82 protein-coding genes and 3 tRNA genes are annotated in these 92,243 nt (G+C 63.1%); 44 read left to right on the top strand and 41 right to left on the bottom strand.

All coding sequences use genetic code 11. From position 1 onward, the window contains the following. Positions 1–51: 51 nt before the first annotated feature. From ACV4UX_RS00425 to ACV4UX_RS00380, 10 genes are all read right to left on the bottom strand, one after another. Positions 52–2,142, bottom strand: a complete 2,091-nt coding sequence (locus ACV4UX_RS00425) for a discoidin domain-containing protein (RefSeq protein WP_491591363.1) — start codon at positions 2,140–2,142, stop codon at positions 52–54. Positions 2,143–2,177: 35 nt separating this feature from the next. Then, complete coding sequence (locus tag ACV4UX_RS00420) at positions 2,178–3,164, bottom strand: methyltransferase domain-containing protein (protein WP_491591362.1); 987 nt, start codon at positions 3,162–3,164, stop codon at positions 2,178–2,180. A 67-nt stretch (positions 3,165–3,231) separates the two neighbouring features. Further along, entirely contained in the window at positions 3,232–3,909 is a 678-nt protein-coding gene (locus ACV4UX_RS00415) for a class I SAM-dependent methyltransferase (RefSeq protein WP_491591361.1), read from the bottom strand. 4 nt (positions 3,910–3,913) lie between these two features. Next, positions 3,914–5,032 carry a radical SAM protein gene (locus ACV4UX_RS00410; protein WP_491591360.1) on the bottom strand — a complete coding sequence of 373 codons (1,119 nt, stop codon included), beginning with the start codon at positions 5,030–5,032 and terminating at the stop codon, positions 3,914–3,916. After that, a complete protein-coding gene (locus tag ACV4UX_RS00405; protein WP_491591359.1) occupies positions 5,016–6,572 on the bottom strand; it encodes a B12-binding domain-containing radical SAM protein in 1,557 nt (518 codons plus the stop codon). The genes ACV4UX_RS00410 and ACV4UX_RS00405 overlap by 17 nt, the downstream gene beginning before the upstream one ends. Further along, a complete protein-coding gene (locus ACV4UX_RS00400) occupies positions 6,569–7,447 on the bottom strand; it encodes an SGNH/GDSL hydrolase family protein (protein ID WP_491591358.1) in 879 nt (292 codons plus the stop codon). The genes ACV4UX_RS00405 and ACV4UX_RS00400 overlap by 4 nt, the downstream gene beginning before the upstream one ends. Before the next feature lie 97 nt (positions 7,448–7,544). Beyond that, entirely contained in the window at positions 7,545–9,215 is a 1,671-nt protein-coding gene (locus ACV4UX_RS00395) for a hypothetical protein (protein ID WP_491591357.1), read from the bottom strand. After that, the gene (locus ACV4UX_RS00390; protein WP_491591356.1) at positions 9,212–10,297 is read right to left on the bottom strand and encodes a glycosyltransferase family 2 protein; all 1,086 of its coding nucleotides are present in this window, start codon (positions 10,295–10,297) and stop codon (positions 9,212–9,214) included. The genes ACV4UX_RS00395 and ACV4UX_RS00390 overlap by 4 nt, the downstream gene beginning before the upstream one ends. 462 nt (positions 10,298–10,759) lie before the next feature. Further along, positions 10,760–12,031, bottom strand: a complete 1,272-nt coding sequence (locus ACV4UX_RS00385) for an SGNH/GDSL hydrolase family protein (RefSeq protein WP_491591355.1) — start codon at positions 12,029–12,031, stop codon at positions 10,760–10,762. A 164-nt stretch (positions 12,032–12,195) separates the two neighbouring features. Further along, on the bottom strand, positions 12,196–12,540 hold the full coding sequence (locus tag ACV4UX_RS00380) for a glycosyltransferase family 2 protein (RefSeq protein ID WP_491591354.1): 345 nt from the start codon (positions 12,538–12,540) through the stop codon (positions 12,196–12,198). A 313-nt stretch (positions 12,541–12,853) separates the two neighbouring features. Between ACV4UX_RS00380 and ACV4UX_RS00375 the strand changes: the two genes are divergently transcribed. The 4 genes from ACV4UX_RS00375 (at position 12,854) to ACV4UX_RS00360 (ending at position 18,803) form a co-directional block, all read left to right on the top strand. Then, on the top strand, positions 12,854–14,281 hold the full coding sequence (locus tag ACV4UX_RS00375; protein ID WP_491591353.1) for a B12-binding domain-containing radical SAM protein: 1,428 nt from the start codon (positions 12,854–12,856) through the stop codon (positions 14,279–14,281). A 15-nt stretch (positions 14,282–14,296) separates the two neighbouring features. Continuing rightward, a complete protein-coding gene (locus tag ACV4UX_RS00370; protein WP_491591352.1) occupies positions 14,297–15,772 on the top strand; it encodes a glycosyltransferase family 2 protein in 1,476 nt (491 codons plus the stop codon). Between the two features lie 83 nt (positions 15,773–15,855). Beyond that, the gene (locus tag ACV4UX_RS00365; protein WP_491591351.1) at positions 15,856–16,524 is read left to right on the top strand and encodes a class I SAM-dependent methyltransferase; all 669 of its coding nucleotides are present in this window, start codon (positions 15,856–15,858) and stop codon (positions 16,522–16,524) included. Then, positions 16,521–18,803, top strand: coding sequence for a hypothetical protein (locus ACV4UX_RS00360; protein WP_491591350.1), 2,283 nt, complete (start codon positions 16,521–16,523; stop codon positions 18,801–18,803). Before ACV4UX_RS00365 ends, ACV4UX_RS00360 begins: the two co-directional genes overlap by 4 nt. Positions 18,804–18,854: 51 nt before the next feature. Here the strand turns inward: ACV4UX_RS00360 and ACV4UX_RS00355 are convergent, their stop codons facing one another. From ACV4UX_RS00355 to ACV4UX_RS00315, 9 genes are all read right to left on the bottom strand, one after another. Next, positions 18,855–19,073 (bottom strand): DapH/DapD/GlmU-related protein, encoded by a 219-nt coding sequence (locus ACV4UX_RS00355; protein WP_491591366.1) that lies wholly within the window; start codon positions 19,071–19,073, stop codon positions 18,855–18,857. Between the two features lie 367 nt (positions 19,074–19,440). Beyond that, on the bottom strand, positions 19,441–20,415 hold the full coding sequence (locus ACV4UX_RS00350; protein ID WP_491591349.1) for a hypothetical protein: 975 nt from the start codon (positions 20,413–20,415) through the stop codon (positions 19,441–19,443). Between the two features lie 64 nt (positions 20,416–20,479). Further along, positions 20,480–21,922, bottom strand: a complete 1,443-nt coding sequence (locus tag ACV4UX_RS00345) for a B12-binding domain-containing radical SAM protein (protein ID WP_491591348.1) — start codon at positions 21,920–21,922, stop codon at positions 20,480–20,482. A gap of 51 nt (positions 21,923–21,973) precedes the next feature. Beyond that, on the bottom strand, positions 21,974–23,146 hold the full coding sequence (locus ACV4UX_RS00340) for a DegT/DnrJ/EryC1/StrS family aminotransferase (protein ID WP_491591347.1): 1,173 nt from the start codon (positions 23,144–23,146) through the stop codon (positions 21,974–21,976). Continuing rightward, on the bottom strand, positions 23,143–24,225 hold the full coding sequence (locus ACV4UX_RS00335; RefSeq protein ID WP_491591346.1) for an alpha-ketoacid dehydrogenase subunit beta: 1,083 nt from the start codon (positions 24,223–24,225) through the stop codon (positions 23,143–23,145). The genes ACV4UX_RS00340 and ACV4UX_RS00335 overlap by 4 nt, the downstream gene beginning before the upstream one ends. A 7-nt stretch (positions 24,226–24,232) precedes the next feature. After that, on the bottom strand, positions 24,233–25,198 hold the full coding sequence (locus ACV4UX_RS00330) for a thiamine pyrophosphate-dependent dehydrogenase E1 component subunit alpha (protein ID WP_491591345.1): 966 nt from the start codon (positions 25,196–25,198) through the stop codon (positions 24,233–24,235). Next, a complete protein-coding gene (locus tag ACV4UX_RS00325; protein WP_491591344.1) occupies positions 25,198–26,280 on the bottom strand; it encodes a GHMP family kinase ATP-binding protein in 1,083 nt (360 codons plus the stop codon). Before ACV4UX_RS00325 ends, ACV4UX_RS00330 begins: the two co-directional genes overlap by 1 nt. A gap of 8 nt (positions 26,281–26,288) precedes the next feature. Beyond that, the gene (locus ACV4UX_RS00320; protein WP_491591343.1) at positions 26,289–27,464 is read right to left on the bottom strand and encodes a sugar phosphate nucleotidyltransferase; all 1,176 of its coding nucleotides are present in this window, start codon (positions 27,462–27,464) and stop codon (positions 26,289–26,291) included. A gap of 3 nt (positions 27,465–27,467) precedes the next feature. Further along, positions 27,468–28,409 carry an NAD-dependent epimerase/dehydratase family protein gene (locus tag ACV4UX_RS00315; RefSeq protein ID WP_491591342.1) on the bottom strand — a complete coding sequence of 314 codons (942 nt, stop codon included), beginning with the start codon at positions 28,407–28,409 and terminating at the stop codon, positions 27,468–27,470. 274 nt (positions 28,410–28,683) lie between these two features. On the opposite strand from ACV4UX_RS00315, the gene ACV4UX_RS00310 reads away from it, so the two are divergent. From ACV4UX_RS00310 to ACV4UX_RS00280, 7 genes are all read left to right on the top strand, one after another. Next, the gene (locus ACV4UX_RS00310) at positions 28,684–29,799 is read left to right on the top strand and encodes a radical SAM protein (protein WP_491591341.1); all 1,116 of its coding nucleotides are present in this window, start codon (positions 28,684–28,686) and stop codon (positions 29,797–29,799) included. Beyond that, positions 29,796–30,509 (top strand): nucleotidyltransferase family protein, encoded by a 714-nt coding sequence (locus ACV4UX_RS00305; protein WP_491591340.1) that lies wholly within the window; start codon positions 29,796–29,798, stop codon positions 30,507–30,509. The genes ACV4UX_RS00310 and ACV4UX_RS00305 overlap by 4 nt, the downstream gene beginning before the upstream one ends. After that, the gene (locus tag ACV4UX_RS00300) at positions 30,506–31,189 is read left to right on the top strand and encodes a GNAT family N-acetyltransferase (RefSeq protein ID WP_491591339.1); all 684 of its coding nucleotides are present in this window, start codon (positions 30,506–30,508) and stop codon (positions 31,187–31,189) included. Before ACV4UX_RS00305 ends, ACV4UX_RS00300 begins: the two co-directional genes overlap by 4 nt. Positions 31,190–31,490: 301 nt before the next feature. Next, entirely contained in the window at positions 31,491–32,921 is a 1,431-nt protein-coding gene (locus tag ACV4UX_RS00295) for a B12-binding domain-containing radical SAM protein (RefSeq protein ID WP_491591338.1), read from the top strand. 25 nt (positions 32,922–32,946) lie between these two features. Further along, a complete protein-coding gene (locus ACV4UX_RS00290; RefSeq protein WP_491591337.1) occupies positions 32,947–34,542 on the top strand; it encodes an SIS domain-containing protein in 1,596 nt (531 codons plus the stop codon). 124 nt (positions 34,543–34,666) lie between these two features. Beyond that, positions 34,667–34,742, top strand: a tRNA-Lys gene (locus ACV4UX_RS00285). A 6-nt stretch (positions 34,743–34,748) separates the two neighbouring features. Then, positions 34,749–34,824, top strand: a tRNA-Glu gene (locus ACV4UX_RS00280). 89 nt (positions 34,825–34,913) lie between these two features. Here the strand turns inward: ACV4UX_RS00280 and ACV4UX_RS00275 are convergent. The 3 genes from ACV4UX_RS00275 to ACV4UX_RS00265 form a co-directional block, all read right to left on the bottom strand. After that, the gene (locus ACV4UX_RS00275) at positions 34,914–35,954 is read right to left on the bottom strand and encodes a tyrosine-type recombinase/integrase (protein ID WP_491591336.1); all 1,041 of its coding nucleotides are present in this window, start codon (positions 35,952–35,954) and stop codon (positions 34,914–34,916) included. A gap of 293 nt (positions 35,955–36,247) precedes the next feature. After that, a complete protein-coding gene (locus ACV4UX_RS00270; protein WP_491591335.1) occupies positions 36,248–36,496 on the bottom strand; it encodes a hypothetical protein in 249 nt (82 codons plus the stop codon). Between the two features lie 29 nt (positions 36,497–36,525). After that, on the bottom strand, positions 36,526–37,191 hold the full coding sequence (locus ACV4UX_RS00265) for a hypothetical protein (protein WP_491591334.1): 666 nt from the start codon (positions 37,189–37,191) through the stop codon (positions 36,526–36,528). 203 nt (positions 37,192–37,394) lie between these two features. Between ACV4UX_RS00265 and ACV4UX_RS00260 the strand changes: the two genes are divergently transcribed. From ACV4UX_RS00260 to ACV4UX_RS00245, 4 genes are all read left to right on the top strand, one after another. Beyond that, complete coding sequence (locus tag ACV4UX_RS00260; RefSeq protein ID WP_491591333.1) at positions 37,395–38,861, top strand: AICE element replication initiation protein; 1,467 nt, start codon at positions 37,395–37,397, stop codon at positions 38,859–38,861. Between the two features lie 449 nt (positions 38,862–39,310). Next, positions 39,311–40,063, top strand: a complete 753-nt coding sequence (locus ACV4UX_RS00255) for a hypothetical protein (RefSeq protein ID WP_491591332.1) — start codon at positions 39,311–39,313, stop codon at positions 40,061–40,063. Positions 40,064–40,366: 303 nt separating this feature from the next. Continuing rightward, on the top strand, positions 40,367–41,452 hold the full coding sequence (locus ACV4UX_RS00250) for a C45 family peptidase (RefSeq protein WP_491591331.1): 1,086 nt from the start codon (positions 40,367–40,369) through the stop codon (positions 41,450–41,452). A 48-nt stretch (positions 41,453–41,500) separates the two neighbouring features. Then, the gene (locus tag ACV4UX_RS00245) at positions 41,501–41,743 is read left to right on the top strand and encodes a hypothetical protein (protein ID WP_491591330.1); all 243 of its coding nucleotides are present in this window, start codon (positions 41,501–41,503) and stop codon (positions 41,741–41,743) included. A gap of 22 nt (positions 41,744–41,765) precedes the next feature. Here ACV4UX_RS00245 and ACV4UX_RS00240 read toward each other — a convergent pair whose 3' ends face one another. Beyond that, the gene (locus tag ACV4UX_RS00240) at positions 41,766–42,359 is read right to left on the bottom strand and encodes a tyrosine-type recombinase/integrase (RefSeq protein ID WP_491591329.1); all 594 of its coding nucleotides are present in this window, start codon (positions 42,357–42,359) and stop codon (positions 41,766–41,768) included. A gap of 410 nt (positions 42,360–42,769) precedes the next feature. Here ACV4UX_RS00240 and ACV4UX_RS00235 point away from each other — a divergent pair, with 410 nt between their 5' ends. The 7 genes from ACV4UX_RS00235 (at position 42,770) to ACV4UX_RS00205 (ending at position 51,072) form a co-directional block, all read left to right on the top strand. Next, positions 42,770–43,681 carry an endonuclease NucS domain-containing protein gene (locus ACV4UX_RS00235; RefSeq protein WP_491591328.1) on the top strand — a complete coding sequence of 304 codons (912 nt, stop codon included), beginning with the start codon at positions 42,770–42,772 and terminating at the stop codon, positions 43,679–43,681. Positions 43,682–43,704: 23 nt separating this feature from the next. After that, positions 43,705–44,280, top strand: coding sequence for a hypothetical protein (locus tag ACV4UX_RS00230; RefSeq protein ID WP_491591327.1), 576 nt, complete (start codon positions 43,705–43,707; stop codon positions 44,278–44,280). A gap of 45 nt (positions 44,281–44,325) precedes the next feature. After that, positions 44,326–45,978 carry a type I restriction-modification system subunit M gene (locus tag ACV4UX_RS00225; protein ID WP_491591326.1) on the top strand — a complete coding sequence of 551 codons (1,653 nt, stop codon included), beginning with the start codon at positions 44,326–44,328 and terminating at the stop codon, positions 45,976–45,978. 76 nt (positions 45,979–46,054) lie between these two features. Beyond that, positions 46,055–47,293 (top strand): restriction endonuclease subunit S, encoded by a 1,239-nt coding sequence (locus ACV4UX_RS00220; RefSeq protein WP_491591325.1) that lies wholly within the window; start codon positions 46,055–46,057, stop codon positions 47,291–47,293. A gap of 7 nt (positions 47,294–47,300) precedes the next feature. After that, positions 47,301–47,435, top strand: coding sequence for a hypothetical protein (locus ACV4UX_RS00215; RefSeq protein WP_491591367.1), 135 nt, complete (start codon positions 47,301–47,303; stop codon positions 47,433–47,435). Further along, on the top strand, positions 47,378–48,016 hold the full coding sequence (locus ACV4UX_RS00210) for an abortive infection family protein (RefSeq protein ID WP_491591365.1): 639 nt from the start codon (positions 47,378–47,380) through the stop codon (positions 48,014–48,016). The genes ACV4UX_RS00215 and ACV4UX_RS00210 overlap by 58 nt, the downstream gene beginning before the upstream one ends. Beyond that, positions 48,013–51,072, top strand: a complete 3,060-nt coding sequence (locus ACV4UX_RS00205; protein WP_491591324.1) for a type I restriction endonuclease subunit R — start codon at positions 48,013–48,015, stop codon at positions 51,070–51,072. Before ACV4UX_RS00210 ends, ACV4UX_RS00205 begins: the two co-directional genes overlap by 4 nt. Positions 51,073–51,825: 753 nt before the next feature. On the opposite strand, the gene ACV4UX_RS00200 is transcribed toward ACV4UX_RS00205, so the two are convergent. Continuing rightward, positions 51,826–51,902 (bottom strand) — tRNA-Pro (locus tag ACV4UX_RS00200). Positions 51,903–52,060: 158 nt separating this feature from the next. On the opposite strand from ACV4UX_RS00200, the gene ACV4UX_RS00195 reads away from it, so the two are divergent. Continuing rightward, a complete protein-coding gene (locus ACV4UX_RS00195; RefSeq protein WP_491591323.1) occupies positions 52,061–53,593 on the top strand; it encodes an SDR family oxidoreductase in 1,533 nt (510 codons plus the stop codon). 99 nt (positions 53,594–53,692) lie between these two features. Here the strand turns inward: ACV4UX_RS00195 and ACV4UX_RS00190 are convergent, their stop codons facing one another. The 8 genes from ACV4UX_RS00190 to ACV4UX_RS00155 form a co-directional block, all read right to left on the bottom strand. Continuing rightward, positions 53,693–54,715, bottom strand: coding sequence for an alpha-hydroxy-acid oxidizing protein (locus ACV4UX_RS00190; RefSeq protein ID WP_491591322.1), 1,023 nt, complete (start codon positions 54,713–54,715; stop codon positions 53,693–53,695). A 42-nt stretch (positions 54,716–54,757) separates the two neighbouring features. Continuing rightward, positions 54,758–56,332: a DHA2 family efflux MFS transporter permease subunit gene (locus tag ACV4UX_RS00185; RefSeq protein ID WP_491591321.1), complete on the bottom strand. Its 1,575-nt coding sequence runs from the start codon at positions 56,330–56,332 to the stop codon at positions 54,758–54,760. A 4-nt stretch (positions 56,333–56,336) separates the two neighbouring features. Then, entirely contained in the window at positions 56,337–57,407 is a 1,071-nt protein-coding gene (locus tag ACV4UX_RS00180) for an HlyD family secretion protein (RefSeq protein ID WP_491591320.1), read from the bottom strand. 7 nt (positions 57,408–57,414) lie between these two features. Continuing rightward, on the bottom strand, positions 57,415–57,933 hold the full coding sequence (locus ACV4UX_RS00175) for a MarR family winged helix-turn-helix transcriptional regulator (protein ID WP_491591319.1): 519 nt from the start codon (positions 57,931–57,933) through the stop codon (positions 57,415–57,417). 339 nt (positions 57,934–58,272) lie between these two features. After that, the gene (gene purN, locus ACV4UX_RS00170; protein ID WP_491591318.1) at positions 58,273–58,947 is read right to left on the bottom strand and encodes a phosphoribosylglycinamide formyltransferase; all 675 of its coding nucleotides are present in this window, start codon (positions 58,945–58,947) and stop codon (positions 58,273–58,275) included. 2 nt (positions 58,948–58,949) lie between these two features. Then, the gene (cobA, locus tag ACV4UX_RS00165; protein WP_491591317.1) at positions 58,950–60,467 is read right to left on the bottom strand and encodes a uroporphyrinogen-III C-methyltransferase; all 1,518 of its coding nucleotides are present in this window, start codon (positions 60,465–60,467) and stop codon (positions 58,950–58,952) included. A 21-nt stretch (positions 60,468–60,488) separates the two neighbouring features. After that, on the bottom strand, positions 60,489–60,860 hold the full coding sequence (locus ACV4UX_RS00160) for a carboxymuconolactone decarboxylase family protein (protein ID WP_491591316.1): 372 nt from the start codon (positions 60,858–60,860) through the stop codon (positions 60,489–60,491). A gap of 6 nt (positions 60,861–60,866) precedes the next feature. After that, a complete protein-coding gene (locus tag ACV4UX_RS00155; RefSeq protein ID WP_491591315.1) occupies positions 60,867–61,361 on the bottom strand; it encodes a peptidylprolyl isomerase in 495 nt (164 codons plus the stop codon). Positions 61,362–61,531: 170 nt separating this feature from the next. Between ACV4UX_RS00155 and ACV4UX_RS00150 the strand changes: the two genes are divergently transcribed. The 6 genes from ACV4UX_RS00150 to ACV4UX_RS00125 all read left to right on the top strand — a co-directional run bounded on the left by ACV4UX_RS00150 (position 61,532) and on the right by ACV4UX_RS00125 (position 67,796). Next, a complete protein-coding gene (locus ACV4UX_RS00150) occupies positions 61,532–61,780 on the top strand; it encodes a hypothetical protein (protein WP_491591314.1) in 249 nt (82 codons plus the stop codon). Positions 61,781–61,972: 192 nt separating this feature from the next. Next, positions 61,973–63,514: a hypothetical protein gene (locus ACV4UX_RS00145; RefSeq protein WP_491591313.1), complete on the top strand. Its 1,542-nt coding sequence runs from the start codon at positions 61,973–61,975 to the stop codon at positions 63,512–63,514. Continuing rightward, complete coding sequence (locus ACV4UX_RS00140) at positions 63,511–64,065, top strand: hypothetical protein (RefSeq protein ID WP_491591312.1); 555 nt, start codon at positions 63,511–63,513, stop codon at positions 64,063–64,065. The genes ACV4UX_RS00145 and ACV4UX_RS00140 overlap by 4 nt, the downstream gene beginning before the upstream one ends. Before the next feature lie 13 nt (positions 64,066–64,078). Beyond that, complete coding sequence (locus tag ACV4UX_RS00135) at positions 64,079–65,086, top strand: NAD-dependent epimerase/dehydratase family protein (protein WP_491591311.1); 1,008 nt, start codon at positions 64,079–64,081, stop codon at positions 65,084–65,086. After that, the gene (locus tag ACV4UX_RS00130) at positions 65,086–65,664 is read left to right on the top strand and encodes an acyltransferase (RefSeq protein WP_491591364.1); all 579 of its coding nucleotides are present in this window, start codon (positions 65,086–65,088) and stop codon (positions 65,662–65,664) included. Before ACV4UX_RS00135 ends, ACV4UX_RS00130 begins: the two co-directional genes overlap by 1 nt. Then, positions 65,649–67,796, top strand: coding sequence for a DegT/DnrJ/EryC1/StrS family aminotransferase (locus ACV4UX_RS00125; RefSeq protein WP_491591310.1), 2,148 nt, complete (start codon positions 65,649–65,651; stop codon positions 67,794–67,796). Before ACV4UX_RS00130 ends, ACV4UX_RS00125 begins: the two co-directional genes overlap by 16 nt. A 130-nt stretch (positions 67,797–67,926) precedes the next feature. On the opposite strand, the gene ACV4UX_RS00120 is transcribed toward ACV4UX_RS00125, so the two are convergent. Both ACV4UX_RS00120 and ACV4UX_RS00115 read right to left on the bottom strand, forming a co-directional pair. Continuing rightward, on the bottom strand, positions 67,927–68,190 hold the full coding sequence (locus ACV4UX_RS00120) for a hypothetical protein (protein WP_491591309.1): 264 nt from the start codon (positions 68,188–68,190) through the stop codon (positions 67,927–67,929). Between the two features lie 387 nt (positions 68,191–68,577). Continuing rightward, on the bottom strand, positions 68,578–68,724 hold the full coding sequence (locus ACV4UX_RS00115; RefSeq protein WP_491591308.1) for a hypothetical protein: 147 nt from the start codon (positions 68,722–68,724) through the stop codon (positions 68,578–68,580). A 15-nt stretch (positions 68,725–68,739) separates the two neighbouring features. Here ACV4UX_RS00115 and ACV4UX_RS00110 point away from each other — a divergent pair, with 15 nt between their 5' ends. Both ACV4UX_RS00110 and ACV4UX_RS00105 read left to right on the top strand, forming a co-directional pair. Continuing rightward, positions 68,740–69,069 (top strand): type II toxin-antitoxin system HigB family toxin, encoded by a 330-nt coding sequence (locus ACV4UX_RS00110; protein ID WP_491591307.1) that lies wholly within the window; start codon positions 68,740–68,742, stop codon positions 69,067–69,069. After that, a complete protein-coding gene (locus ACV4UX_RS00105) occupies positions 69,044–70,228 on the top strand; it encodes an ImmA/IrrE family metallo-endopeptidase (protein WP_491591306.1) in 1,185 nt (394 codons plus the stop codon). Before ACV4UX_RS00110 ends, ACV4UX_RS00105 begins: the two co-directional genes overlap by 26 nt. Positions 70,229–70,313: 85 nt before the next feature. Here ACV4UX_RS00105 and ACV4UX_RS00100 read toward each other — a convergent pair whose 3' ends face one another. The 6 genes from ACV4UX_RS00100 to nifH form a co-directional block, all read right to left on the bottom strand. Continuing rightward, a complete protein-coding gene (locus ACV4UX_RS00100) occupies positions 70,314–70,616 on the bottom strand; it encodes a (2Fe-2S) ferredoxin domain-containing protein (protein WP_217270478.1) in 303 nt (100 codons plus the stop codon). Positions 70,617–70,929: 313 nt separating this feature from the next. Continuing rightward, a complete protein-coding gene (nifK, locus tag ACV4UX_RS00095; protein ID WP_491591305.1) occupies positions 70,930–72,318 on the bottom strand; it encodes a nitrogenase molybdenum-iron protein subunit beta in 1,389 nt (462 codons plus the stop codon). Positions 72,319–72,330: 12 nt separating this feature from the next. Continuing rightward, on the bottom strand, positions 72,331–73,983 hold the full coding sequence (gene nifD, locus ACV4UX_RS00090; RefSeq protein WP_491591304.1) for a nitrogenase molybdenum-iron protein alpha chain: 1,653 nt from the start codon (positions 73,981–73,983) through the stop codon (positions 72,331–72,333). A 27-nt stretch (positions 73,984–74,010) separates the two neighbouring features. Beyond that, positions 74,011–74,385, bottom strand: a complete 375-nt coding sequence (locus tag ACV4UX_RS00085) for a P-II family nitrogen regulator (RefSeq protein WP_491591303.1) — start codon at positions 74,383–74,385, stop codon at positions 74,011–74,013. Further along, a complete protein-coding gene (locus ACV4UX_RS00080; RefSeq protein WP_173081601.1) occupies positions 74,382–74,744 on the bottom strand; it encodes a P-II family nitrogen regulator in 363 nt (120 codons plus the stop codon). The genes ACV4UX_RS00085 and ACV4UX_RS00080 overlap by 4 nt, the downstream gene beginning before the upstream one ends. A 39-nt stretch (positions 74,745–74,783) precedes the next feature. Continuing rightward, positions 74,784–75,608, bottom strand: coding sequence for a nitrogenase iron protein (gene nifH, locus ACV4UX_RS00075; protein WP_491591302.1), 825 nt, complete (start codon positions 75,606–75,608; stop codon positions 74,784–74,786). Between the two features lie 331 nt (positions 75,609–75,939). On the opposite strand from nifH, the gene ACV4UX_RS00070 reads away from it, so the two are divergent. The 6 genes from ACV4UX_RS00070 to ACV4UX_RS00045 all read left to right on the top strand — a co-directional run bounded on the left by ACV4UX_RS00070 (position 75,940) and on the right by ACV4UX_RS00045 (position 84,137). Beyond that, entirely contained in the window at positions 75,940–76,740 is an 801-nt protein-coding gene (locus tag ACV4UX_RS00070) for a sulfite exporter TauE/SafE family protein (protein WP_491591301.1), read from the top strand. A gap of 36 nt (positions 76,741–76,776) precedes the next feature. Continuing rightward, a complete protein-coding gene (locus tag ACV4UX_RS00065; RefSeq protein WP_491591300.1) occupies positions 76,777–78,507 on the top strand; it encodes a putative bifunctional diguanylate cyclase/phosphodiesterase in 1,731 nt (576 codons plus the stop codon). Continuing rightward, positions 78,504–79,628: a LeuA family protein gene (locus ACV4UX_RS00060; RefSeq protein ID WP_491591299.1), complete on the top strand. Its 1,125-nt coding sequence runs from the start codon at positions 78,504–78,506 to the stop codon at positions 79,626–79,628. The genes ACV4UX_RS00065 and ACV4UX_RS00060 overlap by 4 nt, the downstream gene beginning before the upstream one ends. Positions 79,629–80,139: 511 nt before the next feature. Then, on the top strand, positions 80,140–82,233 hold the full coding sequence (pta, locus tag ACV4UX_RS00055) for a phosphate acetyltransferase (protein WP_491591298.1): 2,094 nt from the start codon (positions 80,140–80,142) through the stop codon (positions 82,231–82,233). A 32-nt stretch (positions 82,234–82,265) separates the two neighbouring features. Continuing rightward, positions 82,266–83,477, top strand: a complete 1,212-nt coding sequence (locus tag ACV4UX_RS00050; protein WP_491591297.1) for an acetate kinase — start codon at positions 82,266–82,268, stop codon at positions 83,475–83,477. A 117-nt stretch (positions 83,478–83,594) separates the two neighbouring features. After that, complete coding sequence (locus ACV4UX_RS00045) at positions 83,595–84,137, top strand: hypothetical protein (RefSeq protein ID WP_491591296.1); 543 nt, start codon at positions 83,595–83,597, stop codon at positions 84,135–84,137. A 284-nt stretch (positions 84,138–84,421) separates the two neighbouring features. Here the strand turns inward: ACV4UX_RS00045 and ACV4UX_RS00040 are convergent, their stop codons facing one another. After that, complete coding sequence (locus tag ACV4UX_RS00040) at positions 84,422–84,865, bottom strand: flavodoxin (RefSeq protein WP_491591295.1); 444 nt, start codon at positions 84,863–84,865, stop codon at positions 84,422–84,424. A gap of 272 nt (positions 84,866–85,137) precedes the next feature. On the opposite strand from ACV4UX_RS00040, the gene ACV4UX_RS00035 reads away from it, so the two are divergent. The 7 genes from ACV4UX_RS00035 to ACV4UX_RS00005 all read left to right on the top strand — a co-directional run. Beyond that, positions 85,138–85,473, top strand: a complete 336-nt coding sequence (locus tag ACV4UX_RS00035; protein ID WP_491591294.1) for a cupin domain-containing protein — start codon at positions 85,138–85,140, stop codon at positions 85,471–85,473. A gap of 116 nt (positions 85,474–85,589) precedes the next feature. After that, positions 85,590–86,231: a DUF2491 family protein gene (locus ACV4UX_RS00030; RefSeq protein WP_491591293.1), complete on the top strand. Its 642-nt coding sequence runs from the start codon at positions 85,590–85,592 to the stop codon at positions 86,229–86,231. A gap of 74 nt (positions 86,232–86,305) precedes the next feature. After that, entirely contained in the window at positions 86,306–87,298 is a 993-nt protein-coding gene (locus ACV4UX_RS00025; RefSeq protein ID WP_491591292.1) for a hypothetical protein, read from the top strand. Positions 87,299–87,497: 199 nt separating this feature from the next. Then, positions 87,498–88,259 (top strand): hypothetical protein, encoded by a 762-nt coding sequence (locus ACV4UX_RS00020; RefSeq protein ID WP_491591291.1) that lies wholly within the window; start codon positions 87,498–87,500, stop codon positions 88,257–88,259. A gap of 189 nt (positions 88,260–88,448) precedes the next feature. Further along, complete coding sequence (locus ACV4UX_RS00015; RefSeq protein ID WP_491591290.1) at positions 88,449–89,003, top strand: hypothetical protein; 555 nt, start codon at positions 88,449–88,451, stop codon at positions 89,001–89,003. A gap of 23 nt (positions 89,004–89,026) precedes the next feature. Further along, positions 89,027–89,797: a TSUP family transporter gene (locus ACV4UX_RS00010; protein WP_491591289.1), complete on the top strand. Its 771-nt coding sequence runs from the start codon at positions 89,027–89,029 to the stop codon at positions 89,795–89,797. A 1,548-nt stretch (positions 89,798–91,345) separates the two neighbouring features. Next, positions 91,346–92,243, top strand: an 898-nt coding sequence (locus ACV4UX_RS00005; protein ID WP_491591288.1) for a mechanosensitive ion channel family protein, incomplete at its 3' end; no start/stop codon positions are given.

Here is a 92,243-nt window from a genome sequence, read left to right as displayed (position 1 = left end):
TCGCTCCTTGATGCGTACCCCTTTAGGAGGGGTGGGGCCATCCCATCACTGTTAGCCCCCGCCATACGGTTCGAACATCATGACCTCATAAAGCGTCCACGCAGCCCCGTGCATGAGATCGTCATCGGCCAGCAGCCGCCAGTACCTCGCCGGGGCTGATGTCGGAAGGTCATACGCGCGGGGTGATTTGTCGGGATACAAGGTCAATCGGGCCACGTCCCTCCAGTCCTCTCCGTTGTCCGAGGACTGGACACGGACGCCCTTGATGGCCCCATCCTGGCGCAGCACGACACGTCGCACATGCGGGCTCTTGTTTTGTCCGAAGTCGTATCCGACGAACGCCTGGCCCTTCATGGACCTTCCCGTCTGGGCGCCTCCCCAGCGTGATTCCCCCATGTCGCCGTCAAATGCCTGGGCAGCAAGGAAGCCCGGGTAATCCCCCCCACTGAAGGCTTGCCCCCCCACACACAGGTTCGGTCCGAATTCACTCATGGGCGTCAGCGTGGCAGGATCGCCCAGGGCCATTTCGTGAACGGTTCCCGTGGGCGCGGGAACCCACGGCGAGACAAGCCCGGCAAGAGGGGTCATGTCCAGCATGAGCGTCCGCCTCTGATCAACGACCACCGCTCCGCGCTTCAACTCGTTGGAGGCGCAGTAGGTGACTCGATTGTTGATCGCGGGGGTATCCCAATCCTTTGCACCCTCGGGCGCACGCCCCTCCCGAATGAGTTCGCGCAGTGCCAACTGGAGCATACCGGTAGGCCAGGCGCCGCCCAAGATACCATAGCTGGTCATCAGGCCCGGGAATTCGAGCTTTTGGAAACGCCTGTCCACCAGGATAAAATGGGCCGTGCGCTGCTGCGCCGGTTTGAAACTGGAGGCCAGAATTCCCTTGATGTACTCGACCTCCGAAGAGAGCGGCAGGGCCACCTCGTTGCGTACTGTGGCATGTGCGCTTACCACGCCGACCACCAACAGCATGCCGCTCACCGCAAGTCGAAATCGCCGCGTATCACACCCAACGCATCCGGCAAGGCGGAACAGGCTCCAGTATGACAGGAAAAGGGCCAGGGGCATGATCCCGACCGCATACCGGTAATTCAAGGTCGGGTTTTTCGCCACAAGTATTGGAGCCAAGGTCAGCGGCAGCAGTAGGACCAGCAGCAGTGCATGGAGCCCCCCCCCGAAGCGACTGCGGGGGGGGACGGTCCCAGCAGCCCCTCGGGCAGAAAGACTTCTAGCTGCGGACACCGCCAGGCCGCCAAGCACCACAGCCACGGACAGGATGGCCACGACCGCCCCTGAATCGTGCCGCCAACTCCAATAGGAAGAGCCTGTGAGCAGGGGTTTGTCCCAGAACCTGAACGCTTGCGGAATCACTTTCTGCCAAATGAAATCGACAATTCCCGCAAGATTGACGTGGGCGTCCCTGCTGGGATCAACAGTCGCGCTGGATTTGTAGACAACATAAAACAGGAGCATGCTCGCCACAGGCAGAGCAAGGCAGGCCATGATTCTCCCCCAAAGGGGGCTGCAAGCCTGCGGACCGCGACCCATGAGCCATACACCCCAAACGGTGAAGTAGAACATGGCCCCGAGCGGGTGGAACTGAGTGCCCAGGAACAAAATGAGCACCGCCCATGTTCCCTTCCTGAGCGCCTTGCCCCAGCCTATCCCGGCTTCATCCGCAAGTTGAACCGCCACCATCCCTGCCCAAAAACCCGTGAGCACTCCCAAGACGATGTTGAGCTCAGTGAATGCCGCCACGTTGCTATGGAAGGCCGGCAGCGTGAATGCGGCCGCAGACAACATTGCCGCCTCCAATCTGTCCATGCCCAAACGAGCCATGAATTGAGAAAGCCCCAGGGCGCAGAAACCCAGGAGCAGGATGGTCGCACATCGGGCGAGGCTCAACGTGGCTAGCGAATCGATGGGGACGAAGGTAACCCAGGAGATAAAGGCGCCCACCAAGCGACCGCCGTATTTGGCCTGGACCAAGTATGAAGAGTTGGAGAGCAGAGGCTGTTTTGCAGACAGAAATGCCCAAAAATCGTCCATAAAAGCAAACCGCCCAAAAATCAGGGGCGAGTACGCCAATCCTGTCGCGACAAAAGGGATCACTGACGCCGCGCTCTTAACCATGGGGCACCTTTTATTCATTTAGTTCTCATTCCAGATCAACTTTTTGCCAGCTGCACGTTCCGCACGATGCCTGCCCTCCGATGCAAAATCCTGTGAACGAACTCTGGGACAATACGCCTTACATTGAAACGCCCAATGCGAAGAAACCTTATTGGGAAGCACGATCGCGACATCCCCAGGATTGAAAACCTGACGAACAGTTCAATCAACTGTTCGTCATCGTACCAGCGGCCTATCGGGTTTGTCGGCCCATCAACCATTCGCATGAACTCATCATAGTCGCTTGCATATTGAAGACCATCCCTCACTTTCGGAGCTTTCAGCATGCGCCTTAAGAGCGCTTTTGCCAGAGGAAACATCAACCTGTTAAAGAAGAATGGTCTGCAATACAAACTGATGAACAAAGACCCGCCCTTCTTTGTCACCCTATACGCCTCATCAATTCCCCGCTGTGTATCAGGTATGTGATGAAGAACTCCGACGGAATAAAACCTATCTATCACTTCCGTCCTTATCGGGAGCCGCTGTGCATCAGCTTGAATCACAAGCCCGTCTAGGCCATATATCTCCATTGCTTTTGCAGTGCTAAGGACAGCTTTTTCAGTAAAATCGATGCCTACAGGGAATGCGCCACAACGTGCAGCCTGTTTGACCAACCAGCCTGAACCACACCCGACATCCAGAATGACCTTGCCTCGTATCTCCCCAAACCTGTATTCACCCATCGAGAATGGATCACTTTCTTCTGCACGCCACCTGTCTTGTTCCTCGTAATACTCCTTTGTATACAAGGGGCTTTTTGCTTCATACTGGAATATCGGGCTGCTTTCCCAGTGATCTTTTGCGCGCGACAGCAGTTCGCCGTCAACTTGCAGAAAATTTACGACGTTTCCAACAGCAGGATATTTGTTCTCACACGGCTCGCAGATAAAACAACTGCACCGATTGTCATATTGCAAATCGCCGCCACACTCTGGACATGCCAAAACAGCAAGCGCTTTTGACAGGACGTGCTTGTTCATTCCAAACCTCCAAAGTCAATCTATACAAACAGGGTGAATGGCACTGCCGCCCGTTGCGCATACATGTTTAAGTCTCCTGGGGGGGAACGACGCTCTCTTGACCGCGCTCCTTCGTTGCCAACACCATGCAGTATGGAGCTGTCCCCAGCCAGGCAGCCATCCGGTGCGCAATACTTCCAGACGAGAGAAAAGCCCGTGGCATGTACCCGGCATGGACCATGTCCAGGCCTAAGCGCCCGGTCATGTCAATCACCCTTCCCAGGTTATACCGGTAGCAATTGGCCTCGCTCTTGATGCGGTAGAGGGAGCGCAACGCCATCGCCAGGTTGGTGTTGCATGCCTCCACGATCACGATATGCCGCGCGGCAACGCGGGCCATCTCCCGAAGGGCGTAGAGCGGGAACGGGTTCTCCAGGTGATGCAGGGTATGGCAGGTGAAGGCGATGTCAAAGGAGGCGTCCCCCAAGTCATTTTGCTCAAAGGAGCCTTCTCGCACCGCCTCGTCCAACCGCATGCCGCGCAGGGCTTGCGAGGGCTCCAAACCCACCAGGCGAGAATGGCCCTTGCCCCTGAGGTGGCGCATGAAGTAGCCGCGCCCGCATCCGAAGTCCGCCACGCTCTCACATCCAGTGAGCGACAACGCGGAGTGCATGACTGCGTACACGGAGTCCATGAACCGCTGCAACGACGTGCTTGTCTCGTCCAGCCTAGAGTAGACTCCGGTGAGGAAATCGTTGTCCGCCATGGCTCTAGAGCACGCAGCACCGGGCGCAGGCGGGCAGCAGGCCCTGTTTCATCGCTGCCCGGAAGGTTTTCATCTCTTTGGCGTTCCAGCATTCCATCACGTCCCTGTCGGTCGCATTGCCGAGCGGGACGAAGATCTTGCTGCAGGGATACACGGCCCCGTCCGCGTCGATCTGGATCCCCCGCCAGGGGAACAGGCACTTGCGACGGGTGCTGAAGGGTTTGGCGGAATACCAGGACGGCATCTCGGCCTCATCCAGGGTAGGCGCCCACTGCACGTTCAGTCCAGGCCAACGACGCCGCGTCTCGGCGGCCAGGACCGCCACTTCGGACCCCAAGCTTTCCAAATCCCTCTCCTCCTGCGACTCGTTGGTGGGGAACGCATGTCCATAGAGGGCGCGCATCGTCTCGTCCTGGGCAGAAAACTCCGCCGGGGTGAGGTACATGAGGTGCTGCACGCGGACTCCGTCAAGGCCCAGGTCGTGCGCCAGCTCGAAGGCGTGAAACATGTCCCCGGCGGCTCTGGGAGTTATGGTGTAGTTCACCATGAGCCGTGTTGTGCCTTTGCGCCTGGCAAGCGCGCCCAGATTACCCCTGAAGCGCTCGTAGCTGCCGGGCACGCGGGCCACCAGGGAGTGGTTCAGCGGCCCCCCGAGCAGGGTCATATTCAGGTAATCGAGTCCGGCGTCCACGAGCCTTCCGGCCAAATCTGGCGTGGCAAGGGTGCCGTTGGTGAACAACTGCACGGCCAGGCCTTTCTTTTTGGCATAGGCCACCATGTCCACGATGCGCGGATGGGTCAAAGGCTCACCCCCGGTGAGCTGTATTGCGGGGCGGGAGTGGGCCGTCTCGTCCACCACCTTCTTGAATGTCTCCAGGGGCAGCACTGCCACGTCGCCTGTCTGGGAGTGGAAGTAGCACATCTCGCAGCGGATGTTGCATCGATGGGTAACAGCGATCATGACGTTGCGAACCGTGTCCACGTCACGCTCCGTCCGGGCATAGTCCAGGGGGAACCTGACCGCGTCGGCCAGGACCGCACGCAGCGGATAGAGCCGCTTGAAAAAGCGGATGCGCCTGTAGACGTTGCACCAACGACGCAGGGATTCAATCGCCCTTTTCATCGCCGTCCTTTTTGATCAGATTGCGCAGCCAGGGGAAAATCCTGACCATCATCCTGAAGAGCGCGAACTCTACCAAGAACTCGTACCGGTCATGCCGGAGCCGCCACAGGGCCAGGGGCCTGTACAGGAAGGAACAAACCCTCAGGAGCTTGAAGGAGGCGTCGGTGTTGGCAGCTGTCTCCCGGGCGATCTTGTTGTCCACCACGAAGGCCGCCAACTGCATCATCTGGATGAGCCTGTCGTGCCTAGCTGTATACCATGGATGGACGATTTTTTCCTTGGAATCGAAGGAGTCCATTTCAATCCATTCATCCATGGTGTGAGGGGGCTTGTACCCGTACGTTTGGACTGCGTAATCCAACAGCGCAGACCCAGGGATGGGCTTCCAATCGCTGCCGAAGGAGTAGTAGGCGTTGGGATTCTTGGCCACGAGCTCTAGGACCGTATTCTTGGTAAGGATCAGATCTTCATAGGTTTCTCCTGGGGCTCCGCAGAAGAAATTGTAGTCGATTACGATTTCCGGATGACGGGCGAACTTCTCGTTCACCCTGAGGATCTGCTCACGGGTGATGCCTTTCTTAAAAAGCACGAGCAGCCTGTCGCTGGCCGACTCGGCCCCGACCTTGAGCACCCTGGTTCCCGCGCGGATCATAAGCCGGATGAAGTCGTCATCCATGCGGTCGAGCTCATTGATGCGGGCGCCCCTGAATTCGATACAGACGTCGAGCCCCCGACCGATCACGCCCTGGAAGATGCGGCGCATGCGCCCCAGGCTGGGAAAGCTTGTGTCGTCCAGGAAACAGATGTTCCTGGCCCCGTAGCGCTCAACGGCAAAGGCGATGTGTTCCACCACGTCCTCGTCCGGCAAAGGCCGCCAGCGTGGAGCGTTGAGTTCGCGGTACACGGCGGGGTGCACGCAAAAGGCGCACTGGTAGGGACAGCCCATGGCGCTGAACAGGGTGAACATCAGTTCCCCGTTGTAAGCCCGACGGTACGCGGGCTGGTCCAAAGGCAGAAGAGAATAGGGGATGTCCGCGTGCAGGAGCATCTCGTGTTCCCCCGACCGCCGGTTGTGCACCGCCACACCCCGCGCGTCTTTGCAGGAGAGGCCCGGCACGTCGCTGAGGTCCCGCCCGTCCCGCAGGGCCTGCGCCAGCATTGCCAGCGGCTTAGAACCATAGCCGCGCACGAGGTAGTCGATGAACGGCTCTTCGATGGTTTCAGGGAGCACCGTCACGTGAGGCCCACCCCAGACGACCTTCGCATCCGGAAGTTCGGCCCGCACCTGGCGGGACACTTCGCGCGCGTTCTCAAGAGGTTTCCCGGTCATGACCGAGATCCCCACCAGGGCGGGGTGAAGCGCGAGCTCGCGGGACAACGCCTTGCGCCAGTCCCCCGGCTCGCAACGCAGATCCAGAAGGCGCACGTCAAACCCCTGCTTCACGGAATCGGCCGCTGCGTAAAGAATGGACAAGGGCGGATCAACCACCATGGAGTCCATGGATCCCAGCCGAGGGTAGACCAGCAGGATGTCGCTCATCTCGGCGCGCCTCCCAGCATCCTTGCGGCTTCCTGGGCCGCCAGGAAGTGCGCCTGGGCATTGGGATGCTCATCGAAGACGTGCAGCGTGAGCTCCCGGCGGCGTTCGGCAGAAGCAGGCGGAAGGCTCGCGTAGGGGATGCCCAGGCGTGTGCACCAGGAGCCAAGTTCCCGATGAACAACGGCCCTTAAACCTACGCCATCGGCATCGGGGGTCTCGAAGAGCAGCACGGCGAAGCGTTTGCCGTGCTGGTCGCAGTAGCGTTTGAGGTCCAGGATGCACTCACGCATGCGACTGGCAAGGGGGCCTTCGCCTTGGGCGTACCACTCTGCCAGGGCCTGCCCGTAGTCCTTGCCCTGGAGCAGGCGCTGTTTGAATCCGTAGAGCCTGTAAACCAGGGCGTGCAACATGGTCATCTGGGTGAAGAGGCACAGGGCCTGCTGATTGCGGACCGTGAGGGGCTCGGGTTCGATGTCGTTGAAAGTCACCGTAAGGAGCAGGTCGTCGAAGTCGAACGAAACCCCCTTGGAGAGGAAAAAATCCATTGCTGCGCAAGTGTTCCAGCCCATCCGGCTGAAATTGAGCGCCTCCACCTGCGGGGCTGCCTGAACCTGGCCAGAGGTTTCCAGCCGTGCGGCCAGGATGTCTTCCTGCGCCACGCCGAACCCGAAGGCGTAGGAATCGCCAAGGATCATGACCCGGCGCGCGCCGGGAGCACTCCGCTCATGGGAGGGGTGCCGCCCTCGGAAATCAAGCTCGTTGATCTCGTAGAACCAAGGCATGGGCTTGATGTCGAACCAAGCCCGAAAGCCCACCTCGCACAGCGCGTAGGCAGAAACCAGACTCGCAGCAACCAGCAGGCTGTTGACCGCCAAGCGGCCTGCGCGCCTTCCGAGGGTGTTCTCGTGCCTCCCTGGCGTGCAGCCGCCATGCCCCTTGCCGTCATCCACCAGTTGGCCTGTCTCCCTGCGGTCAGCCCCAGACAAGGGTCGCTTCATGCTCTCTCCAGGTCGGATCCGGGCCGTAACGGCGCATGACGGTAACGCCCGAAACAGACTCCCCAGGGGAGGGCGCAAGTGCCGTCAGCGGCTCCAGTACGGTAGGTCCGTCGCCGCGACGCATGCAGGCGAACAGGTCCTGCGGACGAACGGGCCGCGTGAAACTCAGGCGGTCCAGGACGACCGCCCCCTCCGGGGTGGCTTCCAACGTGCGCCGCATCGTATTGCCCGAAGCCGCCATGAGATTGGCGGAGGATTGGTTGACTGCTGTGCCCAGCCTGCCGCGGATCAGGTCGATGCCTTTGCGGGCAAGCCTGGCGCCTACGGCCGTGGTGCAGGCCAGGCGCAGTGCCAAGCGAGCCGAGAAGGACGGCTGAAATCTTTTCGCAGGGTTGATGCCGCAGGTGCAGCCGATTTTCCCGCCGATTTCCTCGATGCGGATGCGTGGGTTGTACGTCTGACAGGTCGCCCATCCTTCTGGGATACGTAGTGCGTATCCCAGGTCGGCAATCTCGGGCCCGTTGGATCCGAAGAAGCGCACCAGCCCCCCCGCCCGAGAGCACATCACGGCTGGCCTACCGCCGGCGCTGACCCTGGCCAGCCCCGAAAGGCCATACACCTTGGCGGGCTGTCCCGTTCCAAACAGGGGTAACTTTTGCGCGCCGGGGCGCAGCCCAGGCGAAAGCTTCAGGTATTCCCAGGCCGCAAGGGGTTGGAAGGACCAGCGAGGAAGACGCAGGTCGTCGGTAAGCGTTGGAGTCAGACCAGACATGCCTGCTGATCCAGACAGAAGAACCTCGAGAAGGGACGCGGCACCGTCGCTGCGGTCAGCCATGAGCACCGCGGCGATGCGCGAAACGTAAGGATTGTGGCATATCCCGTACTCGTCGCCGAGGATCGGTCCCGGATGCGTCCAGGCGCATGCGAAATCCATGGCGCGGGCAAAAGCCGAAGCATGTTCCCACCAGCCCAACTCCACCATGGCCATGGCCGCAAACTCCACGGTAAGAAACGTATAGCCGGGGTCCATGGCCCGCACCTCGGGAAACCAGCCCTCGTGCGTCTGGGAACCGAGCACGGAGGCCAACTTGGAACGCGCGACCGCAGCCAGACGCGGCGCTTCCAGGGCCTGGGCGCAAAAAGCAAGCGCGCAGGCTCCTGTCACTTGGTGGTTGGTCTTGAAGAAATCGTCATGCGTTTCAAGCCAACGTGCCGTCACTTCCAGGCGCTGTTTAACCTTAGCGACCACGTCCGGGGGTAGAAACCGGCCCACGGCCAGCAGGGTTCTGGCCACGCAGTGGGCTGCATAAGCGGGAGCCGCATAGGCGCGCTCGCCTTTGTACCATTCATCCAGAGCCCCATCGGGGTATTGCATCGCCATCCAATAGGACAACTGGGCGACCACAACGTCCAGTAAACGCCGGTTACCCGCCCAGGAAGATCCAGGAAACTCGGCGCGATACAGCATGCTAAAGGCCAGCATGGATTCCTGCCGCCTGGCGTCGGAGAATTCAGATGTCTTATCGCGCCAGAAAGCGAGGTGCGAACATCCGTATGTAGGCGAGAGAGGGTCGAGGTCGATCTGGGATACAAGCCGAGGCACAGCCGAAACCACAAACCTGACCTGGAATTCGAAATCGTTCATGGCCTGGGTTCGCCCCCAGAGTCCGCATTGAACCCTTCCGCTTCGTCCACGGACTCGTTTGCGTCAGTCGGCCTGTGGAGTCTGAAGTTGATAAGTTCACCCAGCAGACCAAAAAAAATAAGGATCAGCCCGGCCAAAAACAACACCGGGGAAAGCACCCATAAGGGATGCTCTGCGAGAAGCCAGCTGGGACGTCCCAGAAAGATCCCTGCAAAATGCGACGAAATATAGTACACTCCAATCAACGCAGAAAATGCGATGCTCGAGACGCCATACAATCCGAAAAAATGCAGTGGAGAGGCGAGATACCTGGTGATGAAGAACACGGTCAGCAGATCCATGAGGCCGTGGTAGAATCGCTTCACCCCGTATTTTGAAACCCCATGAACTCTTGCGGCGTGCTCCACCTCAACCTCGCCAACCCTATATCCACTTCTCGAAAGAAATACGAGGACAAAGCGGTGCATGTGTCCGTAGAGCTTCAGACACCCAAGACATTCACGCCGGAAAGCCTTGAAGCCGGAGTTGAAGTCATGGATGCTCAACCCGGATACCCTGCGCAGAAGCCAGTTGAAAAGACACGAAGGCAATTTTTTGCTTAAATATCCATCCCTTCGCACGCGCTTCCATCCGGTCACGGCGTCGAGGTCCTGGGAGGTCAACGCGGAGAGAAGTTTCGGAAGTTCCTCGGGGATGTCCTGAAGGTCTCCGTCCATGGTGACGATGATCTTCCCCCGAGTGGCATTGAAACCGACCTGCAGCGCGGTTGACTTGCCCCTGTTGCAGCGCAGATGCAGACGTTTGAATTTGTCAGGAGCGGCACGGCAGATGGCCTTGAGCGTTGAATACGTTGAGTCCGTGCTTCCGTCGTCCACGAAGATTACTTCGCTTGCCCCAAGCCTGGATAGAACGCACTCTAGCCGCGATGCCAACTCACGCAAGGAATCGGCTTCGTTGAAGACAGGGATCACCACAGAATAATCGAGATAGACCTCTTTAAAAATGCCCTTATTCCAGCAACATTCAAGGTTCAGGCCATTTTCAGATACGCCAGACAAAGACATTACCTTCTCCAGAGCCACTCAGAACCATCCTTTAACGCGACCACCCAACGAACAAATCCCTCGCTCAGCATCAATACGCCCTTCCCTCTCTAGCCAGCAGATTATCTGGAACATTTCTCAAGCCCAGAAAGAAGCACCAGTTGCATGCGCCCAAAAACAGAGCCAACACCATTGAATTCTTATTTTAATATAAAAATACGCGTAGCAATAGCCGCAGGCCAGTCTCCAATCTACAATTTCACGGATCAAAGGCAGCACAAGTAAGCCTTGGCCTTGTAATACCGGGACGGACGGGTCTTTGAGCCGGTAGTTAGCCACTCGGGCAACTGCACTTTCGCCATCTCGAACGCTTTTGCCATCCGTTTCACTGCAAATCCTTATTGAAAGGCAACGGCCCGCGCGAAATCATAATTTTCTCGCGAGACATTGATTTATCAATGGCCTGGCTATCGACTTGTTGGGCCTAAATGCAACGACAAGCTAACGAACAGGCCCGTTCCCGCCGCAATGGTCAAGTCCGAAAGTCGACCTTAAAAACACTAGTGCATATCGCGTCAATATTTCGGATATATTTCTTTTCCCCTGCATTTTTACTTCACATACTGTCCAAGCAGCAGGGTGATCGCCAGCAGCTTGTTCCGCTAGAAGGCGCCAATATCGCCGGGGCGATGACTCAACAAGATCAATAACATCCCAACCTCCACTATTGTATTTAAAACTAGCTGCGACATCTACATATCCAACTTGCTCACTATCTGAAGACTGAACACTAATACCTTCAACACGGCCGCCCTGTTTTAGCACTACACGCCTGACAGAAACTTTCTTTTCTGATCCAAAATCATAACCAATGCAAGCCACGCCAGCAACTTCTTTCCCTGTCTGAAGGCTTGCCCAAATCGAGGCATCATTCTTATCGAATGCCATTGAAGCATTAAAGTTCCCAAGATCGCCGTTGCTAATTGCCCTTCCGCCAGTGCACAGATCATCCGTTAGCATTGAGTCTTTGATTTTCATTCGGTCAATCTTTGCCTTTGCGTACATCTCCCTTTCATCGTCATCTAATCGTACTCGTTTTACGCCCAACTCCCGAAGGATGGCTGGGGTAATAACGAGACATTGAGCTTGATCTGTTGGATGAAGCCCGTCAGGCACCAATGTTCCATAAAACGCAGGGGCTTCATGTAAAATGGCATCCCAGTTCACTTGATGGTCAATTAACGCAATTCCGCGCAACTTAGCAACATCTCGATACATTTGATAATATTCTGAATAATTTTTCCGTGAAGACAGGTGGATCCCTGCTGGAGAATTCATGGTCATCAGAAATATTTCACAAAATGGATTTGCCGCAAGCACTCTGTCAATGATTAGCTCCAGATTGCCTCTTGCCTGATCTACTGAAGTTGCATATTTATCGAAAGCATCATTAATTGCAAATTCAATCAACAACGCGTCCGGGTGTTTGTCTATGACTTTGGCTTCAAGGTTCTCTACACCCCACTTCGAACTCATTCCGCTCCCACCACTATTGATCACGTTGACGATACCTGGACAGCTTTCGTCGAGGGCAAGGAACAGATCTTGAACCCAACCTGCACGGTCTGTTAGACTCGTTCCGTATGTAACTAAGGTCTGGCTTTTTCCAGCCTTAAGATTACGCACAAATATACCTTTCCCTGGAGCAGGCTGCGCGCATGGATAAAATACAATTGCAAGAACAATAAAAGCGCAAAATAATATCTTTAACATGGCTCTCCTCTTAACTCAGCACATTTTTTTAGCGCTGATCGTGAGGTGGGTAACACGGAAAACGCCGCCCTCATCCAGATTTACACCGCCCTGACCGTGTACCTGCTGCAGACCCACCAGAAGTTCCTGAGCAAGATCGTCCTACCCTTGCAGCATATCCCAACTCACCCGGTCACGGCGTCGAGGCCCTGGGAGGTCAATGTGGAGAGAAGTTTCGGCAGTTCCTCGGGAATGTCCTGGAGGTCTCCGTCCATGGTAACGATAACCTTCCCCCGGGAGGCATTGAAACCGCTCTGCAGCGCGGTTGACTTCCCCCTGTTGCAGCGCAGATGCAAGCGCTTGAATTTGTCAGGATCGGCACGGCAGATGCCCTGGAGGATTGAATTCGTTGAGTCCGTGCTGCCGTCGTCAACGAAGATTACTTCACTCGCCTCGAGTCCTGAAAGCATGCATTCCAGACGCGATGCCAATTCCAGCAAGGAATCGGCTTCGTTGAAGACGGGGATCACTACAGTAAAATCGAGTCAGAACTCTTTAGAAATGCCACTTTTCCGCAGCAATCACGGCTTAGGCTATTTTCAGCTACGCCCGACAAAGGCACTACCTTCTCTAAAGCCCATCATAAGCATACTTTAACGTGCTTATTCCACAAAAACAACTTTCGCCCAACATTCACAAGGTCTTCCCGCTCTAGCCAACAGGGCATCCGGAACATTTCTCAGGTTCACAGGGACGCACCAGTTGCAATCGCTCAAAAATACGGCTATCAAGATCGAATTCTGATTTTTTAAAAACAGGAAACAACCAGGCAAGTCAAGAGCAATGAGAGTCACCCTCCTCTTCACGCCGAATAGACTCAATCCCAACTTCAAGGGGCTTGAGATTCGCGACGACAACCTCGGATATGTGCCGCCGTTGAGCCTGCTTTATGTGGCGGCTATCATGGAAAATGAGGGCTTCGAGGTCGATCTGATCGACATGGAGGCCGAACGCCTGACATACGAGCAGGCTCTTGCGCGAATCTCCCGATTTTCTCCTGACTTGCTGGGGTTCACCGCCAACACCACCAGTTTTCACCCGGTCCTGGCCTGGATCCGACGCTTCAAGGCCGATACGGGCCTGCCGATACTTGCCGGCGGAGAGCACATCAAGCTCTACCCTCGTGAGACCATGACTCATCCGGAGTTCGACTTCTGCATCGTGGGCGAAGCCGAGGTACCCCTCCCTCAGTTCCTGCGCGCATTTCGCGACAAAACCGGGTTTCACGGCATCAAGTCCCTTTGTTGGCGCGACGGGGATCAGGTGGTCATCGACTCCACGCTGCAAACCGTCCCGGACATCGACGAAGTCCCCTGGCCCGCTCGGCACCTGATCGACAACACGCTCTATCAAAACATTCTCTCCAACAAAAAGAACTTCACAGCCATGGTCTCCACCAGGGGCTGTCCCTTCCGTTGCGCATTCTGCAACCAGAACCTTCAGCCCTACAGGGTGCGCAGCCCCAAGGGCTTCGTGGATGAAATCGAGGACAACTTGAAGCGGCACGACATCCGCGAGTTCGACATCTACGATTCCACCTTTACGGCGAGCAAGAAACGGGTCTTCGGCATTTGCGAGGAAATCCAGCGCCGGGGCCTGGATGTGAGCTTCACGGTTCGCAGCCGGGTGGACGTCGTCACCGAAGACATGGTCAAGGCCCTCAAACGGGCCGGCTGCCACACCATCATGTACGGCATCGAGTCCAGCAATCCCGACATCCTGAAAAAAATGAACAAGGGCATCTCTCCGGAGCGCGTGGAGGAGGTTGTCCGACTGACAAAGCGGGCAGGATTGGACATCCTCGGCTTCTTCATGTTCGGTTTCCCTGGTGAAAGCAGGCAAACCATCGAGCACACCATCGAGTACTCCCTCCGGCTTCCGCTGGATTATGCCCAGTACACCGTGCTGGCCCCCTTCCCGGAAACGGAGATCTACGCGCACTACCGCGCAGGCGGCATGGCAGACTACTGGGCCGAGTACACGCTGGACCCATCCAAGGAACGTCCCATCGAGTTGATGGACACCTTCCTCACACGTGATGAAGCCACCTCCTACCTTGTGGGGGCCTACAAAAGGTTCTACTTCAGGCCGCGCATCATCATGAACAAGTTCAAGAAAATCCGCTCCTTTGCAGAGTTCAAGCGTCTGGCCAAGGGTGCCCTGGGCATTCTGTCCAGTTCCAGCAAGGGTTCCGACCTGACCCAACACTAAACTCCGGGTTTGACCATGTTCACCAAAGAATACACCGAGGCCATCCGCTCGGACGCGCACGCACTCTACAAGAACCGCCGCTTCTCCGAATACGTGCACACGCTGAACTTTCAGCGCATCAAGGATTTCGTCCAGCCCGGCAGATCCATCCTGGCCATCGGACCCTGGACAGCCACCCTGCTCCCCATGCTTGAACCGCAACGCAGCGTGGCGGTCGATCCTCATGTCTTCGAGGTTCCTGCCCAGGAATGCCCCGGCATGACCATCTACAACGACCCTGCCTCCCTGGCCTCCCTGGACGAACGCTTCGACATCATCCTCGTTCCCTTTAGCCTGGGCTTCATGGAAGACATCCAGCAGAGCCTCATGGACCTGCGCCAATTCTGCCACTCCGGCACCCGCCTGATCATCACCTACTACCGCCGTTTCTGGCAGCCGGCCGTAAAGCTTGCGGAGTGCCTGGGCATCAAGACCAGAACCCCGGAGATGAACTGGCTGCCTCCCAGCGAGATCGAAAACATCCTGACCCTGGCCGACTATCAGATCGTCAAGGATTTTTCTTTCTGCCTGGCCCCGTTGGAAGTGCCTCTGCTGTCCAGACTGCTCAACGGATACGTGGGCAACCTGCCCCTGGTGCGCGACCTGGGCATGCTCTCCATGGTCATCGCCCGGCCGCTGCTGTTGCAAGACGGCGGCAAGGCCGCCGAGCCCAAGGTGAGCGTCATCGTTCCCGCGCGCAACGAGCGCGGCAACATCCCGGACATCATGGCCAGGACCCCCGAATTCCCGGGCGGCACCGAGTTGATCTTCGTGGAGGGGGGGTCTACGGACGGCACGCGCGAGTCCATCGAAGAGGCCCTAGCGGCCGACCACGGCCGAGACGCGAAACTCTTCATCCAGACCGGCAGGGGCAAGAAAGACGCGGTCTATCTGGGCTTTTCACAGGCCACGGGCGACATCCTGCTCATTCTGGACGCCGACCTCACGGTGCCCCCCGAATCGCTGCACCGCTTCGTCAACGTGCTCACCCAGGACAAGGCCGAATTCGTCAACGGCTGTCGGCTGGTCTACCCCATGCGCGGGCGCGCCATGCAGCTGGCCAATCTCTTTGGCAACATCTTCTTCGGCAAGGCCTTCAGCTACCTGCTGGACCAGCGCGTGCGCGACACTCTTTGCGGAACCAAAGTGTTCAGGCGATGCGACTGGACAAGGATGCTCACCGCCGTCGAACCTTTCAAGGACAAAGACCCCTTCGGCGACTTCGACATGCTCTTCGGGGCCAGCATGCTCAACATGAAGATCACCGACCTGCCTATCCGCTATGAGGAACGCCGCTACGGGGAGACCAACATTCAGCGCTGGAAACACGGCCTGATCCTCTTGCGCATGACCGTGCTGGGCGCGAACATCCTGAAATTCGGCTGGCTCAGACGGTATGGAAACTGCCGTGCGGCGGCCGCCCCCAGCCCGGAAGGCAAGGCCCGGGCGTGAACTCCGCGCCCCCGGCCATTCCCGGCGGCGACCCGGTCATCTCTCGTCATCAAGAGGTCTGGGCTCGCAAGCCTGCCCTGCGCTTGGTTTACGAGAAGGACATCTTCCGTCGCGTCCGACAAGCCCTGTCCCCGGGGCGGACCCTGGAGATCGCGGGAGGACCGGGGTTCCTTGCCCGGCATCTGCCCGATTCCCTCTGCTCCGACATCCTCCCCTTGCGCCACCTCGACCTTGTCTGCGACGCGCAGCACCTCCCCGTGCGCGACGCCTCCTTGGACAACGTGGTCGGCATTGACGGCCTCCACCACCTGCCAAACCCGGCCCGCTTCTTCCAGGAATGCGTGCGCGCCCTCAGACCGGGCGGCCGGGTGGTGCTGGCCGAGCCCTGGATCTCTCCCGCCAGCCGCCTGGTATACACCTACCTGCACCACGAGGCCTGCGAACGCGTGGACGACCCGCTGCACGCCCCCTTCCAGGGCGGCAAAGACCCCTGGGCCGGAAACGCCATGATCCCTTTCAGCATCTTCAGCGGCCAGGGCGCCGAGAGATTCGGGCGCGAATTTCCTAACCTGCGCCTGCTGGAACTTACGCCGTTCGCCAGCCTTGCCTACCCACTGAGCGGCGGTTTCCAAGACAAGGGCGTGCGCTCCCTGGGCTTCATGCGCGCCCTTTTGGCATTTGAAGACGCCATGAGACCCATACTCACGCCTCTCATGGCCTTCAGGGCGCTTCTTGTTCTGGAGAGACGATGAGCCTTTTCGTTCCGAAATTGCCAACGCAAGATGGCGCATCTCGTTTCGCCGGGTGGTCCGCTTTTGCGGCTTTTGCCTGTGGTTTGGTCTTTTATGCAGTGTTCTGGACCTCTATGGGCGGTCAAATAGCCGGGGGAGACCTCGTAAACCTTATAGCCTTCAATCCTACCTCTTACAGAATAGCCGATACAAACATAACAGACGCCCTAGGGCTAGCCGCGAAGTTGTCTGCGCCAGATGCTCAGGAATCAGAGCCGACGGTTCTCGTCCGGTTTCACCTTGGGGAAGCTGGCCTCAGGGCAGCGCGTGACTTCACGCAATATCCCACTTCAACCATGGCTCGCGGTCGTTTTCTCCACGAAATCAACCTTCGAATTGCAGATCAACACATCGCGTGGCCACCGGATACCCCGGGTCTTGAGCAGGCCAGGTCGATGGGTCTCTCTGGCCCAGAAATGAACGCTTGGGTCTTTTCTGCCCTTTTCAAGGATCACGTATCTCCCCCGCGTGGCATTACCCCGTTGCCGGATACATTTTCAGCCAGCCGATTGGCTGCTTCTTTCCAACTCAACGACAGCTTCAGATATGGACCCATCGTCAAATATTATTGCGAGAGCATTGTACTCACCATACTGAACCGTTCAGATCGCCTCCCGTTGATCCTGGGACAAGCAGCCGTCCTGTTCGGCATCACAACGGCGTTGGTCTATCTTTTCTGCCTGCGGTTCCTTTGTTCCAGAAGTCTTGCAGCCTTGGGCTGCATGCTGTGCATGACAAGCATGGCAACGCTTACCTCTGTTTTCACATTGTTCGCACTACCGTACCAGATGGTGACTATCTGCATCCTGTCGGGCCTGCTTTGCTGCCTTCGCTATGCAGACGGAGGGTCCATAGCATGGTTAGCAGGCTACGCTCTTTTTGGCGTGCTTGGTCCATGGGTGCGGGAGTTCTCGGGGATCCTGCCTTTTATCGTTGTGGGGTCGCTCATCTTGGAACCGGTGAGGCTCAGACGTACAGTTCTCATCGTGATCATTTCCGTAGCGCTCATGATTCATTCTGCCGCGCCATCACTGCTCCCTTGGCTTATTGGATTGAATACCGGCAAAGTGTTAAGTTTGTTTTCCATGGGAAAGTCAGAGTTTCACGCTTCAGGAGGACCTTACTGGCACCTGATGGGCATTGTATTTGTACAATTCCCACCCACCTTGTGGCTTCTATCAACATTTGCAATAGCTTTTTCCGTAACGAAAGAAGGCAGCCTCTTCGTTAGTTCCTCATCGCAAAATTCATTACCAGGGTTGCTAGGCGCTTGGCGGCGCATTGAGCCAAGTGGCACAATGGTTGGCAGGCTATACCGGGTTCTACTCCCTTTTACGATTGTGTGTTCTGCTGTAGGATTTGGCTGGGTTTTCTACTTTGACAATCAACACATTCAACATTTTGCAGACATAAAAAACGGGAGCAGGCTTTTCATCTTCTTATGCTTGTTTGCAGCAGTGTCAATTCGCTTTGGCAGCATCCCATTCCTATACCTGTTCGGTTTTTTGGTAGGCTACCTCCGATGGAATGTAGCCGAGGTACACATATCTTTTCTTATGCCGCCACTGTCCATGATGATGGCTGGGTGGCTTGGCGAAGGATTCAAGAGTCTCAAACATGGCATTCAAATTCGATACAAACGAACGCTAACAATCGTATTCATCGTCGCGGCGCTTGCAGGCGCATTAGATCAGTTAATGAATGCAGCGTCGTGTCTGATTGTGCAATCCAACATCGATGCAATGAATCGGAGAGTCGGTGACTGGCTACAGCAAAACATCCAGCCACACTCCGCTGTCATAGCCAATTTTTTCAATTACACCGACATTTTCGAATACTCAGGCAAACATTATGAACCCTACGAATCTGTAGAAAACAATCCGCTAGGCCCCCGAAACACCATCCACACTCAGGAGGCGATGGATCATCTCTTGAAATCAAGCCAAGGGTTTAGAAAAATTTTCTTGCTCGAAGCCGAACACAATTTTTACGACTACCAAAGGGCTTACCACAGACTCAAGTGGGTTGACAAATACTCACATGCGCTCCATAAAATAAAATCCTTTCCCCTACAAATAGACTACTACGGGGCAGACCCTCTCAAGCATTTCACCCCGAAATACTGGATATCATTTCCTGCATACATGGACTGGAACATCGACTTTTGGTGGAACAACACGCAAGATCCATTTCGGAGGGAAATACGCGGAGAGTATGTACTTTACGAACTAAAGCCTTAACAGCAAGAATTTTTTGTAATCTTTTAGCAGACAGTGAATCCAAGCTTGCTGTCAACTTTCCAGACTCCTAATCACCTTTGCTGGGTTGCCGGCAACCAAAACACCGCCTGGAACGTCCCTGGTCACTATACTGCCAGCTCCCACGATACTGTTGTCGCCAATGGTTACGCCTGGGCAAACAACGGCGTTGGCCCCAATCCATACGTTGTTTCCGATTCGTACCGGATTCGGCCTATGCCCTGCTGTCAGGCGGACTGATGCCACAGACATGTCATGATTGGATGTACCGATGAAAACATTGGGACCGATCAAAACGTGATCCCCAAGACTCAGTCCTCCTCGTCCGTCCAAGTGCGCACCATAGTTGATTGACAGCTTATTGCCAGCAGTGATCCCATAGCCGTGGGTAATGAACACCCCTGGCCAAATCAAAGACATCGTACCGATCATCCGAAAGGTTAGCTTGTACAATGACCATCGCAGGAACATCCCTTCATAACCAGGTAAATATCGCACGAGTAAGCCTAGATACTCCTCTGCAGCAAGCGAAAGGAGATGCCTTGGGCTGTGGCGTTTCAGGAATGAGAACAAAACGGACATACCCACCTCCGTGCTTAACCGAACGCAGTCGCAGACTTCACTTAAGCTCTCCCGCCTTCTTGATCGCAGCATCAAGCGTATCGAATACATGCTCTTGCCCGATGAACAGTGATTCTTCGCGGTTGATGTCGACCTGCCCCATCTTCTTGGGAACCACGAAAAAACGCCCCCGGAAGGCCACCACGTTGCATGTGGAGGTGGAGGCCACCAGCCTGGGAGGCAGCAGCGCTTCCCTGGCCAGCGCTTCCTCCTTGGCCGCACGACGGGCATCCTCCAGGGTTTCGAAGCGGGGCAGTCCCACGCCTCCCGCATCCACGGAGGCAGCCACGTCCACGGGACCAAGCGCGTGGTCCAGCAGCCAGAAAGCGCCGCGGTAGGCTACGATGTTGGCCCAGCCCGCATCTTCCAGCAACGTTGGGGGCCTAGACGCAAGCGTCTCGGCCAGCAGCCTCTGAGCGTGTTCACGCGCCTGCTCCAGTGAGCCATACACTGCAACACCCTGTGGTAAATTCGAATCCGACGAGTCAACACCCAGTGAGCCAAGATCCATCGGGCCGAGTTTTTGGGGTATGACAAAAAATCTGCTCCGAAACCGCACGATGTTCACTTCACCCACAGTGTCCATCAGCTTCGGGGGCGCGTTGAACTCCTTCTCCCTTTCACGCTGGAGCAGCAGGGCCTTGGCGTCCTCGATGGAATCCGCCGTGTCCACGCCCGGCGGCAGTTCCACGCTCAAGGACGGGAAATCCACATCTTTCAGGGCATGGGGGATGATGTACAGGCGCTGACGGAACTGCACCACGTTGTGGGTCATCCCCGTGTGGATGTGCTGGGCAACCTCGTGGACATGCTTTTTTCCAGACAAGAGGCCAGACAGGAGCGGCCAAACGGACCATGCGGAGAGGGCGACAAGCAGGCACAGCAGCAACGACCCCACGCACCTGCGCAACAGGACCTGGCCTGCCGGGTGCTGGTTCTGGGGTGGCGTCGCCTGCGCGTTCACGGCGCTCACCTGCACAACTCCTGCGGCCCTGCCGCAAGTTTCGTCGCGGACCGCACCGGCGCAGCCCCAGGCCTCAGCACCCGCCTGCCCCGGCGTAAGCCTCTGCGTACTTGCGGTTGATGCGTCGTCCGGTCATGCCCAGGATGTGCGCCGCCGTGTCCGCGCCAAACGTGGCGCGGATCATGTCGAGATAGCGCGGGTTCCTGTAGTAGGCCTCGAAGGCGTAGTCCCTGAAGGCCAGCACCTGGCCGCCGCTGAGGCTGGCGGTGGGCAGGGGGAGCGACTCGAAGTCGTATTGCGAATACCCCCGCCAGCTGGCGGGAAGCGGCCAGCCCTGGTGCACGGCCTCTTCGTGCAGTTTCGATCCGGGATAGGCCATGGCGGCGTAGATGTTGGCCCAGGGCGCGTTGAGCTCCTGCATCACCGCGAGGCTGTGCTGCATGGCGTCGTAGTCGTCCCCGGGCAGACCGAAGACGTAGTTGGCCAGGACGCGCATCCCGGCGGCGCGCGTCATTTCCGACACCCGGAAGGCGTCCTCCGCCTTGTAGCCCTTGGAGGAGGCCTCCAGGACGCCCTCGGCCGCAGACTCGAAACCGTACGCCGCCCAGGTGATTCCGGCCGCGCGCATGGAATCGAGCATGCGGGGGGTCACGGTGCTCACCCGGGCGTAGGCCCACATGTCCAGTTCGAGGCCGAGCCCGGCGATGGCCCCGCACAGTTTCTCGACGCGCTCCTCGCTCAGGGCGAACATCTCGTCCAGGATCTTCACCTTGCGCACGCCGGTGTGTTCGGCCAGCCACGAAAGCTCGCGCGTGACGCTTTCAACGCCCCGGTAGCGTATGCCAGACCGTCCGGCCAGGGCGTTCACGCAGCAGAACGAGCAGGAAAACGGGCAGCCCAGGCTCGTGTAGAGCACGGTGTAGGGGGAGACTGCGCTCAAGTCGTCGAAGCGATGCCAGTTGTGCGCGCGATAGGCCTTCATGGGCAGGAGGTCCCAGGCGGGCATGGGCAGGCTGTCCAGGTCCGCCAGGGGGCGCGGCCTGGGATTCATGACCGCCGCGCCGTCGCGCAAGCTCCACAGGCCGTCCACCGCCGGGGAACGCTCCCCGGCCTTGAGGGCCTCGAGGAGGGCGGGGAGGGTGAAAAAACCCTCGCCCTGGATGACGTAGTCCACGCCTTCCTCGCGCAGGGTGCGTTCCGGCAGGGCGCTCGGGTGCAGACCCAGAAGCGCCGTGGACGTCTCCGGGGTCTCGCGGGAAACGGCCCGGACGGTCTCTCCGGCGCTGGGCATGGTCACCGTGGAGGCCGAGGGGTTGGTGCCCGACACCACCACGAGGGCCAGGAGCGGCTTGAGTTCCGCGGCGGCCTTGCCGACATCCTCGGGGGAGAACCCGGCGGCCTCGGCGTCCAGAAGCTCCACGGCGAAGCCTTGCTCGCGAAGGTATGCCGCCAGAAGCGCCGCCCACAGGGGGGGCTCCACGGCGGGCAGGTCGAAATCGGTGAGGGAACCGAACACTTGCCGCCGGCTGGCGGGATGGATGACGAGAACGTCCGGGCGCATGGCGGTCTAGAGGGCGTTCAGGATCTTGCAGAGCTTGAGAATCCTGGGCTCCGGCAGATCGGGATAGTTGCCGATGTAGAAGGCGAAGAAGTGGATGTGGTCCGTTTCCGGGTAGTTGGCGTACTCGCCGTCCGGGACCACGCCCTTCAGGTAGGGCTGGCGCAGCTGGTTGCCGCCCCCCGAACTGCCGCGCCGGCACTCCACCTTGTGGGCCTTGAGCGTCTCGACCACCCGGTCGCGCAGCGCCTCGTCGGGGTGCTTGAGCACCAGGTTGAAGGCGTAGTTGCAGCTGCCCTCCACGGCGAAATCGGTGCGGTATTTTTCCGGGTCCAGGTTGGCCAGGAAGATTTCCAGATTCCGGCGGCGCTTGTCGTTGTTGGCGTCGAGCTTCTTGAGCTGCGCGCGGCCGAGCACCGCCCCGATCTCGGTGTTGCGCATGTTGTAGGCCGGGAAGGCGAAAATGAAATCGGGCGAGAGGTCCGGGTGCTCGGCCGCGTAGCGCGCCTTGAGGGCCGCGTCGGTGGATTCGCGCACCATGCCGTGGGAGCGCAGCATGCGCAGGGCCTGATGGACCTCGTCGTCGTCCGTGCAGATGATGCCCCCTTCGACGGTGCTCATGTGGTGGGCGAAGTAGAAGGAGAAGTTGGACATGAGCCCGAAGGTCCCGCACTTCTTGCCCTCGAAGGTCGCGCCGTGGGACTCGCAGACGTCCTCGATCAGGGGGATGTTCCTGGCGGCCAGCTCGTCCAGGAGCCTGCGCGTGAGGCCGTTGAAGCCCTGCACGTGGATGTAGAGCACGGCCCGCGTGCGCGGCGTCAGCTTGGCGATGACCGCCTCGTCGTCCATGCCGAGCGTGCGGGGATTGATGTCTGCGAAGACCGGCGTGAAACCGCACTGGATCACCGAGGCCACGTCCGAAATCCAGCCCAGGGGCGGAACGATGACCTCGCCGCCCTCGCCGCCCAGGATGCGCAGCGCCGCCAGGGACAGGAGGTTGGCCGATGATCCGGAGTTGACGAAAACGCTGTGCTTGACGCCAAGCCAGCTCGACCATTCCCTTTCGAACTCCCGGACGTTGGAGGACTGGGTGAGAATGGGCGTGGTGCGCAGGAAGTCGATCAGCCCATCCAGGTCTTCACGGGTGATGTTGTTCTCCATCAGAGGCCAGTCGAGAGTCATGCGGGGTCCTTTGCGGGCAGGTCCAGAAGTCGCCGGACTGCCCTGACGATGTCGGTTTTACCGATGTAGTAGGCCTTTTCCAGACTGCATCCGGCCGGAGTGGGCAGGTCGGGGCAGGTGACCCTGGAGGGAGGGGCCACCAGGGAAGCGAAGCAGTTTTCGGCGGCCATGGCCAGAATCTCGGCGGAGAAGCCGGCACGGGGCCAGCCCATGTCGGCCACCAGGAGCCGCCCCGTCTTCAGGATGCTGGCGCAGATGGTCGAGGCGTCCAGGGGCCGCAGGGTGCGGGCGTCCACCACCTCGAGGGAGACTCCCTCCGGCGCGAGCTCCTCGGCGGCGAGCAGGGCTTCCTCCACCAGATGCGACACGGCGCAGACGGTGACGTCCGAGCCCTCCCGCCGCACGGCCGCCTTGCCGATGGGCACGGTGTACATGGCTTCGGGAACGGGCCCGCGCAGGCGGAAGTTCATGCGGTGGTCGAGGATGAGCACCGGGTCGGGGTCGGAGATGGCGGAGATCAGGAGGCCCTTGGCGTCGTGGCAGCAGGAGGGCATGACCAGCTTGAGCCCCGGCACGTGCATGAACAGCCCGTGCGGCGCCTGGGAGTGCTGGGCCGCCGAGCCCCAGCCGCGGCCCACGCAGGCCCAGAGCGTGAGGGGCACGCCCCGCGCCCCGCCGGACATGAAGCGCCATTTGGCGGCGTGGTTCACCAGCTGGTCCATGGCCAGGTACAGAAAATCGGGCCGGTTGTGGAAGTAGACCGGGCGCATGCCGCCGAGCGCCGCGCCCACGGCCACGCCCGTCAGCGCCGTCTCGGCCAGGGGTGTGTCGAAAACGCGGCCCGGGCCGAAGCGGCGGTGCAGGCCGCGCGTGGCTCCGAACATGCCCGACGGGTCGTCCACGCCCTGGCCCATGACGAAGACGCCGGGGTCGAAATCCAGGCACTGGGCCAGGGCCTCGCACACGGCCTCGGCGTAGGCCAGCGAGCGCAAGCCCGCGTTGGGGAAAGCCTCTCCGGGCTGAGCGGAGGGCTGGAGCCTTTCTTCCTCGATTCCAGAAGCAATACGGGACCAGGGCATGGTGAACTCAGGCGTAAAGGTGGTCGTGAAGGGTTTCCGCCGCCGGGAAAGGGCTCTCCAGGGCGAATCGGAAGGCGTCGTCGATTTCGGCGGCCACCCGTTGCTCCATGTCGCGCTCCACCGGATCGGCAAGCCGTCCCGCCCTGTGCAGGCGGTTTCTGGAGCGTTCCAGGGGGCAGCGCGCCTTCCAGCTCTCCACCTCGGCCGGATCGCGGTAGCCCTTGGGGTCCTGGACGGCGCACCCGGCATGGCCCAGGATGCGGTAGGTGACGCACTCCAGGAAGGTGGGGCCAAGCCCTTGCCGGGCGCGGGCCACTGCGGCCAGCGCGGCGCGGCGCACGGCCAGGACGTCGTTGCCGTCCAGCACGGCATGGGCCAGGAGCTTCGGGTCCGCCTTGTGGAACACGTTGGGGCCGGCATGGCGCGAGGCCGTGGGCGAGCACACCGACCAGCCGTTGTTCTCGAGCACGAAGACGACCGGCAGTTTCCAGAGCATGGCGAAGTTCAGGGTCTCGTAGAGCACGCCTTCGTCGGCCGCGCCGTCGCCGAAGAACACCGCGCTGACCTGGTCGGTCCCGCGCATGCGCATGGCCAGGCCCAGCCCGGCGCCGATGGGGATGCCCCCGCCCACGATGGCCGATGTCCCGGCCAGGCCCACCTCCGGCGCGCACAGGTGCATCGAACCGCCCCGCCCCCGCGAGCAGCCGGTCTCCCGGCAATGCAGTTCGGCCACGAGAGCCCGCATGCTTCCGCCCTTGGCCAGGTAATGGGCGTGTCCGCGATGGTTGCTGGTGATGGAATCGTCCGTTTTGAGGACGGAACACACGCCTGCGGCGATGGCCTCCTGCCCGATGGACAGATGCACCGGCGTCTGCATCCGGTCTTCGAGGTATTCCGCCTCGATGCGCTCCTGCAGGCGGCGGATGCGAAGCATCGCGAAATAGAGCCGCTCCTCGACCGTGGCTTTCGGCATCAGTTCTTCCCGCCCAGGCAGCTCAGTTCCCGGAAGCAGCGGATCGACCGCCCTTTGCGGTCTTCCTCTGCGTGCTGGTAGTCCTGGGCCTGGTCTTCATAGAAAATGATCTGGCTCCCCTGGCTCTCGAAGGAGAACGGAACGTGGATGAGGTCGTGCAGCGCCTCGCGCACCGCGCTGCGGCACGGAACCGGCACGAAGAGCAGCAGGAACCCGCCCCCGCCCGCGCCGAGGATCTTGCCGCCGAGCGCTCCCCGGCTCTTCGCCAGGCTCATGATCTCGTCCACCTCGGAATTCGTGACGTCTCGCGAGAGGCTTCGCTTGCAGCGCCAGGCTTCGTCCAGGAGCAGGCCGAACTCGGAGATGTCCGCACCGCCCGACAGGATGGACAACCCCTCCTGAACCATTTCCCCGAGCCGGGCGTAGAAACCGGCCTTGAGGCTGATGTCTTGCAGATAGCCCTGGGCGATTTCCGAGGCGGTGCGCACGATGCCCGTGTAGAAGAGCATCAGGCTGCCGGAGAGTTCGGCCAGGCGCGCCGCTCCCACGGTGACAGGGCGGACGTTGAAGCCGCCCCCCTGGCAGGCGGGGTCGAAGGTGATGTGGTTGAGCCCCCCGTAGGCTGCGCAGATCTGATCCTGGGAGCCCACCGTCTCCTTGATGAGGTCCTGCTCGATGTGGATGCTCTGCCCGGCCAGTTCGCGCCGGGAGGGCATGCACCCCTTCAGCGCGTGCAGGGCGTGCAAAAGCCCCACCGTGAAGGAGGAGCTGGAGCCCATGCCGCTCCGGGCAGGGAGGTCGCCGTCGTGGTGGATTTCCAGGCCACGAGAATACTCCATGAACCTGAGCGTTTCGCGCACGGAGGGGTGGTTGATCTCGTCGAGGTCCTGCACGCTCTCGATTCGGGAGTAGACCAGCCTCGTCCGGTGCTGGAAAAAGGGAGGCAGATGGCGGCAGGTGATGTAGCAGTATTTGTCGATGGTGGCCGCCAGGACCCCTCCGCCGTTGTCCCGGTACCAGGCCGGGTAATCCGTGCCGCCGCCGAAGAAGGAAATGCGGAAAGGCGTCCTGCTGATGACCATGGTGTCCTTTACCCCAGCACGCAACCGCGTCCCTGAAGAAAATCGTTCACAGGGCCGCGTGCGGGCGGCGCGATGCCTTCCGGCAAGGTTTGCGGCGTGAAAAAAGCCAGTTCCAGACTTTCCGGGCTTGCGCGCAGTTCTCCCGAGAGAACCCGGGCCGTGAGCACCACGTCCACGATGTGGGACGTGTCCCCCTCCGGATAGGCCAGGACGCGCACGTCCGGCTCGGAGTAGACCCCTGCAAGCCCCGTGACCTCGACCCGAAGGCCGGTTTCCTCAAACACCTCCCGCACCGCGGCGCGGGACAGGGACTCCCCCGGATCGACCCTGCCGCCGGGAAGCCCCCACAAGCCGCAGTCGGCCCTGCGTTCCAGCAGGATCCTTCCGGCCGCGTCCGTGACCAGTACGCCGACGCCGAGGCGGAGCTTCGTGTCCGGCCCGGCCTGGCGCGCGGCGAACATGTTGAGCTCCGGCGAAGCCGCAATGAACGAAGCGGCGGACTGATAGCTTTCCGGCGTGCCGATGTCCAGGAGCGCGCCCTCGCAGGGGTGCACTCCCAGGAGTCCCCGCCCGGCAAGGTCGGGGAAGACCTCGCGCTCAAGCGACGCCGGCCGCCCGGACGGGAGGGCCTCCAGGGCTTCGGGGGAGAAAAGGTACACCCCGGCGTTGACGACACCCCGCCCGGCCGTCGGGTCCTTTTCGGCAAAGCCCTCTGCCCGACCGCTCGAATCGAACCGGACGCTTCCGAAGCGTCCCGCCTCGGAGGACTCCACGGCCAACAGCGCGGCCTGGAAGGGGGCCGAGGCGAACCAGCGGACGAAAGCCCCCAGATCGGCCACGGCAAGGGAATCCCCGTTCACGGCCAGGACCGTCTCCCCCCGGAAGAGGGGCAATGCGCCTCGCAACGCCCCGGCGGTGTCCAGCGGCCGGTCCTCCCGGGAATACTCCAGGGCGAGCCCCCGGTAGGCGCGCCCAAGCCGCTCCTCCACAAGTTCGCCCCGATAACCGGTTAGCAGCACCGCGCGGCGAACCCCTGCCCGGATGAGCCGGTCGAAAACCCAGAAAAGAAAGGGCCTCCCGGCCACAGGGGCAAGGGGTTTGGGCGTATCGGGCAGCAGGGGCTTGAGCCGCGTGCCGAACCCTCCGGCCAGGACCGCGGCCGTCTCCACGGGAAGGCGCGCCATACCCTACACGTTGGCGAACCGGTTCGGCTTGAGGATGCGGTAGCCCTTGAGCAGTTCGCGGATGCCCATGTCCAGGGTGTTGTCCGGCTTCCATCCGAGCCCTTCGATGCGGTCGTTGCTGACGAGGTAGTCCCGCTTGTCCGGGTCTTCCCCCACCTCGGCGGACACGATGTGGAAATCGGGAACATGCTCCTTGATCTTCTCGCAGAGCTGGCGCTTGGTGAGGTTTGCCGTCGAGAGGCCCACGTTGAAGGGCATGCCCTTCATCTTCTCGTAGTTCTCCATTCCGAACAGGAACGCCTTGGCCACGTCGCGCACGTGGATGTAATTGCGCCGGAAATGCTCCTCGAAAAGGACGATGAAGCGGTCCTTGCAGGCCCTGTAGGTGAAGTCGTTCACCAGGAGGTCCATGCGCATGCGCGGGCTCATGCCGAACACGGTGGCCAGGCGGAAGGTGATGGCGTTCCCCCTGTCCAGGAAGGCCTTCTCCACCTCGACCTTGGTCTTGCCGTAGTCCGAGAGGGGGCGCAGCGGGGACTCCTCGGTGCAGTAGGCGTCGGGTTCGCCGATGCCGTACCCGGAGTTGGTGGTGGGGAAGATGACCATCTGTCCGGGCGAGACCTTCTCCACGATGCGCAGGTGGGCGTCGCGGTTCACGAGCCGGGTCAGGGACGGGTTGACCTTGCAGGCGGGAGCGCCCACGATGGCTGCCAGGGGGATGATCACGTCGAACTTCGGGATGAGGCTGTCCATAAGCGCATCGTCGCAGATGTCGCCCTTGACGAAATCGAAGTTCTCATGAGCGCAGCAGTCGAGCAGCGGGGTCTGGCTGAAAAGCAGGGAGTCGAGCGCCGTTACCTTGTGACCTGCGCCAAGCAGGGCCGGAACCAGAGTGGACCCGAGGTAGCCTGCGCCACCGGGAACCAGGATTGACAAGCCTTTCAAGCGAACCTCCGAAAGTTCATTTTCCTGCCGATAGCACAAGAACATGAAGACTGGAAGTGCGGAACGAAGTGTCGGAATTTTCCGTCTGGAGTCCCGAAGCGTCTCCCGACGCGCGAGATGAAGCGGCGGGGCCCGGGCGGCAGCGCGGCCGACGAGGGCAGGATGCCTCCTGCCCGGCGTGCGATCTGCGGCGCACGCCCCCCAGCCCGCCCGGCCGGCCTTGCCTTACGCCCCAAAAGATGCTTCACTCCCCCCCCGCCAGGAGGAACCCCGCATGCCCAGCCAAGCCGCCGTGGACAACAAGGCGCTGAACGACCTCGAACTCGCCCAGGAACGCGCCGTCCTCGAATCCAGGCCACAGCGCCTCGTCTTCGAGACCACCAACCGCTGCAACCTGCGCTGCGCCATGTGCGGCCAGTCCCACCGCGACTTCGTGGGCCGAGACCTCCAGCCCGAGATCTTCCGCAAGACCGAGCCCTTCTGGGACACCGCCCACGACGCCTCCCTCTTCGGCTGGGGCGAACCCCTCATGAACAAGCACCTGGGCGACTACTTCGACCTCCTCGCCCCCAGGGGGCCGCGCATCTTCGTGCTCACCAACGCCATGCTCCTCAAGGACGACATGATCGAGCGCTTCCTGGCGGGCGGCCTGGCCTTCCTCAACTTCTCCGTGGACGGCGCCAGGGCCGAGACCTACAACCGCATCCGCAAGGGCGCGGACTTCGACACCGTGGTCGCCAACATCCGCAAGGTGGTGGAGCGCAAGCGCGCCCTGGGCGCGGCGCACCCGCACATGCGCATGGTCTTCGTGGGCATGCGCTCCAACGTGGAGGAGTTCCCAGACTTCGTGGACTTGGCCGCCGAGCTGGGCATGGACGAGGCCAAAATGGTGCACATGATCGCCTACGGACGCGAGATGGTCGACGAGATCCTCTTCGACCACAAGGAGCTCACCAACGCCGTCCTCGACGAGGCCCTGCGCCGCGCCAAGGCCCACGGCATCCGCCTGACCATCCCCGACCGCTTCGACCTCTCCGGCAAGCCCCTCCTGGAGCCCGCCGCCGCGCTGCACAAGAAGTGCCCCCGCCCCTGGGAGGAGGTCTTCGTGCAGTCCGACGGCAAGGTGCGCCTGTGCATGCTCTCCAAGGACATCATGGGCGACCTGAGCGTCGAGGGCGTGGAGGACATCTGGAACAACGAGCGGTTCCAGGCCGTGCGCGCCACCATCAACACGCCCCGGGCCATGTCCACCTGCGCCAAGTGCCCCCAGTACAAGGAAATGAACGTCAACGACCGCGCCGCCTTCATCCAGGTGGAGACCACCCTGCCCGGCACCCGCGACGCCGCGCCGCCCCAGCCCGACGCCGCGCTCTCCGGAGAGACCCGTTGAAGACGGCCGTGGTGCTCTGCGCGGGCCTGGGCACGCGCCTTCGCCCCCTCACGGACACCTGCCCCAAGCCCATGGTCCCCGTGGCGGGCGTGCCCGTGCTGGAGCGCACCGTGCGCCACCTGGCCGCCCACGGCTTCACCGACGTCTGCGTGAACCTGCACCACCTGCCCCACATCGTGCGCGCCCACTTCGGCGACGGCGGCGGCTTCGGCGTGCGCCTGCACTTCTCCGACGAGCCCGAGCTCCTGGGCACGGCCGGGGCGCTCAACGCCTTCCGGCCCCTGCTGGGCCAGCCCTTCCTGGTCTGGTACGGCGACGTGCTCTCGGCCTTCGACGTTTCGGCCCTGATGCGCGCCCACGAGGCCTCGGGCGCAAAGGCCACCGTGGGCCTCTACCGCGTGGACAACCCCACCCAGTGCGGCCTCGTGGACCAGGACGGAGCCGGGCGCATCACCCGCTTCGTGGAAAAGCCCCCCGTGGCCTTCACCGACCTGGCCAACGCGGGGGTCTACGCCTGCGAGCCCGCCGTGCTGGACTTCGTCCCGCCCCGGGGCTTCTCGGACTTCGGCAAGGACGTGTTCCCGGCCATGCTCGCCGCAGGGGCCGCGCTCCACGGCCACGCCATCGACGAACCGCTCATCGACGTGGGCTCGCCCGAGAAGCTTGAGCGCGCCAACGCCCTCTACGCCGCACCCGGAGGACAGCCGTGAACCGCACCTGCCTCGCCCGGCAGGCCTTCGACAGCGAAGCCTTCGCCGTGGACTACTACCGCGTGGTCAACCCCGCCCCCGAACCCCTGGGCCGCGAGCTGGACGCCCTGGCCGGCCCCTTCATGGCCGACGCCAAGCTCGACGCCCAGGACATCGAGGGCTCCAAGGCCCTGCAGCGCCTGGGCTTCCGCAAGATCTGCACCCAGCCCGCCTTCGTGCTGGACCTGGCCGGAGCGCGCGGCGCGGCCGCCGGAGAGCCCCAGGCCGCCTGCGCGCTGCCCGAAGCGGACCTGGCCGCCCACGCCGCCAACTTCCCCTTCAGCCGCTTCGGCCTGGACCCCATGATCGACCCGGACGAGCGCACGCGCCACCAGGCCCGCTGGATCGCCAACACCATGGCCTCGCCCGACGTGCTCAAGTTCCTGGACCACGGGGCCTTCGTGAGCTTCAAGATCAGGGACGCGGCCGCCGTCATCGACCTCATCTCCGTGCTCCCGGCGGCGCGCGGCCGGGGCTCCCTGCTCCTGGGACGCCTCAAGGCCTGGGCCGCCGCCAAGGGGCTCAAACGCATCGAAGTGACCACCGAAAGCGAAAACGTCCCGGCCTGCCTTTTCTACCAGAAGAACGGCTACCGCCTGGAGCGCGCCAGCGTGGCCCTGCACATGCGGAAACTGGGGTAGGGTGGAGAAGAGTGGATTAGAGCAGGAGAAGCCCCGGGGACTTGGCGGGCGAGGCTGGAGTAAAGAGAAGCCTCCGGCGGCCAAAGGGCTTCGCCCTCTGGACTCCCAAGTTGGGGGTCGGTGAATGCGCGACAGGGCTCGATGCCGCTGGAGACGGCCCGCTGAACGGCGCAGAAATTTTCGAGGCCGGGCTTAGAGCGCCCGGCGACCGGATGAACAGCCCGGGGCCAACCCGACACACGAAACGATCAATCATCCTCCCCGCCCGCCCGGGGGACGCGACGAAACGGACGACCAGCAAGTGGCCACCATCCTCTTCCTCCAGCGCGACGGCTACGAAGCCTTCGGCCCCATGTACCTCTCCGCCGCCCTCAAGGCGCGCGGGCACCGGGCCGACGTGATCGTCCAGGCCGAAGAGGGCCGGGGCTTCTGGGACGCCGTGGGCCGCGCCGGGGCCGACGTGGCCGCCTTCTCCATCATGAGCGGCGTGCACCAGTGGGCCGCCGACGCCGCCCTGGAGGCCAAGCGCCGCTTCGGCCTGCGCGTGGTGGCGGGCGGGCCGCACTGCACCTTCTTCCCCGAGTTCATCCAGGAGCCCGGCATCGACGCCCTCTGCCGGGGCGAGGCCGAGGACGCGCTGGCCGACTACCTGGACGCCCTGGACGCGGGCGGCGACGGCGCGGGCGTCCCGGGCTTCCTGGTCAAGACCCCCGCGGGCGTCATCGAAGCCGACCTCCACCCCCTGCGCGCCGACCTCGACGAGCTGCCCCCGCCCGACCGCACCCTCTACGCCGCCCGCTACCCCGCCCTGGCCGCCGGCTCCGGGGCCGAGGTGATGCCTGCGCGCGGCTGCCCCTACAGCTGCAGCTTCTGCTACAACAAGCTGATCCGGGGGCTCTACAAGGGCAAAGGCCCCTACATCCGCCGCCACTCCCCGGGACGCGTGCTGGAAGAAATGGAATCCCTGCTCCGGGAGCGCCGGGGCAGCCTCACGCATTTTTCCTTCGTGGACGACCTCTTCGTGCAGGACAGGCCCTGGCTTGAGGAGTTCCTGGCTGGCTACGCCCTGCGCGTGGGCCTGCCCTACATGTGCTCCGTACGCGCCAACCTGGTGGACGAATCCCTGGTGGACCTCCTGGCCCGCTCCGGCTGCAGGATGGTCTCCTTCGGCGTGGAGAGCGGCGACGACGCTTTGCGCAACGACGTGCTGGGCAAGAAGATCTCGCGCGCCCAGATCGAGCGCACGGCGGCGCTCCTCACGGCCCGGGGCATCGTGTTCTCCACGTTCAACATGTTCAACCTGCCGGGCGAGACCCTCGATAAGGCCCTGGAGACCCTGCGCCTCAACCAGGCGCTGGGGCCGCTCAACCATCCGTGGTCCGGGCTGTTGCAGCCCTACCGGGGCACCGGCGTCTACGACCAGGCCCTTGCCCTGGGCCTCATCGGGGCCGCCGAAAGCGGGGCGCGCCGCTTCGACAGCCCCACCGTCCGCCAGCCCGACACCGAAGCCCTGGACGCCTTCAGCGCCTACTTCTACTGGATGTCTCGCCACCCTGCCCTGGAGAGGGCGCTCCTGCCGCTCACGCGGCGCAGGGCGAGGCCCCTGGAGCGCCTGGCGTCCCTGGCGGCGTCGCTTGCGCGCCACACGGCCCTCAACCGGCCCTTCCAGGGTTGGGGCGCGCTGGCCTCCGGCCTCACGGCCGGGCTCAAACGCATCAAAAGCTATCTGTGATCCCGCGACATCGAGGACGCAACGCATGATCATCGCCAAATCCCCGGTCCGCCTGAGCTTCGGCGGCGGCGGAACCGACCTTCCGGCCTATTACGAGGAACACGGCGGGGCCGTGCTCTCCGTGACCATCGACAAGTACTTCCACACCGTGCTCCAGGAGATCCCCGGCCGCGAGATCGAGATCTCCTCCTCGGACTACCAGCTCCACCAGCGCATCGCGGACCTGGACCAGGCCAACCTCAAGGACGCCCTGCGCATCCCCAAGGCCATGCTGCGCCACTTTGGCATCCGCTCCGGGGTGCTGTTGCAGCTCAAGAGCGACATCCCCCCCGGCTCCGGCCTGGGGCTGTCGGGCGCTGTGGCCACCAGCCTTGCGCGCGCCCTGGGGGCCTACGCCGGGCAGGCGCTGGACAAGGCCCAGGTGGCCGAGCTGGCCACGCACATCGAGCTGACCGTGCTTGGCCGACCCATCGGCATGCAGGACCAGTACGCCTCGGCCCACGGCGGGCTCAACTTCCTCACGTTCGACGCCTCGGGCACGCGCGTGGAGCCCGTGGCCCTCGCCCGCGAGCGCCTGACGGAGCTGCGCGCGCACCTGATGCTCTTCCACACCGGCTCCTCGCGCGACTCCGCGCGCATCCTGGAGGGCCAGCGCCAGGCCACCAGCGGCCGCGACCAGTCCGTGCTGGACGCGCTGCACCGCGTGAAGGAGACGGCGCACCGCATGCGCGAAATCGTCACCTCCGGCGACATCCCGAGCATCGGGCGGCTGCTGCACGAGTCCTGGCAGCAGAAGAAGCGCTTCTCCTCCAAGGTCTCCAACCCCGAGATCGACCGCTACTACGAGACGGCCATGGCCCACGGCGCCCTGGGCGGCAAGATCACGGGCGCGGGCGGCGGCGGGTTCCTGCTGGTGTTCGCCGATCCCTCGGCGCACACGGGCATCAGCCGGGAGTTGACCGCCCTGGGCCTGCAGGAGCTCGACTTCGACTTCGAGGACGGCGGCTCCCAGATCACCCTGGACAGCGCCGGGCGCTTCAAGGCCACCATCACGCCCGAGGGCTACCTGCTGGGCATGCGCGCGGTGGTCAGCCGCCTGGACAAGCGCCAGATCGGACGCATCGCGCAGCTCCTGCACGAGGCCTACGAGGCCGACAAGCAGGTGTTCATCATGGGCAACGGCGGCTCGGCGGCCACGGCCTCGCACTTCTGCTCGGACCTGGCCAAGACCGTGGCGGTGAACGGCAGGCGGGGCTTCCGGGCCATCCCGCTCACGGACAACATCCCGCTCATGACGGCCTGGGGTAACGACGTTGGCTTCGAGGACATCTTCTCGGGCCAGCTGCGCAACCTGCTCAACCCGGGCGACGTGGTGATCGGCATCTCGGGGGGCGGCATGAGCCCCAACGTGATCAAGGCCATGGAGCTGGCGCGGGAGCGCGGCGCGCGCACGGTGGGCCTCACGGGCTTCGCCGGGGGCAGGCTCAAGGACGTGGCGGAGGAGTGCTTCATCGTGCCCTCGGAGAACTGCCAGTTCATCGAGGACGTGCACATGATGCTGGTGCACCTGCTGACCAGCGTGGTGCGCGAACGCCTGGCCGGGGAGCAGGGCCTGGCCTGAGGCCCGACGCGCGCCTCCCGGGAGTTTTCAGATTTCAGTTGACGCGGGAGTCTTGAACAAGTAGATGCAATTCTCTTGACAGCGCGAGGCCGTGCGGGTACAGGGTTCCTCCGCTCACGCGGACGGGCCGTTAACTCAGTTGGTAGAGTACCTGCCTTTTAAGCAGAGAGTCGCAGGTTCGAATCCTGCACGGCCCACCATATCGCGTCCCCATCGTCTAGTGGCCTAGGACGGCGGCCTCTCACGCCGCTAACAGGGGTTCAAATCCCCTTGGGGACGCCAACAAAATCAACCACTTGCCAACTTGGTAAGGGTTTCGAGCCGGGGCATGTGTAAAATCACGTGTAAATGCCCCGGCTCTTTCTTTTCCTCTAGCCGTTAGCCGCAGACTCCATGGCTGCGGGGTTTCCCCCTCCAAAGATCCCCTCCAGAGGATTGTTGCTGAAGCCAAGCCGCCGAATGTAGCCGTTAGTGGTGGTCATGGCTTGGTGCCTAAGCACAAACTGAATCTCCGGCATTGGAACGCCACTTGCGGCCAGCAGGGAGGCCGTCAGGTGCCTGAAGCCATGAAAGCCGAAGTAGCGGACCCCTGCGCGACGGCACAGCCGTTTCATGAGGTGTTGTCGACACTTGTAGGGGGCTCCATCCTCAGTTCGGGGGAAGACATACTCCCCCCGTGCCTTCCCCCTCAAAGCTTTGAACGCCTCGGCCAGTTCCCCGGTCATGCCAATCCAATCATACTGCATGGCACCGCCTTTGCGCTTTCTGGTGCCTAGCCGGACCTTCCTGCCCTCCAAGTCCACGTCATCCCATCTCAACCGGCATATCTCCCCGCGCCGCGCTGCCGTATGCAGTAATGCCATGAGGAAGACACGGTCCTCGGGGGTGTTGGCCGCACCAATGACTTTTTGAGCATCAGCTAGCGTGGGGATGTGCTTGGGCTTCTGGTCCACCGGGTGCTTGTCCGTGAGGACAAAGGGGTTTCGCTCCAGGAAGTTCCGGTGCTTGATCCCCCAGTTCCAAGCCGCGATCAGGTTCTTGCGGTCCTTGTTGGCCGCACAGGGAGTCCTTCGCCTGGCTTCGCGCCGGAGGTACTTCATGGCAACCAAGCTAGTCAGTTGCCCTACCTCGGCCTCAGACCCCACAAACTTACAGAACCGCTTGCACACTGCCAGCTTCTCCTCGGCGAAGGTCTTTGCCGTGAGCAGAGGTGCCATGTGGTCGAGGTACTCGTTCAGCCAATCAACCACAGTCAAGAAGGCCGTATCGGTTACGGTCGGATTCTCGGCCAGTTCCCGTTGCTGCACCTCCCACCTTTTTGCGTCTGCCTTTAACTTGAACAGCTTGGTTTTCCTTTGTCCGTCGATCATGACCGTGGCTCTCCACAGTCCGCTTTTTTCCTCGTAAGGCATGGGCGTTTTCCTCAAGTCTTCGCGTGAGCAAGTTTTCAAAGAACAAGAGGCGTCCGCGCGCGACAACTTGGCATCCGCCCAATTCGTGCTTCCGACGGTACACCGTCTTGACGGAGCACTTCAATGCTTCGGCGACTTCTTCCACCGTCAGAGTTTTGCCAAGTTCATCAAGCAATGAAACACCTCTGGGAGCGATCCTTTGAAAAGGAAATTCGCATGTCGGCCCAAAGGTGGGAATTTTTTAACTGGGATTGGACCAGTATGAGCTGTTTATACTGGTGAGGTGCAGACGATTAATCCGATGGTCCTTTGTCTTCCTCGTTGGGGTTCAAGCATTCTGAACTGCTTGCTGGAGCTGAATCTATAGTATGTTCTTTTATTGGAGGCGCACATGGGTCGCCCAAAACTATTCTTTTGAAATCGGAGCCATTTATATCTGGAGCGGAAACTTCATTTAATTGGTATATCGATGGAATTTTATAAATTGTTGCAGTGTTAATCAGCATTTCTTTCAGTTCGACTTTCCTTCTTAACTTCTTCATTTTAGTTCCAAACTCTCGGTAATGTCTTGCTAAAGACAGAAAATGGATGAGTCTGTCGCTAAATGGTGCGGTACTCTTTTTTTTACAGGGTTTATGATTGTGAATGCTGCGCATAGATGCCAAACGTCTCGCTTGGATTGGTAGAAGTCGATTAAATATTGCCTTGAGAAGTACTTGTCTTTTATATTTTCCGACACAAGAACATCTTGATATACTTTAATTGCATTTTCAATGCTCGGAGACATGTCTGTGTGAAACTTGCTTATAGATTCTATAAGGCGCAAAAGTTTTCCTGCGGCATGTACGGCATTAAGCCGAGTGCATATTTGGTCATATACATCGAATTCATTGCCCTGCAAAGAAGCAAACAAGAAAGAAATCGCTTCTTTTTGGTCATAGTCTTGCTCAGTTGATTTGCCATTAGTCGCGCGCATGTGATTCCAGCGATAATACTTGTATAAAAAGATACTTTTTTGGACTTCTTCGTCTTCTGGTGCAAGCATGTAGCTATAAATAAGGTACCAGTTTTTACGGTAACTATCGTAACTTTTGATGGGAATAGAATTGATCATTCTTCCTCCAGGATCGAGATCAGCCTTGCTAGGCTTGACTTGTTGGTCAACCCGCAACCGCAAAATCCAAAAAGCTTTCCGGGAAATAGCCCGTGTAAGCAGTTCCCCTGTCCCTTCCGGCACCTCGGTTATCCTGTTCAGTCTACACCCATCATACTAGTATACAAGTCATTATTTCAAGGCGTTATCTCCCTAAAAAAGCGATGCCTGGGCAATGGCAGGCACACGCCATGCCAAGTGGCCAGGGAGAGGGCAGGTTCAAGAGCCATGCCCTGCATGATGGACCGCATTGTCGGTTGAACTCTATTCCGTAAGCGAGGAGACTAATGCAAAAGCAGTTTGGCTTTGAAAATGTTGTCGAAAAGCTTCTAAAGAAGCATCACGTCAAAGTTGTAATGGCTGAGGACGGAAAGACGTATATTCGGTTTCGCCACGGGCCCCTGCACTTGGCAGTTCCGGTAGCCTCTAAACGCGCACCGACAATCGTGACACAGCTTGCCCGTGAGCATCTTAAAATTAGAATTACGAACGCTCAGGCAAAAGGGCTGCTAGAGATGCTTGAAGGCGTGGCCATGCTCACGCCAGGAAAGCCTGTGCAGGTTTTCCGTCGTGTGGGAGAGGTCAAGGGGACGACCATCGTGCTCCTCGACGTGGACGCGGGCCTTGTCGCGAAAATCAAAGACAGCGGCGTCAAGGTTGGCAAGGGGAGCGGCTGCACGTTCTATTTCTCGGGGAATGCCAAGCCCCTTCCCGAGCCCGACATGGACGCGGACCCGGCAATGGTGCTTGAGGAGTGCCATGGGCTGACCAGCTTGAGCAAGAAGGACTTCAACCTCTTCATCCTCCTGGTGCTCTGTTCGTACTCGCCCTACGGTCCTTACCTTGTGGGCATCATCCTCGGCGAGTCGGGCACGGCCAAGTCCATGCTGGTCAAGATGTTCAAACACCTCACCGACCCCGAGAAGGCCCTTACGCGCAACCTCCCTGCCAATGAGCGCGACTTGAACGCCGCAGCCATGAATGCCCACGTGATCGCTTACGACAACGTGTCGGCACTTCCCCCGAAGATCTCCGACGCCATTTGCCGCACATCCAGCGGCGGCGGTTCGACCCGGAGCATGGGGCGTGGCGACGAGGATGAATTGGTATTCTGGGCGTGCCGCGTCTACCTGCTCAACGGCATCGACAACTTCGTCGCAAGGGACGACCTCATCCAGCGCTCAGTACATTTCCACACGAACCGCATCGAACAGGACCAGCGCGATTGCGAGCGCGAAATCTGGCGCAAGTTTGAGCGCCTTCGCCCGAAACTTCTCGGGGTCATCTTCAAGGCCATCGCCCACGGCCTGGGGCATGTCCACGAAGTCGACCTGTCGGGGAAGTTGCCTCGCATGGCCGACATGATCAAGTGGGCCGTCGCAGCCGGAGGCTACTTCGGCTGGTCTGCGAAGAGGATCGTTAGGGCCTTCGAGGAAAACCAACACGCTGCATTCGTCTCCTACGCGGAAACTGACCTTGTCGTGGCTGCTGTTGTGACGCTTGTCCAACAGAAGGGCGAAATCAAATGCTCCCCGACAGAACTCCACTTCCGCCTGGGCGAGATCGTGAAGGACATGGCCAAAGCCCTTGGCCGTTCGATCAAGGATTATCCCCCCACCCCCTCGGCATTGGGAAGCCGTCTTAGGCGCTCTGCTGAAGCCCTGAAGATGTGCGGCGTTGAGTACAGTACGTCGACACCCCATGAAGGTCGGATGGTGCATTTGCAGCTGAAAAAGAAAGACAGCGAAGCATAGGGTGCTGCATTAACAGTATAAGTACGAGCGTTTGACTTGACATCGAGCGCTCGTACTGCCTTGTAGTGCGTCACAATTGCAAGCATGCGCTGGCCAGCACGTTGTTATAATAACGCAAGTATTACATTGCAGGGGTACATATGAGCACCATGAGTGCCAATTCAATAGACGTTGCATGTTGTTCTCTTTGGAGAACAACCATCAGCATGCTGTTGCGCTGTCGCGCCGTAGCGCTTTCACTCGTCACAACCTGTGTTGGAAAGAACATTGTGGCCAAGGTCTATGAGGAAAGGCGTGCCATTCGATGGGGATTGCCAAAGGGAAACCAGCCGCAACGGCAGCACCCTCCCAAGCCCAGGGATGACAACTACTACAGGGGGCGTGCTCGCCGTGTACACGCGGTGCTGAGGCTGCTTGAGTCTCGGATTTTTCCAAGACCTAAGTACTTCGTGACCCTGATTTTCCCGGACAAGCTTCCCTTCAAGCGCCTGACCCGCAAGACCCCGGCAGCAACTCAGCGTCAGCTCCGGCGGCTGTTCAAGTCCTTCACGGACCGTTTCCCAGACGGCTACCTGCTCTGGTCAATCGAGTACGTGGAAGAGCGTGGCGTGCATGCACACGCCGCGTGCACGACCGGCACGGGCATCACCGAAATCAAGCTAGCCACATGGTTCTCCGCTCACTGGTGGAGGGTGTGCGGCTTTGACGACGAACGCGCCGTCGACGTTCGCGAGTACGACTACGGCGACCAGGACGGAACGCACGGCGGTTACATGGCCAAGTTCAGCAAGCTTAGCCACAAAGCCGATTTGATCAAGTGCTTTGGCTCACTGAGGACTTTCGGAGTGGTCGGCAAGAAGAACATGCCGCTGCAGGAGCCCATCGTGCACCACATTAGCCTCGAAGAGCTTGAGGAACTGAGGGCTCCGCTGCTTGAGTATATCAAGCAGCGCCGGGACAAAATACGCGCAAGTGGCTTGTCGGAAAAAGAAAAGGCCAGGAAGATTTCCGGGCTCAAAAGGCAGTTCGACAAAATCAAGAGCAACTTTTGTCAGCACTTCTTTGACTTGAGCGAAGACCTGCATGAGATTGTCAGGAGTAAGCTGCGCGAACTTTGCAACAGGCGTGCTCGTGCCGCTGTCGCGACGGCGCAACGGGCACGCAAGAGGCATCAAACCCACCATTCGACGCTTTCAAGGTAGCTCGGTGGCTTTACTGAACTAGGTGTCCTGGGGGGGGTGCCACGTGCATGTCGCTACGACCGAAAGCCTTCGTAGACGGCTCAAGCGCGGTCCCTACCCCCTCTCCAGGAGGCACGTCGAAACCGCTTCGATTGTCACCATTCAAGTTATTGTAGATGAGTTGTTGTGGGCTAGCCAGGATGTCATACTGTAACAGCAAACAACATGAATGACTAACGCAATATAGGCAACATTTTAAGCAGTTTACAATGCACTAGTTCTATGATACTGTAAAGTCATCACAATAAAGCGAGTGGCTTTGCAATGTTTCCAAGATATGAACTGCCACTGTTTGAGGGCAACAACTACGAAGTTGGCTACCAACACGCCGAATGGTGGATTGGATACCTTCGACGACGAAAGTGCAAAAGTTATCACGATTACTACCGAAGATTACTAACGCGCTGCTGGAAGCCTCGATTCAAACCCCTCTTTAATAACACCCTCGACGCCTACCCAGAAATCATCTTCGAAATTCTTGGGATGACTCAAGCCCTCATCGAGGCTGGCTACAAGACCTCCCCCCTGCATGTTTTCGCCAACTGCCTTGGCGAGACCGGATACAAGGGGTCCCAGTGTACCGCCTTTGTCGCTGTCGACAAGGATGCCGTTATTCTTGCCCACAACGAGGAGGAGAGCGAAGTTTCGCCCCTTTGCATAGCGAATGTCACCATAGCCGGGAAACGCCAGTCAGAGAGCTTCCTGGCGGCATCCTACCCATTCCAGCTATTCGGGTCGGCCTTTGGGGGAGTCAACCGGCACTTCGCATTCCAGGGAAACTCGATCGGCTACGCCAAGCACATCAAGAGCATTGAGGCGACTTGGTCCGATCGCCTTCCTAAAACTGTATTTACGCGCAAGTGGCTTGAATTCAATGCGCTGGAGGACGTTTTGGAGATGTGTTCTCAGTGGTTGTTTAGCCTTCCGAGTCACAGCTACTTTATCACCAAAGACATGGCATATTCTATTGAGGTCCGCCCTCTTGCCAAGCATATTTGGAAACCGTTAGACCAAGTTGCGCTTAAAGAAGTGCATGGTCTTCACTGTCACACAAATCAGTTTATTAAAGAAGGAGAGGTTGACTGTGGATGGGTCTGGAGGACTCGTTCTGACCAGGATGAAAGCTACAAGCGGTTAGTGTTTGTCAGAGAGTGCTGTAGTGTTCATAAGCCTGTTGATGCACTCGGCGCGATGAAGGTCATGTCGACTGTTGCGAGTCATAAGCATTATATAAAGAAAACATCGGCCTCGTTTGTTGTAGCGGCGCATAGATGTGGCTTTAGTGCTAATGTTGTTGCAGGTTTCAATGGTTGTCTGTATAATGAAGATTTGCGAAGTGCAATGCTTTGAGTTTGTTGATGAGCACTGAATAATCATTTCAATCACAAGGAGCTTGCCATGAAAATGGTCGACGTTTGTGCGGCTAGTGCTGGCACGAGTAAAGTCATGAGTAAGGATGAGGCTGATGCTTTAAGTATTATTCGCAAAGTAGGGGCCAAGATTGCAAGGTCAAAAGGCGTGGGAAGCGCTTTGATGCTTAATGGGGCAATTGAAATTGTAGCAGGCGCATATATTGGTAAGAAGCCTGACTTGATTGACTACGCCAAAAATATAGCTGGGAGGGCTCTCTCTTCGTGGTAATTGTGGTCGTTAAGACGGAGTCTCAGCCGATAGAGTTCATGAAAACATTTCGGACTTCCTGCTCTCCGATGCCGAGATATTTGAGTGTCTGCCGCTGTGTGGCGTGGCCAAATGCGGTCATTAGGGTCGGCATGTCGACACCGAACGCCGTGCGCTGGTGGTAGCCCCACGTCTTGCGGAGGGTGTGCGCCCCGAAGTTCCCCTTGATGTTGATTGTCCGACACCACCGCTTGACCATGCCGTTGATGGCGATGGGCGTGATGGCCTGCCCGCCACGTTGTGACCGAAACAGCGGCTCGTCGTCGTCAGCGTCGAGGTTGGCGAGGTGCCGACCGATCGCTTTAACGCACTCATTGTTCAAAACCACTTGCCGGACCTTGCCGGTCTTCTTCTCTCGCAAGTCGAACGAGTCGCCGGGTTTGAGGCTCCGCACTTGACCGACCGTGATCCTGGTGAGGTCGCTGGCGCGGAGATTGGTGTTGATGCCGACCACGAACAAAGCCAAGTCGCGCGGCTTGCTGGACAGGATCTTTTTAATGGCGCGAATGTGCTTGGTTTCGCGGATGGGCTCGACGGTGATGATTGCCCCTTTCGGGGGGTGGTTTGGATTGGCCATGGCCCTCCTCACTTTTTACTAACTTTTGTGTGTATTTTATCAGAAAGTTAGCCAAAAAGCGAGTGATGACTTGGATCGCGCGGCAGAAAATGGCTGAGAAGCAGCGCTATTGCTTGGCTGGCGGCGGTTGGCGACTCGCTAACTTTCGCGTCAAAGTTAGTGAGTTTTGGCCGTCGACCATTTCCCCAAAAGGGGGGCGGAGGCCTAAAGCATGCCAACAACTACTTTTCATTTTCTCTAGCGTGGAATACCAAGGATTTGCTTGCCTTTTGGTAAGACTACGCAGGATCACCACGAGGGGATATGAGGAGAGGCTTGGCAGTGATCAGTTCTAACACGCCCCCCCTTATCACCACTGGCGTGGTCAGCAGAAATGAGGGCCACCTCGCTGGATCGGAGGCTTACCCCACATGAGCGATATCAAGCTCTTCAGCCGTCAAGGTGATTCCGTTTCCGAGCTCCCTTCTCGCGATGCCACTGTCGAAAAATGGCTCCAAAACCTCATTGAGGGGCACATGGAGACTTTTCTCGGTGTGCGCTTCCTGGCAACAGAGTACGTCACCGGCAAAGTCCATGGCGGCCGTATTGACTCCCTCGGCATCGACGAGAACAATTGCCCGGTCATTATCGAATACAAGCGACGTTCGGATGAGAATGTTATCAACCAGGGCCTGTTCTATCTAGACTGGCTTATGGACCATCGCGGTGAATTCCAGCTCGCCGTGCTGAAGAAGTTCGGCCAGCAGACCGCCGACGCCATCGACTGGGCTGGCCCACGCCTTCTGTGCATCGCATCCGATTTCACCAAATACGACGAGCATGCGGTTCAGCAGATTGGCCGGACCATCGAGTTGATCCGCTACCGGCTTTTCGGAGATGATCTCATGCTTCTGGAGAGGGTAAACGCGCCAGCGGCGACAGCTTCGCCCTTTGCCCCAAAGCCTAAGCCCACCAAAGGTGAGACTAAGCCGCCCGAGAATGAAGAAGTGGTCGTCATTCCGGAAAACCTGGCCGGTCTCTTTGAATCTCTGCGCACCTTCATCCTAGACCTGGGTGACGACATTGAGGAGAAACGCCTCAAGCTTTACGTGGCCTTCAAGAAAATCAAGAACTTCGCTTGCGCGGTGCCAGGGAAAGCCAAAGGAATCATCTGGCTCTACCTGAAACTGGACCCGAAGACGGTTCCATTGCGGGAAGGATTCATTACCGACGTAAGCGGCAAGGGGCACTGGGGCACCGGAGACCTGGAAATCCAGTTGCGCACCGAAGCTGATCTCGAAAAAGTGAAAGCGCTCATTGAGCAGAGCTATCATAATAATTAATCAAACTTGCTCAGGGGGCTTTAGTGGAACCTGCGTTTACAATCCCTTTGTCCGAGTATTCCGTCATCGCCAGGCTTTCAAAAATATTCAGGAAGAATAACGGATATTCATTGTACATCCCAGTTAGCAGGCAGGAAAAGGACGTTGACTTTATCCTCTTTAACACTGTCAGGAATACAAGCCTGAGGTTTCAAGTTAAGAGCTCCCGGTCTTATATCAATGACGAAAAGATGATGAGCAAAGGGCACGCGCGGTACAATCTTTGGTTCAATAATTTTATTGGCAGATATGCGCCTGGTGCCGCAGACTTTTATGTTCTTTTTGGATTGTATCCAATATATAATGGAGAAAGCTCCATCCACTCCAAACATAAGCACTGGGGAGAAATATTACTCTTCTTTTCAGATGAAGAAATGAAGGCCACTCTTGATATGGTGCTAACAAAAAAAGAACAAAAGCCAGATCGTTTTTTTGGCATAGGATTCGACGATTTGACTGCCATCAAAGGCCTTCGTGGATTCTTAACTCCTCGTGATTTTACCATGCATTTATTGGATTCAAAAGCAGAAGACATACGAAACGCCATAGAAAAGCAATAAAATGCCTACATCAAGTAAAAATCCGTCCAATTAAGAGGCACACGTATGATATCGAACGGTAAGCAATCTGGCCAGGACGCAATCCTCAGCGCCAGCGAGATCGGTGTCGATCCCGAGCAGCTCTGGCAGACTGCTGACAAGCTTCGTGGCTCAATTGACGCGGCTGAGTATAAGCATGTTGTACTTGGCCTGATATTCCTCAAGTACATCTCCGACGCCTTCGAGGCTCGTCGCGCTAAATTGGCTGAGGAACTTAAAGCAGATGGTATCGAAGCCAAGGAGGCTGAAAACCTGCTTGAAAGCCGCGACGAATACACCGCTGAGAATGTCTTTTGGGTCCCACCGGAAGCTCGGTGGACCAATATCCAGAATCAGGGCAAGCAACCCAACATTGCCAAGCTCATCGACGACGCCATGTATGCCATTGAGTGCGACAACCCCAAGCTCAAGGGTAAATTGCCCCGTGACTATGCCCGGCGTGGTATCGCGCCAGAACGTCTCGGCGGGCTCATCGACCAGATCGCATCCATTGCCATCGGCACTGACGAAGCACGGGCCAAGGACATCCTGGGCCGCGTCTACGAGTACTTCCTCGGCAAATTCGCCGCCGCAGAGGGCAAACTGGGCGGTGAGTTCTTCACTCCTCGCTCTGTCGTCCGCTTGCTTGTTGAAATGATAGAGCCTTACGAGGGCCGTGTACTCGACCCGTGCTGCGGGTCAGGTGGCATGTTCGTCCAGTCGGAGAAATTCGTAGAGGCTCACGGTGGGAGCCAGCGCAATATCTCCATCTTCGGCCAAGAGTCTAACCCGACTACCTGGCGGCTGGCCCACATGAACTTAGCTATCCGTGGCATCGAAGCCAACCTGGGCGAACAGCCCGCAGATAGTTTCGTAAGAGACTTACATCCCGATCTTAAAGCTGATTACATTCTTGCCAATCCGCCATTCAACGTCTCCGACTGGTCCGGCCAATTACTCCGCAATGATGTGCGCTGGAAGTATGGCGTTCCTCCAGTTGGCAACGCCAATTACGCTTGGATTCAGCACTTCATTCATCACCTCGCCCCTCCCAACGGCCGCGGGGGCGGTATCGCGGGCTTCGTTATGGCCAATGGTTCGCTGTCTTCAAGCAGTGGAGGCGAGGGCGAAATCCGTCAGAATATCATCGAAGCGGATCTGGTCGATTGCATTGTTGCCATGCCGACGCAGCTCTTCCTAACCACCGGCATTCCGGTCTGCCTTTGGTTCGTTAGCCGCGACAAGACCGGAAAGAAACTCAAGCCAGCAGGCCGTGACCGCCGAGGGGAGACGCTATTTATTGACGCTAGGCAGATGGGTGAGATGGAAACCCGAACCCTTCGAGTCTTATCGGGACGCGATGAATATCCCCTACCGCCCGACAGCGACATAGGCAAGATTGCCCGCACATACCATGCCTGGCGCGGTGAACCCAATGCGGGCAGCTATGAAGATGTCCCCGGCTTCTGCAAGTCCGTTAAGCTTAATGACATTCGGAAGCACGGCTATGTCTTGACGCCAGGCCGCTTCGTCGGAGCAGCCGAGATTGAGGAAGACGGCGAACCATTCAAGGAAAAAATGCAGCGCTTAACGGCTGAGTTGCTGGAATACTTCGCAGAATGCGAGCAGCTCGAGAGCCAGATTAAAGAAAATCTAGTTGGGATTGTCTATGGGGACTAAGTGGCCTCTCGTACCGCTGGCAGAGCTTGCAGCAAACGATAAAGGAGCATTTGCGATTGGCCCCTTTGGGTCTCGCATGAAATCCGATGTCTACGTGCCTGAAGGAATTCCAGTTATCCGGGGTTTGAATATTACCGGATCCCGCTGGCTTAAAGATGACTGGGTGTATGTCACTGAGGACTTTGCGAATGGCATCTCCAACAGCATTGTTAAACCAGGCGACTTGGTCTTTCCACATCGCGGAGCTATCGGAGAGGTCGCACTAATCGAGCACCAACACGGTCGAATGGTCCTCTCAACTAGTATGATGAAATTTCGCCCTGACTTAGGTCTGGCAGACAGCAAATTTCTCTACTATTTCTTTAGATCTGCACAAGGGAGAGCAGAGATATTGCGATTTGGTTCGCAAGTTGGAACTCCGGGGATAGGTCAACCACTCACGTCCTTGAAACAATTCCGTGTGCCCAAACCCCCGTTGCCTATGCAACAAAGAATCGGAGGACTTCTTGGCTCCCTCGATGACAAAATTGAGTTGAACAGACAGACAAACAAGGTGTTGGAGGCGATAGCGCGGGCGATTTTTAAAGCGTGGTTCATCGACTTTGAGCCGGTCAAGGCCAAGGCTGGTGGCGCGACTCGATTCCCCGGCATGCCCCAGCAGGTTTTCGACCAACTGCCTGGCAAATTGACAGAAACAGGACGTGGCCGTGTGCCCATTGGATGGGCTGAGGTTACTTTGTCTGATCTGTTTACGTTGATCGGTGGTGGAACTCCCCAGCGAAAAGTTCCTGGTTACTGGGGCGGCAACATCCCTTGGTTTTCAGTGCGAGACGCGCCGGGCGAGCATGAGGTTTGGGTTATCGACACCGATGAGCATATTACTGAAGCAGGCGTTCAGAACAGCTCTGCTAATATCATGCGAGCCGGCACCACGATAATTTCGGCACGAGGCACTGTTGGAAAGCTTGGTTTGATCGCTGTACCCATGGCCATGAACCAATCGTGCTATGGAATTCAGGGCATTAATGGAGTTGGCGATTTTTTTGTATACTTCACAATTCATAATGCAGTAGTTGAACTTCAGCAACGTAGCCACGGATCTGTGTTCGACACCATCACGCGGAGAACATTTGACACTATACCAAGTGTACTCCCGCAGCCAGAACTCCTAGATGCTTTTGAGAAAACGGTGGCACCTTTTCTCCTTCTCATGAAAAAAATGAAATTTGAGACTCATGTGCTTACTGAATTGCGAAATGCACTATTGCCGAAACTTATTTCTGGCGCGATAGAGTTACCAGGTGCGGGGCGATGAGCAATGGATGACAACTCAACGAGAACGCCCGTGGTGCTACCTGCTTGCCGTGAACTTCTTAATTCACACCCCGAGTCGCTACGAATCCGTGAGCAGGTTGAGGCGCTGGAAGCTGCTGTACCGGATCGGCCAGGAGTTGTAGTTTCGTTCTGCAGGACAATCATCGAGACGACTTGCAAAACTATCCTCACGGATCGTAGCGTGTCCATAGATTCCACATGGGAGGCACCGAAGCTCGTCTCTGAAGCACTGAAGTATCTCAATCTCGGGCCAATTGAAGATGGTGGCGTAGATGCTAAGCTGCGCGGCGGCGCTGAATCATTGGTCCGCGGCATCAATCAGATTGTCCAAGGCGTATTCGAAATTCGGAATGCACATGGCTCCGCAGCTCACGGGGCGGATGCATACTCGCCGCTTCTCGATCCTCGTTATTCTGAAATTCTTGCAAGAGCGACAGATGCCTTGGTTGGCCTCCTGTTTAAAGTACACCTACATTCGGCACAGCGAGATCCGCTGGAGCGATTTAGATATGGTGATCACCCAGATTTTGATGAGTTCATCGATAGCGACTTTGGCCCCTTAGAAGTGCTGAAAGTACCACTAGCTGCCAGTGAGGCGCTGTTTCGGACTGATTTTCAAGCATACCGTACTGCATTAGTTCAATTCAAGCAGAACCCGGAATCCAATGCCGAGAAGCCCGTAGACGAGGAGAGCGCAGAATGAACGAGAGCATTGTTGAGAAGGCTGCGCTTGGATGGTTTGAATTCCTCGACTACGAAATCGCCAGAGGTTCAGACATCTCTCCTGGCTCGGATAAGCCTCTGAGGGACAGCCACGAGCATGTCGTCCTTGAGCATCGACTTCGAGCGGCACTGAGAAAGGTCAACGACCATCTTCCAGAAGACGCCATAGGTCAGGCCGTTCGGCTGGCCACGCGCCCTCCCGAGACGACGCTGAATCAGAATAATCGCTGGCTCCACCGCCTGCTAACTGATGGTATCGACGTGGAATACCGAACCCCAGAAGGCGAGACACGTGGCGACAAAGCTTGGCTGGTTGACTTTGCGCAGCCCGAACGCAACGATCTGCTTGTGGTGAACCAATTCACTGTCAAATGTGGCAATGGCACCCGTCGCCCAGACCTGGTCATATTTCTCAACGGCTTTCCGGTAGTCGTGATTGAACTGAAGGACCCGACCGACGAGAAGGCGGATCTTTGGAAGGCCTTCCGACAGATTCAAGATTACAAACAGCATATCCCGCCGCTATTCGTCTACAATGAGTTGTTGGTGATCAGCGATGGAGACACGACGAGGGTTGGCTCGCTGACGGCAGGGGCGGACCGGTTTTCGCCTTGGAGATCCATCGAGGACTGCCGCGAACCCGGGCGGCCGTTACTAGAAGTGCTCATCAAGGAGTTGTTCAAACCATCACGGTTGTTGGACTATGTCCGACACTGCGTGACATATGAGGATGACGACCGAAGCGGCGAGATTATCAAGAAGGTGGCGGGCTATCACCAGTTTCGGGCTGTACGCAATGTGCGGGCGTCGGTGAAAACAGCGCTTAAACCGTTGGCCGGTGAGGGCGACGGTCGAGGTGGTGTGGTCTGGCACACGCAGGGCTCGGGCAAAAGCCTTACTATGTTGATGCTGGCTGGGGCACTGATTGGAGACGAGCAACTTGCAAACCCCACAGTAGTCGTGGTGACTGATCGCAATGATCTGGACGGACAACTTTTCGGCACCTTTGCGTCTGGACGGACGCTGCTCCGACAGGAACCTGAACAGGCCTATAGCCGGGAAGACCTTGCCGCCCGACTTAAGCGTGCTTCTGGTGGCGTAGTATTCACGACGATCCAGAAGTTCGCGGAGCGTGGCGCAGCTATTAGCGAACGATCAAACATTGTCGTCATGGCTGATGAGGCCCACCGTAGTCAGTATGGTTTTCTCGACGGCGGCGCTCGTTGGATGCGGGATGCACTCCCTAACGCGACATTCATCGGTTTCACGGGCACTCCACTGGAGGGTGACGACCGCAGCACTCCGGCTGTCTTCGGCGATTACGCTGATATCTATGACATCCGCCAGGCTATTGAGGACAATGCGACAGTCCCCATCTTCTATGAAATGCGCCTAGTGAAGCTACTACCGGACGAAGCAGGCATCGTTGAAGCCGAGCGTATGTTCACCGCCGCCTGTGAAGCGGAGAAGGAAGGACTTGAGGTCTCGACGGATATTGAGGTCCCGTTAGAGGAGTTAGTTGGCGCGAAGGAAAGGCTGGAACTGGTGGCCAGGGAGATCGTCGAGCACTTCGAGAAGCGGCGTGAAGTGATCGAAGGCAAGGGCATGGTGGTATGCATGAGTCGCAGCATCTGCATGGAGCTGTACGACGAAATCGTGGCTTTACGTCCAGATTGGCACTCGGCTGAAGATGATTCAGGTTTCATCAAAGTTGTAATGACTGGCTCAGCTGGCGAAGGCGAACGAGTAGCACAACACTCTCGGACCAAGGCTAGGCGGGAAGCCCTGTCAAGGCGATTCAAGGATCCCGAGGATAATCTCCGGCTCGTAATTGTCTGCGATATGTGGCTAACAGGATTTGACTGCCCGCCGATGCACACCATGTATCTTGACAAGCCACTTGCCTCCCACAACCTGATGCAGGCAATAGCCCGTGTGAACCGAGTATTCGGTGAGAAACCTGGTGGCGTGGTTGTGGATTTCCTAGGGATTGCGGACCAGCTTCGTGATGCCGTTCAGACTTACACCCAAGCTGGTGGTGAAGGCAGCCCCGTAGAGGACATCCAGAACGAGGCGGTGCCACTGATGGAGCGTCAGTTCGAGGCGCTGAAAGATTTCTTCAACGGGTTTGACTATCATGGATTCTTCCACGGGAGTGAAGCGGACCAACTGCACGCTGTGTCGGCTGGAGCAGACTACGTTTTCAAACAGGATGAAGGCAAAAGACGTTTCATGACGATGGTCGCGTCGTTATCCAAGACGTTCGCACTTTCTGTACCCCGATTGGAGACTGAGGCCATCCGGGACGATCTGGCGTACTTCCAATCAGTGCGGTCAGCAATTCGCAAACGGCTAGTGAACGATGGCCCACCACCTCCGCCGGATACACGAGCTGCTGTGCGGCAAGTGATCTCAGGTGCAATAGCATCTGACGGTGTTATCGACCTCTTTCGAGCTGCTGGCTTGCCCGATCAAGACGTCGGCATCCTGTCCGAGGATTTCCTGGAACGCCTGGCTACTTTGCCGCAAAAGAATCTTGCCCTGGAGACCCTGCGCAAGCTCCTCAACGACCAGATACGTAGCCGAGAGCGAGTCAATATCGTTCAGTCGAGAGGATTCCGCGAATCGCTGGAGGCGACACTTACTCGATATAACAATCGGGCACTCACGACGGCCCAGGTCATCGAGGAACTAATCGGCCTAGCCAAAGCCATACGGTCAGCGGTTCATCGCGGTGAGGAGTCTGGACTCAGCGAAGAAGAGGTCGCATTCTACGACGCTCTGGCAGACAACGAATCAGCGCGTGACGTGATTCAGGACGGCACGTTGAAGCTGATAGCCCGTGAACTTGCCGATCGGATCAAGGCGAAGGCGTCGCTGGACTGGACTCAGCGCGAGACGGTTCGGGCTGATATGCGGCGGACCGTACGCCGCCTGTTGACCAAGTATGGCTACCCACCAGACGCACAGGAGTCGGCAACACAACTGATTATCCGACAGGCTGAACTGATGGCAGAAGGGATCGTGGGCGATTGAGAGCGTGTAAATCGTGTGTAAAACGCTTGTCCACTTGCGGGATTCCGTGGCCACTCGTGTCCACAGAACATGTTGAAAAAGCTCAGTAATCAAGTACGAATTGGGCGGGGCCACATTTCTCTCACGCCGCTAACAGGGGTTCAAATCCCCTTGGGGACGCCAAAGAATTGCAGGGACTTGCAGCAAAACAGCCGCAAGTCCCTTTTTCTTCCCCAGCACTATCCCCAGCACGCAGCCGAATTTGTGACCTTCCGCTTCGCCAGGGCCGGACTGCTCTTGTCTGTCTTCCGAGTCATGTCCTGAGCAGACCGCTCCATCTCCATGCCCAACGGTTCGCCAGCGAAAGCCGCCAAGGCACAAGCGCGACACGTGGAGAAGAGATCTGAGCTTCCGTTTCGGGAAAGGGTGGATTGCCCGCCGGGTGAAGGAGACGCCGAAGACAGTGAGCCGTTTGACGGCGAAGTTCCATGTGCTGGCCTAGAAGCGAGCGGCCTGGGCCTCCGAGGAGGTGAAAGCCGCCCCCCAGGATGCCGCCGTGGAGCCCACGCCGGAAGAGGCCCGGCAAGCGATGGAGTTCCGGATCAAGGCATGTGCAGGGAGGAGCGTTGAAAAAGCCTAGATCCACAAGAGGGACAGGGCCAAGCCTTTTCCAACGGGCTCACTTTTTGTACCCCGTTTTGTACCCTGGCCGACTTTCAAAAAAACAAGCCGATCAGCTTTTGTGCTAATCGGCTCATTTCTTGGGGAAATTTGTGGTCGGGATGAGAGGATTTGAACCTCCGACCCCCTGAACCCCATTCAGGTGCGCTCCCAGACTGCGCTACATCCCGACGCGAAGAAGGAGTGATTAGCCTTGCGGCGGCCCGCTGTCAACGAAGAATCGCTAGGAAGCACGTTTTTCTTGTCCGGGCTGGCGCGAGACCCTTTTCCGGGTTATGTTGACCAGGACCGGGCATCGGCCCCGGGAATCCGTCTCGCGAGGTTCCGCATGCTCCATCCCGACGATCCCGTCCTGGTCACCGGCGCCACGGGCTACGTGGGCGGCCGCCTGGTCCCCCTGCTCCTGGAGCGCGGACGCCGCGTGCGCCCGGCCGCACGCTCCCTGGACAAGCTCGCCTGCCGCCCCTGGGCCGCCCATCCGCGCTGCGAACCCGTCCAGGCCGACATGCTCGACCCCGCATCCCTGGAAAAGGCTCTCCAGGGCTGCCGCGCGGCCTACTACCTCGTCCACTCCATGGGCTCCGCAGGGAAGGATTTCGCCCAGGCCGACGAGCGCTCCGCCCTCAACTTCGGCGAGGCCTGCGCACGGGCGGGCGTGGAGCGCATCGTCTACCTGGGCGGTCTGGGCGACGACAACGCCGAACTGAGCCACCATCTGCGCTCCCGGCACCGCACGGCCCACAACCTGGCCCGGGCGGGCGTGCCCGTCACCCACCTGCGCGCCGCCGCCATCCTGGGCGCGGGCAGCGCCTCCTACGAGATCCTGCGCTCCCTGGTGGAGCGCCTGCCCGTGATGATCACTCCCCGCTGGGTGCACACGCGCTGCCAGCCCATCTCCGTGCGCGACGTGCTCGACTACCTGGCCGCCTGCCTGGACCACCCAGAAACCGCCGGACAGACCTACGACATCGGCGGCCCGGACGTGCTCACCTACGAGGACCTCTTCCAACTCTACGCACAGGTGGCCGGACTGTCCCGGCGGATCATCGTGCCCGTGCCGCTGCTCACGCCCGGGCTCTCGGCCCACTGGGTGCGCTTCGTCACCCCCGTGCCCGCCTCGGTGGCCCGCCCGCTCATCGAGGGCCTGCGCAACGAGGTGGTCTGCCGTGACGACCGCATCCGCCGGATCATCCCCCTGGACCTCCAGAGCTGCCGCGAGACCTTCAAGGCCGCGCGCCGCGAGCTCAAGGACCGCCTCGTGCCCACCTGCTGGAGCGACGCGGGGCAGGTGCGCGCCCCGGAGTGGCTGGTGTGTGGCGACGCGCCCTACGCGGGGGGCGAGGTGCTGGAGATGGCCTTCCGTGCGCTTCTGGACGCTCCGCCGGAGCGCGTGTGGCCCGCCGTGGAGTCCATCGGCGGGGAGCGCGGCTGGTACTTCGCGGACGTGCTCTGGAAGCTCAGGGGCCTGGTGGACCGTCTCCTGGGCGGCGTGGGCCTGGCCCCCGGCAGGCGCGACCCGGAGCGCCTCTTCGCGGGAGACTGCCTGGACTGCTGGCGCGTGCACGCCTGCGACCCTCCGGCCCGGCTGGTGCTCCTGGCGGCCATGAAGTCCCCGGGCGAGGCGGCCCTGGAGATCACGCTGGCCCCGCGCGCCCAGGGCCGCACGGAACTTGCGCTGCGCGCTCGCTTCCAGCCCAGGGGCCTGGTCGGGCAGATCTACTGGTGGACGCTGTGGCTGCCGCACCTTGCGCTCTTCCGCGGGCTGCTCCGGGGTCTGGCCCGGGCCGCCGGGGCGCGCGTGCTGGAGGGGCCGTCCCTGGCCCCGCCTGAGCGCGGCCGGGGCTGCTCCCTGCGTCGCTGAACGCAAAGGGCCGACGCTCGCGCGTCGGCCCTCGCTCGATGTGGCGTTTCGAGAACGTGCGGGCGGCCGGGCAGCCCGGCCGCCATCTGTCCCCGGTCCCTACGGAGCCTTGGAGAGGATGTCCGCCGAAACCTCCCGGGCGCTGGCCGTGCCCGTGAGGAGCATGGCCGAGAGAAGCTCCGAGCGCACCTTGCCCAGCCACGCGGCCACGCCCTCGGCCCCGCCGCCGAAGGCGGCAACGGCCAGGGGCCTGCCCACCAGCACGGCGTCTGCCCCCAGGGCCAGCAGCTTCAGCACGTCCGCGCCCGAGCGCACGCCGCCGTCGGCCAGGATGGTCACGCGGCCCTTCACGCGCGCGGCGATCTCGGGGAGCACCTCGGCCGCGCCCGGGGTGTGGTCCAGCACGCGCCCGCCGTGGTTGGAGACCACGATGGCCGCAGCGCCCGCGCCCACGGCCAGTTGGGCCTCGTCGGGGGTCATCACGCCCTTGATCACGAAGGGCAGGCGCGTGGAGGCGGTGATCTCCTTGATTTCCACGAAGGTCTTGGGGCTCACGGGCTGGCCCTTGAGGGCCATGGTGATGAGGCCCGCGCCGTCCACGTCCATGCCCGCCGCCAGGGCTCCGGCCTCCTCGGCGCGGCGCACCAGGGCCAGCACGGCCTCCTGGGCGCGCGGTTTGATGAAGGGCACGCCCTGTCCGGCGTGGGCCGCGATGGAGCGCACGCCGCCCTCGTACATGGCCGGGTCGGCGCCGTCGCCGCAGCAGCCCACGGTCCCGGCGGCCAGGGCGCCCGCGATGATCATCTCCGAGAAGACGTCCTCGGCGATCTTGCCGCCCATGTTGTAGACCACGCCGGTCATGGGCGCGGCCAGCACGGGCATGGAGAGCGTCTTGCCGAAGAGTTCCACGGAGGTGTCGGCCTCCTTTACGGCGTGGATGGTGCGCAGGTTGAGCCGCCAGGCGGCCAGGGCCTCCAGGTTGGCCCCGAAGGCGCGCCCGGTTCCGGCCCCGCCCATGCCGGGCACTTCCCCGGCGCAGGCGCGTCCGTCGCAGACGGGGCAGACCCTGCAATAGCCCTTCATCGCCTCGCGGGCGTTCTTGCGCAGTTGGGCCATGTCCATGATAAGCCTCCAGATGTGCTTGGTTTGTTGGTTTGTCCGGCCTCAGTGCATGGCCGCAACGCCGCCGCGCGCGGCCCGGCGGCGCATGAAAAGCGCCCCCGCCACGCACACGAGGCTCACCATGCCCAGGAGCCGGAAGCTGTCCAGATAGGCCAGGAGGGCCGACTGCTGCAAGAGCAGCTGCTCCAGCACCGCAAGGGCCTTCTGCTTGGCGGCCACGGGGTCGAAACCCTGGGAGAAATAGGCCGTGAGGCCCTGGAAGAACTCGTTGAAGCGCGGGTTGGCGGGGGTCATGTGCCCGGCCAGGAGGGTCTGGTGGCTCTGGGAGCCCCGCGCCACCATGGTGGTGACCACCGAAATGCCCACCCCGCCCCCGATGTTGCGCATCAGGTTGAAAAGACCCGAGGCCGTGCCCATGCGGTGCTGGGGCATGGAGGCCATGGAAAGCATGGTCAGGGGCACGAAGATGAAGCCCATGGAGAGCCCCATGACCACGTTGGGCCAGGCGATGTGCCCCGGGCTGATCTGCAGGTTGACGGTGGAGAAATAGAGCGACGTGAGCCCCAGGATGAAGAACCCCCCGGCGATGAGCTTGCGCGCGTCCACGCGGTTGATGAGCCTGCTCACCAGCACCATGGAGACGATGGCCCCGATGCCCCGGGGGCTGAGGGCCAGGCCGCTGTCCAGTGACGTGTAGCCCATGAGCGTCTGCAGGTAGAGGGGCTGGAGCGTTATGGTGGCGTAGAGCACCACGCCCAGGAGGGTCATCATGCCCGTGCCGATGGCGAAGTTGGCGTCCTTGAACACGCGCAGGTCCACGATGGGGTGCTCGGCCCGGAGTTCCCAGACGATGAAGGCGACCATGGAGAGGAAGGAGATCACGGAGAACCAGAGGATCCAGCCCGTCTCGAACCAGTTCTCCTGCTGGCCCTTGTCCAGCACGACCTGGAGGGTGGCCAGCCACAGGGCCATGATGGCGAAGCCGGTCACGTCCACGCCGCCCGCCTTGCGGCGCTGGGCCTCCAGGTAGGGCGGGTCCTCGATGAAGGTCCGGCACATGAGGAAGGCGGCCACGCCCACGGGGATGTTGATGGTGAACATCCAGCGCCAGGAATAGTGGTCCGTGAGCCAGCCGCCCAGGGTGGGGCCCACGATGGGGGCCACCACCACGCCCATGCCGAAGATGGCCATGGCCGTGCCGCGCTTCTCGGGCGGGGCGCTCTCCATGAGGATGGCCTGGGACAGGGGCTGGAGCGCGCCCCCCGCCGCGCCCTGGACCACGCGCGCCAGGATGAGCATGGGCATGGAGCCCACCGCCGCGCACCAGGCCGAGGCCAGGGTGAACAGGGCCACGCAGGCCAGCAGGAAGCGTCTGCGCCCGAAACGCACGGAGAACCATCCCGTCAGCGGCAGCACGATGGCGTTGGCCACCAGGTAGCTGGTGAGCACCCAGGTGGCCTCCTCGTGGCTGGCCGAGAGGTTGCCCGCCATCTGGGGCAGGGCCACGTTGGCCATGGTGGTGTCGAGCACCTCCATGATGGTGGGCAGCATCACCGAGGGCGCGATCACCCACAGGCTGGCCCGGGGCCGCCAGGGGGCGTGGTGCTGGGCGGGCATGGCCCTAGCGCACCCGCACCCGGGGCATCACGGACATGCCCGGGGCCAGGTGGAGGTCCTTCCCGTCGGGCAGGGCGTCGGGAACGATCTTTACGGGCACGCGCTGCACCACCTTCACGAAATTGCCCGAGGCGTTCTGGGGCGGCAGCAGGCTGAAGGCCGAACCCGTGCCCGCCTGGAGGCTGTCGATCTTCCCGGTGAACATCCTTCCGGGATAGGCGTCCACGGTGAAGCTCACGGGCATGCCGGGGCGCATGCCCTGGATCTGGGTCTCCTTGAAGTTGGCCACCACCCACACGTCGTCGCCCACCAGGGCGAGCACGGCCTGGCCCGCCTGCACATAGTCGCCGGGTTCCACGGACTTTCGCGTGACCCGCCCCGACAGGCCGGCGCGCACCTCGGTGTAGGCCACATGCAGGGTTTCCTTCTCCATGGCGGCGCGGTAGCGCTCCACGGCGGCCCGGGCGGTGTTGATCTGGGCGGCGGCAAGGTCCGCCTGGGCCTCGGCGGCGGCCACGCGCTTGCGCGCCCCCAGCAGGGCCGAGGCCGTGGTGCGGGCCAGGGTCTGGGCGTTGTCCTGGGCCTGCTGGGAGACGGCGCCCGTGCGCACCAGTTGGCTGTAGCGGGAGAGGTCGGTGGAGGCGTTGGCGGCCTGGGCCTCTGCGGAGGCGGCATCTGCCTGGGCCTGTTCCAGGGCGGCAAGGGCGGCGCGGTGCTGGCTCTGGCTCTCGCGCAGGCGCTCCCGGGCCTCTTCGTGGTTGGCGCTGGCCTGGCCCAGTTCTGCCTGGAAGATGGCCGGGTCCAGGCGCAGGAGCACGTCGCCCGCCTGCACGCGGCGGTTGTCGTCCGCGAGCACCTCCAGCACGCGCCCGGGCACCTGGGGGGCCACGTTGGCCACATGCCCGGTGATGAAGGCGTCGTCGGTGGTCTCGAAGTGCGATTCCTGCCACCACCACCAGCCGAGCGCGGCCAGGGCGGCCAGCGCCACGGCCAGGACGGCGAGCCTGCCAGCCTTGCCGCCCGGCGCGGCCTTGCCCGCCGGAACACTCACGGTGGGCGTATCGGAAGAAGACATCGTCACCTCATGGTCTGGCGGCGCTGCCTGCGGAGAAGCCTCCGGCGTCCAGGCGGACCTTGGAGAGCAGCGCGATCAGGGTCTTGAACTCATCGCCGCTGAGGCCCGACATCACCTCGGCCTGGTAGCGGAAGAGGTCCGGGAGCACGTCGTCGAGGATCTTCTGTCCGGCGGGCAGCAGCGCGATGCGCACCACGCGGCGGTCCTGGGGGTCTTCCAGGCGCTCCACCAGCAGGTCGCGCACCATGCCCGAGAGCACGGCCGACACGGTGGGCGTTGTCACCCCGACCATCTCGGCCAGCTTGCACACCGGGACGGGGTCCGGCTCGCGGCTGAGCAGGTTGAGGATCATGAACCGGCCGAAGGAGAGGCCGCGTTTGGCCAGGCCGCGCTCCACGCAGTGATGCAGGATGGTGCCCGTGCGCAGCACGTGGAGATAGGCTTCGCAGACCAGCACGTCCATGGTGGGATAGCGCTGGGCTCTGTCCAGCAGGGACTGGTAGCTGGGCATTTCCTTGAGGATCATGGGAGCCCCCTTGCGACGGCATCTAATAATTAGAACGCTAATGTTTGGAAAGCGAACTGTCTATAAGACGCCCCCCGGGGGCAAACGGTTACCAGCCCGGTGAGAAATCCTGCCTGGCCTGGTTGCTGGCAAACAGCCGACCCCTCGCGGAGGGGAACGGCGCCCAGTGCCTGGCATCCGCCCGGGCCTGGCTGGCGAGTGTCTCGCACAGGCTGCAGAAGCGACATTCTCAGCGGGCAGTTGCACCCTCGGAGAGCATCGCGGGGCGGCATGGAACGGCTTTGGCGGGGGCGCGCCGCCAGGGAGCGACGCCCTGCCCGCCGACGGGGCCGTGATGCGTCAGAATCCGGCTTCCAGCGGGGGGTTCACCAGGGCGTCGGCCGGGGGGGCGGCCAGGGGGGCGCGGCCGGGAAGCAGGCGCACCTTGCGGCCGTCCAGGCGCAGGCGGTCCTGTGCGAGCCACTGCACGGCCTGGGGCAGCAGGCGGTGCTCCAGGGCCAGGATGCGTCCGCCCAGGGTCTCGGGGGTGTCGTCGGTCCATGCGGGCACGGCGGCCTGGGCGATCACGGGGCCGTGGTCCATGAGTTCGTCCACGAAGTGCACGGTGCACCCGGCGAGCTTCACGCCGTGGTGCGCTGCGTCGCGCTGGCCGTGTGCTCCGGGGAAGGCGGGCAGGAGCGCGGGGTGGATGTTCAGCACGCGCCCGGGGAAGGCCTGGAGGAACACCGGGGTGAGCAGGCGCATGAACCCGGCCAGCACCACGGCCTGGGCTCCTGACTCCCGGATGGCCCGGACCAGGGCCTGGTCGAAGGCCTCGCGGTCCGTAAAATCCTTGTGGGGCAGAGCCAGCGCCGGGATGCCGCTGCGTCTGGCGCGCTCCAGGCCGAAGGCCTCGGGCTTGTTGGAGGCCACGAGGCGGATCTCCGCGTCCAGGACGCCCTCCTCGATGCGGTCGATGAGCGCCTGGAGGTTGGACCCGGAGCCGGAAACCAGGACGGCGACGGGCAGGGCCACGTTCAGTCTGCCATGGCGGCCCGCACCAGGCTCTGGGCCAGGGCCGGGATGGTGTAGTTCTCGGGCTGCACGTCGGGCTCGAAGCCGTGCTTTTTCAGGGTGGCCGCCGTGACGGGGCCGATGCAGGCGATGGTGAGCCTGTCGCGCAGGGCGGCCACGCGGGCGGCCGGGACCACCTGGAAGAAGTTGTCCACCGTGGAGGAGCTGGTGAAGGTGAGGAAGTGGATCTCCCCCTCCTCGATGGCGGCGAGCACTTCGTCGGGGTCCTGCCGGGCGAGCTTCGTCTCGTAGACGGGCAGCACCTCCACGAGCGCCCCGGCGCGGGCCAGTTCCTCGGGGAGCACCTCGCGGGCCTGGGCCGCGCGGGGGATGAGCACGCGCTTGCCGCCGACCTGCAGGGCCAGAAGCCCCTCCACCACGGACTCGGCCACGTACTTCTCGGGCACGAAGTCCGCGCGGATGCCGCGCTCGGCCAGGGCCTGGGCCGTGGCCGGGCCGATGGCCGCCACCTTGAGCCCGCCCAGGGCGCGCGCGTCCAGGGCCATGGCGTCCATCTCGGTGAAGAAGCACTTCACGCCGTTCACGGAGGTGAACACAAGCCAGTCGTAGCAGTTCAGGCGTCCCAGGGCCTCGCGCACGGGGGCGGTGTCGGCCAGGGGGGCCACCTCAATGGTGGGGAACTCCCAGGCGCAGGCCCCCAGGTCGGTGAGCAGGCGCACCAGGTCGCTGGCCTGCTCGCGCGAGCGGGTGACCACCACGCCCTTGCCCAAAAGCGGGCGCTTCTCGTACCAGTTGAGGGTGTCGTGCAGCGAGACCACCTCGCCCACCACCAGGAGCGACGGGGCCTTGAAGCCCAGACGCCTGGCCTCGGCCGGGATGTCCTCCAGGGTGGAGACCATGGAGCGGTGGCGGCAGGTGGTGCCCCAGCGCACCAGGGCGGCGGGGGTCTTGGGGTCGCGCCCGCCCTCGATGAGGCGGCGCGAGATGTCGGCCAGGTTCTTCACGCCCATGAAGAACACCAGGGTGGAGGCCGCCTGGGCCAGGGCGGGCCAGTTGTGGGCGGACTCGTCCTTGGTGGGGTCCTCGTGGCCGGTGATGAAGCTCACGGACGAGGCGAACTTGCGGTGCGTGATGGGAATGCCCGCGTAGGCCGGGGCGGCCACGGCGCTGGTGACGCCGGGGATCACCTCGAAGGTGAGCCCGTCGGCCAGCAACTCTTCGGCCTCTTCCGCGCCGCGCCCGAAGACGTAGGGGTCGCCGCCCTTGAGGCGCGCCACCACCTTGCCCTCGCGGGCCTTGGCAACCAGAAGCTTGTTGATGTCGCCCTGGGGCAGGGTGTGGTCCCCGCCCTTCTTGCCCACGTAGATGATCTCCGCGCCGGGGCGGCAGTAGTCCAGGAAGGCCTTGTTGGCCAGGTAGTCGTAGACCAGCACGTCGCAGGTCTCCAGGACGCGCTTGGCCTTGAGGGTGAGAAGGCCCGGATCGCCGGGTCCCGCGCCGATGAGGTAGACGTTGGGCATGTCGGATTGGCCTTGGGTCGGTTAGGAGTCTTGTTCGAAGACCGCCCTGGCGGTGGCCAGGGCGTTGAGCGCGGCCGGGAAGCCGGCGTAGCCGGACACCTGCATGAACACTTCGGCGATCTCCTCGCGGGTGAGGCCGACGTTCAGGGCGTTCTTCACATGGGCCGCGATCTGTGGCTGGGCGTGGCCCAGCGCGGCCAGGGCCGCCAGGGTGACGAGCATGCGCTCGCGCAGGGGCAGCCCGGGCCTAGCGTACACGTCGCCGAAGAAGCCGAGGATCAATTCGGTCATGCCCGGGGCGACCCGGTCGAAGGCCTGGCGGAGCATGGCCTCGTTGCCGGGGTCGAGGGAGGCCAGGACGCCCCGGCCCGCCTCGATGCGATCCTCGGCCACGGGGCCTTACTCCTCGCGCAGGCAGGAGTTGATGGTCACGGGGTCCACGGGCACGTCGTCGTGGAAGCCGGCCCTGCGGGTGCGCACCTTCTTGATCTTGTTCACCACGTCCATGCCGTCCACCACCTTGCCGAAGACGCAGTAGCCCCAGCCTTCGGGGGTCTTGCCCTTATGGTTGAGGAAGTGGTTGTCGCCCACGTTGATGAAGAACTGCGCGGTGGCGCTGTGGGGGTCCATGGTGCGGGCCATGGCCAGGGTGCCGGTGAGGTTTTCCAGCCCGTTGTCCGCCTCGTTGACGATGGGGGCGTTGGTGGGCTTTTCCTTCATGGTCACGTTCATGCCGCCGCCCTGGATCATGAAGTTGTCGATGACGCGGTGGAAGATGGTGCCCTCGTAGAAGCCGTCGTCCACGTATTTCAGGAAATTGGCCACGGTGACCGGGGCCTTGTCCGGGTAGAGTTCGATGGTGATCAGACCCATGGAGGTTTCCATCAGGACCATATGCGTGCGCTCCTTGCGGGTGTTCTGTGTCCGGGCCATCTAGCGCACATCGGCCCTGGAGTCCATCCCCGGCCCGGACTGCACGACCCTGTTAACATTTTTGTATATTGCTGCATTTTTCCCCGAGACATGGTAGCTGTTGCCCAACGTTTCGAAACAAGGAGAACACCATGAACAAGGCCACCTGGGAAAAGATTTTCGAATACGCCTCCATGCCCGTGCACGGCACCCTCTCGCGCAAGCTGCGCAAGGGCCTGGCCATCCAGATCAACGAGGGCAAGGTCTACGCGCAGGCCGTGCTCTTCCTCGGCGAGGAATTCCTGCGCATCACCGAGAAGAACGGCAAGGAAGCCATCAACACCTACTACGCCTGGGACAAGCTGGTGAACGTGCGCACCATCGGCGAAACCGAGGAATAGCCCCCCGCCCGGCCCGGCCGCCCCTTTGGCCGGGCCGCCCCCCGCCCGCTCCTCCCTCCCCGGCCTCATCCCCCCTTTCCCCCGGCCGGGGCCGCTTTCTGGACTTCGCGGGGCCGCTCTGGCATAAGCCGTGCGTCCCCGCGCGGTTCGTCCGCGCGAAACGCCAGCCCACCCGCGCCTCACGGAGCCAGGATGCACCACATCGCCAGGTCGCTCGCGCCGCTTCTGCTGGCCGTCCTCCCGGCGGCCCTGGCCTGCGGCGTCGCGCGCGCGAGCTTCGGGGCGTCCCTCACGGATTTCATGCCCCACTTCGACATCGACCAGTTCCCCTACTGGCGGGAGATGGCCTCTTTCGCTGCGGCGGGCTTTTCCGGCGGGAACTACGGGGTCAACGACACGACCTCGGTCATCAAAGGGTTCGGCCCCCACGGCGTGGCTGTGGCCGTGCTGTACGGATCCTTCTACCGCCTCCTGCCGGAGTTGGGCTTCGCCCTGATCCCCGTGGTCAACCTGGGCCTCATCACCCTGGGCCTGGGCTTTCTGCTCTGGAAGGAGCGCGCCGAACCGGGCGCGTGCCTCCTGCTGGCCCTGGGCGTGGCCCTCTATCCCCCGGTGTTGCTCTTCGCGCCCTCCTCCTTCCAGGACGGGCTGCACATGGCCGGGGCCCTGCCCCTGGCCTGGGGCTTCATCCGGCTCATGGAGGCCAACGCCGCCGGAAAACCGGACCGCGCCGCCGCCCTCTGGACCGGCGCGCTGCTTCTGGCCCTGTGCTTCGTGCGCTACACCTGGGCCGTGTGCCTGGTCCCCTACGCCTACACCGTGCTGGGCGAGCGGCCCCGGCGGCTGCTCCTTGCCGTGCTGGCGGGCGGGGCGGCGGGCCTGGCCGTGGTGTGGGCGTTCCATCTCTTCGTGCCCGCCTGGTACGGCTCGCCCGAGGCCCAGGTGTTCCTGGGCGGCCCGGGCGCGTCCGGCGGGAGCCTGGCAGGCCTCTGGGGGCGCGCTGCGGGCAACCTTTCCCAACTGGCCGACGTGGGCGGCAACGTCCGGGCCAGCGCCCTCCTCTCCCTTGATCTTGCCCTGGCCCTGGGAGCGTGCCTGGGCCTGTGGCTGGCCGGATGGAAACGCACCGGCCGCGCCCTGCGCATCCCCTCCCTGCACCGGGAGGCCCTGCTGGCCGTGTCCGCATGCCTGCTGGGGCTCTTCGCCGTGAACGCCGTGGCCTGGGTGGGCAACGGCATGAACATGGTCCGGCTCCTGAGCGCCCACTACCTCTTCTGCCTGCCCCTGGCGCGGCGCTTCCTGCCCTCCCCGGCCCTGCACCCCCTGGTGCTCTACGGGGCGCTGCTCCTGCCTTCGGCCCTGGGCTACCACCAGTACCAGCACCACCCGGGCTACCTGAACGCCGAGGAGCGACAGCGCGTGGACATCCTGCGCGAGGAGCTTTCGGAGCACCTGAAGGACTGGAAGAACGGCAACCCCTGGGACGAGACCCTGGCCGTGCGCCTCGAGGGCCCGGACGGAGCCACGGCGTGGCTGGCCGTGCCGCCGCGCTACGGCATCCAGTCGCTGCCGGGAGGGGGCTTGCCCGTGCGCTCGCGCTTCGCCCTGCTCTCCGGGAAGACCCGCGAGAAGGCCCTGGCCTCGCCCGACTTCAAGGTGCTCAAGGAGACGAGCGTGGGCACGCTCTTCCTGAGGTCGCCGGTCCAGGCGACCCCGGCCGGGAGCGGCGGATGACCGGCCGCCTGACCGGACGCGTGGTCTACGCGCTGGCCATGGCCGCCGCCGTCTGGGCGGGCACGGCCTGGTACGGGGGCGGCTTCACGCACGACGCGTGGTGCCTTTTCGCCCGCGAGTTGCCCGTGGAGCACTCCGGCCAGGACAGGCTGCTGGCGTGCAGCAACGTGGAGCAGGAGACGCTGGGCCAGTCCGGCCTGCGCGACGCGCCCTCCGACGTCCGGGATTGGCGCGTGTTCGAGCGTTCCGGCCCACTGCCCGGCCGCCTCCTGGTGAGCGCCAGACTCTCGGCTTCCCGTTTTCTCTTCTACCCGCGCTTCTCCGGACCCGGAGACCGGCTTGTCATTTCACAGGTGATCGGCAAGGATAGAAAAATCCTTTACGACCGGCGCGGCCCGGCCCCCGGGTGGACCCCCGTGGGGGCCATCCACGAACTCTGCGCCGGCTGCGCGGACCAGGGCTGGAGCAGGCCGGGCACCCCCGTGGACCTGGAAATCGTCCTGGAGGGCGGCGCGCAGCTCTGGCACAAGGACGCACTCATCTTTTTCTGAGGACCCGCCCCCTATGACCGACATCGACAAGGACATCCTTCCCGCCTTCGCGGGCAAGCGGGCGCTCATCCTGGGCGGCCTGGGCTTCCTGGGCTCCAGCCTGGCCCTGCGCCTGGCCGGGGCCGGGGCGAAGGTCATGGCCGTGGACGCCATGATCGACGAATACGGCGGCAACCTCTTCAACATCGAACCCGCCAGGGACGCCATCCAGGTCAACTTCTGCGACATCCGCGACGCCTCGGCCATGGAATGGCTCGTGCGCGACCAGGACTACGTGTTCCACTCGGCGGGCCAGGTCTGCCACCTGAAAAGCCTCTCGGACCCCTACCCAGACGTGGACATCAACATCCGGGGCACGGTGGTGGTCATGGAGGCCCTGCGCAAGGTCAACCCCCGGGCCAAGGTGGTGAAGCTGGGCTCGCGAGGCCAGTACGGCCCGGTGCTCACGCTCCCGGCGGGCGAGGACGTGGTGCCCAGGCCCAAGGGCATCTACGAGATCTCGCTCCTGGCGGCGGAGCACATCATCCAGTCCTACCTGAGCGCCCACTCCATCCCCTGCGTGCTCACGCGGCTCACCAACATCTACGGCCCGCGCGCCCAGATGCGCCACAACAGGTTCTGCGTGGCCAACTGGTTCATGCGTCTGGCCCTGGAGAAGGAACCCATCTCCGTGTTCGGCGACGGACTCATCAAGCGCGACTTCCTCTACGTGGACGACTGCGTGGACGCCCTGCTGGCCCTGGCCGTGCATCCCGAGGCCGTGGGCGGGGTCTACAACATCGGGCACGACCGCCCCTCCCACTTCCGAGAACTGGCCGAGACCATCGCCCGGGTGGAGCCGGGGGCGAGCTGGCGCTTCACTCCCTTCTCGGCCGAGCGCAAGGCCCAGGAGCCCGGCGACTTCTATTCCGACATCACCAAGATCCGCACCCTCACGGGCTGGCAGCCCCGCGTGGACATGGAGGAGGGCGTGCGCCGCACCCTGGACTACTACCGCCTGCACAAGGCGAGGTACTGGTGATGGACGCGCCCGGCTGCTTCGTGCACCCCCGGGGCCTCTGCGAGAGCCAGCGCGTGGGCCCGGGCTCGCGCGTGTGGGCCTTCGCCCACGTTCTGCCCGGCGCGGTGATCGGGCGCGACGCCAACATCTGCGACTTCGTTTTCGTGGAAAACGACGTGGTGCTGGGCGACCGCGTGACCGTGAAATGCCACGTGGCCCTCTGGGACGGCCTGCGCGTTGGCGACGACGTGTTCATCGGCCCGGGCGTGTGCTTCACCAACGACAAGAACCCGCGCAGCAAGCGCTACAAGCCGCCGCTGCACACCATCATCGGGCGCGGGGCCTCCCTGGGCGCCGGGGCCGTGATCCTGCCCGGCATCACCCTCGGCGAATACGCCCTGGTGGGCGCGGGCGCTGTGGTCACGCGCGATGTGCCCCCTTTCGCGCTGGTCACCGGCAATCCCGCCAGGCAGCGCGGGCTGGCCTGCGTCTGCGGGCGCCCGCTGACGCGCGAAGGCGAACTCCTACGATGCCCCGGCGGCTGGCAGGGCCTGGCCCCCTCCCCGGACATGGACTGCCCCGCATGCGAAGCATCCTGAAACGTCTGGCCGTCGTGGTGCCGGTCTACGGCAACGAGGCCAGCCTCCCCGAACTCTACGAGCGCATCGATGCCGCCACGCGCGGCCTGGACGTGGAGTTGACGATCCAGTTCGTCAACGACCGCTCCCCCGACGACAGCCAGACCGTGCTGGAAAGCCTCGCCGCCCGCGACCCCCGCGTGCGCGTGGTCCTGCTCTCGCGCAACCACGGTTCCTTCACGGCCATCGCCGCGGGCATGGCCCAGGTGGCCGCCCACGACGCCGTGGTGATCCTCTCCGCCGACCTCCAGGACCCCCCGGAGCTGATCCCGGAGATGGTCCGGCGCTGGCGCTCGGGCATCCCCGTGGTGCTCTGCTCCCGCAAGGACCGCGACGACCCCCTGGCCTCGCGCCTCTTTTCCCGGGCGTTCTGGTGGTCCTTCCGCCGCTTCGCCATGCCCGACATGCCCCCCGGCGGCTTCGACTTCTGCCTCATCGACCGCCGCGTGGTCCGCGTGATCCTGGAGTCCTCCGAGAAGAAGACCAGCCTTGTGGGGCTGATCCTCTGGGCCGGGTTCGAGCGCAGCGTCATCCCCTACGAGCGCGCCGCGCGCAAGCACGGGCGCAGCATGTGGTCCATGGGGCGCAAGCTGGCCTACGCCTTCCACTCCCTGGTGGCCTTCAGCTCCCTGCCCATGAAGCTCTTCGCGGGCACGGGGCTGGTGGTGGGCGCGGCGGGCGTGCTCATGGCCTTCTACGTCCTGCTGGCCAACCTGTTCGGCTGGATCACCGTGCCGGGCTGGTCGGCCCTGATGCTCATGCAGACGGTGATCCTGGCCACGGTGCTCCTGGGCTTCGGCGTGCTTGGCGGGTACCTGTGGATCAACCTGGAGCAGACCAGACGCCGCCCGCTCTTCATCGTGGACAAGACCGTTGGGCAGGACCTGGCCCCAGCGGACCGCGACGGGCGCGTGGATTTCTTCAGCCTGGAGCGCGTCTCGGCCCCGGCGCGCCACGGCCTGCGCGAGGCCGCCCACCGGGCGCTGGCCTCCCGCCGGATCATCCTGGGGCCGGAGGTGGAACGCTTCGAGCGCGCCTTCGCCCGCTACGTGGGCGTCCCCCACGCCGTGGGCGTGGCCAACGGCACGGATTCCATCACCCTGGCCCTCTGGGCGCTGGGCGTGGAGCCCGGCAGCCTGGTGGCCGTGCCCGCCCTCACCGCCCCGCCCACCGCCGTGGCCGTGCTGCGCGCCGGGTGCGTGCCCCTCTTCGTGGACGTGGACCCCGCCACGCTCCTCATGCCCGCCTCGGCCGTGGCCCGTGCGGCGGCCCTGGGAGCCAAGGCCGTCGTCCCCGTGCACCTCTACGGCAACCTCTGCGACATGCCCGCCATCCGCGCCGAGGCGGACCGCCTGGGCCTGGCGGTGATCGAGGACTGCGCCCAGTCCACCGGCTCCGAGGCCTTCGGCCGCCACTGCGGCACCTGGGGCCACGCAGCCTCCTTCAGCTTCTACCCCACCAAGAACCTGGGGGCCTACGGCGACGGCGGGGCCGTGGTCACCGCCGACCCGGGCGTGGCCGAGCGGCTGGTCTCCATGCGCTTCTACGGCCAGGACGCCTCGGGCGTGTGCGTGCTGCCGGGCATGAACTCCCGCCTGGACGAGATGCAGGCCGCGCTGCTCACCGAACGCCTGGCCTGCCTGGACGAGCACAACGCCCGGCGCGTGGCCGTGGCCGCCCGCTACGACCAGGCCCTCTCCGCCCTGGAACCCGTGCCCGGCCAGCCGGGGCGCGTGCCGCACCTCTACGTGGTGCGCCCGGGCGAACGCGCGGAGTTCAGGCGCTTCCTCTCGGAACGCGGGGTGGACACGGGCGTGCACTACTCCCAGGCCCTGAACCGGCACCCGTTTCTTGCGGCACAGGGCCGCGTCGCCCCCGACACGGAGGCGCTAGCCCCCGCCGCTCCGGGAACGGACGCCGTGGCGCAGGGCCCTGCCCCCTCGGCGGCGGACGCCCGGAGCGCGGACGCCGGATGCCCGACGGCCGAGGCGGCAGCAGCTCGCGTGACGAGCCTGCCCTGCTACCCGGGCATCCCCGAGGCCCACGTGGAGCGCGTGGTGGAGGCCTGCCGGGAGTGGGCCGCGCGCGGCTAAGGCCTGGGCGGACGAAAAACAAAGGCCGCCGCCCGCCCCGTGGCGGAACGGCGGCCCGGACAATCCCCCGCCCTGCGCGCGTCGCGCAGGGCTCAGGCTGCTACGGGCCGGATCCCTCGCCTCACGAGGGCTACTTCCAGCCGGACTCCTTGTCGCACTTGGCCCGCTCGGCGGGGTGCGTCTTCTCCCACTGCGTGATGGACTGGGTTTCGTTGTCGTCCATGAGGTTGTTCATGCAGGTGCAGTACTTGGTGATAACTTCCACCGGCACGTTGGCGTCCTTGTTGTCCTGGATGCACTTGGCGATCCATTTGGCGTCGTCCTGCCCGGCGAATGCTGCGGAGGCCATCAGGAGCAGGGCGGCGCAGCCCAGCGTCGCGATCCGTTTCCTCATGAAGAAGTCCCCTTTGTTTGGCTGGAGAGAGACCGGCACGCGTCCTCTCCGACCTGGTTATGATGTTACGCTAACTTTCTAGCACAGGACGCCATCTCATAGCAAGAAGGAATGATTTGCAGAGCGCCCAGCCGGCCTGTCCTGCCCTGATCAGGCTGGCGAGCGATAACGCCGCATGGCTTTTCCCGACCGACTCCCGCAAAACGTTCCGTCGCGAAGCAAAGACGCCGGGGCCCGTGCCGGGAGTGCTCATGCCCCTCAAGAGCTTTTGAAGGGCGGCCAGCCTGAAAACGCCGCCATCGCCCTTCCCTCAAACTGGCGACGGCCGCCCGACCCCCTGCAGGATCGAACGGCCGCCGCACCGGACACGAGGCAGGCAGGAACGCTTTAGAGCAGCAGGTCCTCGCAGGCTTCGCCGTTTTCCAGGGCGTCCAGGATCTCGTCCACCTTCTCCTCCGAGTCCACGTGGCCGGAAAGGTCCTTGACGGCCTCACTACAATGTTTCTGTTTTGGAAACAATTCATTGACAATCATTTCCGGTATGATTACATGGATTCCGTGCGTGTAATCGCCAAAGGCACTCTCAAGTTCTGGTGCGCGAAGCACCCCCAGGCCGCTGGTGCTCTTTTGGCTTGGCTGGACATCATTGAGAGGCGGGAATTCAAGCATTTTCCTGACCTCAAGTCGGTTTTCGGCAGCGCTGACCAGATCAGGGACGACCGGGTGGTCTTCAACATCAAGGGGAACCACTACCGGCTGGTGGCCGGGCTGGATTACCAGCGTCGGGTGGCCTTCACGATCTGGTTCGGCACGCACAAGGAATATGACACTATCAACCCTGCGGAGGTGGCGTATGTTCCCCCGTCCCATAAGGACTGAGGAAGACTACCAGGCCGCCCTTTCCCGCATCGACGCCTTGTGGGGGGCGCAGCCCGGTACGGACGAAGGAGACGAGCTGGACGTGCGGATTGTCCTGGTCCAGCATTACGAGGACCAGCACCATGTGCTGCCGCCCTCGGACCCCATCGAGGCCATCCGCTTCGTCATGGACCAGCGCGGCATGAAACCGGCCGACCTGGCCCCCTACATGGGGTCCAAGGCCAGGGTTTCCGAGGTGCTCAACCGCAAGCGCCCCCTGACGCTGGCCATGGTGCGCGCGCTTTCCAAGGGCCTTGGCCTGCCCGTGGAGATCCTGGCCCGGGAATACGCGAGCCTGGGCAGCGAGGAGGAGTCCGTCGACTTCACTCGATTCCCCGTGAAGGAGATGGTCAAGCACGGCCACGCGCCCGGGTTCGACCCCAAGACCCAGGCCGAAGAGATCATGCGCCACGTGCTGGCGCTGGCAAATTGCGACGCCTGCCTGGCCGAGGCCGCGAGCTTTCGCCGCAGCCTGCGCCGCAGCGGCAAGGACGACCCGTACGCCGTGCAGGCCTGGCTGCTCTGCGCCAGGGCCGCCGCCAACCAGGCCAGGCCCGCCGTGGCCTTCGCGGGCATAGACGCCGACTTCCTGCGCCGGACGGCGCGGCTGAGCATCCACCACGACGGCCCCCGGCAGGCGGTGGAACTGCTCCGCTCGCGGGGCATCGCCCTGGTGGTGCAGCGCCACTTCAACCGGACCTACCTGGACGGAGCCGCGTTCCGCCTCAAGGACGGCATCCCCGTGGTGGCGCTGACCCTGCGGCACGACCGTATCGACCATTTCTGGTTCACCCTGCTGCACGAGCTGGCGCACATCGCGCTGGGGCACCTGGACGACGCGGAAGCGCTGATCGTGGACGACCTGGACATAGCGGCGGACGACGACCGCGAACGCGACGCCGACCTGGCCGCCCAGGAGGCGATCATCCCGGCGGCCGAGTGGGGGCCAAGCCCGCCCCGCACCCAGAAGAGCCTGAAGGAGCTGGCCTGGCGGCTGGGCATCCACCCGGCGCTGGTGGCCGGGAGGGTGCGCAAGGAAACAGGGAACTACAGGGTGTTCGCGCGGGAGGTCGGGCAGGGGGAGGTGAGGCGGGTGTTCACGGAATCGTTCGCGCCCTGAACGCGCGCTCAAACTGGCGACGGCCGCCCGATCCCCTGCAGGATCGGACGGCCGCCGCACCGGACACGAGGCAGGCAGGAACGCTTTAGAGCAGCAGGTCCTCGCAGGGTTGGCCGTTCTCCAGGGCGTCCAGGATCTCGTCCACCTTCTCTTCCGAGTCCACGTGGCCGTACCACCAGGCCTCGGGGTAGACGATCATCACCGGGCCGTCCTCGCACTGCTTCAGGCAGCCCGAACCCGTGATGAGCACGTCCAGGCCGCGGTCCAGGATCTCCGTCTCCATGTACTGGAGCAGGCTGCCGCCCTGCTTGAAACACACGCCCTTGGGCTCGCCCTTGGCGCGGAAGCTGTTGCAGACCAGTATGTGATGCTTCGGCTTGTTCACCATCGCTGAAACTCCTTCGTGGTTCATGTTGGGGCTCCGCCCCAAACCCCGGCAGGGCTCCGCCCTGCACCCGCCGGGGGGAATGATTCCCCCCGGACCCCCTCGGTTGCTTCGCGTCGTGCTGCGTCACGGTTGATGGTGATGCCCGCGAAGCTCCTTAAAAGTTTTTGAAGGAGAGTCCAGAGAGGACGATCCTTCAGGATCGAAGGATCGGACGCCGCCTTGGCGGCGCCTGAAGGGCGAGGGCCAGGATGGCCCTCGTCCAACTTTTTCAAAAAGTTTCCTCTCTGGCCGCCGGAGGCGTTCTTCTCTCTTCCTAGTAAACCAGCTCGAACTCGGCTTCGCTGGCGTCGCGGTCGCGCTTGGTCAGGATGGCGTCGAGCATCTTTTCCATGAGGCGCAGCGCTCCCTTGTAGCCCACGGTGGGGAACAGGGTGTGGCCCATGCGGTCCGTGATGGGGAATCCGTGCCGGATGAGCGGGATATCCTCGTCGCGGGCGATGTACTTCAGGTAGGTGTTGCCGATGAGCAGGTCCACGGGCTCCTGCTTGATCCACTGGTGCAGGATGAACATGTCGCCGGGGCACTTCACCTTGGTGACGTTCTCGGCGGGCGTCCCTTTGACGATCTCGCGAATGGCGCGCTCGAACTTGTTGCCGGGCGTTCCGGAGACCAGGTAGGCCGGGATCATGTCCAGCTCCACCAGGAGCTTGGTGAGGCCGATGAGCTGGTCGGGGTCGCCGGCCAGGGCCACGCGCTTGCCGTGGAAGTACTGGTGGTAGTCGCTGATGACGTCCACCACCTGGCCGCGCTCGAAGTCGATGGAGGCGGGCACGGGCTTGCCGCTCATCTTGGCCAGGGCCATGACGTAGGCGTCGGTGTCTTCCAGGCCGATGGGCAGGCCGATGATCTCGCAGGGGACCTTGAGTTCGGCGTCCAGGTACTTGGCGGGCTGGGCGGTGGCCCAGGCGCCAAGGCCGATGGTGCCCACGGCGTCGCCGGAGGACTTGATGTCGGCCACGCTGGCCCCGCCGGCAGGGTACATTTCGTACTTGCCGGTGAGGGGGGCGTTGAGCACGCCGGAGGTGTCGGGGAAGACGTTGGCGGCCACGCCCATCATTTCGGCGATGCGCTTGATCTCGGCCATGTCCGAGGGCTCGCAGAAGCCGGGGATGATGTTGAGCTTGCCGTTCTTGGTCCCGGTGGACTCGGCCAGGTTCTTGACCATGCCGAAGACCATGTTGGAGTAGCCCGTGACGTGCGAGCCCACGTAGGAGGGGGTGTTGCAGTAGATCACGTGCTTGCCGGCGGGGACCTTGCCTTCCACGCGGGCCTTCTCGACGATCTGGGTCATGTCGTCGCCGATAGTCTCGGAGAGGCAGGTCGTGTGCACGGCGATGACGTCGGGCTCGTAGACCGAGAAGATGTTCTGGATGGCCGTGAGCAGGTTGGCCTGGCCGCCGAACACGGAGGAGCCTTCGGTGAAGGAGCTGGTGGCTGCAGCGATGGGCTCCTTGGTGTGGCGGGTCAGGGCGGAGCGGTGGTAGGCGCAGCAGCCCTGCGAGCCGTGGGAGTGCGGCAGGCAGCCGTGGATGCCCAGAGCGGCGTACATGGCCCCGACGGGCTGGCAGGTCTTGGCCGGGTTGATGGTCAGGGCCTGCCGGTCGACGGTCATGTCTGCGGTGGTGTGCCGTAAGAGTGCCATTGTCCTATCCTCCTAGCCGGCCACGAAGCAGGCGGTGAGTTCGGGTTCGGAGGCGCGCCAGGGGGCCTTCACCTTCGACCAGACCTTGGAATTCACCATCCTGTCGATATCTTTGTAGTAGTTGATCGCGCCCTTGAACCCGGCGTAGGGGCCGCCGTAGTCGTAGGAGTGCAGCTGCTTGAGGGGCACGCCCATCTTCTGCACGGAGTACTTTTCCTTGATGCCGGCGCAGAAGATGTCGGGCTTGTACATCTCGATGAGCTTGTCGGCCTCGTACTGGTTGAGGTCGTCGATGATCAGGGCCTTCTTGGGCATGTCGGGGATGAGGCCCTCGTATTCCTTGAACTTCCAGCCGTCTTTTTCGCGGGCCTTCATTTCGGCTTCGGACAGGCGGGGGTTGTAGTTCTCGGGATCGGCCTCCACCTCGAGTTCCTCGATGTTGCGCGAGTCGGCGTCCACCTTGATGGTGGGGATCACGTGGCGGCCTTCGTAGTCGTCGCGGTGGGCGAACTCGTAGCCGGCGGCCAGGGTGGTCATGCCCAGTTCGCGGAAGAGCTCCTGGTAGTGGTGCGCGCGCGATCCGCCCACGAAGAGCATGGCGGTCTTGCCGGTGGTGCGGGGCTTGATGTCGGCCAGGGCGGCCTCCACGTCGGGCATTTCCTCGGCGATCACCTCTTCGACGCGCTTGATCAGCTCCGGGTCGCCGAAGTGGGCGGCGATGCGGCGCAGGCTCTTGGCCGAGGCGTTGGCGCCGATGAAGTTCACCTTGATCCAGGGGATGCCGTACTTGGTCTCCATCATGTCGGCCACGTAGTTGATGGAGCGGTGGCACATGACGCAGTTGAGGTCCGAGAGCTGGCAGGAGGCGAAGTCGTTGTAGGTGGAGTTGCCGGAGAAGGTGGCGTTGAGGGTGATGCCGCACTTCTCCAGGATGCGTTCGATCTCGAAGGCGTCGCCGCCGATGTTGTATTCGCCGAGCATGTTGATCATGAACTTGCCCTTGCGAACGGGGGTGTCGGAGGTGCCGACCACTTCGGAGAAGATCTTGTTGTTGGCGATGTGGTGACCGGCCGACTGGGAGACGCCCTTGTACCCCTCGCAGGAGAAGCCGAAGATGTTGATGCCGAGCTTGGCCTTCATCTCGCGGGCCACGGCGTGCACGTCGTCGCCGATCAGGCCCACGGGGCAGGTGGAGAAGATGGCGATGGCCTTGGGCTTGAAGAGGTCGTAGGCTTCCTGGATGGCCTTCTTGAGCTTCTTCTCGCCGCCGAAGATGATGTCCTCGTCCTGCATGTCGGAGGAGAAGGCGTAGGGGATGTAGTTCTCCGCGCCGGGTGCGGAGGCGTCGGTCTGGTTGCGGCGCGTCAGCCAGGAGTAGAAGGCGCAGCCGATGGGGCCGTGGGTGATGTTGATGATGTCGCGCGTGGGGCCAAGGATGACGCCCTTGCAGCCGGCGTAGGTGCAGCCGCGCATGGTGATGATGCCGGGAACCGTGCGGACGTTGGCGAGGATTTCGCGGTCCTCGGCGCCGTCGGTTTCCTTGATGTAGATCTGCTGGGAGCGCTTGCGGCCGACCTTCGGGGGGTACTTGGCGAGAAGCTCCTTCCTGGCCTCTTCCGGATCGATGTCCGGGATGGTCAAGGGGTCCTTCAATGGGGCGTCCATAACGTATCCTCTTGGGCGCGAGGCCGGTTATTCGATGGCGCAGGCGCCGGTCTCGCCGGTGCGCACGCGGATGGAGTCGGAGAGGGGCAGCACGAAGATCTTGCCGTCCCCGGGCTTGCCGGTCTTGTTGGCGGCCGCGATGGCCTCCACCACGGCGGGGACCTTCTCGTCGGGCACCACCACGGTGACCATCCTCTTGGCGAAGAGCTTGCCCTTGGAGCCCAGGATCTCGGCGGCCTCCTGGTTGCCGGCGGCGGCCGCGGCGGCCACCTCGGCGTTCACCAGGCCCTTGCCCCGGCCCCAGGCCTCGTGGGCGAAGAAGGCCGCGATGCCCGCATCGGTGAGCGCCTTCTTGGTCTGGTTCATCTTGTTCATGCGAACCACCGCGATGACTTCCTTCATGACCTGGCCTCCCCGATGCTCGAAACGTCGGTCTCCTTGACGCCGGAGGAGATGGTGACCATCTCGTCCACGGGGGAGACGAAGATCTTGCCGTCGCCGAAGTTGCCCTTGCCGCCGGTGCGCGCGGCGTCCACGATGGTCTTGACCACGTATTCCTTGTCCTTCTCGGAGACCACGGTCATGATCTGGACCTTGGGGATCTCGTCGTAGGTGACTTCGCCGATCTTGATGCCGCGCTGCTTGCCGCGCCCGGCCACGGCCAGCTTGGTGGCGGCCGGGAAGCCGGACTCCATGAGGGCGGCCATGACGTCGTCGGCCTTCTCCGGGCGGACGATGGAACGGATCATGATGAGGGACATGCTGGATTCTCCTGCCTTGAGGGTGTGTTTCGCGCGGGCCTAGTTGGCGATGCCGTACTTCACGAGCAGGGCCTCCAGCTCGTCGATGGGCAGCGGATTGGGGATGACGAACTTCTGGTTGTCCTGGATCTTGGAGGCAAGGGCCAGGTATTCGTCGGCCTGGGGGTGCTCGGGCGAGAAGTCGATGACGGTCTTGCGGTTGAGCTCGGCGCGCTGCACCTGGTTTTCGCGGGGCACGAAGTGGATCATCTGGGTGCCCAGGCGTTCGGCCAGGGCGTTGATCAGGTCTTCTTCGTGGTCCACCTTGCGGGAGTTGCAGATCAGGCCGCCCAGGCGCACGCCGCCGCTCTCGGCGAACTTCACGATGCCCTTGCAGATGTTGTTGGCGGCGTACATGGCCATCATTTCGCCGGAGACGACGATGTAGATCTCCTGGGCCTTGCCTTCGCGGATGGGCATGGCGAAGCCGCCGCAGACCACGTCGCCCAACACGTCGTAGAAGACGTAGTCGAGGTTCTTGTCTTCCTTGTAGGCGCCCAGCTGTTCGAGCAGGTTGATGGAGGTGATGATGCCGCGTCCGGCGCAGCCCACGCCGGGCTCGGGGCCGCCGGACTCGGTGCACATGGTGCCCTTGAAGCCGGGCTTCAGGATGTCTTCGAGTTCGACGTCCTCGCCTTCCTCGCGCAGGGTGTCGAGCACGGTCTTCTGCTGGAGTCCGCCCAGGAGCAGGCGGGTGGAGTCGGCCTTGGGGTCGCAACCCACGACCATGACCTTCTTGCCCAGGGTGGCCAGACCCGCCACGGTGTTCTGCGTGGTGGTGGACTTTCCGATGCCGCCCTTGCCGTAGATGGCGATCTTTCTCATGACATGCCTCCAAAAGGGGATGGGTTTTGCGCGTTGGCATGAGGGCTAGGGCAAGGCCCGTGCCAAGTCGGGCGATATTTGGCAAAATTGGCAAATATCAAGGACTGGCGCGGCCTGGCGGACTCGTGCGAACAGCGGCGGAATTCAGCGGATTACAGGCCTTGTCATGATCTGCGACAAAATTGTCTTCATTTTTGTCACATTTGTTCGCGAGCCGTTCCTGAGCGTGTCGACAACCGGGCCAAAAGGCGCTACGTCGCGGCCTTCGGCCCGCCCGCCCGGGCGGAGTTCCGGCGCGCATCGCCGCGCCTTCTGAGAAGGAGTCGTTCCCATGGAGATCGTCTACTACCTGCTCTACGCTGCGGCCGGCGCGGCCGCCGGCATCCTGGCCGGACTTCTGGGCGTGGGCGGCGGCATCGTCATCGTGCCCATCCTCTCGGTGCTCTTCGCCTGGCAGGGCATCGCCCCCGAATACCTCATGCAGATGGCCCTGGGCACGTCGCTGGCCTCCATCATGTTCACCTCCATCTCCAGCATGCGCGCGCACCACGCCCACGGCGCGGTGCGCTGGAACATCGTGAAGCTCATCACCCCCGGCATCGTGCTGGGCACGCTGGCCGGGTCCAAGCTGGCGGCCTGGCTCTCCTCGGGCTTTCTCAAGGGCTTTTTCGTGTTCTTCCTCTACTACGTCTCGCTGCAGATGTTCTTGAACTTCAAGCCCAAGCCCAGCCGCGAGATCCCGGGCATCGGCCCCATGACCGGCGTGGGCGGCTTCATCGGCGTCATCTCCGCCCTGGTGGGCATCGGCGGCGGCACGCTCACCGTGCCCTTCATGACCTTCTGCAACGTGCCCATGCACCAGGCCGTGGGCACCGGAGCGGCCATCGGCTTCCCCATCGCCGTGGCCGGGGCCGTGGGTTACATTTTCGGCGGCATGGGCAAGGCGGGGCTCCCCGAGGCCTCCCTGGGCTTCGTCTACCTGCCCGCCCTGATCGGCCTGGTTGTGTGCAGCATGCTCACGGCCCCCACGGGCGCGCGCATCGCCCACAAGCTCCCCGTGCCCATGCTCAAGAAGATTTTCGCCGGCTTCCTGGTGATCATGGCCACGCGCATGCTCTTCCAGATCCTGTAGAATCGCGGCCCCTGCGGACCCGGGATGGACTCACGCATGGACACATCCTCCCCCGCACTCTCGCGCGACGAAACGCGCCGCCTGCTCGAGGCCCTGATGGACAACTCCCTCGAAGGAGTGACCGTCACGGGCCCCGACGGGCGCATCGAATGGGTGAACAAGGCCTTCACCGCCATCACCGGCTTCGAGCCCGGGGAGGTGCTGGGCCAGACGCCGCGCGTGCTCAAGAGCGACCGCCACGACGACGCCTTCTACCGCGACATGTGGCGAAGCCTCGCCGAGAACGGCCGCTGGGAAGGCGAGATCTGGAACCGCCGCAAGTCCGGCGAGGCCTACCCCGAGTGGCTGCGCATCACCGCCCTGCCCGACGACTCGGGCAACCTCGTGCGCTACCTGGCCGTGTTCCACGACCTCACCGACCTCAAGCGCCAGCGCGACATGCTCCTGCACGAGGCCTACCACGACGCCCTCACCGGCCTGCCCAACCGCCACCTCTTCCTGGACCGCCTGGGCCAGGCCCTGCGCCAGAACCAGGGCCTGGGCCGCCACGTGGGCGTGGTCTGCCTGGACCTGGACCGCTTCAAGACCGTCAACGACAGCCTGGGCCACGTCACGGGGGACATCATCCTCTCCGAGGTGGCCCAGCGCCTGGCCCCGCTCATGCGCCAGGCCGACACCCTCTCGCGCTTCGGCGGCGACTCCTTCTACCTGCTCCTGGACGCCCTGCGCGACCCCGAAGACGCAGCCCACGTGGCCGGACGCTCCCTGGCCTGCCTGAGCGACCCCATGACCGTGCGCGGCGAGGAAATCTACGTCTCGGCCAGCGTGGGCATCACCATCTCCCCCGCCGACGGGCACGACCCCTCCCAGCTGGTGCGCAACGCCGAGCTGGCCATGTACCGCGCCAAGGAGGCGGGCAGGAACAACTTCGCCTTCTTCACAGAGGACCTGGGCGAGCGCGTCATGGGCGCGCTGCGCCTGGAGAACGACCTGCGCAAGGCCCTGGCCCGCAAGGATTTCGTACTCCACTACCAGCCGCGCGTGGACATGCTCACGGGCCGGATCTCGGGCATGGAGGCCCTGGTGCGCTGGAGCCAGCCCGACGGCAGGCTCGTCTCCCCGGCCGACTTCATCCCCCTTGCCGAGGAGACCGGGCTCATCCTCTCCCTGGGCGAATGGGTGCTCGAAGAGGCCTGTCGCCAGACCGCCCTCTGGAACGCGGAGGGCCTGGGCGCTCTCAAGGTGTCGGTGAACCTCTCCCCCAGGCAGCTGGAGCAGCCGGGGCTCACCGGACGCGTGCTCGCCCTGCTGGAGCGCACCGGCCTGCCCCCGGAACAGCTGGAGGTGGAGGTGACCGAGAGCGTCTTCCTCAAGGATTTCCCGATGGTCTCCCAGGCGCTCGCCGCCCTCTCCGACGCGGGCGTGGGCGTGGCCCTGGACGACTTCGGCACGGGCTACTCCTCCCTGGCCTACCTGAAGAAGCTGCCCATCAAGACCCTGAAGATCGACAAATCCTTCGTGGACGGCCTCCCCGACGACCGCGACGACGCGGCCATCGTCACCTCCATCGTGTCCATCGCCGCCAACCTGAACATGGAGGTGGTGGCCGAGGGCGTGGAAACCGCCGCACAGCTGGAGTTTTTGCGCCAGCTCAACTGCTGCCGCAGCTCCCAGGGCTACCTCTTCGCCAGGCCCCTGCCCGCCGCCGAATTCGCCCTGCTCATGGCCCGGGGCGGCTACTACGACTTCAAGGACCATCTGAAATGAGGCTCGTGGACTCCACCCTGCGCGAGGGCGAGCAGAGCTTCGGGGTCTATTTCCCGGAGCAGGCCCGCCGGGACATCCTGACGCGCCTGGCCCGCCTGGGCGTGGACGAGGTGGAGCTGCCGAGCCCCCTGCGCGACCCCTCCGTGTCCCCCCTCGCCGCCTACGCCCTGGGCCTTCCGAGCGGCCCCGCCGTGAGCGTCTGGTGCGCCTGCCGCGCCGACGCGCTCGCCGCCGGGGCCGCACTGGGCGCGCACTGGGTGCACCTGGGCATGCCCGCCTCCCGCTTCCACCTGGCCGGACGCCTGGACATGACCCTGGAGCAGGGCGAGGCCCACCTGGCCCGCCACGTGGAACTGGCCCTGAAGGCCGGTGCCAGGGCCGTGTCCGTGGGCCTGGAGGACGCCTCCCGCGCCGATCCGGCCGACCTGGAGCGCCTGGGCCGCGCCGCCCTCTCGGCCGGGGCCGGACGCGTGCGCCTCTCCGACACCGTGGGCCTGTGGCATCCCCTGAGCGTGGCCCGGCTGGTGGAGCGGATCAAGGGCGCACTGGGCGCGCCCCTGGGCGTGCACTGCCACAACGACTTCGGCATGGCCACGGCCAACGCCCTGGCCGGGCTCCTGGCAGGGGCGGACTTCGCGGACGCCTCGGTGCTGGGCCTGGGCGAGCGCGCGGGCCTGGCCCGCCTGGAGGAGCTGGCGGCCTACACGGCCCTGAACCTGGGCGCGGCCTACCGCGTGGAGGAGATTCCCGGGCTGTGCCGCGCCGTGTCCGAGGCCTCGGGCGTGCCCGTCGAGGCGCGCAAGCCCGTGGCCGGGGCCGGGCAGTTCGCCTGCGAGACCGGCCTCCACGTGCACGGCCTCGCCAAGGACCCCGCCCTCTTCGAGCCCTACGACCCCTCCCGCCTGGGCCTTTCCCGGCGGGTCGCCCTGGGCGGAAAGAGCGGGCGCGCCGCCGTGGCCGCCCGGCTGCGCGAGCTGGGGCAGGACCCGGACGGACGCAACCTGGACGCCCTCACCGAGGCCGTGCGCGAGGCCTCGCGCCGCCTGGGCAGGCCGCTTGCGGACGAGGAGGCCAGGGCGATCCTGGCCCCCCACCCCCGTCCGATTTCCCGGACTGTCTGAAAAAACGCCCCTCCCATTGACCGGCCCCCCGGCGCTTGCTAGGCATTCACTGGGGTTCCTGCCAGAACCCGGCCTGCCTTGCCTGCTCCTCCCTCATCGGCTTCGCGGGGCGCGTTCGCCCGCGCGGAGGACGTGTCTGGAAAACCGTGTCGCGCTCCGGGACGGGAACGCATGCAACACCATGAAATCGTGGATTTTCCTAAAAACGTTGAATCTGGCGCGATTCTTGATGGCGTCCTGGGTCCGGCGCGGCGCGCCACGCGCGCGTCCGGCCGAGAACCCCATCCACGGAACGCCATGATCCGAGAACTCCGGCCGCGCGGCCCAATGCCCCGCGGCCCTGCCCTCCTTGCCACGACCTCCCCGGACCTTAGCGCCCCCTGCTTCGGTCCGTTCGGTGACGTTTCTCGCGGCCTCCCTCGGGCCGCCTCCCAGGCTCCCTCGCCCAGACGGCGGCACCCTTCACTACCCGTCGCACCCCTCCTACACCCCCACACCCGAGGAGACTCGCATGGCTAAAAACCTCTACATCATCGCCACCGAAGCCCGCAGCGGCAAATCGGCCATCTGCCTGGGCGTGATGCAGCTTCTGCTCAAGGACTTCCAGCGCGTGGCGTTCTTTCGCCCCATCATCTCCGGCTCCGCCCAGGGCAAGAAGGACCACGACATCAACCTGATCCTCTCGCAGTTCTACCTGAACATGCGCTACGAGGAGACCTACGCCTACACCCTCGACCAGGCCCGCGACATGATCAACCAGGGCAAGCACACCGTGCTCCTGGAGAACATCGTGGCCAAGTTCAAGGAGCTGGAGGCGCGCTTCGACTTCGTGCTCTGCGAAGGCACCGACTTCCTCGGCTCCGACTCCGCCTTCGAGTACGACATCAACGCGGAAATCGCGGCCAACCTGGGCATCCCCGTGATCCTGGTGGCCAACGGCCACGACAAGCCCGCCGACACTCTGGTGCCCTCCACCCAGATCGCCATCGACACCTTCGCGGAGAAAGGCCTGGACATCTTCGCCACCATCGTCAACCGCGTGGACCCGGGCATCGAGCAGAAGGTCGTGGAAGGCATCACCTGCAAGTACATCGGCGGGCAGGACTGCCTGACCTACGCCATCCCCGAAGACGCCACCCTGGGCAAGCCCACCGTGGGCGACGTGGCCAAGTGGCTGGGCGCGCAGGTGCTCTACGGCGACAACCAGCTCGACACCCCCATCGACGACTACATCGTGGCCGCCATGCAGGTGGGCAACTTCCTGGATTACGTGAAGAAGGGCGCCCTGGTCATCACCCCCGGCGACCGCGCCGACGTGGTGCTGGGCTGCTACGCCTCGCGCCTCTCCACCAGCTATCCCGACGTGGCCGGCATCGTGCTCACCGGCGGGCTGGACCCCCACCAGAACATCAAGAAGCTCATCGAGGGCTGGACCGGCGTCCCCCTGCCCGTGCTCCTGGCCGAGGGCCACACCTACAAGGTGGCGCGCATCCTCATGGACCTCTACGGCCGCATCGAATCCGACGACCAGAAGAAGATCGCCACCGCCCTGGGCACCTTCGAGGCCCACGTGAAGAGCGACGACTTCCGCGCACGCCTGGAGGCCAAGCGCTCCTCCAAGATGACGCCCAAGATGTTCGAGTACAGCCTCATCGACAAGGCCAAGAGCGACAAGCAGCGCATCGTCCTGCCCGAAGGCACCTCGGCCCGCGTCCTGCGCGCCGCCGACATCCTCCTGCGCCGGGGCGTGGCCGACCTGACCATCCTGGGCAAGCCCGCCGAGGTGGAGCCGCTCATCTCCCAGCTGGGCCTGGACCTCTCCGCCGCGCAGCTCATCGAGCCCGCCAAGAGCGAATTCTACGAAGACTACTGGACCTCCTACTACGAGATGCGCAAGTCCAAGGGCGTCACCGAGGAGATGGCCCGCGACCAGATGCTCTCCCCCACCTACTTCGGCACCATGATGGTCCAGAAGGGCCAGGCCCACGGCATGGTCTCGGGCTCCATCACCACCACACAGGAGACCATCCGCCCGGCCCTGCAGATCATCAAGACCAAGCCGGGCATGTCCATCGTGAGCTCCGTGTTCCTCATGTGCCTCTCCGACCGCGTGCTCGTCTTCGGCGACTGCGCCGTGAACCCCACCCCCAACGCCCAGCAGCTGGCTGAAATCGCCATCCAGTCGGCCCACACGGCCCGGGCGTTCGGCGTGGAGCCGCGCATCGCCATGCTCTCCTACTCCACGGGCGCGTCCGGCACCGGCGCGGAGGTGGACAAGGTGCGCGAGGCCACCAAGATCGCCAAGGAGCTGGCCCCCGAGTTCATGCTCGAAGGCCCCCTCCAGTACGACGCCGCCATCGACCCCGAGGTGGCCGCCCTCAAGCTGCCCGGCTCCCAGGTGGCGGGCAAGGCCACCGTGTTCATCTTCCCCGACCTCAACACCGGCAACAACACCTACAAGGCCGTGCAGCGCGCCGCCCAGGCCGTGGCCATCGGCCCCGTCCTCCAGGGCCTGAACAAGCCCGTCAACGACCTCTCCCGCGGCTGCACCGTGGAAGACATCGTGAACACCGTGGCCATCACCGCCATCCAGGCGCAACACTAAGTCCCAAGCCCCATTCAAGGAGCCTTCGACCCATGAACGTTCTCGTGCTCAACTGCGGCAGCTCGTCGCTCAAATACCAGCTCATCGACATGGACACCCACGCCGTGCTCTGCTCCGGCCTGGCCGAGCGCATCGGCGAAGCCATGGGCAAGATCACCCACAAGGCCTTCCCCGGCGCGCCCGGGCAGAAGGTGCTCACGGTGGAAGAGCCCTTCGCCGACCACACCGCCGCCCTGGGCCGCTGCGCGGGGCTGATCACCGGCGGCGAGGCCCCGGTGGCCAAGGCCTCCGAGATCGGAGCCATCGGACACCGCGTGGTGCACGGCGGCGAGACCTTCCAGCAGCCCACCGTCATCGACCCCGAAGTGGTGGAGACCATCAGGAAGTTCTGCAAGCTGGCCCCCCTGCACAACCCCGCCGGGCTCATGGGCATCGAGGCCTCCACCAAGCTCTTCCCCGGCGTCACCCAGGTGGCCGTGTTCGACACCGCCTTCCACGGCACCATCCCGGACTACGCCTACCTCTTCCCCATCCCCTTCGAGCTCTACGAGGAGCTGGGCATCCGCCGCTACGGCTTCCACGGCACGTCGCACGGCTACGTGGCCAAGAAGCTCTCCCAGGTGCTCGGCAAGCCCTTCGGGGAGACCAGCTGCGTCACCGTGCACCTGGGCAACGGCTGCTCCATGGCCGCCGTGAAGAACGGCAAGTGCGTGGACACCTCCATGGGCCTCACCCCCCTCATGGGCCTGATGATGGGCACCCGCTCCGGCGACGTGGACCCCTCGCTCCACCCCTTCCTGGCCGAGAACAAGGGCCTGACCATCCAGCAGGTGGACTCGCTGCTCAACAAGCAGAGCGGCCTCAAGGGCATCTGCGGCCTCAACGACATGCGCGACATCCACGCCGCCCGCGACAACGGCGACAAGAAAGCCGAACTGGCCCTGAAGATGTTCTGCTACCGCGTCACCCACTACATCGGGGCCTACCTGGCCGCCCTGGACGGCTGCGACGCCGTGGTGTTCACCGCCGGCATCGGCGAGAACGACCCCGACGTGCGCCAGCACGCCTGCGAAACCCTGGGCGGCATCGGCGTGAAGATCGACAAGGAGCGCAACTTCGGCTTCAAGCGCGGCCAGATCACCAAGATCAGCACCGACGACTCGCCCGTGGCCGTCTACATCATCCCCACCAACGAGGAACTGGAGATCGCCACGCAGACCTACTCCCTGGTGAACGGCAAGTAGGCTTTACAAGATCGACCGTTCGTGCTTCTACCAAGGAGCGGTCTTAGACCGCTCCTTCTTCTTTCTAACGGGCAGGGACGCCCCCGCGCGCCCCGCCCCCTGCTCCGGATGTGCCGCATGGCCTTGCTTCCCTTGATCACCAGCGCGGCCCTGGCCGCCTCGGGGATAGACGCCCAGGACGCTCCCGTCTGGGACGAACAACTGCGACTCGCATACTTGAGGAGGATGAACATGTCGGAGTCCGAACAGCTGCGCGCCCACCTGGCCAACGCCTTCAACCAGCTCCCGCCCGAGGACGTGGAGGATCTCGCCTCCAGGATCGAAACCGTGCGCGAGAACTACAAGTTCCGCTACGGCAAGCTCATGGACTACGCCCAGTTCTTCGCGGGCGTCTCCATCAACGTGGAGCTGGAGAACCACAGCTCCTTCCCCCGCGCCGTGGAGCTGGAAGACCTGGCCAGCGGGAAAAGCCTGGGGCGCGTCTTCTTCAACCCCTGGCAGCGCAAGACCGTGGCCCTCACCACCCTCTGCGGCGGCTTCGCGCGCCTGCGCTACAAGACCCCCAAGATGACCCAGTTCGTGGAGACACCCTTCCTCCAGGAAGGCGAGGTCTACCGCTTCACCCACGCCCGCGCCCCCATCGCCGGGCCGGCCGCCTAGTGTCGCGATTTTGAAAAACATGAAAATGTTTTTCAAAATTTGAATAAATGGTTTTGGCTGTTTGTCCTGAAAATCCGTAGGAACTGATTTTGAGGACGCAACACTAGAACGCGAATCGGCCGCCCGGGTTTCCTCCCGCCCGGGCGGCCGCATGCGTCGCGCACGGCGGGAACCTTTTCCCGCTGCCGTGCGCGGGACCGGACGCCACGGCTTGCGCAAACGCGCGTCCGGCCCTTCACTCGGAATCGGAGCAGGCCGCAGGAATCTACTTTTTCAACGGGCTGCTAGGCCGCGGCGCGCAACACGTCCCTGGCCCAGGCCATGGCGTCCGCCTGGTCCGGCTCGCCGTCCACCTTGAGCCCCGGGGCCACCACGGCCGCGCCCAGCTGGCCCGCGCGCTCCTCGATGGCGTCCACGGCCCCGCAGAACCATTTGTAGCTCGAATCGCCGCAACCGAACACGGCCACCTTGCGCCCGGACAGCCCTGCCTCCTCCAGGCGCTCGTAGAGTTCCTGGAAGTCCTCCTGGAGCTCCAGGTCCTCGTCGCCCCAGGTGGAGCAGCCGAACAGCACCAGGTCGAAACCCTCGGCCAGCCCTTGCGGGGTCACGGAGGCCGCGTCGCGCACCTCCACGCTCGCCCCACCGTCCTGCAGGGCCTTGGCCACGTAGTCCGCCACGGACTCGGTGTTGCCCGTGGTGGAACCGTAGACGATCAGTGCCTTCGCCATGCGCGTCTCCTTGCGTCATCTGTGTGGGGCCGCCGGGGCGGCCCGGATGGAGAGGGAATAATTGAGAGTGATTTTCATTGTCAAAGACTCCCGTGGCCAAGGCCACAAGACCAGCAGCCGCGCGCCGCGTCCCGCACAGGCGCGCCGCCTCGACGCCCGGCCGCGCCCGCACCGGCAGCGCCGGCCTTCCGCACGAGGGGCTCGCCAGGAAGGTCCGGCCCTTGCCGCGATCCGCGCTCCGGGGTATGGATTGCATCAACCAAGGAGCCCCCATGCCCGAACCCAAGCCAGCCTACGCCATCGCGGACAAGTTCGTCGTCGCCCAGGGCAAGGACGTGCGCGCCACGCTGATGACCTTCGAGCGCGACCAGGAGATCCCCTGGCACACCCACACGCACGTCACGGATTCGTCCTTCTGCCTGGAAGGCGCGGTGGAGATCGCCTTTTGCGGGCCGGACGAGACCCGCGTGCTCGGGTGCGGCGAGTGGCTCCAGGCGCCCGCAGGACGCGCCCACCGCGTGCGCTGCCTGGGGCCGGGCCCCTGCCGCGTGCTTCTGGTGCAGGGCGTGGGACCCTATGACTTCGTCCCCCTGCCTCCCGCCTCTTGACACCCGCGAGAGCATGACAATGATTTCATGAGATTGTCGCTACAAGGCCGTTGCCTTCCGGCGCACCCCCGCATATAATTACAGATTGGAAATCTTTGCCCCCGAGAGGAGCCACCATGTTCTGGAACAGCGGCAAGAAAGCCCCGCAAAACGATCCGGGCTACCCCCAGCTGCCCCCGCCCCTGCGCGTGGGGGCCATCGTCTCCATGGAGCCCGGCGAGATCCTGCGCTACGACGGCCTGGGCCTCACCCTCCCCCTGCCCCAGGGCGAGATGGTGGTTGAGGCCGTCTCGGGCATGGAGCTCTTCGGGCTCCGGGTGAGCCGCGCCTACGTCAAGACCGGCGGCCGACAGGCCCTCTTCCAGTTCCAGCAGGACAAGGAGGGCACGCTCCTGGACGTGAACTGCTTCCAGGTGTTCGAGGAGATCTTTCCCGGCTCCGAGGCCGACTGGGACCTCTGGCTGGGCGAGGGCGGGCTGATCGGCGGAGCGGACCTCAACGCCCCCAACGGACGCTCCTACTCCCGCGATTGGGGCCAGGGCGCCTACGCGGCCCCCGTGGAAGCCGTGGAGCGCATCTTCACCGATCCGGCGCAAGCGCCCATCGAGGTGCCACACAAGATGATGCTCTACAGCCGCGAACTTTCGGCCGACGCCCAGGAGTACATGCTCCTCTCGGTGGACGAGGAACCCGGGCAGGCGCTCGTGCGCTGTTTGTCCGGGGTGGTCATGTCGCCCCAGGCCCTGAAGATCTTCTAGAACGCTCCGCACGGAACAACCTTGTGTCCGCAGGAATCAAGACACTTCAAGAAACGTTGCAAGAGGTGCTCCCCATGCGACCGCACGCGATCCTGGCCCTCGTGGTGGCCCTGACGCTCGTTTTCGGCCCCGCCGGCGCGGCTCTGGCCAAGAAGAGCGGCTCCTTCTCCAGCGGCGGCAGCCGCTCCGGCTCTTCGGGCTGGTCCAGCACCAGCAGGCCCTCCACGCCGCCGCCCTCGTCCCCGGCCCCGGCCCCCTCGGGAAGCTCCGGCTGGTCCAGCGCCAGCAAGCCCGCGCCCGCGCAGCAGTCCGCCGCGCCCGCGCCGTCCTCCGCTCCGGCTCCGGCCGCCACGCCCCCGGCCGCCGCGACCCCGCCCCCGGGCGGCTGGTCCAACGCCGCCGGGACCCAGGCCTCCGGCGCGTCCAAGCAGGCCGGAGGCTCGGCCTTCTCCAACGCCGGGGCCGACTCCGTGAAGCGCCAGGCCGCCGCCACCTCCTACCAGGGCTACCAGGGCCTCTACACCAAGCCTGGCAACCCCGTGGCCCCGGGGCAGGTGTCCACCAACAAGCCCATCCTGAACCAGAACCGCACGTTCGGCTCCTACCAGGACTACAACCGCTACCGCGACAACTACTATTCCGGACGCGGCTGGTCGGCTCCCGGGTACGCCTTCAACAGCTTCTCCGGCTTCGGCATGTGGGACGCCATGTTCATGTGGTTCATGCTCTCCAACCTCACTTCCGGGGCAGGCTTCTTCCACAACCACCAGGCCGACCCCGGCGTGCAGGCCTTCAAGCAGGAGGCCGCCAAGCTCTCGGAATCCAACGCGGATTTGAAGAAGCAGCTGGACGAGATGAACGCCAAGCTCGACCAGATGAAAAAGGACGGCACGCCCGTGGACCCCACGGCCATGCCCAAGGACGTGGACCCCGACGTGGCCCTGGCCCAGCCCAAGATCGAGGAACCCAAGAGCGCGGCCGGGTCGCTGTTCTGGCCCATCGTCACGCTGGCGCTGGCGGGCGGAGCGGCCTGGATGCTCTTCGGGAGACGGCGCGCCGCCGCGTGAGGCGAACACGCCCGACGCGCGCCGGCAAGACCCTGCGCGCGCGGGCCGGCGTCATCACCTGCCCGGCCGACACGTTCGAGCCGGACGGACGGACCGCGCGGCGCCCGCCGCATGGACCGCGCCCCGGTCGGCACGGCCGAGGGCGAAGGGCTCGACATCAGAACGCGATGATCTAACGAGCGATTCGAGGAGAACGATCATGCTCAATTTCCTGAAGCACTTTTTCGTCAACAAGGCCCAGGACGCCCAGTCCGGGTTCGTGAAGATGCTCGTGGAGTTCGACCCCGAGACGGCCTCCGAGGCCGAGATCGGCGAACTCGACGACGCCCTCACCAAACTCACCCGCCAGATGGTGGACGCCAAGAAGTCCTGGGAGCGAGAGGACCAGGAGGCCCGGGAGATCCAGAAGAACTACGACCTGCGCCTGGCTGCGGCAGAGCGTCTCCAGGCGCGGGCCGAGGCCGCCCCCGAGGGCGAGAAGGCCCAGGTGGAGGCCAGCCTCGCGGGGCTTCTGGCCGAACTGGAGAAGATGGTCCCTGAGATCGACCGCGAACTGCGCGAGGCCGTGGAAGCCAAGGCCTTCTACGACGAACTGGCCGAGGCCGTGAAGTCCGCCTCCGAACGCCTGAAGACCGCTCGCGAACGCCTCACCGAGGCCAAGCGCCGCATGGAGGCCGCCAAGGTGCGCATGGACCGCGCCCAGGAGCAGGAGGAGCGCGCCAAGGTGGTGGCCGGCATCAAACAGCAGGCCGGAAACCTGGGCACCGCCTTCGACGCCATGACCCAGAAGGCCCAGGAGATGGAGGCCCGCACCGAGGTCCACGCCCAGAAGGCCCAGCTCCTGGCCCCGCCCAAAACCGAAGACCCCTACCTGGCCCAGGCCCTCAAGGAGGCCCAGGGCGTGGAGGCCAAGCCGCAGCAGAGCCTCTCCGACAGACTGGCGGCCCTGAAAAAGAAATAACGCCGGGTCGCAAGCCCTCCCCCGCCTCCCCCCGCCGCGCCCTGGCGCGCGGGGGCGAGGCAGGGACACCCGCCCGCCGCCGAAGCCTCGGCCCCCGGCTTCACGCCGGGCGGCGTCGGGCCGCCCCCCTCCCCCCCGGCCTTCCCCCTTACCCCAGGCCGTCCGGAGGCCGCAGCCCAGGGAGTCGCCATGCCTCGCGCACCGTTCCACAAGCACTTGGGCAAGACGCTTCGCTTCCGCCCGGAATTCGCGCTCGTCTTTTGTCTGTTGCTCGCGGGCGTCCTCGCGCCCGCGGCCGTCCGCGCCCAGCAGGACTCCCCCGGACGCTTCGCCACCCCCGAGGAGGTGCGGGGCTACTGGACCCTGGTCCCCTGGACCGACGCCCTCAAGGCCACCAACACCCGGGACCCCTGGACCCTCCCCTACCAGACCTTCGCGTTCCTCCCCGGCGGGGTCTTTGTCTCCCACATGGCCTCCGAGGACGCCCGCGACACCCCGCGCACCCTGGACGAACTGGCGCGCATCCTGCCCAGGACCGTACGCTGGGGCTTCGACAAGGGCTTCCTGGTTATCCGCCGCGACGACGACCCGAAGCATCCCGAAATCTGGGGCGTGAACCTGATCACCAGCGAATTCGAGCGCGGCGGCGTGCGCTTCCTCCCGGGCGACCTGCTCCTGAGCCTGGACGACGGCAAGGGGAACGTGATCTACCGCAGGCATTTGCGCCGCCTCTCCGGCGGCTGAACCCTTTCGGCCGGAGCATCCCCTTGGAAATCCTCCTCGTCTGCCTGACGGCCCTGCTGGCCTCGGGCCTCACGCTTTTTTCCGGCTTCGGCCTGGGCACGATCCTCTTTCCGGCCTTCGCCCTGTTTTTCCCCGTGGACGTGGCCATCGCCCAGACCGCCCTGGTGCACCTGGCCAACAACCTCTTCAAGCTCTCGCTCTTCTGGCGCGCTGCGGACATCCGCACCGCCCTGGTCTTCGGGCTCCCGGCCATGCTTGCGGCCCTGGCCGGGGCCTGGCTCCTGGGCGCGCTGGAGGGCGTGCCGGCCCTGTTCACCTACCAGGCCCTGGGCTCGGTCCGCTCCGTCACTCCGCTGAAGCTCCTCCTGGCCGGACTCATGGGCTTTTTCGCCCTGGCGGAGTTGCGGGGGGCCATCAAGCAGGGTCCCGCGCGGGGCGGTCTGGTGGCGGGCGGGCTTCTCTCGGGCTTCTTCGGCGGCCTCTCGGGGCATCAGGGGGCGTTCCGCAGCGCCTACCTGCTCAAGGCCGGACTCTCCAAGGAGGCCTTCATCGCCACGGGCGTGGTGCTGGCCTGCGCCGTGGACTTGAGCCGCCTGGCGGTCTACGCCGGTCACCTGGGACGCCCCGAAGTGTCGGACCACGCGGGGCTGGTGGCACTGGCCTGCCTGTCGGCCTTCGCGGGGGCTTTTTGGGGCAAGCGCCTCGTGCGCAAGGTCACCCTCGACGGCGTTCGCCGGGCCGTGGCCGCCATGATGCTCGCCGTGGCCCTGGGCCTGGCCTGCGGGCTGCTCTAGCGCCCGCGCCCCGGGCGCAGACCGGGACAGCGCGCCGGGACCGGACGTGGGACGCCTCCCCGGAGTCGGTCGCCGTCACCTCGACAGAACGCGCGGCCGCGCTCCTGACGCGGACCGGGCGCGGACCGGGCGCGACAGAAGCGGGCGCGGGCGCTTGTCATTGCGCTCCCATCGCTGCTAGCCTGACCGTATCCGCCTGCGTCCACGGCGGTCCTGGAGGCAGCATGACGGTTCGCCCTTCCCTTGCTCTTTTCCCGCTTCTCCTGGCCGCGCTCCTGATCCTCTGCGCGGGGCAGGGCCAGGCGGCCAAGCTCCCTGGCCAGACCGGCCAGGGCAAGGCGGCCGCCCTGCCCGACGCCTCGGCGCTTTTGCCAGGCAACGTGGACTCCTTCGTGGCAGGTCTCAGCGACGAGCAGGCCCGCAAGGTGCTCCGCGAGCGTCTGGCCGCAGAGGCGGCCGCCCGCGTGCGGGACCACGACGAAGAGCGCGGGCAGGCCGTGCGCGGCCCCTTCGAGCGGGCGGAAAAGATCCTGCGAGGGCTGGAATCCCAGGCTTCCGGGCTCGCGGGCGCCTTGTCCGAGGCCGAGGCCGCGGGCCTGGAACGCGACGCCCTGCTTGAAGCGGCGGGCGGGGCGGGCGCGCTCCGGTCCGCCCTGTCCGCCGCGTGCCTGGTCCTGCTGGGGGGGCTGGCGGCCTTCCTGGCCGCACGGACCGGGACGCGACGCCTGGAAGGCCCCCTCCTGGGGCGTCTGGAGCCCCTGGCGCTGGGCAGGCTTTGGGCCATGACCGCCCGGGCGGCGCTCCACGCGGCGGCTGTCCTGGTCTTCGCGGCCGTTGCCCTGGCGCTCCTGGTGTTCGCCACCCGACCCCAGGGCCTGGAGTACGTGGCGGCCTTCACCGCCATGGCCACCTGCACCGTGCTTCTCCTGTGGCGCGCGGCGTCGCTCACGCTCCTCGCGCCGGACAGCGCCCCGCTGCGCCCCATCCCCCTGGACGACGCCCAGGCCCGCACCATCCACGCATGGTTCATGGCCGTGGCCACGGTCTGCTTCTCCCTGGCCCTGGGGAGCTTCGTGCTGCGCAACGGCCTGAACGCCCAGGCCCTGGCGGCCCTGGTCTACGCATCGGCGGGGATGGTCACGGGGCTCCTGCTCACGGCCATGGTCCTGTGCAACCGACGCGAGGTGTCCCTGGCATTGGCCGCCGGGCCGCCGGCCCGGCAGGAGGAGGCCCCGCTGCGCCAGCTCGCCGCGCGCTGGTGGCACGTGCCCGGCTCGGCCTACGCCCTGCTGATGGGCCTGGTCTGGAGCCTGGCTGCCCTGGCCGACGACGCCACCATCGTGAGCCTTCTTGCCAGCCTCTTTCTGATCCCCGCGTGCATCGGCGCGGATCTCTGGGTGCGCCGCCTGCTGGCCTTGGCCTCGGGGGAGGACCGGGAGGTGATCCGCCTGGACGCCCCCCCCCGACACAGGGGGGCTCCCCTCCGGCAAGGCTCCTGCGGGGGGCGGGCGCGGCTTCCGGGACTACGTGCCGCTCATCCGCCGATGCGTGCGCGCGGCGCTGGTGGTGTTCCCGGTGTTCGCCATGTTGCGGCTGTGGGGCGTGGACGTGCCGCTGGGCTGGCTGCTGGCGCGCAACGTGCTCTCGGTGCTGCTGGTGCTGGTGGGGGGGCTAGTGTTCTGGGAGATCGTGCGCATCCGCATCGACCGCCGCCTGAGCGAAGAGGCCGTGCTGCCCGGCGAGGAGATGGAGGAGGGCGGCGGCGCAGGGGGGTCGCGCAGCGCCACGCTGCTGCTTTTGCTGCGCAAGTTCCTCTTGTGCGTCATCGTGGTGCTGGGGGCGCTGGTGGCGCTCTCCTCCCTGGGGGTGGACATCGGGCCGCTCATCGCGGGCGCGGGCGTGGTGGGCCTGGCCATCGGCTTCGGCGCGCAGACCCTGGTGAAGGACATCATCTCCGGGGTGTTCTTCCTGGTGGACGACGCCTTCCGCGTGGGCGACTATGTGGATGCGGGCACTGCCAAGGGCACGGTGGAGCAGATCTCACTGCGCTCCATGAAGCTGCGCCACCCGCGCGGCATGGTGTTCACCATCCCCTACGGCGGCCTGAAGATTCTCCAGAACTTCAGCCGGGACTACATCGTCTCCAAGCTGGACTTCCGCGTGCGCTACGACGCCGACATCGAGAAGATCCGCAAGGTGATCAAGCGCATCAACAAGGCCCTCATGGCCGACGAGGAAATCCGCAAGGGCATGCTCTCGGACATCAAGTCCATGGGCGTGCGCAAGATGGAGGACTCGGCCATGATCCTGCGCATCAAGTTCAAGACCGTGCCGGGCCACCAGTTCCTGGTGGAGAAGGAGCTCTACCGCCGGGTGCAGGAGGCCTTCCGGGAGAACGGCATCGAGTTCGCCCACCGCAACGTGACGGTGTACCTGCCGCCCGAGG

The sequence above is a fragment of the Fundidesulfovibrio sp. genome, assembly GCF_058402725.1.
This window is presented reverse-complemented; position numbering and strand designations above follow the sequence as displayed.

Coding starts and splice junctions, on each gene's coding strand:
- ACV4UX_RS00425 (WP_491591363.1), bottom strand. CDS start 2,142: ATGGTTAAGAGCGCGGCGTCAGTGATCCCTTTTGTCGCGACAGGATTG.
- ACV4UX_RS00420 (WP_491591362.1), bottom strand. CDS start 3,164: ATGAACAAGCACGTCCTGTCAAAAGCGCTTGCTGTTTTGGCATGTCCA.
- ACV4UX_RS00415 (WP_491591361.1), bottom strand. CDS start 3,909: ATGGCGGACAACGATTTCCTCACCGGAGTCTACTCTAGGCTGGACGAG.
- ACV4UX_RS00410 (WP_491591360.1), bottom strand. CDS start 5,032: ATGAAAAGGGCGATTGAATCCCTGCGTCGTTGGTGCAACGTCTACAGG.
- ACV4UX_RS00405 (WP_491591359.1), bottom strand. CDS start 6,572: ATGAGCGACATCCTGCTGGTCTACCCTCGGCTGGGATCCATGGACTCC.
- ACV4UX_RS00395 (WP_491591357.1), bottom strand. CDS start 9,215: ATGAACGATTTCGAATTCCAGGTCAGGTTTGTGGTTTCGGCTGTGCCT.
- ACV4UX_RS00385 (WP_491591355.1), bottom strand. CDS start 12,031: ATGTTAAAGATATTATTTTGCGCTTTTATTGTTCTTGCAATTGTATTT.
- ACV4UX_RS00375 (WP_491591353.1), top strand. CDS start 12,854: ATGAGAGTCACCCTCCTCTTCACGCCGAATAGACTCAATCCCAACTTC.
- ACV4UX_RS00370 (WP_491591352.1), top strand. CDS start 14,297: ATGTTCACCAAAGAATACACCGAGGCCATCCGCTCGGACGCGCACGCA.
- ACV4UX_RS00360 (WP_491591350.1), top strand. CDS start 16,521: ATGAGCCTTTTCGTTCCGAAATTGCCAACGCAAGATGGCGCATCTCGT.
- ACV4UX_RS00355 (WP_491591366.1), bottom strand. CDS start 19,073: ATGTCTGTGGCATCAGTCCGCCTGACAGCAGGGCATAGGCCGAATCCG.
- ACV4UX_RS00340 (WP_491591347.1), bottom strand. CDS start 23,146: ATGACTCTCGACTGGCCTCTGATGGAGAACAACATCACCCGTGAAGAC.
- ACV4UX_RS00335 (WP_491591346.1), bottom strand. CDS start 24,225: ATGCCCTGGTCCCGTATTGCTTCTGGAATCGAGGAAGAAAGGCTCCAG.
- ACV4UX_RS00330 (WP_491591345.1), bottom strand. CDS start 25,198: ATGCCGAAAGCCACGGTCGAGGAGCGGCTCTATTTCGCGATGCTTCGC.
- ACV4UX_RS00325 (WP_491591344.1), bottom strand. CDS start 26,280: ATGGTCATCAGCAGGACGCCTTTCCGCATTTCCTTCTTCGGCGGCGGC.
- ACV4UX_RS00320 (WP_491591343.1), bottom strand. CDS start 27,464: ATGGCGCGCCTTCCCGTGGAGACGGCCGCGGTCCTGGCCGGAGGGTTC.
- ACV4UX_RS00310 (WP_491591341.1), top strand. CDS start 28,684: ATGCCCAGCCAAGCCGCCGTGGACAACAAGGCGCTGAACGACCTCGAA.
- ACV4UX_RS00290 (WP_491591337.1), top strand. CDS start 32,947: ATGATCATCGCCAAATCCCCGGTCCGCCTGAGCTTCGGCGGCGGCGGA.
- ACV4UX_RS00275 (WP_491591336.1), bottom strand. CDS start 35,954: ATGCCTTACGAGGAAAAAAGCGGACTGTGGAGAGCCACGGTCATGATC.
- ACV4UX_RS00270 (WP_491591335.1), bottom strand. CDS start 36,496: ATGAAGAAGTTAAGAAGGAAAGTCGAACTGAAAGAAATGCTGATTAAC.
- ACV4UX_RS00260 (WP_491591333.1), top strand. CDS start 37,395: ATGCAAAAGCAGTTTGGCTTTGAAAATGTTGTCGAAAAGCTTCTAAAG.
- ACV4UX_RS00250 (WP_491591331.1), top strand. CDS start 40,367: ATGTTTCCAAGATATGAACTGCCACTGTTTGAGGGCAACAACTACGAA.
- ACV4UX_RS00245 (WP_491591330.1), top strand. CDS start 41,501: ATGAAAATGGTCGACGTTTGTGCGGCTAGTGCTGGCACGAGTAAAGTC.
- ACV4UX_RS00240 (WP_491591329.1), bottom strand. CDS start 42,359: ATGGCCAATCCAAACCACCCCCCGAAAGGGGCAATCATCACCGTCGAG.
- ACV4UX_RS00235 (WP_491591328.1), top strand. CDS start 42,770: ATGAGCGATATCAAGCTCTTCAGCCGTCAAGGTGATTCCGTTTCCGAG.
- ACV4UX_RS00225 (WP_491591326.1), top strand. CDS start 44,326: ATGATATCGAACGGTAAGCAATCTGGCCAGGACGCAATCCTCAGCGCC.
- ACV4UX_RS00220 (WP_491591325.1), top strand. CDS start 46,055: ATGAAATCCGATGTCTACGTGCCTGAAGGAATTCCAGTTATCCGGGGT.
- ACV4UX_RS00215 (WP_491591367.1), top strand. CDS start 47,301: ATGACAACTCAACGAGAACGCCCGTGGTGCTACCTGCTTGCCGTGAAC.
- ACV4UX_RS00205 (WP_491591324.1), top strand. CDS start 48,013: ATGAACGAGAGCATTGTTGAGAAGGCTGCGCTTGGATGGTTTGAATTC.
- ACV4UX_RS00195 (WP_491591323.1), top strand. CDS start 52,061: ATGCTCCATCCCGACGATCCCGTCCTGGTCACCGGCGCCACGGGCTAC.
- ACV4UX_RS00190 (WP_491591322.1), bottom strand. CDS start 54,715: ATGGACATGGCCCAACTGCGCAAGAACGCCCGCGAGGCGATGAAGGGC.
- ACV4UX_RS00185 (WP_491591321.1), bottom strand. CDS start 56,332: ATGCCCGCCCAGCACCACGCCCCCTGGCGGCCCCGGGCCAGCCTGTGG.
- ACV4UX_RS00180 (WP_491591320.1), bottom strand. CDS start 57,407: ATGTCTTCTTCCGATACGCCCACCGTGAGTGTTCCGGCGGGCAAGGCC.
- ACV4UX_RS00175 (WP_491591319.1), bottom strand. CDS start 57,933: ATGATCCTCAAGGAAATGCCCAGCTACCAGTCCCTGCTGGACAGAGCC.
- cobA (WP_491591317.1), bottom strand. CDS start 60,467: ATGCCCAACGTCTACCTCATCGGCGCGGGACCCGGCGATCCGGGCCTT.
- ACV4UX_RS00155 (WP_491591315.1), bottom strand. CDS start 61,361: ATGGTCCTGATGGAAACCTCCATGGGTCTGATCACCATCGAACTCTAC.
- ACV4UX_RS00150 (WP_491591314.1), top strand. CDS start 61,532: ATGAACAAGGCCACCTGGGAAAAGATTTTCGAATACGCCTCCATGCCC.
- ACV4UX_RS00145 (WP_491591313.1), top strand. CDS start 61,973: ATGCACCACATCGCCAGGTCGCTCGCGCCGCTTCTGCTGGCCGTCCTC.
- ACV4UX_RS00140 (WP_491591312.1), top strand. CDS start 63,511: ATGACCGGCCGCCTGACCGGACGCGTGGTCTACGCGCTGGCCATGGCC.
- ACV4UX_RS00135 (WP_491591311.1), top strand. CDS start 64,079: ATGACCGACATCGACAAGGACATCCTTCCCGCCTTCGCGGGCAAGCGG.
- ACV4UX_RS00130 (WP_491591364.1), top strand. CDS start 65,086: ATGGACGCGCCCGGCTGCTTCGTGCACCCCCGGGGCCTCTGCGAGAGC.
- ACV4UX_RS00125 (WP_491591310.1), top strand. CDS start 65,649: ATGCGAAGCATCCTGAAACGTCTGGCCGTCGTGGTGCCGGTCTACGGC.
- ACV4UX_RS00120 (WP_491591309.1), bottom strand. CDS start 68,190: ATGAGGAAACGGATCGCGACGCTGGGCTGCGCCGCCCTGCTCCTGATG.
- ACV4UX_RS00115 (WP_491591308.1), bottom strand. CDS start 68,724: ATGATTGTCAATGAATTGTTTCCAAAACAGAAACATTGTAGTGAGGCC.
- ACV4UX_RS00110 (WP_491591307.1), top strand. CDS start 68,740: ATGGATTCCGTGCGTGTAATCGCCAAAGGCACTCTCAAGTTCTGGTGC.
- ACV4UX_RS00105 (WP_491591306.1), top strand. CDS start 69,044: ATGTTCCCCCGTCCCATAAGGACTGAGGAAGACTACCAGGCCGCCCTT.
- ACV4UX_RS00100 (WP_217270478.1), bottom strand. CDS start 70,616: ATGGTGAACAAGCCGAAGCATCACATACTGGTCTGCAACAGCTTCCGC.
- nifK (WP_491591305.1), bottom strand. CDS start 72,318: ATGGCACTCTTACGGCACACCACCGCAGACATGACCGTCGACCGGCAG.
- nifD (WP_491591304.1), bottom strand. CDS start 73,983: ATGGACGCCCCATTGAAGGACCCCTTGACCATCCCGGACATCGATCCG.
- ACV4UX_RS00085 (WP_491591303.1), bottom strand. CDS start 74,385: ATGAAGGAAGTCATCGCGGTGGTTCGCATGAACAAGATGAACCAGACC.
- ACV4UX_RS00080 (WP_173081601.1), bottom strand. CDS start 74,744: ATGTCCCTCATCATGATCCGTTCCATCGTCCGCCCGGAGAAGGCCGAC.
- nifH (WP_491591302.1), bottom strand. CDS start 75,608: ATGAGAAAGATCGCCATCTACGGCAAGGGCGGCATCGGAAAGTCCACC.
- ACV4UX_RS00070 (WP_491591301.1), top strand. CDS start 75,940: ATGGAGATCGTCTACTACCTGCTCTACGCTGCGGCCGGCGCGGCCGCC.
- ACV4UX_RS00065 (WP_491591300.1), top strand. CDS start 76,777: ATGGACACATCCTCCCCCGCACTCTCGCGCGACGAAACGCGCCGCCTG.
- ACV4UX_RS00060 (WP_491591299.1), top strand. CDS start 78,504: ATGAGGCTCGTGGACTCCACCCTGCGCGAGGGCGAGCAGAGCTTCGGG.
- pta (WP_491591298.1), top strand. CDS start 80,140: ATGGCTAAAAACCTCTACATCATCGCCACCGAAGCCCGCAGCGGCAAA.
- ACV4UX_RS00050 (WP_491591297.1), top strand. CDS start 82,266: ATGAACGTTCTCGTGCTCAACTGCGGCAGCTCGTCGCTCAAATACCAG.
- ACV4UX_RS00045 (WP_491591296.1), top strand. CDS start 83,595: ATGGCCTTGCTTCCCTTGATCACCAGCGCGGCCCTGGCCGCCTCGGGG.
- ACV4UX_RS00040 (WP_491591295.1), bottom strand. CDS start 84,865: ATGGCGAAGGCACTGATCGTCTACGGTTCCACCACGGGCAACACCGAG.
- ACV4UX_RS00035 (WP_491591294.1), top strand. CDS start 85,138: ATGCCCGAACCCAAGCCAGCCTACGCCATCGCGGACAAGTTCGTCGTC.
- ACV4UX_RS00030 (WP_491591293.1), top strand. CDS start 85,590: ATGTTCTGGAACAGCGGCAAGAAAGCCCCGCAAAACGATCCGGGCTAC.
- ACV4UX_RS00025 (WP_491591292.1), top strand. CDS start 86,306: ATGCGACCGCACGCGATCCTGGCCCTCGTGGTGGCCCTGACGCTCGTT.
- ACV4UX_RS00020 (WP_491591291.1), top strand. CDS start 87,498: ATGCTCAATTTCCTGAAGCACTTTTTCGTCAACAAGGCCCAGGACGCC.
- ACV4UX_RS00015 (WP_491591290.1), top strand. CDS start 88,449: ATGCCTCGCGCACCGTTCCACAAGCACTTGGGCAAGACGCTTCGCTTC.